120 protein-coding genes (1 of these 120 running past the window's edge) are annotated in these 108,483 nt (G+C 52.0%); 86 read left to right on the forward strand and 34 right to left on the reverse strand.

Annotated features, from left to right (window positions below; translation table 11 throughout):
• The 8 genes from R9X49_RS19125 to envZ form a co-directional block, all read left to right on the forward strand.
• Window positions 1-764: the 3' portion of a Y4yA family PLP-dependent enzyme gene (locus R9X49_RS19125; protein WP_319849931.1), read on the forward strand. Its footprint begins 640 nt before the window's first position; 764 of the gene's 1,404 nt are visible here — the last part of the coding sequence; its start codon lies off the left edge, out of view; it ends in the stop codon at window positions 762-764.
• A gap of 13 nt (window positions 765-777) precedes the next feature.
• Window positions 778-1,794, forward strand: a complete 1,017-nt coding sequence (locus tag R9X49_RS19130) for a cysteine synthase family protein (protein WP_319849933.1) — start codon at window positions 778-780, stop codon at window positions 1,792-1,794.
• A 10-nt stretch (window positions 1,795-1,804) separates the two neighbouring features.
• Window positions 1,805-2,962 (forward strand): NAD/NADP-dependent octopine/nopaline dehydrogenase family protein, encoded by a 1,158-nt coding sequence (locus tag R9X49_RS19135; RefSeq protein WP_319849934.1) that lies wholly within the window; start codon window positions 1,805-1,807, stop codon window positions 2,960-2,962.
• A 69-nt stretch (window positions 2,963-3,031) separates the two neighbouring features.
• Complete coding sequence (locus R9X49_RS19140; RefSeq protein ID WP_319849935.1) at window positions 3,032-4,282, forward strand: MFS transporter; 1,251 nt, start codon at window positions 3,032-3,034, stop codon at window positions 4,280-4,282.
• The gene (locus R9X49_RS19145; protein ID WP_319849936.1) at window positions 4,275-5,435 is read left to right on the forward strand and encodes an ABC transporter substrate-binding protein; all 1,161 of its coding nucleotides are present in this window, start codon (window positions 4,275-4,277) and stop codon (window positions 5,433-5,435) included. Before R9X49_RS19140 ends, R9X49_RS19145 begins: the two co-directional genes overlap by 8 nt.
• A 68-nt stretch (window positions 5,436-5,503) precedes the next feature.
• Window positions 5,504-5,914, forward strand: a complete 411-nt coding sequence (locus tag R9X49_RS19150) for a ParB N-terminal domain-containing protein (protein ID WP_319849938.1) — start codon at window positions 5,504-5,506, stop codon at window positions 5,912-5,914.
• Window positions 5,915-6,246: 332 nt separating this feature from the next.
• Window positions 6,247-6,966: a two-component system response regulator OmpR gene (ompR, locus tag R9X49_RS19155; protein WP_005969424.1), complete on the forward strand. Its 720-nt coding sequence runs from the start codon at window positions 6,247-6,249 to the stop codon at window positions 6,964-6,966.
• Window positions 6,963-8,321: a two-component system sensor histidine kinase EnvZ gene (envZ, locus tag R9X49_RS19160; RefSeq protein WP_225086034.1), complete on the forward strand. Its 1,359-nt coding sequence runs from the start codon at window positions 6,963-6,965 to the stop codon at window positions 8,319-8,321. Before ompR ends, envZ begins: the two co-directional genes overlap by 4 nt.
• Window positions 8,322-8,741: 420 nt before the next feature.
• On the opposite strand, the gene pckA is transcribed toward envZ, so the two are convergent.
• From pckA to R9X49_RS19185, 5 genes are all read right to left on the reverse strand, one after another.
• Entirely contained in the window at window positions 8,742-10,361 is a 1,620-nt protein-coding gene (gene pckA / locus R9X49_RS19165) for a phosphoenolpyruvate carboxykinase (ATP) (RefSeq protein WP_319849939.1), read from the reverse strand.
• Window positions 10,362-10,558: 197 nt separating this feature from the next.
• Window positions 10,559-11,428 (reverse strand): Hsp33 family molecular chaperone HslO, encoded by an 870-nt coding sequence (gene hslO, locus R9X49_RS19170; protein ID WP_319849940.1) that lies wholly within the window; start codon window positions 11,426-11,428, stop codon window positions 10,559-10,561.
• 88 nt (window positions 11,429-11,516) lie between these two features.
• Window positions 11,517-11,927 carry a ribosome-associated heat shock protein Hsp15 gene (gene hslR / locus R9X49_RS19175; protein ID WP_319849941.1) on the reverse strand — a complete coding sequence of 137 codons (411 nt, stop codon included), beginning with the start codon at window positions 11,925-11,927 and terminating at the stop codon, window positions 11,517-11,519.
• A 116-nt stretch (window positions 11,928-12,043) separates the two neighbouring features.
• Window positions 12,044-12,730, reverse strand: a complete 687-nt coding sequence (gene yrfG, locus R9X49_RS19180; RefSeq protein WP_319849942.1) for a GMP/IMP nucleotidase — start codon at window positions 12,728-12,730, stop codon at window positions 12,044-12,046.
• Window positions 12,731-12,848: 118 nt separating this feature from the next.
• On the reverse strand, window positions 12,849-14,996 hold the full coding sequence (locus R9X49_RS19185) for an intracellular growth attenuator family protein (protein WP_319849943.1): 2,148 nt from the start codon (window positions 14,994-14,996) through the stop codon (window positions 12,849-12,851).
• A gap of 436 nt (window positions 14,997-15,432) precedes the next feature.
• Between R9X49_RS19185 and nudE the strand changes: the two genes are divergently transcribed.
• Together nudE and R9X49_RS19195 are read left to right on the forward strand one after the other, a co-directional pair.
• Window positions 15,433-15,990 (forward strand): ADP compounds hydrolase NudE, encoded by a 558-nt coding sequence (gene nudE, locus R9X49_RS19190; RefSeq protein WP_319849944.1) that lies wholly within the window; start codon window positions 15,433-15,435, stop codon window positions 15,988-15,990.
• Window positions 15,991-16,221: 231 nt separating this feature from the next.
• Window positions 16,222-17,646 (forward strand): DUF1593 domain-containing protein, encoded by a 1,425-nt coding sequence (locus R9X49_RS19195; RefSeq protein ID WP_319849945.1) that lies wholly within the window; start codon window positions 16,222-16,224, stop codon window positions 17,644-17,646.
• Window positions 17,647-17,764: 118 nt separating this feature from the next.
• Here R9X49_RS19195 and mrcA read toward each other — a convergent pair whose 3' ends face one another.
• The gene (gene mrcA, locus R9X49_RS19200) at window positions 17,765-20,320 is read right to left on the reverse strand and encodes a peptidoglycan glycosyltransferase/peptidoglycan DD-transpeptidase MrcA (RefSeq protein WP_319849946.1); all 2,556 of its coding nucleotides are present in this window, start codon (window positions 20,318-20,320) and stop codon (window positions 17,765-17,767) included.
• A gap of 111 nt (window positions 20,321-20,431) precedes the next feature.
• Here mrcA and pilM point away from each other — a divergent pair, with 111 nt between their 5' ends.
• The 12 genes from pilM (at window position 20,432) to trpS (ending at window position 30,775) form a co-directional block, all read left to right on the forward strand.
• A complete protein-coding gene (gene pilM, locus R9X49_RS19205; protein ID WP_319849947.1) occupies window positions 20,432-21,283 on the forward strand; it encodes a type IV pilus biogenesis protein PilM in 852 nt (283 codons plus the stop codon).
• A gap of 2 nt (window positions 21,284-21,285) precedes the next feature.
• Window positions 21,286-21,855, forward strand: a complete 570-nt coding sequence (locus R9X49_RS19210) for a PilN domain-containing protein (RefSeq protein WP_319849948.1) — start codon at window positions 21,286-21,288, stop codon at window positions 21,853-21,855.
• Entirely contained in the window at window positions 21,848-22,435 is a 588-nt protein-coding gene (locus R9X49_RS19215; RefSeq protein WP_319849949.1) for a hypothetical protein, read from the forward strand. Before R9X49_RS19210 ends, R9X49_RS19215 begins: the two co-directional genes overlap by 8 nt.
• Window positions 22,432-22,809 carry a HofP DNA utilization family protein gene (locus R9X49_RS19220; RefSeq protein ID WP_319849950.1) on the forward strand — a complete coding sequence of 126 codons (378 nt, stop codon included), beginning with the start codon at window positions 22,432-22,434 and terminating at the stop codon, window positions 22,807-22,809. The genes R9X49_RS19215 and R9X49_RS19220 overlap by 4 nt, the downstream gene beginning before the upstream one ends.
• Before the next feature lie 92 nt (window positions 22,810-22,901).
• Window positions 22,902-24,176 (forward strand): DNA uptake porin HofQ, encoded by a 1,275-nt coding sequence (gene hofQ, locus R9X49_RS19225; protein ID WP_319849951.1) that lies wholly within the window; start codon window positions 22,902-22,904, stop codon window positions 24,174-24,176.
• Between the two features lie 349 nt (window positions 24,177-24,525).
• Window positions 24,526-25,047, forward strand: a complete 522-nt coding sequence (gene aroK / locus R9X49_RS19230) for a shikimate kinase AroK (RefSeq protein ID WP_005969451.1) — start codon at window positions 24,526-24,528, stop codon at window positions 25,045-25,047.
• Between the two features lie 52 nt (window positions 25,048-25,099).
• Entirely contained in the window at window positions 25,100-26,185 is a 1,086-nt protein-coding gene (aroB, locus tag R9X49_RS19235) for a 3-dehydroquinate synthase (RefSeq protein ID WP_225086021.1), read from the forward strand.
• Between the two features lie 183 nt (window positions 26,186-26,368).
• Window positions 26,369-27,385 (forward strand): SPOR domain-containing protein, encoded by a 1,017-nt coding sequence (locus R9X49_RS19240; RefSeq protein ID WP_319849952.1) that lies wholly within the window; start codon window positions 26,369-26,371, stop codon window positions 27,383-27,385.
• A 79-nt stretch (window positions 27,386-27,464) separates the two neighbouring features.
• The gene (dam, locus tag R9X49_RS19245) at window positions 27,465-28,277 is read left to right on the forward strand and encodes an adenine-specific DNA-methyltransferase (protein WP_319849953.1); all 813 of its coding nucleotides are present in this window, start codon (window positions 27,465-27,467) and stop codon (window positions 28,275-28,277) included.
• Between the two features lie 122 nt (window positions 28,278-28,399).
• Entirely contained in the window at window positions 28,400-29,077 is a 678-nt protein-coding gene (rpe, locus tag R9X49_RS19250; RefSeq protein ID WP_039492116.1) for a ribulose-phosphate 3-epimerase, read from the forward strand.
• The gene (locus tag R9X49_RS19255) at window positions 29,070-29,774 is read left to right on the forward strand and encodes a phosphoglycolate phosphatase (RefSeq protein WP_319849955.1); all 705 of its coding nucleotides are present in this window, start codon (window positions 29,070-29,072) and stop codon (window positions 29,772-29,774) included. Before rpe ends, R9X49_RS19255 begins: the two co-directional genes overlap by 8 nt.
• Entirely contained in the window at window positions 29,771-30,775 is a 1,005-nt protein-coding gene (trpS, locus tag R9X49_RS19260) for a tryptophan--tRNA ligase (RefSeq protein WP_319849956.1), read from the forward strand. Before R9X49_RS19255 ends, trpS begins: the two co-directional genes overlap by 4 nt.
• A gap of 77 nt (window positions 30,776-30,852) precedes the next feature.
• Here trpS and R9X49_RS19265 read toward each other — a convergent pair whose 3' ends face one another.
• From R9X49_RS19265 to nirB, 8 genes are all read right to left on the reverse strand, one after another.
• Window positions 30,853-32,307, reverse strand: a complete 1,455-nt coding sequence (locus R9X49_RS19265) for a M20 family metallopeptidase (RefSeq protein WP_319849957.1) — start codon at window positions 32,305-32,307, stop codon at window positions 30,853-30,855.
• A gap of 94 nt (window positions 32,308-32,401) precedes the next feature.
• Window positions 32,402-33,271: a transporter substrate-binding domain-containing protein gene (locus R9X49_RS19270; RefSeq protein ID WP_319849958.1), complete on the reverse strand. Its 870-nt coding sequence runs from the start codon at window positions 33,269-33,271 to the stop codon at window positions 32,402-32,404.
• Between the two features lie 96 nt (window positions 33,272-33,367).
• A complete protein-coding gene (locus R9X49_RS19275; protein ID WP_015841973.1) occupies window positions 33,368-34,132 on the reverse strand; it encodes an ABC transporter ATP-binding protein in 765 nt (254 codons plus the stop codon).
• Complete coding sequence (locus R9X49_RS19280; RefSeq protein WP_180779239.1) at window positions 34,129-34,863, reverse strand: ABC transporter permease; 735 nt, start codon at window positions 34,861-34,863, stop codon at window positions 34,129-34,131. Before R9X49_RS19280 ends, R9X49_RS19275 begins: the two co-directional genes overlap by 4 nt.
• A complete protein-coding gene (locus tag R9X49_RS19285; protein ID WP_319849959.1) occupies window positions 34,863-35,579 on the reverse strand; it encodes an ABC transporter permease subunit in 717 nt (238 codons plus the stop codon). The genes R9X49_RS19280 and R9X49_RS19285 overlap by 1 nt, the downstream gene beginning before the upstream one ends.
• Before the next feature lie 487 nt (window positions 35,580-36,066).
• Complete coding sequence (gene cysG, locus R9X49_RS19290; protein ID WP_319849960.1) at window positions 36,067-37,446, reverse strand: siroheme synthase CysG; 1,380 nt, start codon at window positions 37,444-37,446, stop codon at window positions 36,067-36,069.
• Between the two features lie 82 nt (window positions 37,447-37,528).
• A complete protein-coding gene (nirD, locus tag R9X49_RS19295) occupies window positions 37,529-37,897 on the reverse strand; it encodes a nitrite reductase small subunit NirD (protein WP_319849961.1) in 369 nt (122 codons plus the stop codon).
• A complete protein-coding gene (gene nirB, locus R9X49_RS19300) occupies window positions 37,894-40,446 on the reverse strand; it encodes a nitrite reductase large subunit NirB (protein WP_319849962.1) in 2,553 nt (850 codons plus the stop codon). Before nirB ends, nirD begins: the two co-directional genes overlap by 4 nt.
• Before the next feature lie 637 nt (window positions 40,447-41,083).
• Here nirB and R9X49_RS19305 point away from each other — a divergent pair.
• From R9X49_RS19305 to ppiA, 7 genes are all read left to right on the forward strand, one after another.
• Window positions 41,084-42,238 carry a mandelate racemase family protein gene (locus R9X49_RS19305; RefSeq protein ID WP_319849963.1) on the forward strand — a complete coding sequence of 385 codons (1,155 nt, stop codon included), beginning with the start codon at window positions 41,084-41,086 and terminating at the stop codon, window positions 42,236-42,238.
• Window positions 42,239-42,335: 97 nt separating this feature from the next.
• A complete protein-coding gene (locus tag R9X49_RS19310; RefSeq protein ID WP_263058179.1) occupies window positions 42,336-43,946 on the forward strand; it encodes an ABC transporter substrate-binding protein in 1,611 nt (536 codons plus the stop codon).
• A gap of 132 nt (window positions 43,947-44,078) precedes the next feature.
• Complete coding sequence (locus R9X49_RS19315) at window positions 44,079-45,119, forward strand: ABC transporter permease (protein ID WP_015841965.1); 1,041 nt, start codon at window positions 44,079-44,081, stop codon at window positions 45,117-45,119.
• A 38-nt stretch (window positions 45,120-45,157) separates the two neighbouring features.
• Entirely contained in the window at window positions 45,158-46,039 is an 882-nt protein-coding gene (locus R9X49_RS19320) for an ABC transporter permease (protein ID WP_319849998.1), read from the forward strand.
• Window positions 46,011-46,898 carry an ABC transporter ATP-binding protein gene (locus R9X49_RS19325; protein WP_413775899.1) on the forward strand — a complete coding sequence of 296 codons (888 nt, stop codon included), beginning with the start codon at window positions 46,011-46,013 and terminating at the stop codon, window positions 46,896-46,898. Before R9X49_RS19320 ends, R9X49_RS19325 begins: the two co-directional genes overlap by 29 nt.
• Before the next feature lie 44 nt (window positions 46,899-46,942).
• Window positions 46,943-47,719 carry an ABC transporter ATP-binding protein gene (locus tag R9X49_RS19330; RefSeq protein WP_319850000.1) on the forward strand — a complete coding sequence of 259 codons (777 nt, stop codon included), beginning with the start codon at window positions 46,943-46,945 and terminating at the stop codon, window positions 47,717-47,719.
• A 206-nt stretch (window positions 47,720-47,925) separates the two neighbouring features.
• Window positions 47,926-48,498, forward strand: a complete 573-nt coding sequence (gene ppiA, locus R9X49_RS19335) for a peptidylprolyl isomerase A (protein WP_319849964.1) — start codon at window positions 47,926-47,928, stop codon at window positions 48,496-48,498.
• Window positions 48,499-48,586: 88 nt separating this feature from the next.
• On the opposite strand, the gene pelZ is transcribed toward ppiA, so the two are convergent.
• From pelZ to pelA, 4 genes are all read right to left on the reverse strand, one after another.
• On the reverse strand, window positions 48,587-49,864 hold the full coding sequence (gene pelZ / locus R9X49_RS19340; RefSeq protein ID WP_319849965.1) for a pectate lyase PelZ: 1,278 nt from the start codon (window positions 49,862-49,864) through the stop codon (window positions 48,587-48,589).
• A 166-nt stretch (window positions 49,865-50,030) separates the two neighbouring features.
• Window positions 50,031-51,155 (reverse strand): pectate lyase PelC, encoded by a 1,125-nt coding sequence (gene pelC, locus R9X49_RS19345; RefSeq protein ID WP_319849966.1) that lies wholly within the window; start codon window positions 51,153-51,155, stop codon window positions 50,031-50,033.
• 832 nt (window positions 51,156-51,987) lie between these two features.
• Window positions 51,988-53,112, reverse strand: coding sequence for a pectate lyase PelB (gene pelB, locus R9X49_RS19350; RefSeq protein WP_319849967.1), 1,125 nt, complete (start codon window positions 53,110-53,112; stop codon window positions 51,988-51,990).
• Between the two features lie 805 nt (window positions 53,113-53,917).
• Window positions 53,918-55,042, reverse strand: coding sequence for a pectate lyase PelA (gene pelA / locus R9X49_RS19355; protein ID WP_319849968.1), 1,125 nt, complete (start codon window positions 55,040-55,042; stop codon window positions 53,918-53,920).
• A gap of 691 nt (window positions 55,043-55,733) precedes the next feature.
• On the opposite strand from pelA, the gene R9X49_RS19360 reads away from it, so the two are divergent.
• Both R9X49_RS19360 and argD read left to right on the forward strand, forming a co-directional pair.
• Window positions 55,734-56,309, forward strand: a complete 576-nt coding sequence (locus R9X49_RS19360) for an aminodeoxychorismate synthase component II (RefSeq protein ID WP_319849969.1) — start codon at window positions 55,734-55,736, stop codon at window positions 56,307-56,309.
• Window positions 56,310-56,428: 119 nt separating this feature from the next.
• Window positions 56,429-57,655, forward strand: coding sequence for a bifunctional acetylornithine/succinyldiaminopimelate transaminase (gene argD, locus R9X49_RS19365; RefSeq protein ID WP_319849970.1), 1,227 nt, complete (start codon window positions 56,429-56,431; stop codon window positions 57,653-57,655).
• 158 nt (window positions 57,656-57,813) lie between these two features.
• Here the strand turns inward: argD and crp are convergent, their stop codons facing one another.
• Complete coding sequence (gene crp / locus R9X49_RS19370) at window positions 57,814-58,446, reverse strand: cAMP-activated global transcriptional regulator CRP (RefSeq protein WP_004090925.1); 633 nt, start codon at window positions 58,444-58,446, stop codon at window positions 57,814-57,816.
• Window positions 58,447-58,820: 374 nt separating this feature from the next.
• On the opposite strand from crp, the gene R9X49_RS19375 reads away from it, so the two are divergent.
• Complete coding sequence (locus R9X49_RS19375; RefSeq protein ID WP_015841952.1) at window positions 58,821-59,228, forward strand: OsmC family protein; 408 nt, start codon at window positions 58,821-58,823, stop codon at window positions 59,226-59,228.
• Between the two features lie 113 nt (window positions 59,229-59,341).
• Here the strand turns inward: R9X49_RS19375 and R9X49_RS19380 are convergent, their stop codons facing one another.
• From R9X49_RS19380 to R9X49_RS19390, 3 genes are all read right to left on the reverse strand, one after another.
• Entirely contained in the window at window positions 59,342-60,211 is an 870-nt protein-coding gene (locus R9X49_RS19380) for a phosphoribulokinase (RefSeq protein ID WP_319849971.1), read from the reverse strand.
• Window positions 60,212-60,335: 124 nt separating this feature from the next.
• Complete coding sequence (locus tag R9X49_RS19385; protein ID WP_010277524.1) at window positions 60,336-60,572, reverse strand: YheU family protein; 237 nt, start codon at window positions 60,570-60,572, stop codon at window positions 60,336-60,338.
• Window positions 60,569-61,621 (reverse strand): hydrolase, encoded by a 1,053-nt coding sequence (locus R9X49_RS19390; protein ID WP_319849972.1) that lies wholly within the window; start codon window positions 61,619-61,621, stop codon window positions 60,569-60,571. The genes R9X49_RS19385 and R9X49_RS19390 overlap by 4 nt, the downstream gene beginning before the upstream one ends.
• A gap of 106 nt (window positions 61,622-61,727) precedes the next feature.
• On the opposite strand from R9X49_RS19390, the gene R9X49_RS19395 reads away from it, so the two are divergent.
• Complete coding sequence (locus tag R9X49_RS19395; protein ID WP_319849973.1) at window positions 61,728-62,330, forward strand: LysE family translocator; 603 nt, start codon at window positions 61,728-61,730, stop codon at window positions 62,328-62,330.
• A gap of 60 nt (window positions 62,331-62,390) precedes the next feature.
• Here the strand turns inward: R9X49_RS19395 and R9X49_RS19400 are convergent, their stop codons facing one another.
• Window positions 62,391-64,304, reverse strand: a complete 1,914-nt coding sequence (locus R9X49_RS19400; protein ID WP_319849974.1) for an ABC transporter ATP-binding protein — start codon at window positions 64,302-64,304, stop codon at window positions 62,391-62,393.
• Window positions 64,305-64,429: 125 nt separating this feature from the next.
• On the opposite strand from R9X49_RS19400, the gene kefG reads away from it, so the two are divergent.
• The 4 genes from kefG (at window position 64,430) to slyD (ending at window position 67,755) form a co-directional block, all read left to right on the forward strand.
• Window positions 64,430-64,981, forward strand: coding sequence for a glutathione-regulated potassium-efflux system ancillary protein KefG (gene kefG / locus R9X49_RS19405; RefSeq protein WP_319850001.1), 552 nt, complete (start codon window positions 64,430-64,432; stop codon window positions 64,979-64,981).
• A gap of 1 nt (window position 64,982) precedes the next feature.
• The gene (gene kefB, locus R9X49_RS19410; RefSeq protein ID WP_319849975.1) at window positions 64,983-66,794 is read left to right on the forward strand and encodes a glutathione-regulated potassium-efflux system protein KefB; all 1,812 of its coding nucleotides are present in this window, start codon (window positions 64,983-64,985) and stop codon (window positions 66,792-66,794) included.
• 61 nt (window positions 66,795-66,855) lie between these two features.
• Window positions 66,856-67,050 carry a YheV family putative zinc ribbon protein gene (locus R9X49_RS19415; RefSeq protein ID WP_319849976.1) on the forward strand — a complete coding sequence of 65 codons (195 nt, stop codon included), beginning with the start codon at window positions 66,856-66,858 and terminating at the stop codon, window positions 67,048-67,050.
• 120 nt (window positions 67,051-67,170) lie between these two features.
• Entirely contained in the window at window positions 67,171-67,755 is a 585-nt protein-coding gene (slyD, locus tag R9X49_RS19420; protein WP_015841943.1) for a peptidylprolyl isomerase, read from the forward strand.
• A gap of 98 nt (window positions 67,756-67,853) precedes the next feature.
• On the opposite strand, the gene R9X49_RS19425 is transcribed toward slyD, so the two are convergent.
• Window positions 67,854-68,072: a protein SlyX gene (locus tag R9X49_RS19425; RefSeq protein ID WP_180743225.1), complete on the reverse strand. Its 219-nt coding sequence runs from the start codon at window positions 68,070-68,072 to the stop codon at window positions 67,854-67,856.
• 282 nt (window positions 68,073-68,354) lie between these two features.
• Between R9X49_RS19425 and fkpA the strand changes: the two genes are divergently transcribed.
• On the forward strand, window positions 68,355-69,173 hold the full coding sequence (gene fkpA, locus R9X49_RS19430) for an FKBP-type peptidyl-prolyl cis-trans isomerase (RefSeq protein ID WP_319849977.1): 819 nt from the start codon (window positions 68,355-68,357) through the stop codon (window positions 69,171-69,173).
• 109 nt (window positions 69,174-69,282) lie between these two features.
• Here fkpA and R9X49_RS19435 read toward each other — a convergent pair whose 3' ends face one another.
• Complete coding sequence (locus tag R9X49_RS19435; RefSeq protein WP_319849978.1) at window positions 69,283-70,785, reverse strand: PLP-dependent aminotransferase family protein; 1,503 nt, start codon at window positions 70,783-70,785, stop codon at window positions 69,283-69,285.
• Between the two features lie 103 nt (window positions 70,786-70,888).
• On the opposite strand from R9X49_RS19435, the gene R9X49_RS19440 reads away from it, so the two are divergent.
• Together R9X49_RS19440 and glyA are read left to right on the forward strand one after the other, a co-directional pair.
• On the forward strand, window positions 70,889-71,701 hold the full coding sequence (locus R9X49_RS19440) for a YggS family pyridoxal phosphate-dependent enzyme (RefSeq protein ID WP_319849979.1): 813 nt from the start codon (window positions 70,889-70,891) through the stop codon (window positions 71,699-71,701).
• A gap of 32 nt (window positions 71,702-71,733) precedes the next feature.
• Window positions 71,734-73,005, forward strand: coding sequence for a serine hydroxymethyltransferase (gene glyA, locus R9X49_RS19445; protein ID WP_319849980.1), 1,272 nt, complete (start codon window positions 71,734-71,736; stop codon window positions 73,003-73,005).
• A 71-nt stretch (window positions 73,006-73,076) separates the two neighbouring features.
• On the opposite strand, the gene pmrB is transcribed toward glyA, so the two are convergent.
• From pmrB to eptA, 3 genes are read right to left on the reverse strand one after another with little or no spacing between them, the layout of a single operon-like run.
• Window positions 73,077-74,171: a two-component system sensor histidine kinase PmrB gene (gene pmrB / locus R9X49_RS19450; RefSeq protein WP_319849981.1), complete on the reverse strand. Its 1,095-nt coding sequence runs from the start codon at window positions 74,169-74,171 to the stop codon at window positions 73,077-73,079.
• On the reverse strand, window positions 74,168-74,836 hold the full coding sequence (gene pmrA, locus R9X49_RS19455; protein ID WP_319849982.1) for a two-component system response regulator PmrA: 669 nt from the start codon (window positions 74,834-74,836) through the stop codon (window positions 74,168-74,170). The genes pmrB and pmrA overlap by 4 nt, the downstream gene beginning before the upstream one ends.
• A complete protein-coding gene (gene eptA, locus R9X49_RS19460) occupies window positions 74,833-76,479 on the reverse strand; it encodes a phosphoethanolamine transferase EptA (protein WP_319849983.1) in 1,647 nt (548 codons plus the stop codon). The genes pmrA and eptA overlap by 4 nt, the downstream gene beginning before the upstream one ends.
• 336 nt (window positions 76,480-76,815) lie before the next feature.
• Here eptA and R9X49_RS19465 point away from each other — a divergent pair, with 336 nt between their 5' ends.
• From R9X49_RS19465 to R9X49_RS19660, 40 genes are all read left to right on the forward strand, one after another.
• Window positions 76,816-77,538: a transcriptional regulator gene (locus R9X49_RS19465; RefSeq protein WP_010296984.1), complete on the forward strand. Its 723-nt coding sequence runs from the start codon at window positions 76,816-76,818 to the stop codon at window positions 77,536-77,538.
• Window positions 77,538-77,927: a sulfurtransferase complex subunit TusD gene (gene tusD / locus R9X49_RS19470; RefSeq protein ID WP_319849984.1), complete on the forward strand. Its 390-nt coding sequence runs from the start codon at window positions 77,538-77,540 to the stop codon at window positions 77,925-77,927. Before R9X49_RS19465 ends, tusD begins: the two co-directional genes overlap by 1 nt.
• A gap of 9 nt (window positions 77,928-77,936) precedes the next feature.
• Complete coding sequence (tusC, locus tag R9X49_RS19475; protein ID WP_319849985.1) at window positions 77,937-78,296, forward strand: sulfurtransferase complex subunit TusC; 360 nt, start codon at window positions 77,937-77,939, stop codon at window positions 78,294-78,296.
• 18 nt (window positions 78,297-78,314) lie between these two features.
• A complete protein-coding gene (gene tusB / locus R9X49_RS19480; RefSeq protein WP_319849986.1) occupies window positions 78,315-78,602 on the forward strand; it encodes a sulfurtransferase complex subunit TusB in 288 nt (95 codons plus the stop codon).
• Window positions 78,603-78,733: 131 nt separating this feature from the next.
• Entirely contained in the window at window positions 78,734-79,108 is a 375-nt protein-coding gene (rpsL, locus tag R9X49_RS19485) for a 30S ribosomal protein S12 (RefSeq protein ID WP_005969567.1), read from the forward strand.
• 96 nt (window positions 79,109-79,204) lie between these two features.
• Entirely contained in the window at window positions 79,205-79,675 is a 471-nt protein-coding gene (gene rpsG / locus R9X49_RS19490; RefSeq protein WP_009111198.1) for a 30S ribosomal protein S7, read from the forward strand.
• 96 nt (window positions 79,676-79,771) lie between these two features.
• Window positions 79,772-81,886, forward strand: a complete 2,115-nt coding sequence (fusA, locus tag R9X49_RS19495; protein ID WP_015841930.1) for an elongation factor G — start codon at window positions 79,772-79,774, stop codon at window positions 81,884-81,886.
• A 69-nt stretch (window positions 81,887-81,955) separates the two neighbouring features.
• Window positions 81,956-83,140 (forward strand): elongation factor Tu, encoded by a 1,185-nt coding sequence (gene tuf, locus R9X49_RS19500; protein WP_012772931.1) that lies wholly within the window; start codon window positions 81,956-81,958, stop codon window positions 83,138-83,140.
• A 275-nt stretch (window positions 83,141-83,415) separates the two neighbouring features.
• Window positions 83,416-83,610: a bacterioferritin-associated ferredoxin gene (gene bfd / locus R9X49_RS19505; protein ID WP_039349749.1), complete on the forward strand. Its 195-nt coding sequence runs from the start codon at window positions 83,416-83,418 to the stop codon at window positions 83,608-83,610.
• A gap of 72 nt (window positions 83,611-83,682) precedes the next feature.
• Window positions 83,683-84,156: a bacterioferritin gene (gene bfr / locus R9X49_RS19510; RefSeq protein ID WP_319849987.1), complete on the forward strand. Its 474-nt coding sequence runs from the start codon at window positions 83,683-83,685 to the stop codon at window positions 84,154-84,156.
• A gap of 307 nt (window positions 84,157-84,463) precedes the next feature.
• Entirely contained in the window at window positions 84,464-84,775 is a 312-nt protein-coding gene (gene rpsJ, locus R9X49_RS19515) for a 30S ribosomal protein S10 (protein WP_001181005.1), read from the forward strand.
• A 32-nt stretch (window positions 84,776-84,807) separates the two neighbouring features.
• The gene (gene rplC / locus R9X49_RS19520; protein ID WP_010304941.1) at window positions 84,808-85,437 is read left to right on the forward strand and encodes a 50S ribosomal protein L3; all 630 of its coding nucleotides are present in this window, start codon (window positions 84,808-84,810) and stop codon (window positions 85,435-85,437) included.
• Between the two features lie 10 nt (window positions 85,438-85,447).
• The gene (rplD, locus tag R9X49_RS19525) at window positions 85,448-86,053 is read left to right on the forward strand and encodes a 50S ribosomal protein L4 (RefSeq protein ID WP_015841926.1); all 606 of its coding nucleotides are present in this window, start codon (window positions 85,448-85,450) and stop codon (window positions 86,051-86,053) included.
• Entirely contained in the window at window positions 86,050-86,352 is a 303-nt protein-coding gene (gene rplW / locus R9X49_RS19530; protein WP_005970277.1) for a 50S ribosomal protein L23, read from the forward strand. The genes rplD and rplW overlap by 4 nt, the downstream gene beginning before the upstream one ends.
• A gap of 17 nt (window positions 86,353-86,369) precedes the next feature.
• Entirely contained in the window at window positions 86,370-87,191 is an 822-nt protein-coding gene (rplB, locus tag R9X49_RS19535; RefSeq protein WP_010286179.1) for a 50S ribosomal protein L2, read from the forward strand.
• Window positions 87,192-87,207: 16 nt separating this feature from the next.
• Window positions 87,208-87,486, forward strand: coding sequence for a 30S ribosomal protein S19 (gene rpsS, locus R9X49_RS19540; protein WP_004929772.1), 279 nt, complete (start codon window positions 87,208-87,210; stop codon window positions 87,484-87,486).
• Between the two features lie 14 nt (window positions 87,487-87,500).
• Complete coding sequence (gene rplV / locus R9X49_RS19545) at window positions 87,501-87,833, forward strand: 50S ribosomal protein L22 (RefSeq protein ID WP_180743836.1); 333 nt, start codon at window positions 87,501-87,503, stop codon at window positions 87,831-87,833.
• Window positions 87,834-87,850: 17 nt separating this feature from the next.
• The gene (rpsC, locus tag R9X49_RS19550; protein ID WP_005970274.1) at window positions 87,851-88,552 is read left to right on the forward strand and encodes a 30S ribosomal protein S3; all 702 of its coding nucleotides are present in this window, start codon (window positions 87,851-87,853) and stop codon (window positions 88,550-88,552) included.
• A gap of 12 nt (window positions 88,553-88,564) precedes the next feature.
• Window positions 88,565-88,975, forward strand: coding sequence for a 50S ribosomal protein L16 (rplP, locus tag R9X49_RS19555; protein WP_005970273.1), 411 nt, complete (start codon window positions 88,565-88,567; stop codon window positions 88,973-88,975).
• Window positions 88,975-89,166, forward strand: coding sequence for a 50S ribosomal protein L29 (gene rpmC / locus R9X49_RS19560; RefSeq protein ID WP_005970272.1), 192 nt, complete (start codon window positions 88,975-88,977; stop codon window positions 89,164-89,166). The genes rplP and rpmC overlap by 1 nt, the downstream gene beginning before the upstream one ends.
• Window positions 89,166-89,420 (forward strand): 30S ribosomal protein S17, encoded by a 255-nt coding sequence (gene rpsQ, locus R9X49_RS19565; RefSeq protein ID WP_011095505.1) that lies wholly within the window; start codon window positions 89,166-89,168, stop codon window positions 89,418-89,420. The genes rpmC and rpsQ overlap by 1 nt, the downstream gene beginning before the upstream one ends.
• Before the next feature lie 163 nt (window positions 89,421-89,583).
• Window positions 89,584-89,955 (forward strand): 50S ribosomal protein L14, encoded by a 372-nt coding sequence (gene rplN, locus R9X49_RS19570; RefSeq protein WP_000613954.1) that lies wholly within the window; start codon window positions 89,584-89,586, stop codon window positions 89,953-89,955.
• Between the two features lie 10 nt (window positions 89,956-89,965).
• Window positions 89,966-90,280 (forward strand): 50S ribosomal protein L24, encoded by a 315-nt coding sequence (gene rplX, locus R9X49_RS19575; RefSeq protein WP_015841924.1) that lies wholly within the window; start codon window positions 89,966-89,968, stop codon window positions 90,278-90,280.
• Between the two features lie 14 nt (window positions 90,281-90,294).
• Window positions 90,295-90,834, forward strand: a complete 540-nt coding sequence (gene rplE / locus R9X49_RS19580) for a 50S ribosomal protein L5 (RefSeq protein WP_005970265.1) — start codon at window positions 90,295-90,297, stop codon at window positions 90,832-90,834.
• Window positions 90,835-90,847: 13 nt separating this feature from the next.
• The gene (rpsN, locus tag R9X49_RS19585) at window positions 90,848-91,153 is read left to right on the forward strand and encodes a 30S ribosomal protein S14 (protein WP_010286114.1); all 306 of its coding nucleotides are present in this window, start codon (window positions 90,848-90,850) and stop codon (window positions 91,151-91,153) included.
• Window positions 91,154-91,186: 33 nt separating this feature from the next.
• Entirely contained in the window at window positions 91,187-91,579 is a 393-nt protein-coding gene (gene rpsH, locus R9X49_RS19590) for a 30S ribosomal protein S8 (RefSeq protein ID WP_005970261.1), read from the forward strand.
• A 12-nt stretch (window positions 91,580-91,591) separates the two neighbouring features.
• Complete coding sequence (rplF, locus tag R9X49_RS19595; protein ID WP_015841923.1) at window positions 91,592-92,125, forward strand: 50S ribosomal protein L6; 534 nt, start codon at window positions 91,592-91,594, stop codon at window positions 92,123-92,125.
• Window positions 92,126-92,134: 9 nt separating this feature from the next.
• Window positions 92,135-92,488 carry a 50S ribosomal protein L18 gene (gene rplR, locus R9X49_RS19600; protein ID WP_010286111.1) on the forward strand — a complete coding sequence of 118 codons (354 nt, stop codon included), beginning with the start codon at window positions 92,135-92,137 and terminating at the stop codon, window positions 92,486-92,488.
• Window positions 92,489-92,502: 14 nt separating this feature from the next.
• Complete coding sequence (rpsE, locus tag R9X49_RS19605; RefSeq protein WP_005970257.1) at window positions 92,503-93,003, forward strand: 30S ribosomal protein S5; 501 nt, start codon at window positions 92,503-92,505, stop codon at window positions 93,001-93,003.
• Between the two features lie 5 nt (window positions 93,004-93,008).
• Window positions 93,009-93,188 carry a 50S ribosomal protein L30 gene (gene rpmD / locus R9X49_RS19610; protein ID WP_004846568.1) on the forward strand — a complete coding sequence of 60 codons (180 nt, stop codon included), beginning with the start codon at window positions 93,009-93,011 and terminating at the stop codon, window positions 93,186-93,188.
• Window positions 93,189-93,191: 3 nt separating this feature from the next.
• The gene (gene rplO, locus R9X49_RS19615) at window positions 93,192-93,626 is read left to right on the forward strand and encodes a 50S ribosomal protein L15 (protein ID WP_015841922.1); all 435 of its coding nucleotides are present in this window, start codon (window positions 93,192-93,194) and stop codon (window positions 93,624-93,626) included.
• A 7-nt stretch (window positions 93,627-93,633) separates the two neighbouring features.
• A complete protein-coding gene (gene secY, locus R9X49_RS19620) occupies window positions 93,634-94,965 on the forward strand; it encodes a preprotein translocase subunit SecY (protein WP_005970255.1) in 1,332 nt (443 codons plus the stop codon).
• A 33-nt stretch (window positions 94,966-94,998) separates the two neighbouring features.
• Complete coding sequence (gene rpmJ / locus R9X49_RS19625) at window positions 94,999-95,115, forward strand: 50S ribosomal protein L36 (protein ID WP_002227352.1); 117 nt, start codon at window positions 94,999-95,001, stop codon at window positions 95,113-95,115.
• Between the two features lie 146 nt (window positions 95,116-95,261).
• Window positions 95,262-95,618, forward strand: a complete 357-nt coding sequence (gene rpsM, locus R9X49_RS19630) for a 30S ribosomal protein S13 (protein WP_010286058.1) — start codon at window positions 95,262-95,264, stop codon at window positions 95,616-95,618.
• Window positions 95,619-95,634: 16 nt separating this feature from the next.
• Entirely contained in the window at window positions 95,635-96,024 is a 390-nt protein-coding gene (rpsK, locus tag R9X49_RS19635) for a 30S ribosomal protein S11 (protein WP_002919257.1), read from the forward strand.
• A gap of 30 nt (window positions 96,025-96,054) precedes the next feature.
• Entirely contained in the window at window positions 96,055-96,675 is a 621-nt protein-coding gene (gene rpsD, locus R9X49_RS19640; protein ID WP_010286047.1) for a 30S ribosomal protein S4, read from the forward strand.
• Window positions 96,676-96,700: 25 nt separating this feature from the next.
• Window positions 96,701-97,690, forward strand: a complete 990-nt coding sequence (locus tag R9X49_RS19645) for a DNA-directed RNA polymerase subunit alpha (RefSeq protein WP_005970247.1) — start codon at window positions 96,701-96,703, stop codon at window positions 97,688-97,690.
• Window positions 97,691-97,730: 40 nt separating this feature from the next.
• Complete coding sequence (gene rplQ, locus R9X49_RS19650; protein ID WP_005970246.1) at window positions 97,731-98,123, forward strand: 50S ribosomal protein L17; 393 nt, start codon at window positions 97,731-97,733, stop codon at window positions 98,121-98,123.
• 91 nt (window positions 98,124-98,214) lie between these two features.
• Window positions 98,215-98,574 carry a DUF1992 domain-containing protein gene (locus tag R9X49_RS19655; RefSeq protein ID WP_319849988.1) on the forward strand — a complete coding sequence of 120 codons (360 nt, stop codon included), beginning with the start codon at window positions 98,215-98,217 and terminating at the stop codon, window positions 98,572-98,574.
• A gap of 113 nt (window positions 98,575-98,687) precedes the next feature.
• Window positions 98,688-98,900: an alternative ribosome-rescue factor A gene (locus tag R9X49_RS19660; RefSeq protein ID WP_271874879.1), complete on the forward strand. Its 213-nt coding sequence runs from the start codon at window positions 98,688-98,690 to the stop codon at window positions 98,898-98,900.
• A 30-nt stretch (window positions 98,901-98,930) separates the two neighbouring features.
• Here the strand turns inward: R9X49_RS19660 and mscL are convergent, their stop codons facing one another.
• From mscL to def, 5 genes are all read right to left on the reverse strand, one after another.
• Complete coding sequence (gene mscL, locus R9X49_RS19665) at window positions 98,931-99,344, reverse strand: large-conductance mechanosensitive channel protein MscL (protein WP_319849989.1); 414 nt, start codon at window positions 99,342-99,344, stop codon at window positions 98,931-98,933.
• Between the two features lie 90 nt (window positions 99,345-99,434).
• Window positions 99,435-100,811 (reverse strand): Trk system potassium transporter TrkA, encoded by a 1,377-nt coding sequence (trkA, locus tag R9X49_RS19670; RefSeq protein WP_039308887.1) that lies wholly within the window; start codon window positions 100,809-100,811, stop codon window positions 99,435-99,437.
• A gap of 56 nt (window positions 100,812-100,867) precedes the next feature.
• Window positions 100,868-102,157: a 16S rRNA (cytosine(967)-C(5))-methyltransferase RsmB gene (gene rsmB, locus R9X49_RS19675; RefSeq protein ID WP_319849990.1), complete on the reverse strand. Its 1,290-nt coding sequence runs from the start codon at window positions 102,155-102,157 to the stop codon at window positions 100,868-100,870.
• Between the two features lie 66 nt (window positions 102,158-102,223).
• Window positions 102,224-103,171: a methionyl-tRNA formyltransferase gene (gene fmt / locus R9X49_RS19680; RefSeq protein ID WP_319849991.1), complete on the reverse strand. Its 948-nt coding sequence runs from the start codon at window positions 103,169-103,171 to the stop codon at window positions 102,224-102,226.
• Window positions 103,172-103,194: 23 nt separating this feature from the next.
• Window positions 103,195-103,707, reverse strand: coding sequence for a peptide deformylase (gene def, locus R9X49_RS19685; RefSeq protein ID WP_225085981.1), 513 nt, complete (start codon window positions 103,705-103,707; stop codon window positions 103,195-103,197).
• Window positions 103,708-103,835: 128 nt separating this feature from the next.
• Between def and dprA the strand changes: the two genes are divergently transcribed.
• From dprA to R9X49_RS19715, 6 genes are read left to right on the forward strand one after another with little or no spacing between them, the layout of a single operon-like run.
• Entirely contained in the window at window positions 103,836-104,957 is a 1,122-nt protein-coding gene (gene dprA, locus R9X49_RS19690) for a DNA-protecting protein DprA (protein ID WP_319849992.1), read from the forward strand.
• Window positions 104,929-105,402, forward strand: coding sequence for a DUF494 family protein Smg (gene smg / locus R9X49_RS19695; RefSeq protein WP_271874873.1), 474 nt, complete (start codon window positions 104,929-104,931; stop codon window positions 105,400-105,402). The genes dprA and smg overlap by 29 nt, the downstream gene beginning before the upstream one ends.
• A 20-nt stretch (window positions 105,403-105,422) precedes the next feature.
• Entirely contained in the window at window positions 105,423-105,980 is a 558-nt protein-coding gene (locus R9X49_RS19700; RefSeq protein WP_319849993.1) for a topoisomerase DNA-binding C4 zinc finger domain-containing protein, read from the forward strand.
• Window positions 105,973-106,542 (forward strand): L-threonylcarbamoyladenylate synthase type 1 TsaC, encoded by a 570-nt coding sequence (gene tsaC, locus R9X49_RS19705; RefSeq protein ID WP_319849994.1) that lies wholly within the window; start codon window positions 105,973-105,975, stop codon window positions 106,540-106,542. The genes R9X49_RS19700 and tsaC overlap by 8 nt, the downstream gene beginning before the upstream one ends.
• 19 nt (window positions 106,543-106,561) lie before the next feature.
• Window positions 106,562-107,389: a shikimate dehydrogenase gene (gene aroE, locus R9X49_RS19710; protein WP_319849995.1), complete on the forward strand. Its 828-nt coding sequence runs from the start codon at window positions 106,562-106,564 to the stop codon at window positions 107,387-107,389.
• On the forward strand, window positions 107,386-107,643 hold the full coding sequence (locus R9X49_RS19715) for a DUF1488 domain-containing protein (RefSeq protein WP_319849996.1): 258 nt from the start codon (window positions 107,386-107,388) through the stop codon (window positions 107,641-107,643). Before aroE ends, R9X49_RS19715 begins: the two co-directional genes overlap by 4 nt.
• Here R9X49_RS19715 and R9X49_RS19720 read toward each other — a convergent pair.
• Window positions 107,628-108,176 carry a gamma carbonic anhydrase family protein gene (locus tag R9X49_RS19720; protein ID WP_319849997.1) on the reverse strand — a complete coding sequence of 183 codons (549 nt, stop codon included), beginning with the start codon at window positions 108,174-108,176 and terminating at the stop codon, window positions 107,628-107,630. The genes R9X49_RS19715 and R9X49_RS19720 overlap by 16 nt on opposite strands.
• Window positions 108,177-108,483: the final 307 nt, after the last annotated feature.

A 108,483-nucleotide genomic window follows, 5' to 3' on the forward strand; every position in this document is an offset into this window, starting at 1 on the left:
TCCATTTCCATCTGAGCGGCTATGAGCCCGACACCCGCGTGGCCGCATTGGCTGAGGTGCTGCCGTTGCTGGAGCGAGCGCGCTCAAAGGGATTACAGCCCGCCATTATTGATATCGGCGGGGGATTGCCGATTCAATATCTTCCGGCTTCGCGCTATCAGGATTATTTGGCAAAGCAGAATGGGGCAGACTACCGCCACGGTCAGGTGCCGACCTCGTTTTATCCGTATGGTGGCGAGCGTTCGGCAACTGACTATCTTGAGGCATTTCTGTCAGCCTCAATCGGGGAGAAACGCGTGGCAGACGTACTCAAGCAGCACGGCCTGATTCTGGCGATAGAGCCGGGACGTAGTCTGGCTGACCAAAGTGCGATTACGGTGTTTCGCGTCACGCGCACGCGCCGCCAGCCGGATGGCAACCACGTCGTGTTTGTGGAAGGGAGTAGTTTCAGCGCGTGTGAAACCTGGTTTAACTCTGAGTTTTTGATTGATCCTCTGCATGTTTTTTCCGTCAAAAAAGACACACGTCCGGTGCCGGGCAAGGCCTGGATCGCCGGACACAGCTGTCTGGACGACGATGTCATTACGAACCGATTGATTCATTTTCGAACCGTGCCGCAGCCAGGTGATTTACTGATTTACGCGAATACGGCGGGATACCAGATGGACCTGCTGGAGAACGCGTTTCATCGACATCCGCTGCCTGCGCGCTTGTGTGCGTTCAAAGGTAAGAAAGGTGAGCTGATTTTTTCCAGTGATAACTGAATGGAGCAGAACCATGATCCTGAATAAAGTAACTGATTTGATTGGTAATACCCCCGTTATACAAATTCCGGTTCCCTATGGGGATACGCGTTTGTTTTTAAAAGTGGAGAAGAACAATCCCGGCGGCAGCATGAAGGATCGCATGGCGCGCAACATGATTGTCGCCGGGCTGAAGTCAGGCAAAATCCGCCCCGGCGGCACCATCGTTGAGTCGTCATCGGGTAATACCGGTATCGGGCTGGCGCTGGCGTCGATCGAATACGGCCTGCGCTTTATCGCTGTGGTCGATCACCACGCTGCACAGGACAAAATTGCCATCATGCGCGCGCTCGGCGCGGAAATTCGCTACGTCTCCGGCGACTACGGTGAAGATGAGGTGGCGGTGGTGGAGCGTCAGCGCATGGCGGCACAGCTGGCGCAGGAAATACCCGGCGCGGTGTTTATGAACCAGTCGGATAACGCGGCGAATGCGGGCGGCTATGCCGATTTTGTCCGCGAGCTGTTCAGCCAGATTGGCAAGATCGACGCGTTTGTCGGCTGCGTGGGCACCGGCGGATCGATGACCGGCATTTCACACGGCCTGAAAGTCCATAACCCGGATATTACGACCATTGCCGTTGAACCGGTGGGCTCTATCGTCTTCGGCCACCCCGGCAAACCTTACTATCAGTCCGGCACTGGTACGCCCGCGGGAGATACCGTAGGGCTGGTACTGGATTACAGCTGCATCGACTGCGGCGAGCAGGTCTCGGATACACAGGCATTTGAAACGGCACGCTATGTCGCACGCCATTACGGCCTGCTGGTCGGCGGCTCAACGGGGGGGGTGATCTATAAGGCGCTGGAGCTGATCTATCAGGATCGCATCGGCGGCAACGTCGTGCTGGCGATCGCCGACGGCGGTGAAAAATACCTGCACACGGTGTTTAACGAAGAGTGGCTGGCGGCGCGTAATCTGACAGATAGCGGCGTGTGGCACGATCTGGATCGCTGGCTGGGCAACGCGATTTCTCTGGAGCAGGCAAGCTAAGGAGTCAAGGATGACCGAAGCGCTAAGCGGGCAGCCGCTTAACGTGGTGATTTGCGGGGCCGGTAAGACCGGCCATCTCACCACGGTACTGTTTAAGCAACTGCCGGACGTCAAGGTGACGCTGTTGGGCAGCCATCCCCGCCTGCCGGAAGCCTACCAGCAGCACGGTAAACGGCTACACGCATTGCTGCCGGATGGCAAGACGCTGACGGCCACGCCGGACTGCGTCACCTGCGATCCGGCGGAAGCCTGCCGCGATGCGGACGTCGTTATCATCACCGTTCCCGCCAACTTCCGCGCCGATCTTCTGGCGCGGATTGTTCCCCATCTGCCTGCCGACAAGCCGGTGTACGTTGGTGCCATTCCCGGTTTTTGCGGCTTTGACTGGCTGGCTGAACGTGAATTGGCCGCTCGGCCAAACGCGGTGATTTGGGGAATGAAGGACGTTGCGCATATTGCGTTTGATTTGCTGCCAGGTCAGTCGATCAAAATGGGCGGCGAAAAATCCACGCTGTATGTTGCCACGCATCGGCGTGAAACGGCTGCGAGCCAGCAGGTGCTGATGGCGCTGTTGCAGCGGCTTTATTCCGCGCCAGTGGTGCTATTGCCGGATTATCTGGAAATCACGCTGACGCCGGGTAACCCGATTATGCACAGTGCGGTGATTTATGGCCTGATCGGCCCCTACGGTCAGTGGCACGCCCGACCGCTCCCGCAGCCGCTATGCTGGTGGAATGATTGCCCGGAACTCGGTGCCTATTATCTGGAACGCATGGATGAAGAGAACCAGCAACTGTGCGCGGCGCTGGAGACGCGACTCGGCGTGCGGCTGGACTCGGTGCTGCCGCTTAAGCAGGAGATTATCGATGCCTATGGCGAGCAGATTGCCGATGCGCACACGATGCTCTCTGTGCTGCGCACCAATCAGGCTTACCACGGTATCGGCCTGCCGCTACGACAGCATGACGCTGGTGGGTACGTGTTTGATACGCTGCATCGGGTGTTTCAGGAGGATATCGCCTACGGCCTGAGCCTGCTGGTGACCATCGCAGAAAATCTGGCGGTCAGCGTGCCGTACATTGAGGAAGTCTACCGGTGGTGCAGCGATTACATGGGCACATCCACGCAGGATCGTCCCGACTATTTCCCGCCGCACTGGTTGGCATGAAGGGGGGGAAATGACGATCGTGGCTGAAATGAGGCAGGGTGACGCCGTGGAATCAGGAGGATCCGAACCATGCGCTTGAGCGGGCAGGTGGCGTTCATCATCCACTTCATGTTTGTCGTACAGCTGGTCGCGATGGGCGCGATGGAGATGAGCGGGCCGTTTTGGCCGCTGCATCTGGAAAGTATGTCGTCCGGCGCGGAACTGAGTATCGCGGGGATTGCCGTGTACGTCGGGCCGATGCTGGGCATCATGCTGACCAGCGCCTTCTGGGGACGGATGGGCGATCGGCTGGGCAACAAAGCCATGATGATCCGCGCGCTGTTTGGGCTGGCGTTGACCCAGCTCGGACTGGCGTGGGCCAATGATATCTGGACGATAGTCGCCCTGCGTTTTATTCAGGGTGCCTGTGCGGGCTATATCGCCCCCGCGCAGGCCTATGGCGTCGCGGTGGTCAGCCCGTTACAGCGTACGCGGCTGTTCGCCTGGCTTCAGGTGTCCACCAACGTGGGATCGCTGCTGGGAGCGATTGTCGGCGGGCTGATCCTCGATTACCTGAATTTCTTTTGGATCAACCTGAGCGCGGCGATCCTCTGCGCGCTGTGCGGCATTACCGTGGCGTTGTTCCTGCCGCATGTCTCCCCCGAGGTTCCCGTTGCTCCGCCAGCGGATGCACAGGCGAAAACAATTCCCCGCAGGCGGCTCTGGGCACTGTCGCCGATTTCCGGTCTGCTGCTGATTTCCGGCCTGCTGCTGACCAGCCGCATGATTCCACAAACGCCGTTTTCTCTCTATATGGACGGCGTCTTTCAGGTGGATAAGTGGGTTATCGGGCTGTGTTATGGCTTACAGGCGACCGGTGTGATTGTCTCTGCGTCGCTGTGGGCGCGCTATTTTGAAAACCTCTCGCTGTCGCAGACGCTGAGCCGCCTGTGTGTGGTCATGCTGGCCTGCGCCATTGTGACGTTGGCGGCCGCCACGATCCTGAATATTGCGATTTTCATTCCGCTTTATTTCCTGTGGGGCGTGCTGCTGGGGGCGACGACGCCGGTTCTGATGGCGCTGATTTCCCGTGCGGCTGGCGCCGGGCAGCAGGGTTACATACTCGGTGTGGCACAAAGCGTCAGCCAGTTTGCCTCGATTCTGGGCATTTCTTTGGGCGGATTGGTGCTCTATTCCCCCGGACTACGTTCGCTGTTCTTCTGCGTTGGGGCCGCGTATCTGGTGACCTTCCTGGTCTCGCTGATGCTGCTACGACGCCTGCGGATACAGGCGGAAAAACATGACTCTCTCTCGACGAAGGGAAATATCGAAAATGTGTAATCGTTGGACGCGGCAACATTGCCGTCGGTTATTGCTGGGTGTGCTGTTGATGGTCGGCCTGTCGCCGCTGGTGGGGCAGGCTGAGCAAACCGCACAAACCTCCACTGTCATCAAGGACGTGCTGGGGCGTGAGGTGAGAGTCAACACGCCAGTGCAGCGCGTTATGTTGGGCGAGGGGCGTCAGCTTTATCTGGTCGCGATGCTCGATCGGGAAGATCCGGCGAAAAGGATTGTCGCCTGGAAGCGCGATCTGATTCAGTCGGATCCGGCAACGTGGCACCAGTATCGCGATCGTTTTCCTCAACTGGCGAAAATCCCAACGTTTGACGGCACGGAAAAGGGCACGTTCGACGTGGAGCAGGCGGTGTCGCTGAAGCCGGACGTCATCATTATGAACATTGAGGCGCAGCGGTCGGTTGTCGATGCGGGCTATGACCGGATACTGGATAGCGTCGGTATTCCGATTGTGTATGTCGATTTTCGCTATCACCCGTTGGAAAACACCGCGCCGACCATGCGCCTGTTCGGCAAGCTGTTTAATCAGGAAGCGCGCGCCGAAGCCTTTCTCGCGTTTCGCGAGGCGCAGCTAAAACGCGTTTCTGACGTGCTGGCGGCCAAAAAACCGCGTTCACCACGCGTGTTCATTGAGCGGCTGGGGGGCTACACCGATGAATGCTGCCTGACGTTCGGCCCGGATAACTTTGGTAAGTTCGTGCAATTGGCCGGTGGCGAGAATGTTGCGGCAAAAAATGCGCCGAGCACGTTTATGCAGATGCACCCTGAACAGGTGATTGTGGAAAACCCGGAAGTGGTGGTGATTACCAGCGGCAACTTTGAAGCCTTCGTGCCGGGCGGACGCTGGATTGGGCTGGGGCCAGGGCAGGATATGACGGAAGGGCGCAAGCGGCTCGAATGGTTTCTGGGGCGGCCGGCGTATACCAACACCGTTGCGAAGCAGAAACGCGCGTTCCATGCCATCTGGCATCAGTTTTATAACGGCCCCTATGATTTCATTGCGATCCAGCAACTGGCTGAGTGGTTCCACCCTGACTTATTCCGCGATCTCAGCGCGGATGAGACCTTCCGCCAGCTTCATCAGCAGTTTTTACCAGTTGATTATCAGCCGGGCTATTTCGTCAGTCTTGCGCAGTAAGTCAATAAGAGGCCGGCTCCGGTACATAAACCGGAGCTACACGAGACCGTTACGTCAGGAGGTGGATAATGTTTGAAGGTATGAGCTACCACATTGCCCTTACGCCCGTGCAGTTCCTGCTTCCCTCTGAAAATGTTGATATGTCGAACGTGGAGTGTTTGATGGAGGATATTTGCCGCTGTGGCTGCTGGACGACACCGGTACCCATCGAGAAAGAGACCGGGATTATTATGGACGGTAACCACCGGCTACGTGCGGCCACCGAACTGGGGTTAAAGCACATTCCTTGCGCACTGCTCGATTACGAAGATCCCCGCGTGTCGGTTTACCATTGGAAGACCGGACAGCCTTTTTGCAAGAATCTGATTATGCAGACGATTGTGGCAGAGAAGAGCCTGTTTCCCTACAAGACCACGCGCCATCTTTTCCAGCCCGCGCTGCCGTCGGTGAGTGTTGTGCTGGATAAACTCATGCGTTAATCACTTTACGCTGTCGCTCTGTATCCGGGCGACGGCGTTCTCCCGCCTCTCTTTTCTCCTGCTTTTGCCACTCCCGCGCCTTTTTATTAGCGGCAGCATTACTATAATCATTTGTAAATGACAGCTTTCGTAAACGACAATCTTTGTGAACGACAACCACCGTAAATCGCCGATTATTTTATGACTGATGGCAAAGGAAATGATTGATTACACGAATTTTAATATGCTTTGTAACAATTTTGCCTAGAATGTATACCAGAAACGACTGTCAGTAATTCGTGTGTTTCTGAACAATAGCAGCGTCGGCGCTATTACGCCTTTGGAGAAAGAGAATGCAAGAAAACTATAAAATTCTGGTTGTAGATGACGACATGCGGTTGCGTGCGCTATTGGAGCGTTATCTGACTGAGCAGGGTTTTCAGGTACGTAGCGTAGCCAATGCTGAACAGATGGACCGTTTACTGACCCGTGAATCCTTTCACCTCATGGTGCTGGACCTGATGCTGCCGGGCGAAGATGGTCTGTCCATCTGCCGTCGCTTGCGTAGCCAAAGCAACCCGATGCCGATCATTATGGTGACGGCGAAAGGGGAAGAAGTGGATCGTATCGTCGGGCTGGAAATCGGCGCGGACGATTATATTCCTAAACCTTTCAACCCGCGTGAACTGCTGGCTCGCATCCGTGCGGTGCTGCGTCGCCAGGCGAATGAACTGCCGGGCGCGCCGTCGCAGGAAGAAGCCATTATCGCGTTTGGTAAATTTAAGCTGAATCTGGGCACGCGCGAAATGTTCCGTGATGATGAACCTATGCCGTTGACCAGCGGTGAGTTTGCCGTGCTGAAGGCGCTGGTGAGCCACCCGCGTGAACCGCTGTCCCGCGATAAGCTGATGAACCTGGCCCGTGGTCGTGAATACAGCGCGATGGAGCGTTCCATCGACGTACAAATTTCTCGTCTGCGCCGCATGGTGGAAGAGGATCCGGCGCACCCGCGCTATATCCAGACCGTGTGGGGTCTTGGCTACGTGTTTGTCCCGGACGGCAGTAAGGCATGATGCAATGGCGCTTTTCTCCGCGCAGCTCATTTGCACGGACGTTGCTACTGATTGTCACATTGTTGTTTGTCAGTTTGGTCACCACCTATCTGGTGGTGCTCAATTTCGCTATTCTGCCGAGTTTGCAGCAGTTCAATAAGGTGCTGGCATACGAAGTAAGAATGCTGATGACGGACAGTCTGCAACTGGAAGATGGCTCCACGCTTGAGGTGCCGCCTGCGTTCCGGCGTGAGATTTACCGCGAATTGGGTATATCGCTATACACCAATGCGGCGGCGGAGGAAAGCGGCCTGCGGTGGGCTCAGCACTACAAGTTTCTGAGTGACCAGATGGCGCAACAGCTGGGCGGCCCGACGGATGTGCGGGTTGAGGTCAGCAAGAACACGCCGGTGGTGTGGCTGAAAACCTGGCTGTCACCGGATATCTGGGTGCGCGTTCCCCTCACTGAAATCCATCAAGGCGATTTCTCGCCGCTCTTCCGCTATACGCTGGCGATCATGCTGCTGGTGATTGGCGGCGCCTGGCTCTTTATCCGGGTGCAGAACCGACCCTTGGTTGAGCTGGAGCATGCGGCGTTGCAGGTCGGTAAGGGCATTATTCCGCCGCCGCTGCGGGAGTATGGCGCTTCCGAGGTGCGTTCCGTGACTCGCGCCTTTAACCAGATGGCCTCCGGCGTGAAGCTGCTGGCCGATGACCGCACGCTGTTAATGGCAGGCGTGAGCCATGACCTGCGTACGCCGCTGACGCGAATTCGTCTGGCGACCGAAATGATGGGCAAGGAAGATGACTATCTGGCGGAGTCGATCAATAAGGACATTGAAGAGTGTAATGCGATTATTGAGCAGTTCCTTGACTATCTGCGTACCGGCCAGGAAATGCAGACGGAAGTGGCCGATCTGAACGCCATCATGGGTGAAGTGGTGGCATCGGAGAGCGGTTATGAACGCCAGATCGACAGCGAGTTTGCTACCGGTGAGCTGTTGGTGTGCATCAGTTCGCTGTCGATAAAACGTGCGGCGCTGAATCTGGTGGTGAATGCGGCGCGTTACGGTAACGGCTGGATAAAAGTCAGTACCGGACGTGAGCTACAGCGCGTCTGGTTTCAGGTCGAGGATGATGGAGAAGGCATTGCGCCCGATCAGTTGAAGCATCTGTTCCAGCCGTTTGTTCGCGGCGACAGCGCGCGAACCACCAGCGGTACTGGGCTGGGGCTGGCGATTGTGCAGCGTATTATTGATGCGCACAATGGCGTGCTGGATGTCGGCACCAGCGAACGCGGTGGGCTCTGTGTCCGCGCGTATTTGCCGCTGCTCGCAGAGGCATATGCGCCTGAAATCAGTACAGTGAAAGAATGACCCATCCGGTTTCCTCTGTCTCTTAGCCACAGTTTTTATGCTGACGAGAAGAGGGTTTCGTGCGCGATAATGCCGTTATTTTCATGCTACCCGTGTAGCACGCGCCCGACACGGGACGGCTCACACGCCGCTCGCCCCGTGACCCCAGGCTTTCGGCGGAAATTATGCCGCTGCCGCGGTGCCTTCGTCGTATCAGGCTCAACGGACCGCTTGCGACACGTTCCAGACGTGGCGCAAGCTTTCGCCGCGTCCTGCGGCTCATCCTAAGCCTGCTAGCTCCTCAGCATAATTTTTTACGCCGGAAAGGAAAAAACCGAGGTAAATTCCTGTATTTATGTATAAGAGATAGTTCGCTGGGTGAGTCGTTAACGTATAGATGGAATGAATGTCCCCTCCCCTGCTCAGAGGAGGGGAATGCGTTTACCGCTTCGGTCCTGCTTTCACCAGCGCTGCGCCTGCTGGTGCATCGGTGTATTTATCGAAGTTGGTGATAAAGCGCTGTGCCAGATCGTCCGCTTTTTCCTGCCACTGTTCGACGCTCGCGTAGGTATCACGCGGGTCGAGAATGTCAGGGTTGACGCCGGGCAGCGAGGTTGGGATCGCCAAATCGAAGACCGGTAATGTCTGCATTTCTGCATTATCAATGCTGCCGTTCAGAATGGCGTCAATAATCCCGCGCGTATCTTTAATGGAGATACGTTTACCGCTGCCGTTCCAGCCAGTGTTCACCAGATAAGCCTGTGCACCGGCCGCCTTCATGCGTTTTACCAGCACTTCAGCGTACTGCGTTGGGTGCAGCATCAGGAATGCTGCGCCGAAGCAGGCGGAGAAGGTCGGTGTCGGTTCCGTCACGCCGCGTTCGGTTCCCGCCAGTTTGGCGGTAAAGCCGGACAGGAAATGATACTGCGTTTGATCGGACGTCAGGCGAGAAACAGGAGGCAACACGCCGAATGCGTCAGCCGTCAGGAAGATCACTTTCGTTGCATGGCCCGCTTTGGAGACCGGTTTAACGATATTCTGAATATGGTAGATAGGATAAGAGACGCGGGTGTTCTCGGTTTTCGAACCGTCGTTGAAGTCTACGGTACCGTCTGCCAGCACGGTGACGTTCTCCAGCAGGGCGTCGCGTTTGATCGCGCCGTAGATATCCGGCTCGGCTTCTTTGGATAGCTTGATGGTTTTGGCATAGCAGCCGCCTTCAAAATTGAAGACGCCGTCGTCGTCCCAGCCGTGTTCGTCATCGCCAATCAACTGGCGTTTGGGGTCGGTGGACAGCGTGGTTTTGCCTGTACCGGAAAGACCAAAGAAGACTGCCACATCGCCTTTTTCGCCGACGTTTGCCGAACAGTGCATGGAGGCGATGCCTTTCAGCGGCAGCAGATAGTTCATGATGGAGAACATACCTTTCTTCATTTCGCCGCCGTACCAGGTGCCGCCGATCAGCTGGATGCGCTCTGTCAGGTTGAACGCGACAAAGTTCTCGGAGTTCAGCCCCTGTTCCTGCCAGTTCGGGTTGGTGCATTTTGCGCCGTTCATTACGATGAAGTCTGGCTCAAAGCCTTCCAGTTCTTCATCGCTCGGGCGGATAAACATGTTTTTGACGAAATGCGCCTGCCAGGCCACTTCCGTTACGAAACGTACGCTGAGGCGACTGTCTGGATTCGCGCCGCAGAAGGCATCGATGATGAACAGGCGCTTGCCGGAAAGCTGCGTAGTGACGAGCTGCTTCAGGTGCGTCCAGGTTTCCTGACTCAACGGATGGTTATCGTTCTTACCTTTACCCTGATCGGACCACCACACGGTGTCGCGTGTAACGTCATCGCGCACGATGTATTTGTCTTTCGGGGAACGGCCGGTAAAGATGCCGGTATCGACGGCGACTGCACCCAGTTGGGTTTCGATGCCGCGTTCATAGCCTTGTAGGGTAGGAGAGCGTTCTTCTTCAAAAAGCAGTTCATAGCTGGGATTGTAGACAATATCGCGGACATCGTGGATTCCATAAGCCGTCAGGGCTTGCGGGGTAATACCGTTGATCTGCATGTTGCTACTCCTCAAGTTATAGTCGTACTACTAAACATTGTAGGGAGTGAGCTTATTTTAACCGCGATAGCAATCATAAAATTAAATAAATTCATTAATAACTTTGCTTATTTAGGGTGTTTGAAAAATAATCACGGCGGTTTATAGATGGGAAAATAAGCAAAATAAAACGGGTACTTTCGTACCCGTTAAAACGATTAATGCAACAGATTTCCTGATGAATCGTGCCGTATGGCGCGGATGTCCAGCGAATTAAACAAGTAGTGCGTGCCACAATAGTCACAGTGCATATCGATTTCACCGTCCTGCTCGATCATTTCATTGATCTCCTGATCGGACAGCGTCATTAATGCATCTGCGCAACGATCGCGCGAACAGTGGCAGCGGAATTCGACATCCTGCGGTTCGTACACGGTTACTTCTTCCTGATGATAAAGGCGGTACAGCACCTCGGTGGCAGGCAGGGTAAACAGCTCTTCGGCTTTGACCGTGGTGGTGAGCTGCGTCAGGTGATCAAAATCATTACGATCGGCATCCTGCGCAGGCAGTACCTGAAGCAGCATACCCGCGGCCGCCTGATTGCCCTCGTGCTGTCCGGTACGGATAAACAGCCGTGTCGGCAACTGCTCGGACTGCTGGAAATAGCTCTCCAGACATTCTGCAACGGTTTCACCTTCTAAACCGACAACGCCCTGATAACGCTCACCTTCCGTTGGCGTAATGGTAATGACCAGATAGCCATTGCCGACCATCTCTTTCAGCGAACTCCCCGGCGCGATATCCCCTTGCAGACGGGCAACACCGCGCATTTGCTGCTGATGGTTGCCGTTAATCACCGCCAGTTTCAGTGGGCCATCGCCCTGAAGCTGAACGGTAATATCGCCGCTGAATTTTAGCGTAGCCGTCAACAGGCTGGTGGCAACCAGCATTTCACCCAGCAGCGTTTGCACCGCAGGCGGATAGTCGTGGTTGGTCAAAATACGTTGATACGTCTCGTTAACGGTTACCAGCTCGCCACGAACGGCATAATTTTCAAACAGGTAACGGTGTAATTGGTCGTGAGCCATAATGTTTTCTCGTCGTAATAGTGCGGCGATCGCTGAGTCTTCTCTCTATTGTCATCAGTTTGATGACCAACAAATGAAGGGCGGAGCGTTATTCCTGATCGCTGTATTTAAATTTAATCAGATCGCGTCGCTCTTTTTTATCAGGGCGGCGATCGGGATGTGGCATCGTTAGCGCATTCATTTTCCGCGCCTGCGCCAGCTTTTCTCGTTTCTCAATACTTTCGGTCGTTTCCTGATACAACGCCTGCGCCTCTGTCGCGCTTCTGCGCTGGCCGCTGACGGCCAAAATGACCACGGTGCGTTCGTCATTGCCCTGACGCAGTTTAACCTCGGCATTCAGTTCGACCTGTTTGCTCGGCTTACCGCGTTGCCCGTTATAGTGCACTTTGCCGCCGTCGATCATTTCGCGGGCAATGGCCCGGGTTTTATAGAAACGGGCGGCCCAGAGCCATTTATCCAGACGAACGGCGTCGTCGGCCTGCTCGGTAGCTTTCACCATAAATCCCCTTGATTACCCTAATGCCGATCGTTTAAGGATCGAGATACTGGGGCGACCGCAGCGCGAGGCATCCCTACGGGAACCTCATCACCGTATTTCCCCCTCAGGCCACTGAATTACCCGGCGTTAACGGAGTGACGCAGAGCGGGTAGCAGCGCAAGATAGTCGTTCATTGACGGATGTTGCAGGAATGCCTTTTCCTGCTGGCCGGAATCTGGATTACGCACGCCCAGACAGTAATGGATACCGAACGTTTTCGCGGCATCCAGAATCGGTTCGCTGTCATCCACGAATAATGTTCTGGCAGGGTCGAAACCGGTTTGCTGCTGTACGGCCTGCCACAAGCGCTGATTCTCTTTCGGATATCCATAAGTATGGGTGGAAAGCAATAAATCAAGGTGCTGATCCAGCCCGGTGTGTTCGATTTTTACCGCCAGACTGTGTGGATGGGCGTTGGTCAGCAGAATGGTCTCTTTACCGCATTCGCGCAGCGCTGCTAAAAACGGCGTCGTGTCATCGCGCAGCCGGGCACGAGTGCCGATATCCGTCGTCATTTGATAGATATCCAGATCCAGACGTTCTGACCAGTAATCGAAACAGTACCAGTTTAGCGTGTGCTGAACGGCCTGATACTCTTGTTCGATCAGCTGGTGTGCCTTCTCAAGGCTGATATGGCGTTTTTCACTGAGCGACTGCGGCACCAGTTGAAGCCAGAAATAGCTGTCAAACGCCAGATCGAGCAGCGTGCCATCCATATCCAGTATCACGGTGTCGATGTCATGCCAGTTAACGTGGGGATTCATAACGACTCCAGATGTCGCGCCGTGCCATAGGGATGATGAAGCAGGAGACGCGCAGTGCAATAGTGACGGGAAACCGATTCCGCTAGGTTAGCATAACCGCAAAACGGGCACGATGCCGTTAGCGGGGGAGCAGGGGGCGATTGTCCGGGAACGCATTCGTCATCATGTTGAACCGAGAAGCGTAATAGCGCTGAATGTCGGCCACTCGTTTCTGGCTTTTACGCATTTTAATGCCGGTCAGAACCGCATTGACGATAAACGTTGCAGAAAACAGCAGTAGCAGCAGGCAACTGCCGAGGTAGCGCCAGACGGTAATGACGTCGGGTTCGCTGTGCAGGTTGATGTGCTGCGTCCCGTTGGCATCGGTGCTGAGCTGTGTGATCACGCCCGTGGCATTAAACGGCGTATGCAACAGCATTGCAGAAAGCCGCTGGAGTTCCTGCCACTGGTCCGACGGGCGGTACTCATTGAGCGGCATCGGAGGGAGCGGGTGGTTAACAAACTGTCGTCCTTCATCGCTGCGAATCAGAAATCCACCCGGCGGTGGGCTGTTCAGCGAGTCTGCTGCGTTATTGATTTCCTGATAGAAGAATTGATCGGTAGAACTGTTGACCAGGGATTCCAGCGTTTCTGCGCTGACGGCGGGCAGCACCACATTCATGCCTTTCAGCGTGCCGGAGTTGGCGTCTTTGACCAGCGTATTCCAGTTTTTGACGTCGCTCAGATTCACCAGCGCATTTTTCAGGCGGGAGCAATCGTTTTCCTGCCTACACAAATCTTGTGTTCTCAGAACCACATCAGCGAAGTTTTTCATCAAAATCAGCCCTGATTTCTGGATCGTGGACGCTAGCTGAGAATTAACCTGACCTTCTTTTTCCGCCTGCGGATGGAGTTGACTGTTGACGGATTTCAGCAAGGCAGAAGCTTTTTCAATCGTCTCGGATTCCGGTAAGGGCAACGGTGCGGCTTGATTCCAGTAAATGGCGGAGCAGTCGAACGGGCTGAACGCGTAGGACGACGGCGCGGAAACCGGATGAATGCCTGCGGGCACATAGCACATACCGCTGCCACGCACCGCCAGCGTGTCACCAATGCGGAGCTGGGCCTTTTCCAGATCGCTGACCTGCGTGACCTGAATGCGCTGCGCACCCTGAAGCCAGGCCAGGCTGAGCTTTAGCGGCAGTTCAAGCTGCACGTTAGTGACGAGTAAAATCAGGCTGAGCAGTGAACCAACGGCCAGCAGCAGATTTCGGCCCCAGCGCTGTAGCGGGAAATTTTTCACTTCATCGTGCAGTGAAAGGTGTTCCCCCTGACGGATTACCTGTCGGTTGAGATAGATATCGACATCCGTTTTTCTACCCAGATCCTGTGTGATGTAGGGTTGCCAGTGAGGCGGGTAAATCAGATCGATATTACCGAGCGAGATATTGCCGAGCGGCCCCTGATTGGATTCGCCAAACAGACCCAAGCCTTGCGGCGTGCCGTGAAGGCAGTGCACATCCTGCAGTTCCTGAGCGGACGGTGAGCGAAAGAGCTGCCACAGGCTCCAGCCTGCTAATAAGGATGCGGTGCCGATCAGCCAGGGGAGCAGGGCGATAGGGCTATTCAGGCTGATGAACAAGAGCAGAAAAGACAGGCAGAGCACCGCCGTTTCCTTCAAACCCCCTGAGTGATGCATGGCGTGTTCTTCACGTGTTTCCTTACGGATAGTGACTAACTCGGCATGCTCACTGCCTTCCTGACGGATGGAGGCATTCGGGACAGGTATTTCGCTCGGTAGCGGGGCCAGCGGCCGGTCGTCAAGGCACTCGGTCAGCGAGTGGCCGTTCAGGGAAATAACCAGCGGGATCGATCGTGTTTTTATCAGTTCGACGGTGTTGTTTTCAGTAATGAACTGTTCCCAACTGGGTGGAAGATGGATTTCTTGTGTATCAATGTAGTAGCGCCACTTATTCTGAGCATCGGTGCTCAGGCCATAGCGTGTAATCGTATGGGTGATGGGATAAACCCGATTACTTTGCAGGGAACGCGGCAGTTTTGGCTGCGCATTCGGGGTATCAAGCGGCGTAGTTTGCTGGCTGTTTTCCTGAGCCAGATAACGCTCCACGGCGATGCGTTCATCTTCAGTGAGCCGTCGGGGAAGCGATTGCGAAACGGGTAATGGCGGAGTGGATAAGAAACGACGGCGCAGTCGGTAGCCAATAACACCTCCGATCGCGATCAGACAGGCAAGCAATATCGCCAATAAGGTAAATATTGTGCTCATGTCATCTCCCTTCCAAAACGCGAGGCTCCTTGTTTTCGTCGGAGTTTAACAAAATTATACAATTGATGATAACCCGTATGGCATTGTTTTCTTAGATTAATAACGTAATTGTGAATGGAATTAATCGCATAAGGTGATGATAGTAACAAGCAAAAAATGCCACTTGAATGAGGATATTCCTATTTTTTTTAAGTTATTGACTTTTAGCGGCGGTTTCTCATACAGGATGTATCCTGCATGTTGCTCACACGTAAATTCATCGTCACGATAGTTGCAGCGAAGGCGACTGTTAACGCACAATGTGAGCAGAATCAAAAAAGAATATTTACGATCTTTTCTTATCCAACAGCATGCCATATGCGGATTGCATTAAGCGCAGTCTCTCATGCGTGTTGGGCTAAGATGCCGTTCTGGTCGTAACGCTCTGGGGGCATCAATGAGTCATAACCTGCAAAAACCTAAAATCCTCAAGGTAGAAACGGTAGCGCGTTCGCGCCTGTTTAATGTGGAATCCGTCGATCTTGAATTTAGCAACGGGGTACGCCGGGTTTATGAACGGATGCGTTCAAGCGGTCGACAGGCGGTGATGGTTGTCCCGGTCATTGATGATGAACTGGTGTTGATCCGTGAATACGCCGTTGGCATTGAGGAGTACGAATTAGGCTTCCCCAAAGGGCTTATCGATCCCGGTGAAACGGTCTTTGAAGCCGCTAATCGTGAGCTGATGGAAGAAATCGGCTTTGGGGCGGAACAGCTGGAGTTACTGGCGACATTAACCATGGCGCCTTCCTATTTTTCCAGCCAGATGAATATCGTGGTGGCGCGCGGGTTGTATCCACAAAGCCTGGAAGGGGACGAGCCGGAGCCCATGCCGCAAGTCCGTTGGCCAGTGGATAACATGATGTCGCTGCTGCAAGAGCCTGATTTCCGTGAAGCGCGTAATGTCAGTGCGCTGTTTTTGGCTCACGATTGGCTGCGTCGTACACCCCGCTAATTTTCTGTGACATAACGGAAAGCGCACGTCTTTTCCGGTGATATCGGTCACACATCCCTTTTTAGCTCGTTGTCGTGACAGGGGCGGACGTCTATAACGTCTGCACAGGGCGTGACTGATGAATGAAGGCGAACCTGCCGTGGATAGCAAAACCCGCTATTCACGGCGGGTTTTTTTGTTTTTCAGCCCTGATAAATGTGTAAAACAACACCGATGAAAGAGGGACAAAAGATGAACATACCGAAGGGGAGCATACGTGCGCCGTTGATGTTACTGGCGTTGGTGAGCACGCTGCTATGTCCTGTGCTGGGTCAGGCGGCAGAAACCGCGCCGGAGAAAACCCGAATACTTATTCTGACGGACATTGGTAATGAACCTGATGACTCGCAGTCTTTGGTTCGCTTCCTGCTCTACAGTAACGAATTCGATGTCGAAGGGATTGTGGCGACCACTTCAACCTGGCTGAGAGATAAGGTCAATCCAGAGATGATTATGCAGCGTCTTGATGCTTACGAGCAGGTGTTGCCTAACCTGCGTCAGCATGCGTCCGGCTATCCGTCTGCGGAGGCATTGCGTCAGGTCGTCAGGTCTGGCCGTGCCGGATTTGGCATGGACGTCGTGGGTGATAATAAAGCGACAGAAGCCTCCAGATTGATTGTTCAGGCGGTGGACAAACAGGACGCCCGCCCGCTGTGGATTACAGTATGGGGCGGAGCGGTAGATTTAGCGCAGGCTCTCCATGACGTACGCGCTACTCGCACGCCAGAGCAGGTGGCGACGTTTGTCAGTAAGATTCGCGTGTACGCGATCTCCGATCAAGATAATACCGGTGCCTGGATTCGCGCTAACTTCCCGACGTTGCGCTACATCACCAGTATCCATGCCTGGAATGATTATTTCCTTTCTACCTGGATTGGCATGTCCTCATCGTTTGCCGAGGGTAGCGACATGAGCCAGGTGAATAACGAATGGCTGAGCAAACACATCCGTAACAAAGGCCCGCTCGGTGCGGTCTATCCTGCGATTGAATATACGATGGAAGGGGACACACCCTCATTCCTCTATCTGATTCAAAACGGGCTTGGCGATCCAGAACATACGGAATACGGCAGTTGGGGAGGACGCTACGCGGCCATCGTACCGGGCGACACCAGCGGGCTACGCGTCAGCACCTCCGATCAGGTCATGAGTCATAACGGCAAAATGTATCGTACCGCATCGGCCACGATCTGGCGCTGGCGTGACGCATTCCAGAATGATTTTGCTGCCCGCATGGACTGGACGCTGACGAAGGAAAGTAAAAAGGCTAACCATAACCCTGACCTTGTGCTGAATGGTCAGTCCGGGCGTTCTATTGTGACTGTGAGTGTTAAGGCGGGAGAAACCGTGACGCTGTCCGCCGACGGTTCTCACGATCGCGATGGCGACAAAGTGAATTATACCTGGTGGCAATATAAGGAGCCCACGGCTACCGCGATAGGCGTACATTTTGCGCCAGAGGTGAAGCTGGCCAACGCATCAGGGATGCAAACGCAGTTTGTTGCACCGGACGTTAAAACGCCGACGCCTTTCCATATCATTTTGCAGGCGAAAGATGAGGGAACACCGAATCTGTTCTCCTATCGTCGGGCGATTGTCACCGTGATGCCGAAGTGATGTGGTTTGGAAGGTGAGGAATTGAACGCCGATAGCCCGGCCTACAAGGTATTGTGCTGAGTGTGCAATAAAAATGGCCTTCCGTCAGGAAGGCCATCAATGAACATGATGCCGGATATCAGAACAGCTCTTCGCTTTGTCCGTTATCCATCAGCGTGGTGCCGACTTCGTGTACTTCATATTCTTTCGGCTGCGTTCCATCAATAAAGTATTCGGAACGGCTGTTCCCGCCACCGTTAGACAGTTTGCCGCTGCTGCGGTCAATGACCACGCTGACGACGCCGGGTGGTGGTGTCAGCGGCTGTTCCGGTACGCCATCCAGCGCGGATTTCATAAAGTCATCCCACGCGGGCTGTGCTGATTTCGCCCCGCCTTCATAGCCGGAGATCTGATCTTTGATGACGCCAGATGCGCTGCTGGCACCCAGATCGCGGCGGTGATCGTCGAAGCCGATCCAGACCGAGGTAACCAGATTCGGACCATAGCCGGAGAACCAGGCGTCTTTGGAACTGTTCGTTGTACCGGTTTTACCGCCGATATCACGACGCTTCAAATCACGACCTGCACGCCAGCCCGTCCCCATCCAGCCTGGTTCGCCAAAGACGTTACTGTTCAGCGCATCTTTAATCAGGAACGCCAGCGGCGTGTTGATCACGTGCGGGGCGTAAGGCTGCGCGGCGCTTTGCTGTGCGGCTTCTGGTGTGACAGGCTCCAGTTCCGGCTGCGGCAGACCTTGCGGCGGTGCTTCGTTTGATGTGGCGACGTCTTCAACGTTAGTGGTCGCTAACACTGGAGAACGTGGTGTTTCACCGTAGACCAGCGGTAAGTTGCAGGTATCGCAGACCACTTTCGGCGTCGCCGTAAAGACTGTACCGCCCGCTTCGCTCTCTATTCTGGAAATCAGATAGGGATCGACCAGATAGCCGCCGTTTGCCATTACGGCATAACCTCGCACGACCTGGAGCGGAGTAAAGGAGGCGGCACCCAGCGCCAGCGATTCGGTATGGACGATATTCTGCGCCGGGAAACCGAAGCGTTGCAGGTAATCCGCCGCATAGTCCACGCCCATCGCGCGCATGGCACGTACCATCACTACGTTTTTGGACTGACCCAGCCCCTGACGCAGACGGATCGGGCCATCATAGGTTGCCGGTGAGTTTTTCGGCCGCCAGTCAGATCCGGCGCCAGCATCCCAGCGGGTGATTGGCACGTCGTTCAGAATCGTTGCCAGCGTTAAACCCTTGTCCATCGCTGCGGTGTACAGGAACGGTTTGATGTTGGAACCAATCTGACGCAGCGCCTGTGTCGCACGGTTGAATTTACTTTGGTTAAAGTCAAAACCGCCGACCAGCGCTTCTATCGCACCATTTTTCGGGTTGAGTGAGACGATGGCGGAGTTGACGTCCGGCACCTGTGCCAGCCACCAGTCATCATTCACTTTGCGTACCCAGATCTGTTGGCCCGCCTGCACCACGTCCGTTACGCGTTTTGGTGTTGGCCCTTGTTGCGTATCGGAACGGTATGGGCGCGCCCAGCGCATGCCTGCCATTGGCAGGGCAATATTGCTGCCGTCAGACAGGATCGCAATGGCGTTGTCTGCTGTCGTACTGGTGACGATAGCTGGAGAGAGCGGACCGTAGACCGGCAACGCTTTCAGCGCGGCAATCATTTTCGCCTGATCCCAAACGCCTTCGCCCACTTTCCACAGCACTTTGCTCGGGCCGCGATAACCGTGGCGCATGTCATAGGCCATCACGTTATTACGCAGGGCATCCTGCGCGGCAGTTTGCAATTTTTTGGTGACCGTCGTGTAGACCTTATAACCGTCGTTATACGCATCTTCACCGTAGCGTTTCACCATTTCCTGCCGCGCCATTTCCGCGACATACGGTGCGGAGAACGAAATCTCTGGGGCGTGATAATTCGCCACCAGCGTTTCGCTACGCGCCGCATTGTATTGCGCCTGCGTGATGTAGTTTTCATCCTTCATGCGCGCAAGCACCACGTTGCGGCGGGCAACGGCACGGTCATAGGAATAGAGCGGGTTGAACGTTGACGGTGCTTTCGGCAAGCCGGCGATCATCGCCATTTCGCTCAGCGTCAACTGGTCAACAGGGCGGCCAAAGTACACCTGTGCCGCCGCGCCAACGCCATACGCGCGATAGCCGAGGTAAATCTTGTTCAGATAGAGCTCAAGGATTTCATCCTTGGTCAGCAACTGCTCAATGCGGATAGCCAGAAACACTTCCTTGATCTTACGAATCAGGGTGCGTTCTGGGCTCAGGAAGAAGTTCCTGGCGAGCTGCTGCGTAATGGTACTCGCCCCTTGAGAGGCGTGACCCGACGTCAACGCGATAGACGCGGCACGGATAATCCCAACGGGATCGACACCATGGTGATCGTAGAAGCGGCTGTCTTCGGTCGCGATAAAGGCGTGTACCAACTCAGGGGGAATCTGGTCCAGCTTGAGCGGGATACGGCGTTTTTCACCAAACTGGGCGATCAGTTCGCCATCGGCGCTGTAGACCTGCATCGGCGTTTGCAACCGAACGTCTTTCAGCGTGGCGACATCGGGCAGTTGGGGTTCGATATAGCGGTACAAACCGTATATCGAGGCAGCTCCCAGCAGAATGCAAGAGACTGCAAGGATGAATAGATACTTTACGAACTTCACCTGGGATTTTCCATTCAGTAGCGTTTGGACAGTTTATAAACAACCGGGCGCTAGTATAAAGGTAAGCCAGCACTGTGGATATGTTTATTGGATAAGGAAATCGGGTTGAACATGGCTTATCACATCTGGCGGGTTGGATTAGATATACAGAACGGCTTCATGCGCGCTCTGGCGGTTCAGCGCCGCCGCTATGGCTGGCAGCTTCGTCACTGGTGGCAATGTCCGTTACCAGACGATACGTTGCGCACGGGTAGTCTACACCATACTGAGGCGCTTTGTGAGGCCTTGCGCACATGGCGTCGTTTGCTGCCTGGACACATTTCGCTACGGGTCGGGTTTCCTGCCCAGCTGATCTTGCAGCAGCATCTACCGATGCCCGACCAGCGCTTACAGGAGCCAGGGCGCAGTCTCTATATTGAAACCATGGCGGCGCGTAAGCTGCCAGTTAGCAGCGAATCGCTGGCGATAGACTATCGGGAAGACCCGCAGGAACAGGGGGCGCTGCTGGTGACGGCAGCACGCCGGCAGGAAATTGATAAATGGCTGGCATGCCTGAATAGCGCGGGGTTGCGTCCTGATGTCCTTGACGTCTCAACGTGTGCGCTTCGAACGATGGCGCAACTGGCAGGGCTTGAATCTCATCGTCTGTTGCTGCATCGCCTGTTGGATGGTTGGCTGTGGGTATCCCCGTTGAACCACGCTTTTCACTCGGGGGTCATACATCTTGATGAACTGAACGATGAATCCGATATCTTATCGATTGTGAGCACTCGCTATCAGCATGATGTCGATAATATCGCCTATTACTCTGGCGTTTCGCCCGATTTACCCAACCAGAAAGCCGACGAGTTACAGCCGTGGTCGCCGTTAACGGTGTTTAGCCACCTGCAGCCGCCGTTGCCGAGTTTTCCCTCGGCTTTTGCGATTGCGGGTGGGCTGGCATTGCGCCCTGAGGATGTCTGACTATGTTGCTGATTAATCTTTTACCCTGGCGCAAAGACCGGATGCACCGGCAGGTACGTCGTTGGTTGGGGCTGCTGTGGCTACAGATAGGGATAGCGCTATGCCTTATCGCCGCGAGTTATCTGCTTTGGCAGCACAGGCAGCAACATGCGCAGGATACACTCAATACGGTGCTGGCCCAGCAACAGCAACTGACGGCGTTATATCAACAAACGCATCTGGCGCGGGAAACGCTGCGCCGCTATCTGGAACAAGAACGGATTCAGGCGGTCATCCTGAATGACAATCGTCGCAACCTCCATTTGCTAGAGCAGATTGCTGGCATGATGCCCGCGCGTTTGTGGCTGACGGAAATCGCCGACCGCGGATCGCATCTGTTGCTTTCAGGCGTGAGTGAAAGCTATCGCGATATCGTTACGCTACAGCATGCATTATTGCGCCATGCTTCCGTCGAACGTGTACAACTGCTGCATACCTCCCAAGAGCGTGGCGTGAACACCGGGCTGCGCTTTTCCTTTCAGGCTAACTGGCGTGATGTGGGTACTTCCTCACCGGGGGAAGGCCATGATTAATCAAACACTCCTGATTGACGTCGTACTGCGCCGGCCAGAGCTGGTTAATAAACCGCTCTGGCAGCAGATAGCCTTTCAATTGGCATTTGTCGCTGCTGTCGGACTGCTCGCAGGTTGGCTATTCATCGGCGAAGTCCGTCAGGCAGTGCTTGGCCTGGAAGAGCAAACCGCTCAGGCACGCTTCGCGTTACGGGAACTCCAGCAAAAGCTAGACGTGATGCCGCAATTGTCAGAGCTACGCGAGCAATTAGCGGAGAAAACCGCGCAAGACGAACCTTTCCAGCCGGACAGATTGTCGCAGCTTATCGTCGAGCCTCTGTCACTGGCTGGTGCATCGCTACTGTCCTGGCAGCCGGCCCCGCGTCACGCAGGGGAACCTCATCAGGAACGTTGGCAATTGGCGTTTAGCACAGATTATATGGGCGCGTTGCAGGTGCTGCGTGAACTGGCTGCGCTGCCTTATGTGCTGCGTATTGCACAGTTGAGTATCAAGCCTGATGCGGTTCTAACCGCATCGCCGCCGGAAACTCCGCAGCTTCAGGTGGCATTAGCGTTGATCGGGCCGGAGGTAGTGCCATGAGCCTCACCTTGTTCCGCATCACATTGGTGCTGCTACTCGTGTCGCATAGCGTACGGGCAGAAAAACCCGCAGTGCGTAGCGATCCTTTTCAGCCGTTGGTCACCACACGTTGCTTGCCCTCAGCGGCGCTACCACCGTGGCAGCTAAAAGGTGTGATTGGCTATGGAGAACGCTGGATTGGCTGGCTAGCGCAACCAGAGGCTGGCTGGATCAGGCTGGCGATCGGCGAGACGATCCCTCCGGGGAATTGGGTTGTCAGCCAACTGGATAAATCCGGTGCCAAACTTGTCCCGACGTTGCGTGACGCGGGCTGTGATGGCCTGCCGGGTAGCCTGCTGCTGGCTTCTCCGTTTATCAATAAGCCAGAGGAATAGGCGGAGACTGCCTGGCCGCGCGTATTCGTTTTTGGGCAGCAGTTCTTTGAAAACAACGCTGACAACAGCGTATCTCGATAACAAGGAAAGTGATGAACATGAGGATGTTATGTCAGGTGATGGCGTGGAGCGGGCTACTTTTTCTTGCCGCGTCGTTTCAGGCTCGTGCGGAAAATGCGGTATCGATGGCGTTTGAGGATTCGCCGATACCTCGGGTACTACAGGCATTAGCCGATCACCAGCAGCTTAATGTCGTGATTGCGCCGGGCGTAGTGGGCAACCTGAGTTTAAGGCTGGCTGAAGTTCCGTGGCAGCAGGCGCTGGATATTGTTCTGCGCATGGGCAAGCTCAGTGCAGAACGCAACGGTAACGTGCTGATGGTTTTCCCTGCCGGGCACCTTGAGTCTTTAGAGAAGGAGCGGGACGAACGTATGGCTGATCAGGCGCAGAAATTGCCGCTGCACAATATCTCTGTCGCGTTGCAGTATGCCGATGCGACGGAGGTGGCGGCCAGCGTTCAGGCTCAGCGTGGAACACTGCTCTCTGCGCGCGGCAGCGTAACCGTAGATAAGCGAACGAATACCTTATTGATTCGCGATACGGAAGACGCTCTTGAACAGCTCGAACCGTGGGTGAAGGAGCTCGATCTTCCCTTAGCACAGGTGCAGCTGGCAGCGCACATTGTCACCATCAGCAGTGAGCACCTTCAGGAACTGGGCGTGAATTGGGGACTGGGGGAAGGGAATGCGGCGAATAAAGCACTCAGGCTGAATAATTTTAATGTTGGCCTGCCGGTAGATACGCCGGCAATAAATGCGGGGTTTCATTTAGCACGATTGAATGGTCGCCTGCTGGATCTGGAACTCATGGCGCTGGAACAGGAAAGTCAGGTCGAAATTATTGCCAGTCCTCGGCTGTTTACCGCACACCAGCAGACCGCCAGTATTAAACAAGGTACGGAAATCCCTTATCAGGTCTCCAGCGGCGCCAGCGGATCGACATCCATCGAGTTTAAAGAAGCGGTACTCGGAATGGAGGTCACGCCGGCTATTTTGCGTGCCGGGCGGATTACGCTGAACCTGAAAATTAGTCAAAACATGCCGGGACAGACGATTAAGCAGGGCGACAATGGCGAAGCGTTAGCGATCGATAAACAGGAGATCCAAACTCAGGTGACGGTTGCCGATGGCGAAACTATCGTATTGGGCGGCATTTTCCAGCAGCAAAAAAAGAACAGCGACAGACAGGTGCCAATATTAGGTGAGGTTCCCGTATTTGGTCACCTGTTCAGAAACCATACTCAACAGCACACGCGGCGAGAATTGGTGATTTTCATTACACCGACGCTGATACCCGCCTCATCATGAGTAAACCCAGTCGTGCACGGCTGTCATGCGGTTATTTTTTTCTGACAGGGCGCAATATTTTGTCGCGTTCGCGCTTATGCGTTTGACGCTGCGGCGGATTTAGCTTACAAGGGTTAGCGAATTGAGCACTGAAGTGTTGTTCCACCGAAAATGTCGATAAAACATACTACATTGACCACCTGTGGTCGGTGTGACATTTTATTCGGTTGCCAAACTACCCTGAGTCTTGAGATAATTTTTTGTCTGATTCTCGCACTATCGCTCATGAGGTTTCAGTTTAGGTCCCGCCGCTGGGTTGATTGGCGGGGCGGGTTATCATTAACGAATTGTCTTAGTAATACCAAAAAACATGGCAGAGAAACGCAATATCTTTCTGGTTGGGCCTATGGGTGCCGGCAAAAGCACTATTGGCCGTCAGTTAGCTCAGCAACTCAATATGGAGTTTTTCGACTCCGATCAAGAAATTGAGCGACGCACTGGGGCTGATGTGGGCTGGGTATTCGATGTGGAAGGCGAAGAAGGCTTCCGCGATCGTGAAGAGAAAGTCATTAATGAATTGACGGAAAAGCAAGGCATCGTACTGGCGACAGGCGGTGGCTCAGTCAAATCACGTGAGACGCGTAACCGTCTTTCCGCGCGCGGCGTTGTCGTTTATTTGGAAACGACGATCGAGAAACAACTGGCCCGCACGCAGCGTGATAAGAAGCGTCCGTTACTTCAGGTTGAAACCCCTCCACGTGAAGTATTGGAAGCGCTGGCGAAAGAGCGGAACCCGCTTTATGAAGAAATCGCTGACGTTACCATTCGGACTGACGAGCAAAGTGCCAAGGTCGTTGCTAACCAGATTATCAATATGCTGGAAAGTAACTAAGAGCATACCTTTATCCGCATTGAGCGGATCCTGAACGGGTTGTTTAACGCGCATGGAAAGAATTACCGTAACACTTGGGGAACGCAGTTATCCCATTACGATAGCCGCCGGATTATTTGATGATTCGGCTTCTTTTATGCCGTTGAAAGCGGGGGAGCAGGCCATGCTGGTGACGAACCAGACGTTGGCTCCTCTGTATCTTGACCGCGTTCGTGGTGTGCTGGAAAACAACGGCGTACATGTCGATCAGGTTATCTTGCCTGATGGCGAGCAGTACAAATCGCTGGCCGTATTGGATCAGGTCTTTAGCGCTTTGTTGGCGAAGCCGCATGGTCGTGATACGACTATTGTTGCCTTGGGTGGCGGTGTTATCGGCGATTTAGCCGGTTTTGCCGCGGCCAGCTATCAGCGTGGTGTCCGGTTTATTCAGGTGCCGACAACGCTGTTATCGCAGGTAGATTCCTCCGTCGGTGGTAAAACCGCCGTCAATCACCCGTTGGGTAAAAACATGATCGGGGCGTTCTACCAGCCCGTATCGGTTGTGATCGATCTGGATTGCCTGAAGTCTTTACCGGCACGGGAATTGTCATCCGGGCTGGCGGAAGTCATCAAGTACGGCATCATTCTGGATCGCGATTTCTTTCTTTGGCTTGAAGAAAACATTGAAGCAGTGCGTGGGTTACAGCATGACGCGCTGGCTTACTGTATTCGACGCTGCTGTGAAATCAAAGCGGCAGTGGTCGCGGCAGATGAACGTGAAAGTGGTATGCGTGCGCTGCTCAATTTGGGCCATACTTACGGGCATGCCATCGAAGCGGAAATGGGCTACGGTAACTGGCTTCATGGCGAAGCGGTTGCGGCAGGCATGGTGATGGCTGCACATACGGCACGTCGCCTTGGGCAGTTCTCCGTTGAGGATGTCGAGCGAGTCAAATCTCTGCTGATTCGCGCTGGCCTGCCGGTGAACGGCCCGGCGCAAATGGCGCCTGAAGCCTATCTTCCTCATATGATGCGCGACAAGAAAGTGCTGGCGGGTGAGCTACGTCTGGTACTGCCAACGGCAATTGGCCAATCGGAAGTCCGTGGCGGCGTAGCGCATGACATGGTGCTGGCCTCAATAGCTGATTGCCTTGCCTGATGCGTAATGCTATCGGGTTATGAAAGGCTATCAGTTATGAAAGACTATCAGTTATGAAAGATAAGTATTAACGACAGACACGCCCTGATGGGTTATGGTTAATAAAATACAATGCGTTACGATTCAATGATTCGCCCTGGCGACTGCGCGGCGGATTCGAGCTTTTTAGTGGGGAGATGTTAAATGGATGAGTTCAAGCCGGAAGATGAGCTGAAGCCTGATACCAGTGACCGTCGACCTACTCGTCAGCAAAAAAGCAGCAACTTCGCGGTACCTAAAATCGCGCTTTCCAGACAGCACCTGATGATCGGCATCGGGATTGTGGTGCTGGTGCTGCTGATCGTTGGTATCGGTTCTGCTTTGCAGGCACCTTCTCAGCCACAAACGTCACAGACGCAGAATCAAGCGAGCGGTGAGAGAAATATCGATCTCTCTTCCTCGTCCTCCATGACGCAGAGCGCACAGCCTTCCTCACAGGGTGAAAGCCCTGCCGCAGTGTCCGGCGATACCAATCATGGTCAACTGTCAGGGCAGGCGTCTTCTCAGATGCCGACATCGCCTCAGACATTAAGTGCTCCGCCAATTTCCGGTACGCCGACGGATGCGCAGGTTCAGCAGCCGGTGGCAGGCCAGCAGCGTATTGAACTGCCGGGCAATATCACCGATGCGCTGTCGCAACAGCAAGGGCGCGTGAGCGAATTCTCTCAGGGTGCGACAGGAAACTCGACGCTGCCGACGGCGCCTGCGACAGTCGCGCCGACCGGGAAAACGCCAGCAGCCTCATCCGCTAAAAATACGCACAATACGACGCCTGCACATGCAAATGGCGCCAAGCCTGCTGCGAACAACGCACCAAAAGCGCCAGTCGCAAGCAAGCCTGCGGCTAATGCCAAAGCGGCGCCGGCGGCAGCCGGCCAGAACGTCTCCGTACAGAATGCGCCTGCCAGCCACTTTACTTTGCAACTGAGCAGCGCTTCACGTGCGGACACGTTGAAAGCCTACGCGAAGCAGAACAACCTCACCCATTCGTGGGTGTACGAAACGAAACGAGACGGAAAATCCTGGTATGTGCTAGTGACCGGAGTCTATGCGTCTTCTGCGGAAGCGAAACAGGCAATTGCTACCTTGCCCGCAGAAGTTCAAGCGAAAAAACCATGGGTTAAGCCGATCCGCCAGGTGAAGCAGGACTTGAATAAGTAACACCAATTTTAGCCCTGATGTGCTGTCTGACACAGAGTACAATCCGCGGCTCTGAAACGTATGAGTAACTAACGACGGCATGAAGAAGAACCGCGCTTTTTTAAAATGGGCTGGTGGTAAATATCCGCTGGTAGAAGAGATTCGTCGCTATTTACCCGCAGGAGACTGTCTTATTGAGCCCTTTGTCGGCGCGGGTTCCGTATTTCTGAATACGGAATACGACCGCTACATACTGGCCGATATCAATAGCGACCTGATTAACCTGTACAATATCGTCAAATCGAATGCCGATGAGTTTGTTCTCGACGCCCGTAAACTGTTTACGGAAGAGATGAACACGTCTGAGGCGTTTTATCTGCTGCGTGATGAATTTAACCTTTGCAGCGACGCCTATCGGCGCGCGCTGCTGTTTCTCTATTTGAATCGCCACTGCTATAACGGCCTGTGCCGCTACAACATGCGTGGGGAATTCAATGTTCCTTTCGGGCGCTATAAGAAGCCCTATTTTCCTGAAGAAGAGATTCGCTGGTTCGCCTTTAAGGCGCAAAATGCCATCTTTGTCTGTGAGCACTATCAGGACACGCTGGAAAAAGCAGAGAAGGGATCGGTTATTTATTGCGATCCGCCTTATGCGCCGCTGTCTGCGACCGCAAATTTTACGGCCTATCACACCAATAATTTCAGCCGTGCCGATCAGCAGAGTTTGGCGCAATTGGCGCGCCGTTTGTCGGTAGAAAGCCAGATTCCGGTACTGATTTCCAATCATGACACGTTGCTGACCCGTGAGTGGTATCAGGAAGCCGTGCTGTATGTTGTTAAAGCGCGTCGAACAATTAGCCGTAATATTTTAGGGCGTAGTAAAGTAAACGAGTTATTAGCCCTCTATCGGTGATACCGTTTTGTATACAGGGTAGGGTAAACAGAGCGCAGTGAAGCGGTTAATGGCGTGAAATACGTCATTAGCCGGGAACAGGTTACCCGCAGGCATTCAGACTTTACCGTTTGGAGAAATGAATGAAACCGTTTTTAATCGCGCCGTCCATTTTGTCGGCTGATTTTGCCCGTCTTGGTGAAGATACCGCTAATGTATTGGCTGCCGGGGCTGATGTGGTCCATTTTGATGTCATGGATAACCACTATGTGCCAAATTTGACGATTGGCCCGCTGGTACTGAAATCCCTGCGCGATTACGGCATTACCGCGCCGATTGACGTTCACCTGATGGTGAAACCCGTTGATCGTATCATCCCCGACTTTGCCAACGCGGGAGCCAGTTTCATTACCTTTCATCCCGAAGCCACCGATCATCTCGATCGTTCACTACAGCTGATTAAAGATCACGGCTGCAAAGCCGGGCTGGTGTTTAACCCTGCGACGCCGCTAAGTTATCTCGATTACGTCATGGATAAGCTGGATATCATTCTGCTGATGTCGGTTAACCCCGGATTTGGCGGCCAGTCCTTTATTCCCAGCACGTTGGATAAGCTGCGTCAGGTTCGTCGCTTGATCGACGACAGCGGTTACGACATTCGTCTGGAAGTCGATGGTGGCGTAAAAGTGGAGAATATCGGCGCGATTGCTGAAGCAGGCGCGGATATGTTTGTGGCGGGATCGGCTATTTTTGGTCATCCAGATTACCGTGCCGTCATTGATCAAATGCGTAATGAAATTTCAAGGACGAAACATGACTGAATTAACCGCGATTCGCGGCTTGGCTTTTGATTTGGATGGAACGCTGATTCACAGCGCACCGGGTCTGGCGGCGGCGATCGATCAAGCGTTAGTGGCACAGTCGTTGCCTGCGGCGGGCGAAGCCCGTGTTGCCACCTGGATTGGTAACGGTGCGGATGTGATGGTGGAACGTGCGCTGCGCTGGGCTGGCGTCGAACCAACGCCCGAACGCTTGCAGGAAACCCGTGAGCGGTTCGATGTCTATTATGCACAGACGGTGGATAGCGGTAGCACGCTGTTTCCGCAGGTAAAAGAGACGCTGGCGCAGTTGGCGCAGCAGGGCGTTCCGATGGCGGTGGTGACCAATAAACCCACGCCGTTCGTTGCGCCGTTGCTGGCAGGCCTGGGGATTGGCGACTATTTTTCGCTGATCATCGGTGGCGATGACGTCATTGTGAAAAAGCCTCACCCCGCGCCGCTTTATCTGGTGCTCGGTAAGCTGGGGCTGCGTGCCAGCGAGCTGCTGTTCGTCGGCGATTCCCGCAACGATATTCAGGCGGCACAGGCGGCGGGCTGCCGTAGCGTCGGTATGACGTATGGTTATAACTATGGTGAAGCGATCGAACTGAGCCAGCCGGATATCGTTCTGGATCGTTTTGCCGATATTTTGCCCCTGATCGGGCATTCTTCTTCACACAATCAGGAACCCTTAGTATGAGCAAGCCCATTGTATTTAGCGGTGCGCAGCCGTCTGGTGAATTGACCATTGGTAACTACATGGGGGCGTTACGTCAGTGGGTCAACATGCAGGACGATTACGACTGCATCTATTGCATCGTGGATTTACACGCCATCACGGTACGTCAGGATCCGCAGGCGCTGAGAAAAGCGACGCTGGATACGCTGGCGCTGTATCTGGCCTGTGGCATCGATCCGAAAAAGAGCACCATTTTTGTTCAGTCCCATGTGCCTGAGCACAGTCAACTGAGCTGGATACTGAACTGCTACGCGTATTTCGGCGAACTGAGCCGCATGACGCAGTTCAAGGATAAATCCGCGCGTTATGAAGAGAACATCAACGCGGGTCTGTTTGATTATCCGGTGCTGATGGCGGCGGATATCCTGCTGTATCAAACGAATCAGGTACCAGTGGGTGAAGATCAGAAGCAGCATCTGGAACTGAGCCGTGACGTTGGCCAACGCTTCAACAGCCTGTATGGCGATATTTTCAAAGTGCCAGAGCCGTTCATTCCGAAATCGGGCGCGCGCGTGATGTCGCTGCTGGAACCGACCAAGAAAATGTCCAAGTCTGACGATAACCGCAATAACGTTATCGGGCTGCTGGAAGATCCGAAGTCGGTGGTGAAGAAGATCAAACGCGCGATGACGGATTCCGACGAGCCGCCAGTCGTTCGCTATGACGTGGCGAATAAAGCCGGGGTATCGAACCTGTTGGATATTCTGTCTGGCGTGACGGGAAAACCCATCCCTGAGCTGGAGCAGGAATTCAACGGTCAGATGTATGGTCACCTGAAAGGTGCGGTGGCGGATGCGGTATCCGGCATGCTGTCTGAACTGCAAGAGCGTTATCACCGCTTCCGTAACGATGAGGCGTTCCTGCAACAGGTTATGCGTGAAGGCGCTGAAAAAGCGAGTGCTCGCGCACAGGAAACGCTGAAGAAAGTCTACGACGCCGTTGGTTTTGTTTCCCGCCCGTAAATCTTAATGGCCGTCAGGAGGTGAACTCCTGACGGTGTCCTGCTCTTTCCTACTTATCCTTTCGAATCAGCGTGCTGTCACTGTGGGATAGGTGGGAACACGTCGTCTGGAATCGGGTTCTCAAACGGTGTCTGCTGCAATCTTTCCTGATGGTCGGCTTTTGCCTGTGCAATTAGCTCAGGCGTCACCAGCAGATCGATAGCTAGTGATGCCATCGCTTTCGCTGCATACTCCATGCCTTTGTGTGCGGCACCGGTTTTCCCCTGTGCGACTAACTGCCATGAATGCGCCGGTGTACCGATGGCGTAAGTGGCGCTGCGGATCTGCACCGTCGGCACAACCCAACTCACCGTACCCACATCGGTAGAACCGATGAAGGCTTCATTCGGGCTATACAGCGGATAAATTCCGTCATGCAGCGTTAAACCCGGCTGAGGTTTGACGCCGAAACGCGCGTAGGATTCGGCAATGTCTTCGGCGCTCAGCGCCGTCTGGAACATCGCCGCCATCTTACGATCTTCGTCATCAAACGGTATCGGGCCGAGCGCCAGCAGATGTTCGTGCATACGCGCTTCCAACGGCGGGTTTGCCAGCAGATTGGCATCACCGCTAATCACCTCACTGCTGACCTCGGTTTCCGTCATCAGTGCAGCGCCTTCGGCAATTTTCTTCACGCGTTTGACCAACTGGTGCAGTTCCGGTAACTGGCGTGCCCGTACGAGGTAACGCACGGTGGCGTTGGCCTGAACGACGTTAGGTGCCTGACCGCCGCTGTCGGTAATGGCGTAGTGAACGCGAGCGGAGGAAGGCATATGTTCGCGCATATAGTTCACGCCGACGTTCATCAGCTCCACGGCATCCAGCGCGCTGCGTCCCAGATGCGGGCTGGCGGCGGCGTGAGCGGCGCGGCCTTTGAAGTAGAAATTCAGTTCATTACAGGCCAGCGACACCGGGCTGTTGACGCCGGTGAAGGTCGCTGGATGCCAGCAGAGGGCGATATCGACATCGTCAAAGACGCCTTCCTTGACCATAAAACCTTTGGACGATCCGCCTTCTTCCGCAGGGCAACCGTAAAAACGCACGGTCCCGGCCAGCGCGTGCTTTTGCAGATAGTCTTTCACTGCCGTCGCCGCCTGTAGCGCCGCGGTGCCGAGCAGGTTGTGTCCACAGCCGTGGCCGTTGCCACCGTTTTCCAGCGGTTTCGGTTCTGCGACGTTCGCCTGCTGGCTCAGGCCCGGCAGCGCATCGTATTCACCCAGAATGGCGATAATCGGCAGACCTGCGCCGAATTCTCCCAGTAGCGCGGTGGGCATACCGGCGATGCCTGTCGTCAGGCGAAAACCTTCTGCCTTCAGGATGGCTTCGTGCTGTGCTGCCGAACGATGTTCTTCGTAGTTCAGTTCTGGCGTATCCCAGATGCCGTCGCTCAGCGTACAGAACTGCTGCCGCTTGGCCGCGATCAGGCCGCAGATTTCTTCCACGGATTGCTGATTGACGGCAGGCAGCGTTCCTTCATTGTGTGTTGCATTCATGCGTGGTGTGCTCTTTGATTTTTCTGATGGCATTAAGCGAGGGGCGCGTCACGGCCGACAGGCCATGACGCGCGATTCAGCGGGTGGGTCACACTCAGAGCGGTGTGGTGTCCATACCGAACCATTTTTCGCTCAGTTTTCTGATTGTGCCGTCTTGTTTGGCTTGCTCAATCGCCTTGTCGAACATGGCTTTCAGCTCAGGATCGCTTTTACGCAGGCCAACGGAAGAGCCGCTGCCCAAAATGCCGCCGATGAACTGTGGTCCCGGCGTGACGATGTCGGCGTTGCCCGGTTTTTCCGAAATGCTTTTCAGATAAGGCGCAGAAGCGATAACCAGATCGACACGACCCGCTTTCAGATCCAGATCGTGTTCTTGCGTGGTTTTATATTCGCGTACTTTCATCACGCCTTTCATATATTTATCCAAAAAGGCGCTGGCGATAGAGGCGGACTGCACGCCAATGGTTTTGCCTTCCAGCAGCGGCTTCAGCTTCTCGACTTCTGCCAGCGCAGTGGCTTCGTCGGCTGGGTTAATAGAGAAGCGCTGACCCGCGTCTGGGAAATCTTTAGCGAGTTTGCTGGATTTCAGCACGGCGAAAGTCTGTCCTGCCTGCGTGTACGGCTGGCTGAAATCGATCACCTCACGGCGTTTTTCCGTGGCGGACATACCAGAAATGATGGCGTCGAACTTACCAGCATTCAGAGCAGGAATGGTACTGGTGAACGGCTGAACCATGATCTCGCATTTCACCTGCATGTTGTTGCACAGCACTTTGTACAGTTCGATCTCCATCCCATCCAGCGTGCCGTCTGGCTTGGTGAAGTTATACGGGTGGTAAGCGCCTTCGGTCGCGATGCGGACAGTCGTCCATTTTTTCTCTTCCGCTGAAGCGGTGAAGGAGGCGGCCAGCGTTCCTGCCATGCACAGCGAGCAGGCGAGCAGAGTGAGTTTTGATTTGATCATGATAATTTTCTCCTGGTATTTCATATAATTATGTTTTTCCCACTTTCATCACGCGGCAGAGAGATAAATCTGCGCATGAGGTTAGCGGGGCTGTGTTTACCAACTGGCAATAAATTGCCGGAAGCGAGCCGACTGGCTGGCGGTGAAAACCTGCTCCGGCGTTCCCTGTTCTTCAATTTCCCCCTGATGGAGGAAGACGATGCGGTTTGAGACTTCGCGGGCAAAATCCATTTCATGGGTCACGACCAGCATGGTCATCCCTTCGTCCGCCAGCGTGCGCATGACGCGCAACACTTCGCCCACCAGCTCTGGGTCAAGCGCGGAAGTCGGTTCATCAAACAGCATCACTTTCGGTTCCATCGCGAGCGCGCGGGCAATCGCGGCGCGTTGCTGCTGGCCACCGGACAAATGTGCGGGATAGTAGTGGCGCTTGTCCGCCAGACCGACTTTCTCTAGCAGCTGTTCAGCGTGTTCCACGCACTCCGCCTGTGGGCGCTTTAAGACGTGTACGGGTGCTTCGATGATGTTTTCCAGCACGGTTTTGTGCGACCAAAGGTTAAAATTCTGGAAGACCATACCCAGCTGAGTACGAATTCTGTCGATCTGTTTGGGGTTCGACGGGCGGTTCTGCCCTTTACGGTTCGGCTTCATTTCAATCGCTTCCCCGCCGACGAGAATCTCGCCCTGATCGGGAAGCTCCAACAGATTGCTACAGCGCAGCAGCGTCGATTTGCCTGAACCGGACGATCCCAGAATTGAGATGACTTCCCCCTGATTGGCCTCAATGGAAATCCCTTTCAGGACGTCCAGAGAACCGAAGCTTTTGTGAATGTTGCGCAGGCTAATGGCGGGTGTCGTCATTGCAGGTCTCCCAATTTCTTAATTTTTTTCGCTGCCGGCTGCGCACCCGGCGCACGGAGATGAGGTGTAAGCGTAAATTCTGTCCACATCAGCAAACGTGTCAGAATAAGGTTAATAAACAGATAAATGGCACCGGCAACCAGGAATACTTCGAGCGCCCGGTAGGTTTCCGCGATGAGGCGTGCGGCGATGCCGGTGATTTCCATCAGCGTGATGATGGAAGCCAGCGAGGTCGATTTCACCATCGAGATCAGCTCGTTGCCGTAAGCGGGGAGCGCCTGACGGATCGCCAACGGGAAAACGATCCGCTTGAAGATCATGAAAGAGGGCATGCCGCAGGCGCGTGCTGATTCGATCTGGCCGACGGGAACGGACTGCAATCCACCACGGATAATCTCGCAGGCATAGGCGCCGGTACACAAGCTGAGCGACAGCAGGGCGCACCAGTGGGGTTCCCGCAGGAACGGCCACAGCATGCTCTCGCGAATCCATTGAAATTGCCCCAGCCCGTAGTAAATCAGGAACAGCTGCACCAGCAGCGGCGTGCCGCGGAAAAACAGCACGTAGGTTCGTGAAATCGAGCGCAGCACGGCAAAGGATGATAGCTGCATCAATGCCAGCCCTAACGCCAGAAAGAAGCCCAGAAAAACGGAGCTGACCGCCAGTTGCAGGGTCAGCGGAATACCGGGAATAATCTCCAGAAACGTGTCGTACAGAAAAGGAAAATCCATCAGCGTTTCACACCCCGGGAATAATGAGACTCGGCGCGGCGCATAATCCAGCCGGAACCGATCGAAATAAGCAGATACAGCAGGGCGGCAGCCATGAAGAAATCAAACGGTTTGCCAGTAGAGCCAGCCCCGGTTTGTGACTGTGTCATCAGCTCCGCGACACCGGTAACGGAAACCAGCGCAGAGGTTTTCAGCACCAGTTGCCATACGTTGCCGAGTGCGGGGATGGCGTGGCGCAGCAGAAGCGGCACAATGATGCGGCGCAGGCGTAGCATCGTGGGCATGCCGCAGGCTTTGGCGGCTTCAATTTCCCCTTTGGAAACGGCGTAGAACGCGCCGCGATAAACTTCCGTCTGCTGTGCGCCGGAGGAAATACCGACGGCGAAGACACCCGCGAGGAAGCCTGGGAAGCCCAGAAATTCGTTGCTGCCAAACAGTTTCGCCAGCAACGTTAACGCGGAGCTGCCGCCGAAATAAAGCAGGTAGATGATGAGCAGGTCCGGTATACCGCGGGTGATGGTGGTGTACCCATCGGCCAGATAGCGCACGGGGCGATTGCCGCAAATTTTGGACCAGGCGCCAATCGTGCCGATCGCTGCTCCCAGCAGGAAACCGCAGATCGCCAGTGCGAGCGTCATTCCTGCCCCAATCAGTAATAATTTTCCCCAGCCCTGTTCACCAAAACTGATGAGTTGCCAGAAGGTAACGTCTTCCACAAGTGACTCCAAACTGCTTGCTTATTGTTCTGCTAAACAGAACTGTTTTTGTGATGAGAGGACTACATACTCCGTTCAGGAACGAGAGCAGAAATACGTCATGACGCGATGTATCACCCTTCGATATGTACTCATGCGATGAGGCACTAATTTCGATAAACCACGATGGCTTGACGATGAAATCGGTTCGATATGAACGACTCAGAGGTCGTGCCGCGAATCTATTAGAAAACTAAGCAATAGTCGGGCCACGTTTTACGTAAACTATTATTGATTATTTATTCATATAGTCTGCTTATTAATGAGTTTTGTTTTAGTCAAAATAAGGCAGATATGGCCTGCGGTAAAGCATTAAAGTGACATTTTGTAAGGGAGTATGTTCAAAATAGTGCATTGTTATGCTATTTGATGGGGCGTTGCATTATGATGGTGCATAACCGCTATCCGGTAGAACGGATAGCGGGTAAGCAGAGAGGTAGGGAGAGGATTATGCTGTCTGGTCAGAGAACCAGCTCAATTTTTCCCGTAGTCCGACGACGTTGCCGATGATGATCAAACTTGGGCTGCTGGCCTGTTGTGCTAATTCGCTCAGTTGGGAGAGTTGTCCAGTCAGAACGCGCTGTTTGGTTGAGGTGCCGTTTTCGATAATCGCGACGGGCACGGTTTCCGGTAGCTGCTGTTCGATCAGCTTGCTTTGAATGTACTCGGCCTGCTGAAGTCCCATATAAAACACCAGCGTCTGTTTCTCCGCTGCGAGACTGGACCAGTCGAGATCGGTGTCGTGCTTAACATGTCCGGTAATCAGTCTGACGCCCTGCGAGCGATCGCGATGAGTGAGCGGGATACCGCTGTAGGCTGAACAGCCCGACGCGGCGGTAATACCGGGCACGACAGAGAACGGCACGCCCGCCTGTTGCAGATGCTCCAGTTCTTCGGCTCCGCGACCGAAGATAAAGGGGTCACCGCCTTTCAGCCGGACGACGCGATGGCCAGCCCGCGCCTTTTCTTCCAACAGCTGATTGATTTGTTCCTGAGGAACGCTGTGATAGCCAGATGATTTACCGACGAAGATGCGCTCGGCGTCGCGGCGTGACAGGTTGAGAATCTCTTTCGAGACCAGCCGATCGTAAACGACGATGTCGGCCTGTTGTAAATGCTGTAGGCCTTTCAACGTCAGTAATCCCGCGTCGCCCGGCCCTGCGCCGACCAGTGTTACTTCACCTCGATCGTCCAGCGGGGCGGAGAAGAGCAGTTCCGTCAGCTGTTGAACGCTTTGGCTATTTTCATTGGCCAGCGCCTGCGCCAGCCGATCGTGGACGAAGAGTTTTTCCCAGAAGCGACGACGTGCGCTCATATTGCGAAATCGGCTTTTCACCCGGCTGCGCAGTTCGCCTGCGAATGTTGCCAGTTTACCGAGATTTTGCGGCAGAATACTTTCCAGCTTTTCCCGCAGTAGTCGTGCCAATACCGGTGCGGCACCGCCAGAAGATACGGCGACCATGAGCGGTGAACGGTCAATAATCGACGGCATAATGAAGCTGGCGCGCTCTGGCGAATCGACGACATTGCAGAAAATCCGGCGCTCGCTGGCGCTGGCATAGACGTGGTTGTTGACGTCCTGATCGTCAGTGGCGGCAATCACCAGCCACACGTCGTCCAGTAACGTCGGATCGAAAGTGCCGTGTACCAGCGTTAATTGCGCGTCCTGCTCCCAGGCCCGAAATTGATCGTTAAAATCGAGCGCGTTGACGGTAATGATTGCTCCAGCGTCCAACAATAGCCGGGCTTTGCGCTCGGCGATTTCACCCCCTCCCACCAATAGACAAGGTTTATCGTGTAGCTGACAGAATATTGGCAGGTAATCCATGTAACGCCTCTTAAAGCACTCAGATTTTCTTGAAAAATCAAATGGGGTTGTGCCCTGCGGCCACAGGGCATCGACCATTTCATTAAGGTAATGGTTGGCTATTATCAACCGCTATGCCATGGTCTGCGATGGATATTTGCACATTACCGTTGATTACCTGAGCATCGTACGCTGCAACAGAATAGGCTCCATCCTCCAGACAGAAGCCATCATAAAGGCGAAAATGTTGTTTTTTCAATGGGCTTGCCACCCAAAGCTCCTCATGATGTTCGGCCAGTATGCCACGGCTTAATACGCTAGCCTGCGCGAACGGATCGATATTGCTGATGGCGTAAACCTGCTCGTCGTTACGAGGCCGGAACACGGCGACCTGTTGCTGTTCGACGAGTGCACAAACGCCGGTGCCGGGCAGAATGTCGTCTAACTTACATACCGTAGTCCACTGGCTCATGCGCTTTCCTCCTCTAATTCAATCTGTTTCACCGGAATACGCTCGGCAGGGCGCGCCGGACGGTGTTGTTGACGTTCACCCACCATTTGCACATTCGGGTCACGTTCCGGGCTGTTAATGAAGTGGGAAAAGCGTTTCTGTGCTTCCGGATCTTCCAGTGTCGCCTGCCATTCGCAGAGGTAACCTTTGCGCAGCCGTGCGATATCGGCTTCAAGCTGATCGTTAATGCCCAGTTTGTCTTTCACAATCACGTTACGCAGATAGTCGATGCCGCCTTCAAGGTTATCCAGCCAGACGGACGTACGCTGGAGCTTATCGGCCGTGCGGATATAGAACATCATGAAGCGGTCCAGATAGCAGATGACCGTTTCGCGGTCTAAGTCGGCTGCCAGCAGGTCGGCGTGGCGCGGCTTCATCCCGCCGTTGCCGCATACATAGAGATTCCAGCCTTTTTCGGTGGCGATAATCCCCACGTCTTTACCCTGTGCTTCTGCACATTCCCGCGTACAGCCGGAGACGCCAAATTTCATTTTGTGCGGCGTGCGGATGCCTTTGTAGCGGTTTTCCAGCTCGACGCCAAAGCCCACGCTGTCGCCGACGCCAAAGCGGCACCAGGTGCTGCCGACGCAGGTTTTTGCCATACGCAGCGCCTTGGCGTAAGCGTGGCCGGTTTCAAATCCGGCTTCGATGAGTTGAGCCCATACGTCCGGCAGATCGTCTTTCTGCACGCCAAATAGCGCCATGCGCTGGGAACCGGTCATTTTGGTGTACAGGTTATATTGCTTCGCGATGCGACCGATGGCGATCAGACCATCCGGCGTGATTTCCCCACCTGCGGAGCGTGGGATCACGGAGTACGTGCCGTCTTTCTGGATGTTGCCGAGGAAGTTATCGTTGGAATCCTGCAACGGCGTGTGCTGTGGTTTGAGCACGTACTCGTTCCAGCAGGAAGCCAGCAGCGAGGCCACGGTCGGTTTACAGACCTCGCAGCCGTAGCCTGAACCGTGTTTCTCCAGCAGTTGATCGAACGTTTTGATTTTCTCGATTTGGATCAGGTGGTACAGCTCCTGGCGTGAATAGGCGAAGTGTTCGCACAGGTGATTATTGACTTCAATCCCCTGTTTGCTGAGTTCAGCGTTCAACACCTGTGTGAGCAGCGGGATACAGCCGCCGCAGCCGGTGCCGGCTTTGGTGGTTTCCTTAAGCGCCGCGACAGTATGACAGCCGCCGTTAATCGCTTTGATGATATCGCCTTTGGAGACGTCGAAGCAGGAGCAGATTTGGGCGCTTTCCGGCAGAGCATCGACACCCAGCGTCGGTTTTGCACTGCCAGCGGATGCAGGAAGAATCAGCGCTTCGGGGGAGTCCGGCAGCGGGATTTTGTTCAGCATGAATTGCAGCAGGTTGCCATAATCCCGCGTGTCGCCGACCAGTACGGCACCGAGCAGCGTTTTATTGTCGGCGCTGACGATCAAACGTTTATAGGTTTCTTTGTTTTCATCCAGCCACATGTAGCTGCGGGAGCCCGGCGTATGGCCGTGTGCATCGCCAATCCCGCCGACATCGACGCCCATCAGCTTCAGCTTGGCGCTCATATCGGCACCCTGGAATCGGTTTTCATGCCCTAACAGGTGGTCGACGGCAACCTGCGCCATCTTGTAGCCGGGCGCGACCAGACCGAATGGTCTACCCTGCCAGGCGGCACATTCGCCAATGGCGTAGACATCTGGATCGGAAGTCTGGCACCAGTCGTTAATCGCGATACCGCCGCGTGGGCCAATTTCCAGCGCACACTGGCGCGCCAGTTTGTCCTGCGCGCGGATGCCGGTAGAGAACACGATAAAGTCGACTTCCAGCGTACTGCCATCGGCAAACACCATTGTCTTGCGGCTTTCCAGACCAGAATGCTGGATGGCCTGCGTATTCTTGCTGGTATGCACGCGCACACCCATGTTTTCAATCTTGCGCTGCAGCAGGGTGCCACCCTGCGCATCCAGCTGTTCGGCCATGAGCACGGGCGCGAACTCAATGACGTGCGTTTCCACGCCGAGGTGTTTCAGTGCGCCTGCCGCTTCCAGACCCAACAGACCCCCGCCGATCACCGCGCCGCGTTTGCTACGGCGAGCGCAGTTTTCGATGGCGTTCAGATCTTCAATGGTGCGGTAGACGAAACAGTCTTGCCCGTTTGAGCCTTTAATGGCAGGAATCCAGGGGTAGGAGCCGGTTGCCATGATGAGCTTGTCGTAATACACGGTACGACCGGAATTGGAGTGAATAGCTTTTTCACTGCGGTTGATGGTGATAGCGCGTTCACCGAGCAGGACTTTAACGCCATTTTTTTCGTAATAGCCTTCGCGTACTAAGGAAAGCTCTTCTACCGTGTGGTGCGCGAAGTAAGAAGAGAGGTGGACACGATCGTAGGCGACGCGGGGTTCTTCACAAAAAACGGTAATTTCGTAGGTGGACGTCGGGGCCTTATCCAGCAACTCTTCGATAAAACGGTGGCCGACCATCCCGTTACCGATAACAGCGAGTCTGACTTTGTTCATTTTTGCCTCAAAATTGCTTCTTCTGAGGTTACCTTATCGCTCCACAGAGGACGCTTATTGATGTACATCAAATAGTCTTTTATATACTACTTTATGAGTATCCTTATGATTTTACTTATTTTTTATTAAGCCTTGGTTTTTGTTGGGGTTTTAGTGACTGGCAAAAATGAGACCTATAGCACGCTTTTGGTCAGAAGCCGACTGATTAGCGGCCAATCCGGTATCAGAGTAATCGTCCCCCTCGTCAATCATTCGCGTGTCTGAGCGCTTAAAAATAAAACTAAGGGATTATCCATTTGTTTAATAAGGATATGAAATTTTCTGGTGATAATGCTCACAGCTTTATGTGCGATTGCACAATTATCGGCGACATAATTTCGTCATATGGAAGAAATTGCCTAATGACTAACGGCGTAACAACCTTAATAATTGAAAATAAAACACCATTTTTTTTTAATTAGCACGCTATTTCTATTCTGTGACGTTGATCGACTTATAAGGTCGTACCAGAGAGAGATAGGCGCTTTTTATCTACCCGTCCCGACACAGTTAGTAGAGTTATTCTTTAATTATTTATATGGCTTACATTCGCAAATCTTGTACATGAGTTGTGTTAAACATCAAGGCAGGTAACAACGTGAAAATAGAATCAATTGATGTCACCGTCTTCACTTATCCCACACGCCGGGTTTCCGACAGTGCGGGTCATTCACACCCGGGACCTGAAAATCAGGCCAAGATGGCGCTGTTAACCATCACGGCAGATGATGGCCAAAAAGGTTACGCTTTCGCTCCGCCGGAAGTGATTCGTCCTCATATTGTTAATGCTTTCTTCCGCAAAGTGCTGATTGGGCAGAACCCGTTCGACCGTGAACGCCTCTGGCAGGATTTGGTGCATTGGCAACGCGGTAGCGCCAACCAGCTGACCGATCGCGCGCTGTCGATTGTGGAATCCGCACTGTGGGATCTGCAAGGCCGCGTACTGAACATGCCGGTGCACAAACTGCTCGGCGGCTATCGTGAAAAAGTCCCGGCCTACGGCAGCACCATGTGTGGCGATGAGCTGGAAGGTGGTCTCTCTACCCCAGAGGAATACGGCCAGTTCGCCGAAAAGCTGGTGCAGCGCGGCTATAAAGCCATCAAGTTGCACACCTGGATGCCACCGGTGTCATTCGCGCCCAGCCCGAAGATCGACGTGAAAGCCTGTGCCGCAGTACGTGAAGCCGTTGGCCCGGACATCTGCCTGATGCTGGATGGCTACCACTGGTACAGCCGCAGCGATGCGCTGTATATCGGTCGTGAACTGCAAAAGCTCGATTTCACCTGGTTTGAAGAACCGATGGAAGAACAGAGCATGGCGTCCTACAGCTGGCTGACCAAGAGCCTGGATATTGATGTCATCGGGCCGGAAAGTCTGTCAGGCAAATACTTCAGCCGTGCTGACTGGGTTAAAGAAGGCGCATGCGACATTTTACGCGCGGGCGTACAAGGCGTGGGCGGTCTCTGGCCGTGTATGAAGGTCGCGAGCCTGGCGGAATCCTTCGGTATGGACTGCGAAGTTCACGGTAACGGCGCGCCAAACCTCAACGTCGTTGGGGCGATCAAAAACTGCCGCTGGTATGAGCGCGGGCTGCTGCATCCTTTCCTCGATTATGACGAACCTGCTGCGTATCTGAATTCGATTGTCGATCCAATGGACAACGAGGGCTTTGTGCATCTGCCGCAACGTCCGGGGCTGGGAGAAGATATCAATTTTGACTGGATTGAGGAGCATACCCTGAGTAAAGAATAACTTTTGTATGAATGGTTTTTTGTTCGATCTGAAAGATAGCCTTACCTAAAAAATAAAAAGTTGTCGTCTTCCATGCTCCCACACCTGGAGAATAATGATGAAAGCACGAGCAATACTCCGTACCCTGCTGTTAGGTTCACTCTGCATGGCCGCTACGCCGGCCATTCTATCGGCAAAAACCCCTGACGATCAGCTGATCGTGGGGATGAACATGAACAACATGCTCTCACTCGATCCGGCCGCCATGACCGGTAACGAGGTGGTGGGCATTATCGTCAACCTCTATGACTCGCTGGTGGTGCTGGATCCCGCCAACCTGAGTAACATCCAGCCTTCTCTGGCGAAAAGCTGGAGCGTCAGTGATGACGGTAAGGTCATTACCTTCAATCTGGTGGATAACGCCAAATTCCATTCCGGTAACCCCGTAACGGCGCAAGACTTCGCCTGGTCGATGAAGCGTCTGCTGAATCTCAACATGGCGCAGGCTACGACGTGGAAATCTTACGGTTTCACCGCGGAAAACGTGGAGAAAATGATCCGTGCCAAAGACGCCCACACCGTTGAAATTGAACTGCCAAAACCGAACGACCCCAAACTGGTGCTCTACTCGCTGGCGACGCTGGGTAGCGGATCGGTGCTGGATAGCAAAACGGTGATGCAGCATGAGAAAAACGGTGACTGGGGCAACGGCTGGCTGACCACGAATGAAGCCGGTTCTGGCCCGTTCAAGCTGGACGTGTGGCAGGCGAAAGACGTGCTGCGCATCAGCAAGGTTGAGAACAACTGGCAGGGCGACGCAAAAATGCGGCGCGTGATTTTCCGCCACATGACCGAGTCACAGGCGCTGCGCCTGATGATTGAAAAAGGCGATATTGACGTGGCCTCTGGGATGTCGGTGCCGGATATCAATGCGCTGAAACAAGATAAAGACGTTGTGGTTGATGAGGTGAAAAAAGGCACGCTGTACTACGTTGCAATGAGCCTGAAAAATGAATACTTCGCAAAACCAAAAGTGCGCGAAGCGGTTCGTTACCTGATTGATTACGATGGTATCAATAATACGGTCATGCCCGGCTATGGTTTCTATCATCAGCGCCCCATCCAGAAAGGGATGGATGCGACGTTGCCAGATCCTGGCTACAAGCTGGACGTGCCGCGTGCTAAAGCGCTGCTGGCCGAAGCGGGCTACCCAAATGGATTTGAAACCACGCTGCGTGTTCTGTCCGACCAGCCGTTCCTGAATCTGGCGACATCGGTACAGTCCACGCTGGCACAGGCGGGCATCAAAGCCAAAATCATCTCCGGCACCGGTAATCAGGTTTACGGCGCGATGCGCGATCGTAAATTCGACATGCTGGTCGGCCGTGGCGGTGGCGGCGTCGATCCGCATCCTCACTCCAGCCTGCGTTCTGTTGTCTATAACCCGGATAACAGCGACGAAGCCAAACTGACCAACTTCCAGGGCTGGCGCACGTCTTTCTACGACAAGCCTCTGAACGACATGATCGATCAGGCGCTGTTGGAGAAAGATCCTCAGAAACAAAAGCAGATGTATATCAACGTGCAGAATCGTTATGAAGAACTGTTCCCGGCCATTATTCCGGTGTCGCAGATGATCGATTCTGTGGTGTTACGTAAGGACGTGAAAGGCTATGTGCCGCATCCGTCTTCTACGACGCATTTGCGCGAGGTGTATAAGCAGCGCTAGTGTCCACACGTTAAACCGGATGATTAGCCGACACGTTCCCGGCTAACCATCCCGATCAGATACGCTAAAAAGAGATGACCGCGTGAGTGGTGATTTGCTGTCGCCGCTAGCCGGGATATCAGGAGAAAGAACATGGTTTTCTCTGATTGGATCAAGCCGGGTGGAGTACTGCGTCGTTTGGCAAAGCGTCTGTTTCAGGTGATCGTCACGCTGTTCGGGTTATTAATCCTGACCTTCGTGATCGGCCGCGTGATGCCAATCGATCCAGTCCTGGCTATTGTCGGACAGGATGCCGACCAAAGTACCTATCAACAGGTTTACCAACAGCTGGGGTTGGATAAGCCGCTGTATGTGCAGTTCTTTATTTACTTTAATTCGCTGATGCATGGGGATCTGGGCAATGCGCTCCTGACCGGACGACCGGTGATGGATGACATTATCCGCGTCTTCCCGGCAACTGTTGAGTTGGCGACGATGGCGATTATCGTCGGTGCTGGTCTGGGTGTACCGCTAGGCGTGCTGGCTGCGGCGCGACGTGGCAAGTGGGCGGATTATGTGGTGCGTTTTATCAGCCTGGCCGGTTATTCCACGCCGATATTCTGGGTCGGTATGATGGGGCTACTGGTGTTCTATGCCTGGCTGAACTGGGTTGGTGGAGCAGGGCGGGTTGATATGGCCTATGACGGCCTGGTGGAAAACCGTACCGGTCTGCTGCTGGTGGATTCGTTACTGGCGGGTGAGTGGGATGTGTTCCGCAGCGCGCTGAATCACCTGGTGTTGCCGGCCACTATTCTTGGTTTCCACTCGCTGGCCTATATCAGCCGTATGACGCGTAGCTTCATGCTGGCGCAGCTTTCGCAGGAATACATCATTACTGCGCGAGTGAAAGGGCTGTCTGAGTTCCGTGTCGTCTGGGCACACGCGTTTCGCAATATTCTGGTTCAGCTTCTGACGGTGGTGGCGCTGGCGTATGGCTCGCTGCTGGAAGGGGCGGTACTGATCGAAACGGTCTTCTCATGGCCGGGCTTTGGTTCCTATCTGACTGGCAGCCTGCTGCTGGGGGATATGAACGCGGTGATGGGCTGTGTGCTGCTGGTCGGGTTGATCTTCGTGACGCTTAACCTGCTGTCGGACATGTTGTATCAAATCTTTGATCCGAGGACGAACGCATGAATATTTCCTCTGAGCCGCCGGTCACTCGCGAATCGGTAATGCGGACACCGCCGGAAAAACGCGTGAGCCGCCTGCGGCTACGCGGTGCGCGAATCGGCGGGTTTCTCTTGACGATGCTGCGCAATCCGCTGACCGCGATTGGTTCTGCGATTGTGCTGATGTTGATGCTGGTCGCCATTTTCGCCCCGTGGATCGCCACGCACGATCCGCTGGTACAGGACTTGGCTAACGCGTTACAAGCCCCGAGTGCGGCGCACTACTTTGGCACCGACGAGTTTGGTCGCGATGTGTTTAGCCGTCTGGTCTATGGTTCACGCATCACGCTGTATATCGTTGCGCTGGTGTCCGTCACCGTTGGGCCTATCGGGCTGGCGCTGGGCGTGGTGGCTGGGTATTACGGCGGGATTGTCGATACCATCCTGATGCGTATCACCGATATCTTCATTTCGTTCCCTAGCCTGGTGTTGGCGCTGGCGTTCGTTGCGGCACTTGGCCCAGGTCTGGAGCATGTGGTGATCGCGATTACGCTGACGGCCTGGCCGCCGATTGCCCGTCTGGCAAGGGCGGAGACGCTGTCGCTGCGTCACGCGGACTTTGTTTCTGCCGTGAAGCTGCAAGGGGCATCCTCTATTCGCATCCTGCTGCACCACATTGTGCCGCTGTGTCTGCCGTCGGTGATTATCCGTATCACCATGAATATGGCTGGTATCATTCTGACCGCGGCGGGTCTGGGCTTTCTGGGATTGGGGGCGCAGCCGCCCGATCCTGAATGGGGCGCGATGATCTCTGCGGGTCGTCGTTACATGATGGAGTGCTGGTGGTTAGTAACTATTCCGGGGCTGGCGATTTTGATTAACAGCCTGGCGTTCAACTTCCTTGGAGACGGCCTACGTGACATCCTCGATCCCAGAACTGAATAAGTTTTCTCAACGTGCGCCGGGAAGCTCGCCCCTGATGGAAGTGGAAAATCTGCGGGTGAGTTTCGTGAATCGCGGGACGGTGACTGATGCCGTGCGCGGCGTATCCTTCACGTTGGGCTGTGAAAAGCTGGCGATTGTCGGCGAATCCGGCTCCGGTAAATCGACGGTCGGCCGTGCGCTGTTGCAGTTGCATCCGCACAGCGCGCGGATTACGGCGGACAAACTGCGTTTCGGCGATACCGATCTGCTGAAAGCGGATGAGGCGCGGATGCGTCAGATTCGCGGCAAGCGTATCTCCATGATTATGCAGGACCCAAAATACTCGCTGAACCCAGTGGTGTGCGTCGGCGATCAGATTGCCGAAGCCTATCTGGCGCACCATAAGGTGTCGCACCGTGAGGCGAAGGAAAAGGTCATGGCGATGCTGGACGTCGTACGTATTCGTCAGCCAGAGCGCGTATATAATTTGTATCCTCATGAAATCTCAGGCGGTCAGGGGCAGCGCATCATGATTGCGATGATGCTGATTACGGAACCCGAAATCGTGATTGCCGATGAACCGACCTCCGCGCTGGACGTGTCTGTGCGCTTGCAGGTGCTGGCGATGTTGGACGATTTGGTGAGCGAGCGTGGCCTGGGGCTGATTTTCATTAGTCACGACATCAATCTGGTACGCAGCTTCTGCGATCGTGTGCTGGTGATGTATGCCGGGCGCGTCGTGGAGTCCATTGCTGCCGCCGATCTCGACAACGCGCAGCATCCGTACACGCGTGGGTTGCTGAATTCGCTGCCGGATATCGATCATCGCCGTCCACGTTTGCCGGTAATGAATCGCGATCCTGCCTGGATCAACGGATAAAGGGGATAATCATGGCAACTGAAGCAATGAGTCAGCGTAAGCCGATGATCGAAGTGAATAACCTGAATCTCTCTTTTGGTCATGGCAGCGCGAAGAATCAGGTGTTGTACGATGTGAACCTCACCGTCAACGATGGCGATATCTTCGGTCTGGTGGGGGAATCGGGCTCCGGCAAAACTACGGTGCTGAAGTGTCTGGCCGGGCTGTTTAACCATTGGGAAGGCACGCTGCTGATTGGCGGTAAGAAACTGGCGCACCGGATCGATCAAGCGCGCTGTCGCCAGGTGCAGATGGTGTTCCAAGATCCGTACGGATCGCTGCATCCTCGTCATACCGTGGAATCCATTCTGGAAGAACCGTTGTCGATCCACCGTTTTGACGATCGTGACGATCGTATCGACAGCTTGCTGGAGAAGGTTGGGCTGGGAACGAACTTCCGTCGCCGCTACCCGCACCAGCTTTCGGGCGGGCAGCGCCAGCGTGTGGCGATTGCCCGTGCGCTGATTCTGGAGCCAAGGGTTCTGCTGCTGGATGAGCCGACGTCGGCGCTGGATGTGTCGGTACAGGCGGAAATTCTCAACCTGCTTATGGAGTTGCAGCAGCAGGAAAAGCTGACCTACCTGATGGTGACGCACGATTTGGGCGTAATTTCCCATTTGTGTCATAAAGTGGCGGTGATGCAGTACGGCAAGATACTGGAGACGCTGGAAACCGACGATCTGACCAGTGATGTGCCGAAGGATGCGTATACCTCGATGCTGGTGGATGCCAGCCGTCAGTACAGTCGTGATCTGGCGATACGCTCGGAGCGCATGGGCTAGATGCGTACGGACTAGATACGCTGCGCGATAATCATCATAGGGGCCGAGCAATCGGCCCTTTTTTTATCCTTTGCACAGGTTTTCGCTCACAGTTGGTTACGAACAGACTTTTATACGTAAAAAAAGGTAAATGGGTAGCGTTGAAGAGTGTGGATACTTACAATCACTACGCTTTCTGTAGTCGGCCTCTTCAAAAAGGAATTCTCATGTTCAAACGTACTCTGGTTGCCGCGGCAGCCCTTATTTCACTGACGGCATTTTCTCCCGCCTTTGCGGCTTCTGACACCACTACGCGTGTACTGTTGACGACGTCTGCGGGCAATATCGAACTGTCTTTAGATAACCAAAAAGCACCAGTTTCGGTAAAAAATTTCGTCGAGTACGTTAACAATGGTTTTTATAACGGGACGACATTTCACCGTGTGATCCCTGGTTTTATGGTGCAAGGCGGCGGCTTTTCTGGCGAAATGAACCAAAAAGCGACGAATGCACCGATCAAGAATGAAGCCGACAACGGCCTGCGTAACCAACGCGGCACGATCGCGATGGCGCGTACCGCAGAAAAGGATAGTGCGACCAGCCAGTTCTTTATCAACGTTGCAGACAATGCGTTCCTCGATCACGGCCAGCGTGATTTTGGCTACGCCGTGTTCGGTAAAGTCGTGAAGGGCATGGAAGTGGTAGATAAGATCTCTCAGGTACAAACGAAGAATGTCGGGCCTTACCAGAATGTGCCGACCACGCCTATCGTGATTCAGTCCGCGAAAGTGCTGCCCTGAGTGGTGAGATAGATAAGAGCTGAGAATACGAAAAAGGCCACTGATGTGGCCTTTTGGCATTTTACTCTGCTATTCCATTACCGCCGTTTTATTCCAGTGCTTTTGCCATCTGCTGTAGCCAGGTATCCACACCCGTGCTCGGCACGTTCAACTGACGGTAGGTGGCTGTTGCAACGGGATAGCCGCCAACCTCTTCCTGGCTGTTCACGAAGCCACCTGTCCGCTGTTTGACATTCTCTACGATACGTTTATCGACGGCATCACGATCTTTCGGTCGTGCGCCTGCGCTTTGCAGTACCTGATTGGTAACGGCGCTGGCGGGTGATGCCGTTAAACCAGAAGGCCAGATAGGGGACACTTTGAGTAAATTAATCCCGCTGCCTGAGGTTTGCGGTGCGGTTTTTCCTTTAGCATCGTAAGCGAGGTTATCTGACATCCAGACATCGCCGGAGCTGTTGCTTCCTACCAATCCTAAACCTGCTTTGGTATTGGCACCGTAGTGCATCACGTTACCCGCAACGGAAACGCGTGGGCTGGCGGGCATGGTTTTCCCTTCCCACTCACCCTTAACTCCACCAACGCGAACGCCCCAAATGCCGGGGTTGTAGATCAGATTATTGACCATGACACCCGTTGAGCCAGCCTTGAACCAGGCGTTGCGCTCGTTGTTGTGCGCATACAGGCTGCCAATGATTGACACATCAGTCACGTTATCGTGAACCAGCGTGCCCATCGAGTGGATGCCTTTGGTGTGAGCCGAGTCGTATAAGCCTTCAGCAACAATATTATTTGAAAGTGTGATGCGGTGTGCGGTTCCCTGTGGGCCGTCATAGCGTGGGCCAGAGATAGACAGGTTTTCGTCTGTCCCCCAGGCGAAACTCGAGTGGTCGATTACGACGTTGTAGGCATCTTTACCGTTGATTGAAACATCGCGTTCAAAGCCGCTTTTTTTACCCGTACCGGCATCGCCGATGCGAAAACGGATATGCTGCATAAGCACATCATGCGTGCTAATTCCCATTCCGCCGCGAATGATTGTAATGCCGGGAGAGGGGGCAGTCTGGCCGGCGATGGTGACAAACGGCTCCGTTAACCGAAGGTCGCTTTTATTCAGGTCGATAATCCCGCCAACCTCAAAAACAATAATGCGCGGCCCTTTGGCGGCCAGGGCTTCCCGAAGTGAACCGGCTCCGGAAGAAGCCAGCGTTGTGACGCGAATAATACGCCCACCGCTGCCTGCGACGGTATCGGTTCCGAATCCTTTCAGCTCTGGTGCTGCCGGTGTGGCGGCGCTAGCCATCGGTATGCCGACACTGAATACTAATCCAGTGCTGAACAGTGCGGCGAACAGAAGAGAACGTTTCATTTCATTTCCTTGAATATTAACGATAAAAATGAGCGAGCCCTTAGGGCTCGCTCAAGTGCGGCCCGAACGATAAACCGACGGGCGTTAAACTCGCTTGCAGGCTCCTGCTAGCACAGGACAATGAGGGGCGGAGCCTGAAGTTCGCTTATTTACGCTTTACACTTAATTAGTTACAGCTTGCTGCCGTCAGGACGGCAAGGTTTTTGCCTACGCCAGCATAGTTCGCCAGTTTATCCTTCACGCACTGTGGTGAAACGGTAGAGTAGCTGTAAGGAAGAGAAGGGAATGTGCCTGTGCTCTTCCAGTCTTCAGCATTCACGTAGGGCTTGGAATCTTTATCCCAGGTGATGTTGTATTTAGCGAAGTCAGCCGGGCTCATAACGTTGTTATTACGCAGATCCCAGGTACCGAAGTTGGAACCGTCGTAACGTGAGGTCACTGGGTTTTTCGCATTTTCGAACCAGTTACGTTCGATCAGCGCAATACCATTCTGGCGCACGTTCAGACCAGAACTGGTGATACCAGTATACAGGTTGTTGTAGGCGTGAACTTTACCGCCACGTTGCAGTGGGAGGCGAGCGTTAACGTCATCGTAAATATTGTGATGGTAAGTCAGGTCACGGCCAGTATCGCTGCTGCTGAAGCCGCTCAGCCCCACTTTTTTGATGCCGTGAATGTAGTTGTACGACACCGTTACGTTGGTTGAGGCTTTCTTGATATCAATCGCGGATTCGAATGTGGTGTCACCGTCTTTTGTGCCTGCGCATTCAAAGTTTTTCGCGAAGATCTCGTTGTGGTCAATCCAGACGTTTGGTGTGTTATCGATACGAATCGCATCGCCGTCCTGCGCGCCGCCAGGCATGTAGCCGAAACGCATATTGCGGATAACGATATCGGATGATTTAACCAGCCAGATCCCAAAGTTAGCGGAAGAACCGTTGGTTCCGATAATGGTAATCCCTTTGGTGAACTCTTTGATTTCCACACCACGTGCGTCTTTCTTCCACTGACCGCAGATATCGTTCTCTGCGGCTTTAATCAGCGCGTCTTCATTACCGTTATAGGTGATGACGAGCGGGTAAGCGCCCCCTTTGACTTTCTTACCTTTGGAATCCAGCTTCGCTTCTTCGATGATATCAATAATATCTTGCATGGAACGTGCGGTTTTTTTCACGGCACCGGCAACGTCGCCGCCGTCAGTGGTGGCATAACCCCCCGTATTTGCCGCCATTGTCGGTTGAGCCGCAAGTAATAACAGCCCAGCGGCTGCAGAAGGCAGTAGGTATTTCATTCAGGTACTCTCCTTGGAATTGAATTTTTTGGGTATAAATGATCCACATAACCCAGATTATATTATTGGGTTGTTTCAATAAAAATGAAATCAAGGTTTATTGAAATCCCGATTAAGTGTTATCATAAAAATAAAATAATTCAATATTTAGGTATTAAATCTATCGGATGAATAACGCACAAAATATTGATGACTAATAAGTATCTATTTTAAATGGTAATATTTTTTTTCATTTTTTCTAAAAAATGACGTTGAGAGTTTTTATGAAAAATAAAATTATATTTCGTTTTATTATTCTGCGGTGAGGTAGCTTTGATAGCGGTGATAACTGTGAGGGACATCAACAAATAAGTAAAATTTCCTCATTGAGATGGTCATGCCAAAAAATAGTTGATGCCGATCAAATTATTAATTAATCCCGTGTTGATGAGTCACGATTCTTTTTATTATTTAATCCTTAATTAATGAATGGTTTTTTCATTAATCAATCAAGCTATTAATTAATTACTAAATAATTAGTCTGATCTTTAATTATCCTCTCTTTAAGAAATCGGTATCCATGTTCATGTGTAGGTTTCCATAAAAAATGAGCGAGCTCTTAGAGCTCGCTCGGGTAGAACCGTGCATACTCGTAATACTTCAAGTTGCATGTGCGTTGGCTACGTTCAGTCACCCGAATCACTTACTTGAGTAAGCTCATCGGGATTCCCTCTCTTGCCGCCTTCCTGAAACTCGAATTATTTGGAGTATATCAGCGTGAAGAGACACGGCTGCGGGACATTCAGGCTGATGATTTCCTGTCACTTATGTGACGGAGAAAGCCTGACCGCCTTTATTTGCAGTTAGCTGCTGTCAGTACCGCCAGGTTTTTACCTACGCCAGCATAGTTTGCCAGTTTATCCTTCACGCACTGTGCAGAAACCGGGGTGTATTTATAAGAGATGGAAGGGAATTTTCCGGTGCTTTTCCAATCATCCGCATTGATATGAGCAGAGGAAGGTCTGCCCCAGGTGATGTTGTATTTGGAGAAGTCTGCCGGTTTGGTGATGTTGTTGTTGCGCAACTCCCAGGTACCGAAGTTGGAGCTGTCGTTACGTGCTGTCACCGGGTTCAGTGCATTTTCAAACCAGTTGCTTTCGATCAGCGCGATCCCTTTCTGGCGGACGTTAAAGCCTGAACCGGTGATGCCGTCATACAGGTTGTTGTACGCATGAACCAGACCACCACGCTGCAGCGGCAGACGTGAGTTAACATCACGGTAGATATTGTGATGATAAGTCAGGTTACGACCCGTATCCGAATTGCTTGCACCGCTCAGACCCACTTTTTTAATGCCGTGGATGTAGTTGTAGGACACCGTGACGTTAGTTGACCCTTTCTTGATATCGACGGCCGATTCAAAAGTAGTGTCATTGTCTGGCGTGCCTTTACACTCAAAGTTTTTGGCAAAGATTTCATTGTGGTCAATCCAGACGTTCGGCGAGTTATCGATACGAATAGCATCGCCGTCTTGTGCACCGCCCGGCATATAGCCAAAGCGCATATTACGTACGACAACGTTGGATGAATTGATAATCCAGATACCGAAGTTGGCGGATGAGCCATTGGTGCCCTGAATGGTGATCCCTTTGGTAAACTCTTTGACTTCTACGCCGCGCGCGTCCTTACTCCACTGACCGCAGATATTTTTTTCGGCCGCTTTGATTAGCGAGTCTTCATTACCGTTATAGGTGATGATAAGCGGATACGCACCGCCTTTAACTTTCTTGCCTTTTGAATCCACTTTTGCGGCTTCAATGATATCCACAATTTCTTTCAGAGAACGTGCGGTCTTTTTTACGGCACCGGAAACTTCTCCACCATCCGTGGTGGCATAACCGCCCGTATTTGCGGCCATGGCTGGCTGAGCAGCGAACAGTAACAATCCGGCAGCTGCCGTAGGCAATAGGTATTTCATTATAACTGTCTCCTTGGAATATAATTTCATGGGCATTTATTGCTCCGTATGCCCGATGTAACAGGTATACCCGTTATTCTTCAAATTGCATGTACGTTGGCTACGTTCAGTCACCCGAATCACTTACTTGAGTAAGCTCATCGGGACTCCTTCTCTTGCCGCCTTCCTGAAATTCGAATTATTTAGGGTATACACATTTTTCAACAAAAATGAATCTCAATTTTGATGAAAAACCAAGGGGAGTGTGGTCAAAAAATAAGATCAGTTCAAGGGTGAAATGTTAAATGTATCATGGATGAAACATTTTGTAATACTGATGATTGAATAATTCGGGTTTTATAGGAAACACCATTCTTTTAAAAGAATAGAAAATCAGTAAGTTATTTTATTAACGGGCGAGAGTTTCATTCTGGTTTCTTGATTTATTGGTTTTTAGTTCGCGATTTTTCTGGCGATAATTGTTACAACTAACGTAAAGATTCATCCTAAGTCAAAATATACTATCACAGGTGTATTCAATATTTTTGCGTTATGAGTTAATTCTATATTGAATTTTAGTTTGTTAAAAAATAATTATTATTAATCGCTATATTATTAATTTTTATATAGTGTGCCTGTACACGATAGGAAAGAAAATAGACTTCACTGACCACACCTTATAGTGGAGGAATGATTATCAGCACGGAGCCTGTTGCTGTGAAGGTCGCACTGGCAATCTTGCCCAGGTTCCTTAAAAAATGAGCGAGCCCAAATCACTCGCTCACAGAGAACCCGGCGCAGAGTGAATGCGCCGGGTTTAATGCACTTATTTACAGTTAGCGGCTGTCAGTACTGCCAGGTTTTTACCTACGCCAGCGTAGCTTGCCAGTTTATCCTTCACGCACTGTGCGGATACTGGTGAGTAGCTATACGGGAGGGCAGGGAATTTGCCGGTGCTCTTCCAGTCATCCGCATTGATGTGTGGTGTGGATGGCTTACCCCAGGTGATGTTGTATTTAGAAAAATCAGATGGACTGGTAATGTTGTTGTTACGCAGTTCCCAGGTACCGAAGTTAGAGTCATCGTTACGTGCGGTCACTGGGTTGAGCGCATTTTCGAACCAGTTGCTTTCGATCAGTGCAATCCCTTTCTGACGAACGTTAAAGCCTGAACTTTTGATGCCATCATACAGGTTGTTGTACGCGTGAACCTGACCACCACGTTGCAGCGGCAGACGTGAGTTAACATCGCTGTAAATGTTGTGATGGTAAGTCAGGTTACGGCCCGTATCTGTGTTGCTTGAACCGCTCAGGCCCACTTTTTTCACGCCATGGATGTAGTTATATGACACCGTGACATTGGTTGAGGCTTTCTTGATATCGACAGCCGATTCAAAAGTGGTGTCGTTGTCTGGCGTACCGGCGCATTCGAAGTTCTTGGCGAAGATCTCGTTGTGATCGATCCAGACGTTCGGTGAGTTATCAATACGGATAGCATCGCCATCTTTTGCGCCACCCGGCATATAGCCGAAGCGCATGTTACGCACGACAACGTTGGAAGAGTTTACAATCCAGATACCGAAGTTAGCGGAAGAACCGTTGGTCCCGAGGATGGTGATGCCCTTGGTGAACTCTTTGATTTCCACACCGCGTGGATCTTTGCTCCACTGGCCGCAGATGTTAGCTTCGGCGGCTTTGATTAGCGCATCTTCATTACCGTTGTAGGTAATAACAAGCGGGTAGGCTCCACCTTTGACCGCTTTACCACTTGAGTCTTTTTTCGCAGCCTCAATGATATCGACGATCTCTTGCAGAGAACGCGCTGTCTTTTTCACTGCACCGGAAATGTCGCCGCCGTCCGTGGTGGCATAACCCCCCGTATTTGCCGCCATTGTAGGTTGGGCAGCAAGCAGCAACAGCCCAGCGGCTGCAGAAGGCAGTAGGTATTTCATTGTGTACTCTCCTTGACATAGATTTTTTTGGGTATTTATCACTACACACCCTGTGTAATAAAAAAGGCTGTTTCAACAAAAATGAAATTAAGGTTTGTCTATAAAGCCGAGATAAGTGTTAACAGAAAAAATAAACAATGCAAGATGGGGCGTTAAATATATTAGTTAAATAAAATGGGACAGCTTGGCGGATTTGTGTTTATTACTTTTAAATAGAAACTGATTTCTATTTAAATTATTTTAATTCAATTAGTTATATCTTTTAACTCGCGTTGTTTCAATATGGATTCTTTATTTTTTACCCATTTTTTATGTGGGATTTATTCACCTGACAGACAACTGTGATCGCCGTCAAAAGTTAAAAATAAACATCGATTATAAAAACAACCCATGGTCTTTTATGCCCGATGAAAAAAACGTAATTAATTCATAAGGAATTTTTGTTTATTATTTTTTTTGTTAAAAATGATTTCAAAGAAATCGTTTTCTATAGGAATGAATAATAAATATTACCTATTAATAAAGATGTTTATTACAGAAATAAATCATTTATGATCGATATAATTATTATCATGCTAATTTATTGCGTAGGGATGGCGAACCTTTTGTCTTTACTGATGACAAGGGCTGGGTGCCTGACACGAATTTCATGTATGTTAGTACGGCTTTCCTGACTAACTGTGCAATAACTATGCTGCTAATTATCGATAACTACGACTCCTTTACCTACAACCTTTACCAATACTTTTGTGAGCTTGGCGCGCAGGTTGTGGTGAAGCGTAATGATGAACTGACGCTGCGTGAGATTGAACAGCTTGCGCCTGAGCGATTGGTCATTTCACCGGGCCCTTGTACGCCGGATGAGGCGGGCATTTCACTGGCTGCAATCCGCCACTTCGCCGATAAATTGCCTATTCTGGGCGTGTGCCTTGGTCATCAGGCGATGGGGCAAGCGTTCGGCGCACGCGTGGTGCGGGCACGACAGGTCATGCATGGGAAAACGTCTGCGATTGCGCATAGCGACACGGGGGTTTTCACGGGGTTGGCTCAGCCGTTGACGGTTACCCGCTACCATTCACTCATTATTGATTCCGCCTCGTTACCTGATTGCTTTGAGATCACGGCCTGGAGCGAATCGGAAGGAAAACGTGACGAGATTATGGGAATCCGCCATCGCGTATTGCCGCTGGAGGGGGTGCAGTTTCACCCAGAGAGCATTCTCAGCCAGCAAGGTCATCAACTTTTGGATAATTTCCTTAAAATTTAGCCATATAGAGAGTTATTCTCTCCAATAACCGATTTAATATTGCCTGTGATTGATTTTTTATGCATATTTATTGACTATATTTTCATTCCGACATGATGGACAGCAGAGTGAGGCAGCAAATGGCAGCAGAGCAGAAAGCAGTGACACGGGATACTCACGATAAAGTGATTTTGCCAGTTTATGCACCCGCGAAGTTTGTACCCGTTAAAGGTAAAGGGAGCCGCGTCTGGGATCAGGACGGCCGCGAGTATATTGATTTCTCCGGTGGCATTGCGGTTACGGCACTGGGTCACTGCCATCCTGCGCTGGTGAACGCATTGCAGCAACAGGGTGAAAAGCTGTGGCACACCAGCAATATTTTCACCAACGAACCTGCGCTACGCCTCGCCAGTAAACTGATTGATGCCACTTTTGCCGATCGCGTGTTCTTTGTTAACTCCGGCGCTGAAGCTAACGAAGCGGCATTTAAGCTGGCACGTCACTATGCGGTTAAACGTCATAGCCCGTATAAAACCAAGATCATCGCCTTCTACAATGCATTCCATGGTCGGACGCTGTTCACCGTCTCGGTTGGCGGACAGCCTAAATATGCCGATGGCTTCGGGCCTAAGCCTGCGGATATTGTCCATGTTCCTTTCAACGATCTGGCTGCGGTCAAAGCAGTGATGGACGATCACACCTGCGCAGTCGTGCTGGAGCCGATTCAGGGCGAGGGCGGTATTACGCCTGCTACGCCTGAGTTTTTGCAAGGCGTTCGCGATCTGTGCGATCAGCATAAGGCGCTGCTGGTGTTTGATGAAGTGCAGAGCGGGATGGGGCGTACTGGCAAACTATTCAGCTACATGCACTACGGTATTACGCCGGATATCCTCACCACCGCTAAAGCGCTGGGTGGCGGCTTCCCGATTAGCGCGATGCTGACGACGGAAGAGATCGCTTCTGTGATGACGGTTGGGGTACACGGCACCACCTATGGCGGTAACCCGCTTGCCTGTGCGGTGGCGGAAGCCGCGCTGGATATCATTAACACACCGGAAGTGCTGTCAGGCGTGGCGAATCGGCACGATCGCTTTGTTAGTGAACTGGAGAAAATCAACCAGCAGTACGGCGTATTCGAGCAGGTTCGCGGTATGGGGCTCCTGCTGGGGGCAGAACTGAAACCGCAGTGGCATGGCCGCGCAGGCGAGTTTCTGGCTGCTGCAACGGCTCAGGGTCTGATGGTGCTGATGGCTGGGCCGAACGTAATTCGCTTTGTGCCGTCTTTGATCATTGATGAAGACGATATTGTGCAGGGGATGGATAAGTTCGCCAAAGCCGTCGCGCAGGTCGTTAACGCAGCAAACTGAGTGGCGTTCTTAAAAGCGCAGCGATAAAAAAACGTAGGGAACGTTTTTCAACGTCGCTTGCGACGGCCCGAAGGGTGGCGAGCAGGAAGCTCGCCATAAAAAAAAGCGTGAGGCCGAGGCTTCACGCTTTTTTATTGGTAGGGTACAGCGACAGGGATTTAGCGAGTGCCGTAAACGACAATCGTTTTACCGTGCGCAGAGATCAGGTTCTGGTCTTCTAACATTTTCAGAATGCGACCCACGGTTTCACGCGAGCAGCCAACGATTTGCCCAATTTCCTGACGGGTAATTTTTATTTGCATGCCATCTGGATGCGTCATGGCATCAGGTTGTTTGGCCAGGTTGAGTAGAGTTTGAGCAATACGGCCGGTCACATCAAGGAAGGCGAGGTTGCCGACTTTCTCTGAGGTAACCTGGAGTCTGCTTGCCATTTGCGCAGACAGACGCATGAGGATATCTGGGTTAACCTGGATGAGCTGGCGGAATTTTTTATAGGAAATTTCAGCCACTTCACAGGCGGTTTTTGCCCGAACCCAGGCGCTGCGTTCCTGACCTTCTTCAAACAGGCCGAGCTCGCCGATAAAATCGCCCTGATTGAGGTAGGAAAGAATCATTTCCTTGCCTTCTTCATCTTTGATTAGCACTGCGACAGAGCCTTTCACGATGTAGTAAAGCGTTTCTGCTTTTTCACCTTGGTGAATCAGCGTGCTCTTCGATGGATACTTATGGATATGACAATGGGAAAGGAACCATTCGAGAGTTGGGTCTGTTTGCGGTTTGCCGAGAACCATTCGCTATCATCCTCTGTTGTAATTCACTGCGCAAATTACAGGGGTCAGAGTTCCCTGTACGGCGTGTTTAACTGCTAAAAAAATAAAATTCAGTCTAGGCAGAATGACGTCAGGGAATATACTGGAACCACTGTACCCTTGATTTTCCGGTTGCTGCCTTGCCGCATCGTAAACGTGGCTGGGTATATCTGGCCACGCAATCATCTTCTTCGTTTCTGGGTTTGTCCAGAAAAGGTCTATTCTATTTTCGTTTTAACACAGCTTTAAGGACGTGTCTTGTGTTGTCTCGCTTCAGCATGACAAAGCTCTGATTAACGCTGGTTTTTGTACAGTAACGGTATAAATTTTCAAAAAATTTTTAGTGGAGAGGCACCATGCAGGCACGGGTAAAATGGGTTGAAGGCTTAACGTTTTTGGGCGAATCCGCGTCAGGGCACCAGATCTTGATGGACGGTAATTCCGGTGATAAAGCGCCCAGTCCGATGGAGATGGTGTTGATGTCTGTGGGGGGATGCAGCGCGATTGATGTCGTGTCGATTCTGCAAAAAGGCCGCAACGATGTGGCGGACTGTGAAGTGAAGTTGACGTCAGAGCGCCGGTCTGAAGCGCCGCGTTTATTTACCCATATCAATCTGCATTTTATCGTGACGGGAAAAGGGCTGACCGACAAAGCCGTTGAGCGAGCTGTCGCACTATCAGCGGAAAAATACTGCTCTGTGGCACTGATGCTAGGCAAAGCCGTTGAGGTAACGCACAGCCACGAAATTAGAGTGCTGGAATAATCCCTTTCTCTGAGCACTCATTCTGGTCACTTAAGCCTGTTATTAGGGGAAACACAGGGGGAGATTCCCGTCGGGAGGCCTCACCCCTGTGGTCGCCCCGTATATCTTGATGCTTATTCGATGGTTTTCCCTTCAATTAACCGCTGCACCAGCGGTGCCATGATGAGCTCCATCGCCAGCCCCATTTTCCCGCCGGGAACGACCAGCGTGTTGATGTGGGAGATAAACGATCCCTGCAACATGGCGAGCAGATAGGGATAATCAATATTATCCAACCCCTGAAAGTGAATGACGACGAAGCTTTCATCCAGCGAGGGAATCGACTTGGCAGCAAACGGGTTGGAGGTGTCCACGGTGGGCACGCGCTGGAAGTTGATGTGCGTACGAGAGAACTGCGGAGTGATGTAGGTGATGTAGTCTTCCATTGAGCGGACGACGGAATCCATGACCGCTTCACGCGAGTGACCGCGTTCATTGACGTCACGAATCAGCTTTTGGATCCATTCCAGGTTGACGATCGGCACCACGCCGACGAGCAAATCTACATGCTGTGCCACGTCGTTTTGGTCGGTGACCACGCCACCGTGCAGCCCTTCATAAAACAGGATGTCGGTGGGTTCCGGCATCGGCTCCCACGGCGTGAATGTCCCGGGAACCTGATTATAGGGAATCGCTTCATCGTAAGTATGAAGGTATTTACGCGTCTGACCGCGGCCGTGCAGGCCATATTCGATAAACGACTGCTCCAGCAGACTGAAATCATTCGCTTCTGGGCCGAAGTAGCTGATGTGGCGCCCTAAATCACGCGCTTTGCGAATGGCCATATCCATTTCCGGGCGGGTATAGCGGTGAAAGCTGTCTCCTTCCAACTGGGCGGCGCGCAGGTCAAGCTGTTGAAAAATCTTACGGAAGGCCAGGCTGGTTGTCGTTGTTCCCGCCCCACTGGAGCCGGTAACCGCAATAATCGGATGCTGATGTGACATAAGGCGCGTAACTCCGTGATCGCGATGCCCGCGTAGACCGAAGGCCTGCGCACATCCTAAAAAAAGACGTAATTGTCATCATTGTTAGCATGTTTGGCGCGTTCTTTCACGCCTTTCGGCGTGTTCAATAAGGGGCATGTCCTCCGGAATTGAGCTGGTTACGCGGCATGATATTGAGGGTTTCATGTAACTCAGACCACACCAACACCACCTCACCAGATTGGAGTTGGCCGCGAATATCTTCCACTTTCTGCGCCAGCGACCGCTCCTGTTCGCCGTAATCGGTGCCTTCCCGCAGGACGAAAGATTCGATGATGTTATCCAGCGTTTCTGGATCGAGCTGTTGCCAGGGAATAATCACGCTATGTTTCCTGAATAAAAAGTTCCTGAATAAAAGGATTCCTGAGTAAGAAGGGCTCCTGAAGAAGAATCGGTGGCGTGGTCCAAAAATGGGCTAAGCCAGTTGGGAATGCGCTGTTCCAGCCACATTTCCGGTTTCAGCAACGTTCCGCCGACGAAGCCAACATGCCCGCCATGTTCCGTTAGCTGATACTCAATATTAGACGGTAACTGCGACAGATCGGGAATCACCTCTGACGTCATGAAAGGATCGTCCTTCGCATGGATGATGAGCAGCGGTGTGCGAATCTGAGGCAACAGCGGCAGAGCGCTACAGCGTTGATAGTAGTCGGCGGCATCGCGGAAGCCGTGGATACGTGAAGTTATGACGTCATCAAACTCTCGCAGCTGGCGAATTCGCTTCAGCTGCGGCAGTTGAATCGGCAGCGTGTCCGGGTAGGCTGCCAGCTTGCGGCCGGCGTTTTGCTTCAGCAGGCGCAGCAGGTAATGCTGATAGACACGGGAGAAACCTTGTTCCATCCGACGGCTACAGGGTTCGAGCATCAATGGCGCAGACACAATGACGGCAGCGGACAGGGAGCAGGCTTCGCCCTGCTGGGCGAGCAGGTAGGCCAGCATGTTGCCGCCGAGAGACACGCCGATGGCGGCGGTAGGGGCCCCGCCCAACGTCTCCCGCATCCAGTGCAGAAAATAGCTGGCATCGCTGGTTTCGCCGGAATGATAAATGCGCTTCATCCGGTTGGGCTTACCGCTGCATCCGCGAAAATGCATGATGACGGCCAGCCAGCCGCGCTGTTTACAGGCATGCAGCAGGCCGTGGGCATAGGGGCTATGAAAGCTGCCTTCCAGCCCGTGAAACAGCACCACGCGCGGTTTGTGTCGCGCCTGCTCGGGCGCTTCGCTCCACGCCAGATCGACGAAATCACCGTCCGGTAACTCAAGCGGCTGCCAGACTGGCGAAAACTGCGCGTGACGGCGAATCAGACGCGGCAATAGCGTTTGCAGATGCGGGTTATGGGCGCCGCTCAGCGGACGAAACTGGTCATACATAAAGGATATAGAAATCTTGTTGTCGGCTCTTGTACGATCAATATCACACTGTTAGCTTCAATGCTGCCAGTTGGTACGATATTTGGGTCAGGAGCGCCCACAAATAATGGAACTGAGTTTATTTCTGTCGATGTTAGGCTTTTTGTGGGTGGCGGCCATCACGCCGGGGCCGAATAATATGCTGTTGACCACCTCGGGCGCGAATTTTGGCTTTATGCGTTCACTGTGGCTGATGGTTGGCATCATGCTGGGGATGCAGAGCATTTTGCTGCTGGTGGCATTCGGTGTCGGTGGTTTGATTCTGATTTACCCTTCGCTGCACTTTATCCTGAAAGTTCTCGGTAGCGCCTATCTGCTCTGGCTGGCGTGGAAAATCGCCACGGCGGCTTACGAACGGCTGGAAACGTCCGTTGCGCCGCCCCAGCCGATCCGGCTTTATCAAGGGTGGTTGCTGCAATTTCTGAACCCGAAAGCGTGGCTCATGGCGCTGGGGGCAGTTGCCAGCTTTAGCCTGGCGGGGGAAGGCTATAACCAGTCTGTGATCGCGATAAGCATCGGGATTGTGCTCGTCAATGTGGTGTCTGGCGTCATCTGGCTCGGATTCGGCACGATGATTGGGCGGCTGCTGCGCAGTAAAAAAGCGTGGATTATCTTTAATGTGTCAATGGGCCTGCTGACCGCCGCCTGCGTGCTGCTGATTTGGCATTAAGGCTTCGTTGATAACGTCGCGAGCGGTTTTCCGCTCGCGACTCTTTTCAGGCAACCAATATTAAAGCGAATCGCTCTGCATCATCTGCTCTAGCTGTTCCTGCGCATCTAGCCAGGACAGCTCCGTTTCTTCCAGCTCGATTTTGACTTTGGTTTGCTGTTGCAGGCAGTCGGTGAGTTCGGCCTTGCGGCTGATGTCATAGATTGCGCTGTCCGCCAGTCGGGCTTCAAGCGCTGCCAGCGTTTCTCCCAGCTTTTCCATCTGCTGTTCAAGCTTGGTGATTTGTTTACGCAGCGGCTGGGTTTGCGTTCTCAACTCAGCTTCACGACGTTTCTGATCTTTTCTGCCCTGTGCGCTGTTGGCTGCATTCTCTTTTGGCGCTTCAGTCGCCGCATTTTCCTGACGTTGCAGGCCGACCAGCCACTGTTGGTAGTCTTCCAAATCGCCATCGAACGGTTCTACTTTCTGGTCGTGTACCAGATAAAGATCGTCGGTGGTCGAACGGATCAGATGTCGATCGTGCGAAACGACAACCAGCGCGCCTTCAAAATCGATTAACGCTTCGGTCAATGCCTGACGCATATCCAGATCGAGGTGGTTGGTCGGTTCGTCGAGCAGCAGGAGATTCGGACGCTGCCAGACGATCAGCGCCAGCACCAGACGGGCTTTTTCGCCGCCGGAGAAGCGTTCGGTAATCTCCGTGACCTTATCGCCCTGAAAACCAAAGCCGCCGAGGTAGTCGCGCAGCTGCTGTTCCGTTTCCCGCTCTGCCAGACGCACCAGATGTTGCAAGGGAGACTCGTCCGCACGCAGAAACTCTAACTGGTGCTGGGCGAAGTAACCGAGCTTCACGCCTTTCGCCAGCCCGATTTCCCCTTGCCGCGGGGCAAGCGTGCCGGCAAGCAGTTTGATCAGCGTGGATTTACCCGCGCCGTTATGGCCGAGCAGCCCGATGCGGGAACCCGGTACTAAATTGAGTTTAATCGATTCCAGAATCAGCTTGTCGCCATAGCCTGCGCTGACCTTTTCCATCTTCATTAATGGATTGGGCAGCGATTCCGGGGCGCGAAAGCTGAAGCGGAAAGGGTTATCGACATGCGCTGGCGCAATCAGCTCCATGCGTTCCAGCATTTTTATCCGGCTTTGCGCCTGCTTGGCTTTGGTCGCTTTCGCGCGGAAGCGGTCAATATAGTGTTGCAGATGCGCGACGCGCTCCTGCTGATGTTCATAGAGCGACTGCTGCTGTGCAAGACGGGTGGCGCGCTGACGTTCAAACGAGGAGTAGTTACCCGTGTACTCATAGAGCGACTGCTGCTCGATGTGCAGAATTTTGGTCACGACCGGATCGAGGAAATCGCGGTCGTGCGAGATGAGTACCAGTGTGCCCGTGTAGTTTTTCAGCCATTTTTCCAGCCAGATGACCGCATCCAGATCGAGGTGGTTGGTTGGTTCATCCAGCAGCAGCAGGTCTGAACGACAGATCAGCGCCTGTGCCAGATTCAGACGCATCCGCCAGCCGCCGGAAAAGGCGCTGACAGGCTGCTGTAACTGTGACTGAGAAAACCCTAGCCCATTGAGCAGGCTTGATGCTCTGGCCTGAATCGTCCAGGCCTGAATCGCATCCAGCTTGCCGTGTAGCGTGGCAATGGCGTTGCCGTCGTTCTCTTCGTTGGCGGTCTGCAACGCGGCTTCCAGTTGGCGGAATTCGCGATCGCCGTCAATCACGTAGTCCAGCGCGGGCTTGTCCAGCGCAGGCGTTTCCTGATTAACCCAGGCCAGTGACCAGTTTTGCGGGAATGTCGCGCTGCCGCCATCGGCGCTGATTTCACCTTTCAGTAAGGACAGCAGGGTAGATTTACCACAGCCGTTCTTGCCAACCAGACCGACTTTCTGGCCGGGATTAACCGTTGCTGTCGCGTTGTCGATCAGAACGCGCACACCACGTCGAATTTGCAGCGAAGAGAAAACAATCATAAAGCGCCGTATGTTCAGAGTATGTTAAATTATGGACATATCAGGACACGCGGTGTCCTGTTTTTAGTCGTTGCGCAGCATGGTAACGGAAAACAATTATCATGACGACGCTTTGGAGGGGAATGATGTCGCAGCCACCGAAGATTTTGCTGCTGTATGCCCATCCGGAACCACAGGATTCGGTGGCAAACCGGGTCTTATTGCAACCGGCGCAGCAGTTGGCGAATGTAACCGTGCACGATCTTTACGCGCACTATCCTGATTTTTTTATCGATATCCATCATGAACAACAGCTGCTGCGTGAGCATCAGGTCATTGTTTTCCAACATCCATTTTATACTTACAGCTGCCCGGCTTTGCTAAAAGAGTGGCTCGATAGGGTGCTATCCCGCGGCTTTGCCAACGGGATTGGTGGTAATGCGCTGGCGGGAAAATACTGGCGCTCGGTGATTACGACCGGTGAACCGGAAGATGCCTATCATCCTGACGGGAGTAATCGTTACCCGATGGAAGATTTGCTCCGTCCGTTTGAGCTGACGGCGTCAATGTGCCGTATGCATTGGATGCACCCCATGATTATCTACTGGGCGCGCCGTTTACAGCCCGATGTGTTATCGAGCCAAGCCAGAGCTTACGGTGAATGGCTATCCTCCCCTTTACCTGAAGAGGAACGCTAATATGGAGAGTTCCGCGCTACTGACCGCCGGAGTCTTGTTTTTGTTTGTGGCGGTCGTAGCCGTACCGATTGCTGCCCGATTAGGAATTGGTGCCGTACTGGGCTATTTGATCGCCGGAATCGCCATTGGACCCTGGGGGCTCGGCTTCATCCGTGATGTGGAAGCGATTCTGCATTTCTCGGAGCTGGGCGTCGTTTTCCTGATGTTCATCATCGGCCTGGAATTGAATCCCTCCAAGCTCTGGACGCTGCGCCGCTCGATCTTTGGCGTTGGCGCGGCTCAGGTTGGCCTGAGTACGCTGCTTTTAGGCGGCGCCTTGTATCTGACTGACTTTTCGTGGCAGTCCGCGCTGATTGGCGGCGTCGGGCTGGCGATGTCATCGACGGCCATGGCGCTACAGCTGATGCGTGAAAAGGGCATGAACCGTAGCGAGTCCGGGCAGCTTGGCTTCTCTGTCCTGCTGTTTCAGGATTTGGCTGTGATTCCCGCGCTGGCGCTGATTCCGATTCTGGCGGGTGTGCAGGGTGATTTCGGCGATTGGGAACGAATTGGTCTGAAAGTCGCTGCGTTTCTTGGCATGTTAATCGGTGGCCGCTATCTGGTGCGTCCGCTGTTCCGCTTTATTGCGGCATCCGGCGTGCGTGAAGTGTTTACTGCCGCCGCACTGTTGCTGGTGCTCGGTTCGGCGCTGTTTATGGAAACGCTGGGGCTTTCCATGGCGCTAGGTACCTTTATTGCCGGCATTCTGCTGGCGGAAAGCGAGTATCGGCATGAACTGGAAATCGCCATCGAACCGTTCAAAGGTTTGCTGCTTGGCCTGTTCTTTATCTCAGTAGGGATGGCGCTAAATCTCGGCATCCTCTACACCCACATCGTGAAGATTATGATTGCGGTGCTGGTGCTGGTGGCAGTGAAAGCGGCTGTACTGTATTTCCTTGCGCGGGTTAACCGGATGCGCCGCTCCGAGCGCTTGCAGTTTGCCGGGGTGCTGAGCCAGGGCGGTGAGTTCGCTTTCGTCCTGTTTTCCGCTGCGGCCTCATTCAATGTCTTGAAAGGCGAACAGTTGCCGCTATTGCTGGTGACGGTGACGCTATCGATGATGACAACACCGCTGCTGATGCAGGTGATCGACCGCATTCTGGTTCGTCGTTACAACGTGCAGGATGTGCCGGATGAGAAACCGTATGTCGAGGATGACGAGCCGCAGGTGATTGTGGTGGGGTTCGGACGTTTTGGGCAGGTGATTGGTCGCTTATTAATGGCGAACAAAATGCGGATTACCGTTCTGGAGCGTGACATCAGCGCCGTGAGCCTGATGCGCAGCTATGGCTATAAAGTTTACTATGGCGATGCCACAGAGCTGGAACTGCTGCGTTCGGCGGGCGCGGATAAAGCGCGCTCAATCGTGATCACCTGTAATGCGCCGGAAGACACGATGGAAATTGTGCATCTCTGTCAGCAACATTTTCCAAATCTGGAGATTCTGGCGCGGGCACGTGGGCGTGTTGAAGCCCACGAGTTATTGCAGACGGGCGTACGATACTTCTCGCGTGAAACCTTTTCCAGCGCGCTGGAACTGGGGCGGAAAACGCTGGTGACGCTGGGCATGCACCCCCATCAGGCGATGCGCGCGCAACAGCATTTCCGCCGTCTGGATATGCGCATGCTGCGTGAGCTGGTGCCACAGCTGACGGGAGATGTGGCACAAATCTCCCGTGTGAAAGAGGCGCGCCGCGAACTGGAGGATATTTTCCAACGGGAAATGCAGCGTGAGCGCCGCCGGCCTAGTGTATGGGATGAGGACGACGAGTAAGCGCCAATAACGCCTATCGGAATAGGTTCTGGGTTTAGAACGGAGATGAATGGGAGTTATCATGCGTAAACGCTTTATTGCAGGGGCTGTGTGTCCGACGTGTCAGGCGCAGGACACGCTGGCCGTTGGACGCGAGGATGGAGTCGAGGTGGTGGTATGCGTGAAGTGCGGATATCGCCAGAGCCAGGCAGATGAACCTGCGGCGGCATCCGCCCCGCAGGCTAACGAGATCATCGGGATCTTCCGGCCTGAATGAGGGATGAGTGTCGTGATGGCATTGTCATCAACCGTCGACGTTTTTTGATTCCGGACGGTACATAGGGACATTTTTCAGCTACAATTTGCGCCAGTTTGATTTCCAACGGTAGGAGATATCATGAAAGTAGCAAAAGATCTGGTGGTCAGCCTGGCCTATCAGGTACGTACAGAAGACGGTGTGTTGGTTGATGAGTCTCCGGTGAGTGCGCCGTTGGACTATCTGCATGGTCACGGTTCCCTGATTTCTGGTCTGGAAAAAGCGTTGGAAGGCCGTGAAGCAGGCGAGAAATTCGATGTGAACATCGGTTCCAACGATGCTTACGGCAACTATGATGAGAATCTGGTTCAGCGCGTACCGAAAGATGTCTTTATGGGCGTTGACGAGTTGCAGGTTGGCATGCGTTTCCTGGCTGAGACCGATCAGGGTCCAGTGCCAGTTGAAATCACCGAAGTTGAAGACGACCACGTTGTTGTCGACGGCAACCACATGCTGGCAGGCCAAAACCTGAGCTTCAACGTTGAAGTTGTTGCTATCCGCGAAGCAACGGAAGAAGAGCTGGCGCACGGTCACGTTCACGGTGAGCACGATCATGAACACGGCGACGGCTGCTGTGGCGGTCACGGCCATGATCATGACCACGATCACGGTCACCAGCACGGTAAAGGCGGCTGCGGCGGCCACGGTGGATGCGGCTGCCACTAATTAGTCGTAGCGCATAAAAAAAACCTCAGGTTGATGACTATCACCTGAGGTTTTTTATATCTGACCTGTCTTGAGCGCCGATATCACAGGCGCAGCTTTCAATAATGCGGTGGCGGCGTTTCTTCCGACTGGGGAGCAACGAGCGACGTTTGCTGGTTGCGCAGTCTGTCTGTGAGTAGACGTACATGCTCACGCAGGCGGCTAATTTCCCGCTCGTGTTGAATAACCGTTTGGTTAAGCTCTTCTATGGTGACTTCCTGAAAAGCCTGTCGGCTTTCCAACTGTTCGAGCCGTTCTTCAAGTGCTGATGGTGACATCGGTATTCCCCTTACTTCTTGTTACCCGCGAGTTTGTCAGAAAGCGGAAACTTCTGGTAGTAAAAATGGTCGCAGTAGGGCGCAATGAACCCTCCAAAGTGGGGCATATTGTTGCCAGATGGCCTTAGGACGACACAAATGATGCCGGAAAAGCTTCCTGACGTTTTTTATCAAAGGATTGTCGAGTGCGTCGTTGTGTTGTCTTCGTCCGCACAGTTATAGTAGGCGCGAATGTATTTTAATGATGGCTGGGGCGCGTAGCTCCAGATGCTGGAGAAATGGATGAAATCACTGTTTAAAGTAACGCTGTTAGCAACAACGATGGCTCTGGCTCTGAACGCAGGCCAGGTTCTGGCGGCAGACAAGGCGCAGGCGTCTGACAATACTGCGGCAGCCAAATTCAAGAACGACGAGCAGGCAGCGGCTTATGCGTTAGGTGCATCTTTAGGGCGTTACATGGATAACTCTCTGAAAGAGCAAGAAAAATTAGGTATTAAGCTGGATAAAGATCAGCTGATTGCTGGCGTGCAGGATGCTTTTGCTGACAAGAGCAAGCTGACTGACGAAGAAATCGAGAAAACGCTGCAAGGTTTTGAAGGCAAAGTAAAAGCCGCCGCTGAAGCCAAGATGAAGCAAGATGCGAAAGATAACGCGGATAAAGGCACCAAGTATCTTGAGTCCTTCGCTAAAGAAAAAGGCGTGAAGAAAACTGAATCTGGTCTTCTGTATCAGGTTGAGAAAGAAGGTAGCGGCAACGCGCCGAAAGACAGCGATACCGTTGTGGTTAACTACAAAGGTACGCTGGTTGACGGTAGCGAGTTCGACAACTCCTACAAACGCGGTGAGCCACTTTCTTTCCGTCTGGACGGCGTGATCCCAGGCTGGACTGAAGGTCTGAAGCACGTTAAGAAAGGCGGTAAAATCAAGCTGGCTATCCCGCCTGCACTGGCCTATGGTGAAAACGGCGTGCCTGGCATTCCGGCTAACTCCACGCTGGTGTTCGACGTTGAACTGCTGGACATTAAATCCGAAGCTGATCTGAAAGCAGCGGATGATGCGAAAGCTGAAAAACCAGCAGCCGAAGAGAAAGCGGCTAAATAAGCATCGCGATAATGATGATATGACCGCAGGTTTCGGCCTGCGGTTTTTTTGCTTTAAAACGATTGTCTGCAATCTTATTCCTCTCCCCACAAACGCCTTTTAATGACGCTCATCCTCGGCAGAGTGCACGTAGTACCTTTGCTAATGTTTTGACGGCAATGTCCAGTTCATGCGGAGCGTGGGCGGCAAACCCCATGAGGAAACCGGCTTGATGCTGACCCGATGATGCATACAGTGCTGTCAGCCCGAGCAGGTCGATACCGGCCCGACGTGCGGATTCCACTGCATCGTTTTCAGGGATGTCTCGGATAAAGAGACAGGGCATCTGCATGCCTCCGGCCGGCACCCGTGGTTCCACGAAGTCAGCCAGATGCTGACGCACCAGCCGTGCCAGCACATCGCGGCGTTCCGCATAAATGGTGCGCATCGTGCGTACATAGGCGCCGAAGTGTCCTCCTTCGATAAAACGTGCCAGCGTGAGCTGCGGAATGGGGGCACTGTGCCCATCCATCAACGTGCGGGCCACGGTCATCGGGGCAACCAATTGTGGCGGCAGAACCATATAGCCGATGCGCAGGCCGGGAAAGAGCGATTTAGTGAAAGTGCCGATATAGAGGGTTCGATCGTGCGGGTCGAGCCCCTGAACGCAGGCGGTAGGTTTGCCCGCATAGTGGAACTCGCTGTCATAGTCATCTTCAATAATCCAGCTCTGGTGCTGCCAGGCCCATTCGATCACGGCCAGACGCCGATCCAGCGCCAGCGTTGCACCCGTTGGAAACTGGTGTGAGGGCGTCAGGAACACGGCTTTTGCGGGCGTATGGTGCGCATGACTTGCCTCAAGCAGGTGCTCGACCTGCAAACCATCGGCATCTAATGGGATCGGCACACACGTGAGTCCGGCCGCCTCGAATGCCTTGCGTGCGCCGTGGTACACAGGATCTTCAAGGAAGAGCCGATCGCCCGCATCCAGCAGGACATTCGCACATAGGGTTAGCGCTTGCTGGGAACTGGTTAGCACCAACACGCGATCGGGCGTGGCGCGAGCGCCCCGTTCGAGATTGACATAATCTGCGATGGCGCGCCTCAGCGCTTCCATGCCCTGCGGCGGGCTGTGCAGCAGCGCCCGTGTGCCATATTCTTTTAGTACCTGCCGTTCCAGTCGTTCCCACGTCTGGAGGGGAAAACTGCGTGTTTCCGGCACGCCGGGCGCGAACGCGCGCGGGATGATGAAATCGCGTACCCCACCATTCTGGAACATGGCGCTACCGCGTTGACTGAGTCGCAGTTCTGCTTTGCTATCTCCCGTTTTCCGGGCTTTGCCACGCCCTGGCAGACGCTTTGCCCGTTCTGATACAAAACTGCCGCTGCCGACGCGACGTTCGATAAATCCTTCCGCATGCAGCTGGCTGTAAGCTGATTCGACCGTATCGCGCGACACCCCCAGTGATGTAGCCAGCGCGCGTGAGGCGGGTAAGGATTTGCCCACATCAAGAATGCCATCAAGGATTAACTGGCGAATCGCCCGCTGGATGCGGGCGTGCAGGGGAAGGGCACCTTGCGCGGGATCGCCAATCCAGGCTTTGACCGATTCAAGCTGAGCGTGTTTGAACAATTGGTCTGCCTCTTGTCATGAAAATGGTGGGGAACATCCGGCTATTTTAAATCTATAAATACGTTTCACAATCCATTCATTCTCTTCGTCAGGAGTTAAGCTGATGTCGCTCTCTTCCGATACACCCACTCGCCACGACAGGCACGGTCGCTATCCCGAAGCTGCTACGGTTGAAGATTTCCAGTTCAATCTGGCAACGGTTCAAGCTCGTATCGAAGCGGCCTGCCACCGCGTCGGTCGCGATCCAGCCACGGTGCGATTGTTGCCAGTCAGCAAGACCAAACCCGAAAGCCGCCTGCGTATGGCCCATATGGCGGGTTGTCGGGTATTGGGCGAGAACAAAGTGCAAGAGGCGTACCGTAAATGGGAATCGATGCAGGATTTAGCCGATTTACAGTGGTCGGTCATTGGGCATCTGCAAACCAACAAGGCCAAGCTGGTGGCACGCTTCGCTACCGAATTTCAGGCGCTGGACAGCCTGCGGTTGGCTGAAGCGTTGGATCGTCGTTTGCAGGTTGAAGGACGTTCTCTGGATGTATTCGTTCAGGTGAATACCTCCGGTGAAGCCAGCAAATACGGCCTGTCTCCTGAGGATGTTCCGACTTTTATTCAGGCGCTTCCTGCATTCTCTGCGCTACGCGTGCGTGGATTTATGACGCTGGCGCTGTTCTCCAGCGAGGCCGAACGCGTGCGCCAGTGTTTTATACGGCTGCGTCAGTTGCGCGATCGGTTGCAGCAAAACCTCCCGGTCTGCATTGAGCTGGATGAATTGTCCATGGGCATGTCCGGCGATTTTGAAATAGCCATTGAGGAGGGCGCCACCGTGGTACGCGTCGGTCAGGCAATCTTTGGCGCCCGCCCGCTACCGGATAGCTACTACTGGCCTGATGACCCCCTCCCAGAATCACACGATTAAAAAAACCATGACTAACGTATAGGACGATGCCCATGTATGACGCTTCTCTTACCCTCACCGACGTCGACCCGGAACTGGCCGACGCTATCCGGCATGAAGAACGCCGGCAGGAAACTCACATTGAACTCATCGCCTCAGAGAACTATGCCAGTCCACTGGTGATGGCGATCCAGAACTCCGTGTTCACCAACAAATATGCGGAAGGCTACCCAAGCAAGCGCTACTACAGCGGCTGTGAATATGTCGACGTGGCTGAACGTCTGGCTATCGAGCGGGCCAAAGCGCTGTTTGACTGCGATTATGCTAACGTCCAGCCTCACGCTGGCGCTCAGGCTAATGCGGCCGTGTTTCTGGCATTGACTAACCCGGGTGATACCGTGATGGGCATGAATCTCGCTCAGGGCGGACATCTGACCCACGGTAACCCCTCCAACTTTTCTGGCCGTCACTACAAGATCGTCCCTTATGGGTTAGACCCTGACACAGGGCTGATCGACTACGATGAAATGGAGCATATTGCGTTGGAAACCCGGCCAAAGATGCTAATCGGAGGGTTCTCCGCCTATTCTCGCCACAAGGATTGGGCACGTATGCGCGCTATTGCTGACAAGGTGGGGGCTATCTTCTGGGTGGATATGGCTCACGTCGCCGGTTTGGTGGCTGCCGGAGAGTATCCGAATCCGCTTCCTCACGCGCATGTCGTAACCAGTACAACCCATAAGACTCTGCGCGGCCCGCGCGGCGGAATTATTTTAGCCAAAGGGCAGAGTGAGGAATTCTACAAAAAGCTTAACTCCGCTGTGTTCCCCGGTATTCAGGGCGGCCCGTTGATGCACGTTATCGCAGCCAAAGCGGTGGCATTTAAGGAAGCGCTGCGCCCTGAATTCACGGTTTATCAGCGTCAGGTCGTGGCCAACGCCCGTGCCATGGCGCGCGTCCTCCAACTTCGTGGCTACAAGATTGTCTCTGATGGTACCGACAACCATTTGATACTGATCGACCTGTCTGCCAGACCGTATACCGGTAAGGATGCCGATGCTGCACTGAGCGAGGCTTACATCACGACGAACAAGAATTCGGTGCCTAACGATCCGCGTTCCCCCTTTGTGACCTCAGGCCTGCGTATTGGAACGCCAGCCGTGACGACGCGCGGTTTTGGTGTGGCGGAATGCGAGCAACTGGCGGGATGGCTATGTGACGTACTGGATGGGCTTGGCGAAGGGAATGACGCATTAATAGCGGTACGCGATCGTGTGCGCCAGCAGGTAGTGGCGCTGTGCCGACGCTATCCGGTGTACCAATAAGACAGGTGAAGTTTGTGCACAGGGATGTGTCGTCTCTCTATTGATGAGATGTGGAGCCGCTGCTTTATTCTTCAGGCCGAATCGGGGTCTTCATCAGGTGCGGTCAGCACCACGCGGGCGAGGGCGCCGGAACCTTGCGGTCGATTACTAAGGAAAAACTGCCCATCGTGCAACTGGGCAATGCGCGTCACGATACTCAGCCCGAGGCCGATACCGCCATAGCGGCTGTCCATGCGTACAAACGCCTTACTTAATTCACCGACCTTACTTTCATCGATACCCGGCCCTTCATCTTCGACCTGCAGTTCAATATGTTGCGATGTCCCCAGACTCACGGTGATCTGGCTTGCTTCCGGGCTATAGCGGTAGGCGTTTTCTACCAGATTGCGTAGCAACAGCTGGAGCAGCGTGGCATCGCCGTGCAGCGTGATATCTTCTGGTGGTAATACCCATTTCAGCATCTGCTGACGCTTTTGCAGCATCTCGGTCAGCTCATCCTGCATGGGAAAAATGACATCTTTCAGGAACGCAACGTTTGGATGATGGCCTGCCGAAAAATCCTGTCCGACACGAGCAAGTAGCAAAAGCTGCTCCACCGTTTTCACCATTTTATCAATGCGTATGATGAGCGAGCTACAGTCAATCTGATGTTGCTGCTGGTGCAGTTCGAGGTGTAGCCGAATACCGGATAGCGGCGTGCGTAGTTCATGAGCGACATCCGCAGTAAATTGCCTGTCGCGTTTTAACGTTTCGTCCAGACGCTGGAAAAGCTGGTTGATGGTGTGGGTGACAGCGGCGACTTCTTTAATGTTGCTCTGCTGCGGCAGCGGCTCCAGGTTTTCAGCCGTGCGATCCTGTAATTCTTCCTGTAGGCGAGACAGCGGACGAGTGATCCAACTGACCGCCTGAAAGCACATGAGCAGCGTCAGGATGACCATCACCAGACTGGGGATACTGAGCGAGGCTATCGCTTCATTAATCTCTTGATCGATCTGCATGTTCTGGGCGCTGGCGCTCAGGGATTTATCAACCAACAGGCCGATCTGTTCTTCGCTTTCGTGCCAAAGCCAGAATACGCTGATCATCTGGCAGACGAGCAGGATGCCGCCCAGTGCCAGCACTAAACGGCGGCGCATACTGGTCACCGTGTCGGCATCGTCCTTCATGGTTGTTCACCTTTAGTCAGCAGATAGCCAAAGCCTCGCAGGGTTCGGATACGGTCTTTCCCTATTTTTTGACGCAGATTATGGATATGCACTTCCAGCGAATTGGAGGACGGGTCGTCGTTCCAGGCATAAATATCCTGATGCAGAACTTCTCGGTGTACTTGAGAACCGGCTTTCAACATCAGGCGGGACAGTATGGCAAATTCTTTCGGCGTCAGCACCACCGGTTTTTCGTCCAGCAACACCTGCTGGTTGTTTAAATCCAACGTAATGTTGTCGACCTGTATCCGGCTGTTGCTTGAGCCCTGATTGCGGCGAATCAGCGCGCGCACGCGCGCCTGTAATTCCGTCAGTGCGAAAGGCTTGGCGAGATAATCGTCTGCTCCGACATCCAGCCCGTTGACGCGATCGTTGACTTTATCCCGTGCCGTTAAGATGAGTACGGGATGTTGGTAGTTATTCTTACGCCAGCGTGATAACAGGGCAAGCCCGTCGTCGTCCGGTAAACCCAGATCGAGAATGACCAGGCTGTAGTGCGCGCTGCTGATGAGCGCGTCTGCTTCTTTAGCTGTGCCTGCGCAATCGCAGGCATAACCTTCATGACTCAACGCCAATAATAATCCTTCCTGCAACAACTTATCGTCTTCAACAATCAATAATTTCATGTTGCCTTGTCCCTGCACGGCTGAAGGATATCGAGCTGAGGCTGATATTCTTTCGTGGCGATAGTAAACATCCCCAGTATGGTATGGAAAAGATTATCTTGCGAATACTCCTGCTGTTTCGCGTTCTGGCGCAGGCAGGTGTCCTGAATGGCCTGCTGCTGCTGGTAACCCGGCGATAACCACATCAGCATCGGTACGTGCGTTTGCTGCTTGGGCGCAATAGAGTAGGGCATGCTGTGCAGATAGATACCGTTCTCTCCTAACGATTCGCCGTGGTCGGACAGGTAAACCAGTGAGGTATTAAATTTATCCTCATGCTGTTTCAGTAAATTGATCGCTTTATCCAGAACAAAATCGACATACAGGATCGTATTGTCATACGTGTTGGTCAGCGCTTCCTGCGTACAGGTTTGAATCTGGTTGGTATCACAGGTTGGGGTAAATTTCTTAAAGGCGTCAGGGTAGCGCTGGTAATAGCTCGGGCCGTGGCTGCCTATGGTGTGTAATACGATAATCCCGTCGTTATCGAGCTTATTGATATAGTCTTCGACGCCGTGGAATAACGCTTCATCGTGGCATTCGCCGCTGGTGCATAATCCCGGCAGTTTTAGCGATGTCACATCAACCATTGGCACACGCGTACAGACATCTTTGCAGCCGCCGTCATTTTCCTGCCAGAGCACGTTAACTTTTGCCCGTTGTAAGATATCGAGCAACCCTTCCTGATGGCTGGCTAAGCCACCATCAAAGCCCTGGCGCGGCATGTTGGAAAACATGCACGGAACGGAAACACCTGTTGATGTGCCGCACGATGAGGTGTTGTCAAAATAAACCACGTTGTCTTTCGCCAGCAGCGGGTTGGTTTCCTTCTCATAGCCACCCAGCGAAAAGTTTTGTGCCCGCGATGTCTCGCCGACGACCAGAATAACCAGATTCTTTTTTGCAGTAGGGGACGATGATGGCACTTTGTGGGCATCCAGACCAATCTGTACCAAAGGTAGATTAGCCAGCGCGGTGTGCTTATGGTAGGACAAGCTGGCCGCCACAATATTGCTGGGGGTGATCGCTTTTACCAGCTCTTTGTTATTACGCATGAACGAGGCGTAATCTTTATAAAAGAACGCTGCGACAGATAAAATGGCGAATAACGAAATAATGACGCTAAGAAAGCGCATACCAATGTAGAGCGTCGTCGGTTTGGCTGGCTTTATTTTTATCCAGACGGCGAGCGCGGCGGGAATGACACCAATAAAGAATACCCAGGCGACAAGCTGTGGCGTAAGCAGTGAAAAAGATTCGCTGGCCGTTGTCTCCACAATATTCTGAACCATGGTGCGGTCAATGATAATGCCGTAGTTCAGCATGAAGTACTGCGCGGCGGCACCGGTCAGCAGGAAGAAAACAATGACGGCCTTACGCAGGTAAGGGGCCGCCAGAAGGGTAAAAATAATATTCAGCACCGCGAAAATTACAACGGGCATGCTGAGAAAGAAAGGGATATTGATCCAGTCTGTCATGTCCAGCAGTTGCAGCGTCTGACGGTAGTAGGCGATGTTCTGGACCAGAGTAATAAAGGCAGAAAAGATCAGCACGAACGTGATGCTGCTTAGGTGTGGTCTGCCCATCGGTATTAGTTTTTTCATACACGTCTCTCGTGATTTCCATGATGGAGAGGAAAGAAGACGCTGACTCTAGCGGGATTAAATTAATACAACCTTAAGAGGTAGCCCGTTAAATTCAGGGACGCGAGAGTGGACATTTGCTAGACTATGTCCCTTGTCAATACAAAATAAAGATACCCGTCATACTTCAAGCTGCTTGTGCGTTGGCCGCCCTTACTCGCCCCAGTCACTTACCTGAGTAAGCCCCTGGGGATTTGCGTGGTTGCCGCGTTACAAGGCCATAAATGGGCCTTGCCTTAAAGGAGCAACGCAGCTCGAATTATTTAGGGGATAATGATGCTGAGGGTGGTGTCTGCCATGTCTAATTCGCTTGTATCTGGCGAATCTTATGAGCTTGATTTGCTGGATGAACGTCCTTTCAGCCAGACGGACTATGAGATCCTGAAATCGTATGAAGCGGTGGTTGATGGCTTGGCCATGTTGATTGGCGAGCACTGTGAGATTGTGTTGCACTCGCTTGAGGATCTTAAATGTTCCGCCGTGCGTATTGCGAATGGAGAACATACCGGCAGGAAGATTGGCTCGCCGATTACGGATCTTGCATTGCGTATGCTGCATGACATGGCAGGTGAAGATAGCAGCGTATCGAAGGCCTATTTTACCCGTGCCAAAAGCGGTGTGTTGATGAAGTCAGTCACGATTGCAATCCGTAATCGCGATCAGCGCGTGATTGGGCTGCTGTGCATCAACATGAATCTGGACGTCCCTTTCTCCCAGATAGTGCAGACCTTTATCCCCCCTGAAACGCATGATGCGGCATCTTCTGTTAACTTTGCATCATCGGTTGACGACCTCGTGGCACAAACGCTGGAATTTTCGATCGAAGAAGTTAATGCGGATCGCAACGTCTCTAATAATGCGAAGAATCGCCAGATCGTACTGAGCCTGTATGAGAAAGGCATCTTTGATATTAAAGATGCCATCAACCAGGTTGCAGAACGTCTCAATATCTCCAAACACACGGTCTACCTTTATATCCGTCAATTCAAAAGCGGCGACTTCAGCGGGCACGAACGTTAATGCTGAATTACTGTTTGCTGGTGACCGGCCCTGCCTATGGCACACAGCAGGCGAGCAGCGCGTTGCAGTTTGCGCAGGCGCTGTTGGCGGAGGGGCACAGCTTGAAAAGTGTGTTCTTCTATCGGGAAGGCGTGTTGAATGCCAACCAGCTGACGTCGCCCGCTAACGATGAATTTGATCTTGTACGCGCCTGGCAGCAGTTGGGCGAAACGCATCAGGTGGCGCTGAATGTCTGCGTTGCTGCGGCGCTGCGCCGAGGTGTGACCGATGCTCAGCAAGCTGCTCAGCTCAACCTTGCAGGCGCAAATCTGCAACCCGGCTTTGTGCTTAGCGGGCTGGGGGAGCTGGCGCAATCGGTGCTGACCTGCGATCGGGTTATTCAGTTTTAAGGTAGCGTTATGAAGCGAGTCGCATTTGTTTTTACGCATTCTCCACATGGGAGCGCTTCCGGGCGAGAGGGTCTGGATGCGCTATTGGCGATGTCTGCCCTGACGGAAGAAATTGGCGTATTTTTTGTCGGCGATGGTGTACTTCAACTGCTGCCACAGCAACAGCCGGACCAGATTTTGATGCGTAATTACATCGCAACGTTTGGCGTGCTGCCGCTGTACGATATCGACCGTTGCTATCTGTGCGAAGCGTCCGTGCGCCAGCGTGGGTTGAATATCGATACGGACTGGGTTTTGGATGTGGAGCTGTTAGCGCCGGAAGCCTGGCGCAGCAAACTGGCCAGCTATCATTCCATCCTTTCATTCTAGCGACGGACCTCTCCCTTTATGCTGCATACGCTCTCATGTTCCCCTTATCACGCTGATCTGGATACCCTGTTACAGGGTCTGGATGAAGGTGATGTTTTAGTCTTATTGCAGGATGGTGTTATCGCGGCTCTGGCTGGTGGAAACATTCTCCATCGTCTTCTGGATTCAGCGGTTCCTCTCTATGCGCTCCGGCCTGATGTTGTTGCGAGAGGCATGACTGAACAAATTTCAAACAGTGTAGTGCTCATTGACTATAATGAATTTGTTCAACTGACAGTGGAGCACCCGCAGCAACTCGCGTGGTAACGCCGAATTTTTGTATATTTCTTGACTCCTTCCACTGCCAGCCCTAAAATTCCGCGTCCTCATACTTTGCCTTGCGCAAACATGAGACGATTTATTACGTGTTTACGAAGCAAAACCCAGGAGCTTTTTTAATGGCAACAATTAACCAGCTGGTACGCAAACCACGCTCCCTGAAGGCTGCTAAAAGCAACGTTCCGGCGCTGGAAGCATGCCCGCAGAAACGTGGCGTATGTACTCGTGTATATACTACCACCCCTAAAAAACCGAACTCCGCACTGCGTAAAGTATGCCGTGTTCGTTTAACTAACGGTTTTGAAGTTACCTCCTATATCGGTGGTGAAGGTCATAACCTGCAGGAGCACTCCGTGATCCTGATCCGTGGCGGTCGTGTTAAAGACCTGCCAGGTGTGCGTTACCACACCGTTCGTGGCGCGCTGGACTGCTCAGGTGTTAAAGACCGTAAGCAATCCCGTTCCAAATACGGCGTGAAGAAGCCAAAGGCTTAATGGTTCTCCGTTAAGTAAGGCCAAACGTTTTAACTTAAATGTCAAACTAAACTCGTAGAGTTTTGGACAATCCTGAATTAACAACGGAGTATTTCCATGCCACGTCGTCGCGTCATTGGTCAACGTAAAATTCTGCCGGATCCTAAGTTCGGATCAGAACTGCTGGCCAAATTTGTAAACATCCTGATGGTAGATGGTAAAAAATCTACTGCTGAAGCAATCGTCTATACCGCGCTGGAGACCCTGGCTCAGCGTTCTGGTAAAGATCATCTGGAAGCTTTTGAAGTAGCTCTGGACAACGTTCGCCCGACTGTCGAAGTTAAGTCGCGCCGCGTTGGTGGTTCTACTTATCAGGTACCAGTAGAAGTCCGTCCGGTTCGTCGTAATGCTCTGGCAATGCGTTGGATCGTAGAAGCTGCTCGTAAACGCGGTGATAAATCTATGGCTCTGCGCCTGGCGAACGAACTTTCTGATGCAGCAGAAAACAAAGGTACTGCTGTTAAGAAACGTGAAGACGTTCACCGTATGGCTGAAGCCAACAAGGCGTTCGCTCACTACCGTTGGTAATCCCTTCGTTGTAGTAATGCTAACCAAGCGGGCGCTAAAAATAGCCAACCCGCTTGGGTTAACTAAATTGAACGCCCTAGTATATAGAGGATACAAATGGCTCGTACAACACCCATCGCACGCTACCGTAACATCGGTATCAGTGCGCACATCGACGCCGGTAAAACCACTACTACCGAACGTATTCTGTTCTACACTGGTGTAAACCATAAAATCGGTGAAGTTCATGACGGCGCGGCTACCATGGACTGGATGGAGCAGGAGCAGGAGCGTGGTATTACTATCACTTCCGCAGCGACTACTGCATTCTGGTCTGGTATGGCTAAGCAGTATGAACCGCATCGCGTAAACATCATCGACACCCCGGGACACGTTGACTTCACTATCGAAGTAGAACGTTCCATGCGTGTACTTGATGGTGCGGTAATGGTTTACTGCGCAGTTGGTGGTGTTCAGCCACAGTCTGAAACTGTATGGCGTCAGGCAAACAAATATAAAGTTCCACGCATTGCGTTCGTTAACAAAATGGACCGCATGGGTGCTAACTTCCTGAAAGTTGTTGGTCAGATCAAATCCCGTCTGGGCGCGAACCCTGTTCCGTTGCAGTTGGCGATTGGTGCTGAAGAAGGTTTCACCGGTGTTGTTGACCTGGTGAAAATGAAAGCCATCAACTGGAACGATGCCGATCAGGGCGTGACCTTCGAATACGAAGATATCCCGGCTGATATGCAGGACCTGGCTGACGAATGGCACCAGAACCTGATCGAGTCCGCAGCTGAAGCTTCTGAAGAGCTGATGGAAAAATACCTGGGTGGCGAAGAACTGACTGAAGAAGAGATCAAAAAAGCTCTGCGTCAGCGTGTTCTGAACAACGAAATCATCCTGGTAACCTGTGGTTCTGCATTTAAGAACAAAGGTGTTCAGGCGATGCTGGATGCGGTAGTTGATTACCTGCCATCCCCAGTTGACGTACCTGCGATCAACGGTATTTTGGATGACGGTAAAGACACGCCGGCTGAGCGTCACGCAAGTGATGACGAGCCGTTTGCTGCGCTGGCGTTCAAAATCGCTACCGACCCGTTTGTGGGTAACCTGACGTTCTTCCGCGTGTACTCTGGTGTTGTTAACTCCGGTGATACCGTACTGAACCCAGTTAAATCAGCACGTGAACGTTTTGGTCGTATCGTTCAGATGCACGCTAACAAGCGTGAAGAGATCAAAGAAGTTCGTGCAGGCGATATCGCTGCTGCTATCGGTCTGAAAGATGTAACGACGGGTGACACACTGTGTGATCCAGATAACGTCATCATTCTGGAGCGTATGGAATTCCCTGAGCCGGTAATTTCCATCGCGGTAGAACCAAAAACCAAAGCTGACCAAGAAAAAATGGGTCTGGCATTGGGCCGTCTGGCTAAAGAAGACCCGTCTTTCCGTGTATGGACTGACGAAGAATCTAACCAGACTATCATCGCTGGTATGGGTGAATTGCACCTCGATATCATCGTTGACCGTATGAAGCGTGAATTCAACGTTGAAGCGAACGTGGGTAAACCACAGGTTGCTTATCGTGAAGCGATTCGTGCGAAAGTTACCGATATCGAAGGTAAACACGCCAAACAGTCTGGTGGTCGTGGTCAGTATGGTCATGTTGTTATCGACATGTACCCACTGGAGCCGGGCTCAAACCCGAAAGGTTACGAGTTCATCAACGACATCAAAGGTGGTGTAATTCCTGGCGAATACATCCCTGCCGTTGATAAAGGCATTCAGGAACAGCTGAAAGCGGGTCCTCTGGCTGGTTACCCAGTGGTTGATCTCGGTGTGCGTCTGCACTTCGGTTCTTTCCATGACGTTGACTCCTCTGAACTGGCGTTTAAACTGGCTGCTTCTATCGCCTTTAAAGATGGCTTTAAGAAAGCAAAACCTGTTCTGCTTGAGCCGATCATGAAGGTTGAAGTTGAAACGCCGGAAGAGAACACTGGTGACGTTATCGGTGACCTTAGCCGTCGTCGTGGTATGCTGCGCGGTCAGGAATCCAACGTTACTGGCGTTGTGATTCACGCTGAAGTTCCGTTGTCTGAAATGTTCGGATACGCAACTCAACTGCGTTCTCTGACCAAAGGCCGTGCTTCTTACTCCATGGAGTTCCTGAAGTACGATGATGCGCCTAACAACGTTGCTCAGGCCGTAATTGAAGCCCGTGGTAAATAAGCCTCAGGGTTAAAACAAAATCCCGTGCTCTCTCCATAGGGGGAGAGCATTTGAGTAAGGAATATCGCCGTGTCTAAAGAAAAATTTGAACGTACAAAACCCCACGTTAACGTCGGTACTATCGGCCACGTTGACCATGGTAAAACTACTCTGACTGCTGCAATCACTACCGTTCTGGCTAAAACCTACGGTGGTAACGCGCGTGCATTCGACCAGATCGATAACGCGCCAGAAGAAAAAGCACGTGGTATCACCATCAACACGTCTCACGTTGAATACGATACCCCGTCTCGCCACTACGCGCACGTTGACTGCCCAGGACACGCCGACTATGTGAAAAACATGATCACCGGTGCTGCCCAGATGGACGGCGCGATCCTGGTTGTTGCTGCGACTGACGGCCCAATGCCTCAGACTCGTGAGCACATCCTGCTGGGTCGTCAGGTTGGCGTTCCTTTCATCATCGTGTTCCTGAACAAATGTGACATGGTTGATGACGAAGAGCTGCTGGAACTGGTTGAGATGGAAGTGCGTGAGCTGCTGTCTCAGTACGACTTCCCAGGCGACGACACGCCAGTCGTTCGTGGTTCTGCGCTGAAAGCGCTGGAAGGCGAAGCTGAGTGGGAAGCAAAAATCATCGAACTGGCAGAGCACCTGGATTCTTATATCCCAGAACCAGAGCGTGCCATTGACAAGCCGTTCCTGCTGCCAATCGAAGACGTATTCTCTATCTCTGGCCGTGGTACCGTTGTTACCGGTCGTGTAGAGCGCGGTATCGTTAAAGTCGGTGAAGAAGTTGAAATCGTGGGTATCAAAGACACCGCGAAATCTACCTGTACTGGCGTAGAAATGTTCCGCAAACTGCTGGACGAAGGTCGTGCAGGTGAGAACGTTGGTGTTCTGCTGCGTGGTATCAAGCGTGAAGAAATCGAGCGTGGTCAGGTACTGGCTAAGCCGGGTTCAATCAAGCCACACACCAAGTTCGAATCAGAAGTGTATATCCTGAGCAAGGATGAAGGCGGCCGTCATACCCCGTTCTTCAAAGGCTACCGTCCTCAGTTCTACTTCCGTACAACTGACGTAACGGGCACCATCGAACTGCCAGAAGGCGTAGAGATGGTAATGCCGGGCGACAACATCAAAATGGTTGTTACCCTGATCCACCCAATCGCGATGGATGACGGTTTGCGTTTCGCAATCCGTGAAGGCGGCCGTACAGTAGGCGCGGGCGTTGTTGCTAAAGTTATCGCTTAATCGCTGATAAGCTTAATGCATGAAAAAGGCACTTCGGTGCCTTTTTTTATGGCGGAGATTCAGAGCTACACCCGTCGTATCGTCGTAAGCAACATTGAAAATTGCTTCCGGCTATTTTTTACATCTGAACGATCAGATGTAAATTGAAATAAAAACAATTCTTATTTACAATGACTCGATTGGTTAAAAAATCGCTAGGAGCGGTTTCAAATACCGTTGCAGTGTTCCGAAAGGTAGCGTGAAAGACACTCGCGATAACAATGAGTCATTCTGGTATGTATGTTTGTTTGTGCAACGCAATTTCTGACAAAACTATTCGTAATGCTGTTCGTCAGCACCAGCCTCAATCTATGCAGCAACTACGCAAACTCGTTCCTATTGGGACAGACTGTGGTAAATGCATTCGTCAGGCGCGTGTCATTTTCGAGGAAGAGCAAGCTAAAATTCCTGACATGTATGAAGTAGCATAAAATGTAGGGTCGTTTTTTTGACTCTCTGCTTACCGGTTCTACACTTTAAGAACTGGAGCGGAGGAGCATGTCATGAAAGGCGATAAAAAAGTCATTACATACCTGAATAAGTTATTGGGCAACGAGCTGGTAGCCATTAACCAATATTTTCTTCATGCCCGCATGTTTAAAAACTGGGGCTTAACCCGTCTTAACGATCACGAATATCATGAGTCTATTGACGAAATGAAGCACGCAGATCGCTACATTGAACGTATCCTGTTTCTTGAAGGCATTCCGAATTTACAGGATTTGGGTAAGTTAAATATTGGTGAAGATGTCGAAGAGATTTTACGTTCTGATCTTCAACTTGAGTTGGATGGCGCAAAGAATCTGCGCGAGGCGATTGCCTATGCCGATTCGGTGCATGACTACGTCAGCAGGGATTTAATGATAGAAATTCTTGCTGATGAAGAAGGGCACATCGACTGGTTAGAAACTGAGTTGGATTTGATTTCACGCCTTGGTATACAAAACTATCTTCAAGCTCAGTTGAAAGCTGAGTAACATGGCATCATAAATCTCTTATGTGCCCTATAGCCTAACTCCGGCCGGACTCAGACACATCGCTCCGGCCGCGTTTAAAATCATTTTATCCTGCTTATTGCTTCCTCAGCCAATTTGCGTATAATGCGCGAGCTTACCAAAACAAGGTAAGCCTGATTCAATCAGAATCAGGGGTTAATATTCATTTATTGACCAAAACAATACTCCCGATATGGGGGTTATGTGCTAACGATTACACTCCCCCATCAATCGAAATGGGTGTGAGGAGTAATTATTTACGTTTATAAATAATTGGAGCTCTGGTCTCATGCAGAACCAAAGAATCCGTATCCGCCTGAAAGCGTTTGATCATCGTTTGATTGATCAATCAACTGCGGAAATCGTCGAGACTGCTAAGCGCACTGGTGCGCAAGTACGTGGTCCGATCCCGCTGCCGACCCGCAAAGAGCGCTTTACCGTTCTGATTTCTCCGCACGTCAATAAAGATGCGCGCGATCAGTACGAGATTCGCACTCACAAGCGTCTGGTTGACATCGTTGAGCCAACCGAGAAAACCGTTGATGCTCTGATGCGTCTGGATCTGGCTGCTGGTGTAGACGTGCAGATCAGCCTGGGTTAATCAGGTCATTGAGCGATTGAGAGGTTGAAACAATGATTGGTTTAGTCGGTAAAAAAGTGGGTATGACCCGTATCTTCACTGAAGATGGCGTATCTATCCCTGTAACCGTTATCGAAATTGAAGCAAACCGCGTCACTCAGGTTAAAGACCTGGCTAACGACGGTTACCGCGCTGTGCAAGTAACTACTGGTGCTAAAAAAGCAAACCGTGTTACCAAGCCAGAAGCAGGTCACTTTGCTAAAGCTGGCGTAGAAGCTGGCCGTACTCTGCGTGAATTCCGTCTGTCTGAAGGCGAAGAGTTCACTGTAGGTCAGAGCATCAGTGTTGAAATTTTCGCGGACGTTAAAAAAGTAGACGTTACTGGTACATCTAAAGGTAAAGGTTTTGCCGGCACAGTTAAGCGCTGGAACTTCCGTACTCAGGATGCTACTCACGGTAACTCCTTGTCCCACCGCGTTCCGGGTTCTATCGGTCAGAACCAGACTCCGGGCAAAGTGTTCAAAGGCAAGAAAATGGCAGGCCAGCTGGGTAACGAACGTGTAACTGTTCAGAGCCTGGACGTAGTGCGTGTTGACGCTGAGCGCAACCTGCTGCTGGTTAAAGGTGCTGTACCGGGAGCTACCGGTAGCGACCTGATCGTTAAACCAGCTGTGAAGGCGTGAGGAGATAGCAATGGAATTAGTATTGAAAGACGCGCAAAGCGCGCTGACTGTTTCCGAAACTACCTTCGGTCGTGATTTCAACGAAGCGCTGGTACACCAGGTTGTTGTTGCTTATGCAGCAGGTGCCCGTCAAGGTACTCGCGCCCAGAAGACCCGTGCTGAAGTAACTGGTTCCGGTAAAAAACCTTGGCGTCAGAAAGGTACTGGCCGTGCGCGTTCTGGTTCTATTAAGAGCCCGATCTGGCGTTCCGGTGGTGTGACCTTCGCTGCTAAGCCTCAGGACCACAGTCAGAAAGTTAACAAAAAGATGTACCGCGGCGCGCTGAAAAGCATCCTGTCCGAACTGGTACGTCAAGATCGTCTGATCGTTGTCGAGAAGTTCTCTGTAGAAGCACCGAAAACTAAGTTGCTGGCTCAGAAACTGAAAGAAATGGCACTGGAAGACGTGCTGATCATTACCGGTGAACTGGATGAGAATCTGTTCCTGGCTGCGCGTAACCTGTACAAGGTTGACGTGCGTGATGCAGCTGCAATCGATCCAGTTAGCCTGATCGCCTTCGACAAAGTCGTTATGACTGCTGACGCAGTCAAGCAAGTTGAGGAGATGCTGGCATGATCCGTGAAGAACGTCTGCTGAAAGTACTGCGCGCGCCGCACGTATCTGAAAAAGCATCTACCGCGATGGAAAAAACTAACACCATCGTTCTCAAAGTTGCTAAAGACGCGACTAAAGCAGAGATCGTTGCTGCTGTCGAGAAACTGTTCGAAGTAGAAGTTAAAGACGTAAACACCCTGGTAGTTAAGGGTAAAGTTAAGCGTCACGGACAGCGTATTGGTCGTCGTAGCGACTGGAAAAAAGCTTACGTCACCCTGAAAGAAGGCCAGAATCTGGACTTCATCGGCGGCGCTGAGTAAGTCGGAGGAGAAAGACAATGGCAGTTGTTAAATGTAAACCGACATCTCCGGGTCGTCGCCACGTTGTTAAAGTGGTTAACCCTGAGCTGCACAAGGGCAAACCTTATGCCCCGTTGCTGGAAAAGAACAGCAAATCCGGTGGCCGTAACAACAATGGCCGCATCACTACCCGTCACATTGGTGGTGGTCATAAACAGCAATATCGTCTGATTGACTTTAAACGCAATAAAGATGGTATTCCTGCGGTTGTTGAGCGTCTGGAGTATGATCCGAACCGTTCCGCGAATATCGCGCTGGTTCTGTACAAAGACGGCGAACGCCGTTACATCCTGGCGCCGAAAGGCCTGAAAGCCGGCGACCAGATCCAATCTGGCGTTGATGCTGCGATTAAAGCGGGTAACACCCTGCCAATGCGTAACATTCCTGTCGGTTCAACGGTTCACAACGTAGAAATGAAACCAGGTAAAGGCGGCCAGTTGGCTCGTTCTGCTGGTGCTTACGTTCAGATCGTTGCTCGTGACGGTTCTTACGTTACCCTGCGTCTGCGTTCTGGCGAAATGCGTAAAGTCGAATCCGACTGCCGCGCTACGCTGGGCGAAGTTGGCAACGCTGAGCATATGCTGCGCGTTCTGGGTAAAGCAGGTGCTGCACGCTGGCGTGGTGTTCGTCCTACCGTTCGCGGTACGGCAATGAACCCAGTCGACCACCCACACGGTGGTGGTGAAGGTCGTAACTTTGGTAAGCACCCGGTTAGTCCGTGGGGCGTTCAGACCAAAGGTAAGAAGACCCGCAGCAACAAGCGTACTGATAAATTTATCGTACGTCGCCGTACTAAATAATCTTAGAGGATAAACCATGCCACGTTCTCTCAAGAAAGGTCCATTTATTGACCTGCACTTGCTGAAGAAGGTAGAGAAAGCGGTGGAAAGCGGTGACAAGAAGCCTTTGCGCACTTGGTCCCGTCGTTCAACGATCTTTCCAAACATGATCGGTTTGACCATCGCTGTCCATAATGGTCGTCAGCACGTACCGGTGTTTGTTTCCGATGAAATGGTCGGTCACAAACTGGGTGAATTCGCGCCGACTCGTACTTATCGCGGCCATGCGGCCGACAAAAAGGCCAAGAAGCGCTAAGGTAGGAGGAAGAGATGGAAACTATCGCTAAACATCGCCACGCTCGTTCTTCTGCTCAAAAGGTTCGCCTGGTGGCAGACCTGATTCGCGGTAAGAAAGTGTCGCAAGCTCTGGAAGTTCTGACCTATACCAACAAGAAAGCTGCTGGTCTGGTTAAAAAAGTGCTGGAGTCTGCTATTGCTAACGCAGAACACAACGATGGCGCTGACATTGATGATCTGAAAGTCGCGAAAATCTTCGTTGACGAAGGCCCAAGCATGAAGCGCATTATGCCGCGTGCTAAAGGTCGTGCGGATCGCATCCTGAAGCGTACCAGCCACATTACTGTGGTTGTGTCCGATCGCTGAGACTCTGGAGACTAGCAATGGGTCAGAAAGTACATCCTAATGGTATTCGCCTGGGTATTGTCAAACCTTGGAACTCTACCTGGTATGCGAATACCAAAGAATTCGCTGACAACCTGGACAGCGACTTTAAAGTTCGTAAATACCTGACGAAGGAACTGGAGAAGGCTTCCGTTTCCCGTATCGTTATCGAACGTCCGGCAAAAAGCATCCGTGTGACTATTCACACTGCTCGCCCGGGTATCGTGATCGGTAAGAAAGGTGAAGATGTTGAAAAACTGCGCAAAGTCGTAGCGGATATCGCTGGCGTACCTGCACAGATCAACATCGCAGAAGTTCGTAAACCTGAACTGGACGCAAAACTGGTTGCTGACAGCATCACTTCTCAGCTGGAGCGTCGTGTGATGTTCCGTCGTGCTATGAAGCGTGCGGTACAGAATGCCATGCGTCTGGGCGCTAAAGGTATTAAAGTTGAAGTAAGTGGCCGTCTTGGCGGCGCTGAAATCGCGCGTACCGAATGGTACCGTGAGGGTCGTGTTCCGTTGCATACACTGCGTGCGGATATCGACTACAACACCTCCGAAGCGCACACCACTTATGGTGTTATCGGTGTGAAAGTGTGGATCTTCAAAGGTGAGATCCTGGGTGGTATGGCTGCCGTTGAACAACCGGAAAAACCGGCTGCTCAACCTAAAAAGCAGCAGCGTAAAGGCCGCAAGTAAGGAGAGTCGCTGATGTTACAACCAAAGCGTACAAAATTCCGTAAGGTGCACAAGGGCCGCAACCGTGGTCTGGCGCAGGGTACGGATGTTAGCTTCGGCACTTTCGGTCTGAAAGCTGTTGGCCGCGGTCGCCTGACTGCTCGTCAAATCGAAGCTGCACGTCGTGCCATGACCCGTGCTGTTAAGCGTCAAGGTAAGATCTGGATCCGTGTATTCCCGGACAAACCGATCACCGAGAAACCGCTTGAAGTTCGTATGGGTAAAGGTAAAGGTAACGTGGAATATTGGGTTGCCTTGATTCAGCCAGGTAAAGTCCTGTACGAAATGGACGGTGTGCCGGAAGAGTTAGCCCGTGAGGCATTCCAACTGGCAGCAGCGAAACTGCCTATCAAAACCACCTTTGTAACTAAGACGGTGATGTAATGAAAGCAAATGAGCTGCGTGAAAAAAGCGTCGAAGAGCTGAACACTGAACTGCTCGGCCTGCTGCGCGAGCAATTTAACCTGCGTATGCAGGCTGCCAGTGGTCAGTTGCAACAGACTCACCTGGTAAAACAAGTGCGTCACAATATTGCACGTGTTAAGACTTTACTGACTGAGAAGGCGGGTGCGTAATGACCGATAAAATCCGTACTCTGCAAGGTCGTGTTGTAAGCGACAAAATGGAGAAATCCATGGTTGTTGCTATCGAACGTTTTGTGAAACACCCGCTTTACGGTAAATTCATCAAGCGTACGACTAAGCTGCACGTACATGACGAGAACAATGAATGCGGTATCGGTGACGTGGTTGAAATCCGCGAATGCCGTCCGCTGTCCAAAACTAAGTCTTGGACACTTGTTCGCGTTGTAGAGAAAGCGATTCTGTAATAAAGTAGCGCTCTTCTCTTATGATAAACGGCTCTGCAAAGGGCCGTTTATTTTTTCTACCCATACCAAGGAAGCGGTGTTATAATGCTGCGCCCTCAATTATGGGGTATTTAATGGCCCGAAAGGGTCCTAAAGTAGTAGTTGACATTAGCGGAGCACTAAAATGATCCAAGAACAGACTATGCTGAATGTGGCCGATAATTCCGGTGCACGTCGCGTAATGTGTATCAAGGTTCTAGGTGGCTCGCACCGTCGCTACGCAGGCGTCGGCGATATCATCAAAATTACCATCAAGGAAGCAATTCCTCGCGGTAAGGTGAAAAAAGGCGATGTTCTGAAGGCGGTAGTGGTGCGCACCAAGAAGGGTGTTCGTCGCCCGGACGGTTCTGTCATTCGCTTCGATGGCAATGCTTGCGTTATTTTAAACAATAACAGCGAACAGCCTATCGGTACGCGTATTTTTGGGCCGGTAACTCGTGAACTGCGTAATGAGAAGTTCATGAAAATTATCTCTCTGGCACCAGAAGTACTTTAAGGAGCGAATCATGGCAGCGAAAATCCGTCGTGATGACGAAGTTATCGTGCTAACCGGCAAAGATAAAGGTAAGCGCGGTAAAGTAAAAAATGTCCTGTCTGCTAGTAAGGTCATTGTTGAAGGTATTAACCTGGTTAAAAAACATCAGAAGCCGGTTCCGGCCCTGAACCAACCAGGCGGCATCGTTGAAAAAGAAGCTGCAATTCAAGTTTCTAACGTTGCAATCTTCAATGCGGCAACTGGTAAGGCTGACCGTGTAGGCTTTAGATTCGAAGACGGCAAAAAAGTCCGTTTCTTTAAATCTAACAGCGAAACTATCAAGTAATTTGGAGTAGTACGATGGCGAAACTGCATGATTACTACAAAGACGAAGTAGTTAAAAAACTCATGACTGAGTTTAACTACAATTCTGTCATGCAAGTCCCTCGGGTCGAGAAGATCACCCTGAATATGGGTGTTGGTGAAGCGATCGCTGACAAGAAACTGCTGGATAACGCAGCAGCTGATCTGGCAGCAATCTCCGGTCAAAAACCGTTGATCACCAAAGCACGCAAATCTGTTGCAGGCTTCAAAATCCGTCAGGGCTATCCGATCGGCTGTAAAGTAACTCTGCGTGGCGAACGCATGTGGGAGTTCCTTGAGCGTCTGATTTCCATTGCTGTACCGCGTATTCGTGACTTCCGTGGCTTGTCTGCCAAGTCATTCGATGGTCGTGGTAACTACAGCATGGGTGTGCGTGAGCAGATCATCTTCCCGGAAATCGACTACGATAAAGTCGATCGCGTTCGTGGTTTGGACATTACCATTACCACTACTGCGAAATCCGATGATGAAGGCCGTGCGCTGTTGGCCGCCTTTAACTTCCCATTCCGCAAGTAAGGTAGGGTTACTAATGGCTAAGCAATCCATGAAAGCACGCGAAGTTGTTCGTGTGAAACTGGCTGAAAAATACCGCGCTAAACGCGAGGAATTGAAAGCTATCATCTCTGGTGTGAACTCATCCGACGAAGATCGTTGGGATGCGGTTCTTAAGCTGCAGACTCTGCCGCGTGATTCCAGCCCGTCTCGTCAGCGTAATCGCTGCCGCCAAACTGGTCGTCCGCACGCTTTCCTGCGGAAGTTCGGGTTGAGCCGTATCAAGGTCCGTGAAGCCGCTATGCGCGGTGAAATTCCGGGTCTGAAAAAGGCTAGCTGGTAATTGTCACCAATTGAATCACGGGAGTAAAGACAGATGAGCATGCAAGATCCGATCGCGGATATGCTGACCCGTATCCGTAACGGTCAAGCCGCGAACAAAGTTGCGGTCACCATGCCTTCCTCCAAGCTGAAAGTGGCAATTGCCAACGTGCTGAAGGAAGAAGGTTATATTGAAGATTTCAAAATCGAAGGCGACACCAAGCCAGTTCTGGAATTAGAACTTAAATATTTCCAGGGCAAGGCTGTGGTAGAAAGCATTCAGCGAGTAAGCCGTCCAGGTCTGCGCATCTATAAAAGAAAAGATGAGCTGCCAAAAGTTATGGCCGGTTTGGGTATCGCAGTTGTTTCTACCTCTAAAGGTGTTATGACTGATCGTGCAGCTCGCCAGGCTGGTCTTGGTGGCGAGATTATCTGCTACGTAGCTTAATCGGGAGGAAAAATGTCTCGTGTTGCAAAAGCACCCGTCGTCATTCCTGCCGGCGTAGAGGTAAAACTCAACGGTCAGGATATTTCGATTAAGGGTAAAAACGGCGAGCTGAGTCGTAAGATCCACGATGCTGTTGAAGTGAAACAAGCTGACAACGCTCTGACTTTCGCCCCGCGCGAAGGTTTCGTTGACGGATGGGCCCAAGCGGGCACCACTCGCGCTCTGTTGAACGCAATGGTTATCGGTGTTACCGAAGGCTTCACTAAGAAGCTGCAACTGGTTGGTGTTGGTTACCGTGCTGCTGTTAAAGGCAATGTGGTTAACCTGTCTCTTGGGTTCTCGCACCCAGTAGATCACGCACTGCCGGCAGGTATTACTGCAGAATGCCCAAGCCAAACTGAAATCGTACTGAAAGGTGCTGATAAGCAGGTTATTGGTCAGGTTGCTGCGGAATTACGCGCCTACCGTCGTCCTGAGCCTTACAAAGGCAAGGGTGTCCGTTACGCCGACGAAGTCGTGCGTACCAAAGAGGCTAAGAAGAAGTAAGGTAACACTATGGATAAGAAAGCAGCTCGTATCCGTCGTGCGACCCGCGCACGCCGCAAGCTCCAGGAACTGGGTGCGACGCGTCTGGTGGTACATCGTACTCCACGCCATATTTATGCGCAGGTCATTGCACCGAACGGTTCTGAAGTCCTGGTAGCCGCTTCTACTGTAGAAAAAGCTATCGCTGAACAACTGAAGTCTACCGGTAATAAAGACGCAGCAAGTGCAATAGGTAAAGCTATTGCAGAACGCGCGTTAGAAAAAGGCATCAAAGATGTCTCTTTCGACCGTTCCGGTTTCCAATATCATGGTCGAGTCCAAGCACTGGCAGATGCTGCCCGTGAAGCTGGCCTTCAGTTCTAAGGTAGAGGTGTAAGATGGCTCACATCGAGAAACAAGCTGGCGAACTGCAGGAAAAGCTGATCGCGGTAAATCGCGTATCTAAAACCGTTAAAGGTGGTCGTATTTTCAGCTTCACCGCACTGACTGTAGTGGGTGATGGCAACGGCCGCGTTGGTTTTGGTTACGGTAAAGCTCGCGAAGTTCCAGCAGCGATCCAGAAAGCGATGGAAAAAGCCCGTCGCAATATGATGAATGTCGCGCTGAACAACGGCACCCTGCAGCACCCAGTTAAAGGTGCTCACACGGGTTCTCGTGTGTTCATGCAGCCAGCTTCCGAAGGTACCGGTATTATCGCCGGTGGTGCAATGCGCGCCGTTTTGGAAGTTGCAGGGGTTCACAACGTATTGGCTAAAGCCTATGGTTCCACTAACCCAATTAACGTGGTTCGTGCAACGATTGATGGTTTGGCCAACATGAAGTCCCCGGAAATGGTCGCTGCCAAGCGTGGTAAATCCGTTGAAGAAATTCTGGGGTAATGACCGTGGCAAAGACTATTAAAATCACTCAAACCCGTAGTGCAATCGGTCGTCTGCCGAAACATAAGGCGACACTGCTTGGCCTGGGTCTGCGTCGTATTGGTCATACTGTTGAACGTGAGGATACTCCTGCGGTTCGTGGTATGGTCAACGCGGTTTCCTACATGGTTAAAGTGGAGGAGTAACAGATGCGTTTAAATACTCTGTCTCCGGCCGAAGGTGCTAAACACGCACCGAAGCGTTTAGGTCGTGGTATCGGTTCTGGCCTGGGCAAAACTGGCGGTCGTGGTCACAAAGGTCAGAAATCTCGTTCTGGCGGTGGCGTACGTCGTGGTTTTGAAGGTGGTCAGATGCCTTTATACCGTCGTCTGCCGAAATTCGGTTTTACTTCTCGTAAAGCGATGATCACATCAGAAGTTCGTCTGTCTGATCTTGCTAAAGTAGAAGGCGACGTAGTTGACCTGAATACGCTGAAAGCCGCTAATGTTATTGGCATTCAGATTGAATTCGCGAAAGTGATTCTGTCTGGTGAAGTTGCTCGTCCGGTAACGATTCGTGGTCTGCGTGTCACTAAAGGTGCTCGTGCTGCTATCGAAGCTGCTGGCGGTAAAATTGAGGAATAAGTAGCAGATGGCCAAACAACCAGGATTAGATTTTCAGAGTGCTAAAGGCGGAGTTGGTGAACTGAAGCGCAGACTTTTGTTTGTTATCGGTGCGCTAATTGTTTTCCGTATTGGCTCTTTTATTCCGATTCCTGGTATTGATGCCACTGTGCTTGCCAAATTGCTTGAACAGCAGCGAGGCACCATCATTGAAATGTTTAACATGTTCTCTGGTGGTGCTCTCAGCCGTGCTTCTATCTTTGCTCTGGGTATTATGCCGTATATTTCGGCGTCGATTATTATCCAATTGCTGACGGTGGTTCATCCTGCGTTGGCTGAAATAAAGAAAGAAGGGGAAGCTGGCCGTCGTAAGATAAGCCAGTATACCCGCTACGGTACCTTGGTATTGGCTATATTCCAGTCGATCGGTATTGCTACTGGTCTGCCGAATATGCCTGGAATGCAAGACTTGGTGATAAATCCGGGTTTTGCTTTCTACTTTACCGCTGTTGTGAGCCTGGTTACTGGGACAATGTTCCTGATGTGGCTGGGAGAACAGATTACTGAGCGTGGTATCGGTAACGGTATCTCGATCATAATCTTCGCTGGTATTGTTGCGGGTCTACCGCCGGCCATTGGCCATACCATCGAGCAAGCTCGGCAAGGCGACCTGCACTTCCTCCTGTTGCTGTTGGTTGCAGTTTTAGTGTTTGCAGTAACCTTCTTCGTTGTTTTCATTGAGCGTGGTCAACGTCGTATCGTCGTTAATTATGCAAAACGTCAACAAGGTCGTCGTGTTTATGCAGCACAGAGTACGCATTTACCGCTGAAGGTGAATATGGCTGGGGTTATTCCCGCAATCTTCGCTTCCAGTATTATTCTGTTCCCTGCCACGATTGCATCCTGGTTTGGGGGCGGTACCGGTTGGAACTGGCTGACAACTATTTCGCTGTATTTGCAGCCCGGACAACCGCTTTATGTGTTACTCTATGCGTCTGCAATCATCTTCTTCTGTTTCTTCTACACTGCGTTGGTTTTCAACCCGCGTGAAACAGCAGATAACCTGAAGAAGTCCGGTGCATTCGTGCCAGGAATTCGTCCGGGAGAGCAAACGGCGAAATATATCGATAAAGTGATGACTCGCCTGACTCTGATTGGTGCGATGTATATTACTTTTATCTGCCTGATCCCGGAGTTTATGCGTGACGCAATGAAAGTACCTTTCTATTTCGGGGGTACATCTTTATTGATCGTTGTTGTCGTCATCATGGACTTTATGGCTCAAGTGCAAACTCTGATGATGTCGAGTCAATATGAGTCTGCATTGAAGAAAGCAAACCTGAAAGGCTATAACCGTTAATTAGGTGAGCTTGAGAAGTTACGGAGAGTAAAAATGAAAGTTCGTGCTTCCGTCAAGAAATTATGTCGTAACTGTAAGATTGTTAAGCGTAACGGTGTCGTTCGTGTGATCTGCAGTGCCGAACCGAAGCATAAACAGCGTCAAGGCTGATTATCTCGCATATTTTTCTTGCAAAGTTGGATTGAGCTGGCTAGATTAGCCAGCCAATCTTTTGTATGTAACTGCAACATTATTTGAGTATCCTGAAAACGGGCTTTTCAGAATGGTGTTGCTGTATAAAATTGTAGGAGTGCATAGTGGCCCGTATAGCAGGCATTAACATTCCTGATCATAAACATACCGTTATTGCGTTAACGTCGATTTTCGGTATCGGTAAAACCCGTTCGCAGGCTATTTGTGCTGCAACAGGTATTGCCGAAGATGTTAAGATCAGTGAGCTGTCTGAAGAGCAAATCGATAAGCTGCGTGACGAAGTTGCCAAGTTTGTTGTAGAAGGTGATCTGCGTCGTGAAGTTACCCTGAGCATCAAGCGTCTTATGGACCTTGGTACTTATCGTGGTTTGCGTCATCGTCGTGGTCTGCCGGTTCGCGGTCAGCGTACCAAGACTAACGCCCGTACCCGTAAGGGTCCGCGCAAACCGATCAAGAAATAATCGGGGTGATTGAATAATGGCAAAGGCACCTATTCGTGCACGTAAGCGTGTAAGAAAGCAAGTCTCTGACGGTGTGGCTCATATCCATGCTTCTTTCAACAACACCATCGTAACCATTACTGATCGTCAGGGTAATGCGCTGGGTTGGGCAACTGCCGGTGGTTCCGGCTTCCGTGGTTCTCGTAAATCTACGCCGTTCGCTGCTCAGGTAGCCGCAGAACGTTGCGCAGAGGCCGTGAAAGAGTACGGTATTAAGAACCTGGAAGTTATGGTTAAAGGACCTGGTCCGGGCCGTGAGTCTACTATCCGCGCATTGAACGCGGCTGGTTTCCGCATCACTAATATTACTGATGTGACTCCGATCCCTCATAACGGTTGTCGTCCGCCGAAAAAGCGCCGCGTATAACGCCGCTTTTAGGATTGTTGGAGAAAGAAAATGGCAAGATATTTGGGTCCTAAGCTCAAGCTGAGCCGTCGTGAAGGCACCGACCTGTTCCTGAAGTCTGGTGTTCGTGCGATCGATTCCAAGTGTAAAATTGAACAAGCTCCTGGCCAGCACGGTGCGCGTAAACCGCGTCTGTCTGACTATGGTGTACAGTTGCGTGAAAAGCAAAAAGTTCGCCGTATCTACGGTGTTCTGGAGCGTCAGTTCCGTAACTATTATAAAGAAGCTGCACGTCTGAAAGGCAACACAGGTGCAAACCTGCTGCAACTGCTGGAAGGTCGTCTGGATAACGTTGTTTATCGTATGGGTTTTGGTGCCACTCGTGCTGAAGCACGTCAGATGGTAAGCCACAAAGCTATCATGGTAAACGGTCGCGTTGTTAGCATCGCTTCTTATCAGGTATCCCCGAATGACGTAGTCAGCATCCGTGAGAAAGCGAAAAAGCAATCTCGCGTGAAAGCCGCTCTGGAGCTGGCTGAACAGCGTGAAAAGCCAACTTGGCTGGAAGTTGATGCTGCCAAGATGGAAGGTGTGTTCAAACGTATTCCTGAACGTACCGATCTGTCTGCGGACATTAATGAACACCTGATCGTCGAGCTTTACTCCAAGTAAAGCTTAGTACCAAAGAGAGGACACAATGCAGGGTTCTGTGACAGAGTTTCTAAAACCGCGCCTGGTTGATATCGAGCAAGTGAGTTCGACGCACGCCAAGGTGACCCTTGAGCCATTAGAGCGGGGCTTCGGCCATACTCTTGGCAACGCACTGCGCCGTATTCTGCTTTCATCCATGCCAGGTTGCGCGGTGACCGAGGTTGAGATTGATGGTGTACTGCATGAGTACAGCACCAAAGAAGGCGTACAGGAAGATATCCTGGAAATCCTGCTCAACCTGAAAGGGCTGGCGGTGAGAGTTCAAGGCAAAGATGAAGTTATTCTTACCCTGAATAAATCTGGCATTGGCCCTGTGACTGCAGCCGACATCATCCATGATGGTGATGTCGAAATCGTCAAGCCGCAGCACTTAATTTGCCATCTGACCGATGAGAACGCATCTATTAGCATGCGTATCAAAGTTCAACGTGGTCGTGGTTATGTGCCGGCATCTGCCCGTATTCATACGGAAGAAGATGAGCGCCCGATTGGTCGTCTGTTAGTTGATGCTTGCTACAGCCCTGTAGAGCGTATTGCCTACAATGTTGAAGCGGCTCGTGTAGAACAGCGTACTGACTTGGACAAGCTAGTCATCGAAATGGAAACCAATGGCACGATCGATCCTGAAGAGGCGATCCGCCGTGCGGCTACCATTCTGGCTGAACAACTTGAAGCTTTTGTTGACTTACGTGATGTTCGTCAGCCAGAAGTTAAAGAAGAGAAACCAGAATTCGATCCGATCCTGCTGCGCCCTGTTGACGATCTGGAATTGACTGTCCGCTCTGCTAACTGCCTTAAGGCAGAAGCTATCCACTACATCGGTGATCTGGTACAGCGTACCGAGGTTGAGCTGCTCAAAACGCCTAACCTGGGTAAAAAATCTCTTACTGAGATTAAAGACGTACTGGCTTCTCGTGGTCTGTCTCTGGGCATGCGCCTGGAAAACTGGCCACCGGCAAGCATTGCTGATGAGTAACCAGATCACAGGTTAAGGTTTTACTGAGAAGGATAAGGTCATGCGCCATCGTAAGAGTGGTCGTCAACTGAACCGTAACAGCAGCCATCGTCAGGCTATGTTCCGTAACATGGCTAGTTCTTTGGTTCGTCATGAAATCATCAAGACGACCCTGCCGAAAGCGAAAGAGCTGCGTCGCGTTGTTGAACCGCTGATTACTCTTGCCAAGACCGACAGCGTTGCTAATCGTCGTCTGGCATTCGCCCGTACTCGTGATAACGAGATCGTGGCAAAACTGTTTAATGAACTGGGCCCGCGTTTCGCGAGCCGTGCCGGTGGTTACACTCGTATTCTGAAGTGTGGCTTCCGTGCTGGTGACAATGCGCCGATGGCATACATCGAGCTCGTTGATCGCTCAGTCTCTCAGACAGAAGAAGTTGCTACTGCAGAGTAATCTGTAAGAGCATAAAAAAACCGGGGAAACCCGGTTTTTTTACATCTGAAATAAACTAAGCTCCATTAATGAAAACAGGTGAGAGATTGCCATGTGGTTGATTGATGAGTTAGTTGAAAAACATATCCGCAAGGCTCAGGAAGACGGTGTTTTTGACAATCTTTCAGGTTCCGGCAGCCCTTTGATTCTTGATGATGATAGTGGCATACCACAGGAACTAAGAACCGCCTATCGGCTACTCAAGAATGCTGGCTATTTACCTGTAGAACTTCAAGAAAGGAAAGACGCTTTACAACTAACCGACTTTCTTGAAACGATATCCCGTGATTCGCCTGAATACGAAAAAGCTTCTCGACGCTTGCGTATGTTGGAAATGAGCTTGCAGCAGAAAGGGATCAATACTGATTTTCTACATCAGGAATACAAAACACAGCTCAATGAAAAGTTCTAGCTGCCAGAAGAATTCTCCAGATTGCTATTCTCATCTTTCCATTTCGGCTATATACTCCGCCTGATTTATTGATACATATACAGCTTATTAACCCAACTTTCTTAGGAGTGATGATGACCACATATCGTCATAAGCGTGGGAAAATTCAGGACAACGCCATTGAGGCACTGTTACATGACCCACTGTTTCGCCAACGTATTGAAGTGAATGAAAAAGGTAAAGGAAGTTATCGTAGAAAAGAAAAACATGTGAAGAAAGGTAGTTGGGAGGCCAGTGGTAAGCAATCAAGCGATTATTTACCTCTGGCCTTTCTGCTTTTTGTGTAGCGAAAGTAAGAATTAATAAAAACTCAGTTCTTATTGTTTAGGCTGTTGTTCTTTCAATAAGTCGCGAATTTCAGCTAACAGCTTCTCTTCAGCACTAGGCTTCGGCGGTGCGGCAGGTGCATCTTCCTGCTTGCGGCGTAGCTTGTTCATGAGTTTGATTGCCATAAAGATCGCGAAAGCGACGATGACAAAGTCGAAAATATTTTGAATGAAAGCGCCATAGTTCATGACAACGGCGGGAATTTCGCCTTGGGCATCACGAAGAATTAGGCTGAATTGTTTAAAATCGACCCCGCCAATCAAAAGCCCAAGTGGCGGCATAATAATATCTGATACCAGCGAAGAGACAATTTTGCCGAAAGCAGCACCAATAATGACACCCACCGCCAAATCGACAACGTTGCCACGCATGGCAAACTCTCTGAATTCTTTGATGATGCTCATATCCATTCTCCTTGCCAAAAATATAAAGTAATTCTAACCAATAGCAGCATCTTTGCCAGATTATTCATTCGCGATGAATCTGTTCCTACATTACAAAAAGAAGGGGCTTGGTTGAAATAGTCGTTCAACATCAGGTACAAATTTTTTGTCAGCTAGGAACATGATGACATGATCGCCTTGCTCGATTTTGCTATTTGCATTGGCAATGATGACGTCATCACCGCGAACAATTGCGCCGATAGTGGTACCAGGTGGAAGCTTAATATCTTCGATCATTCTTCCGACAACTTTCGATGTGCCTTCATCACCGTGGGCGATGGCCTCGATTGCTTCGGCCACACCACGGCGCAAGGAGGATACGCTAACGATATCTGCCTTACGGACATGGCTGAGTAGCGCAGAAATTGTTGCCTGCTGTGGGGAGATAGCGACATCAATGACGCTACCCTGGACCAAATCGACATAAGCTCGACGTTGGATGAGCACCATTACTTTTTTCGCACCCATACGTTTGGCCAGCATCGCTGACATAATATTCGCTTCGTCATCATTGGTAATGGCGATGAATACATCAATCTGCTCAATATGTTCTTCGGCAAGGAGTTCCTGGTCTGAAGCATCGCCATGGAATACCACCGTATTTTGCAGAAGCTCAGCCAGCTCTGCTGCACGATCTGCATTTCGTTCTATCAACTTGATGCTGTAGTCTTTTTCTAACCGCTGGGCTAATCCTGCACCGACGTTACCTCCGCCAACGATCATGATCCTTTTATACGGTTTCTCAAGGCGCTGCAATTCGCTCATCACGGCGCGAATATGTTGGGAGGCAGCAACAAAAAACACTTCGTCGCCGGCTTCGATGATAGTGGAACCCTGTGGGCGAATTGGACGATCGTGACGGAAAATAGCCGCAACACGGGTATCTACATGGGGAATGTGTTCACGGAGAGAGGTGAGGGCATTACCAACCAATGGGCCACCATAATAGGCATTAACCGCAGCAAGACTCACTTTGCCTTCAGCAAAGTTGACGACCTGAAGCGCTCCAGGATATTCGATCAGTTTGTAGATGTTATCGATCACCAACTGTTCTGGGGAGATCAGATGATCGATGGGAACCGCTTCGGGTAAAAACAGCTGTTCTGATTCACGGATATATTCGGCAGCACGAATGCGCGCGATCCGGTTTGGTGTTTTGAAAAGAGAATAAGCGATCTGGCAGGCTACCATATTCGTTTCATCTGAATTGGTAACGGCGACCAGCATATCCGCATCTTCCGCTCCTGCTTCACGTAGCACTCGCGGATGAGAGGCATAGCCAGTAACGACACGCAGATCAAACTTATCCTGAAGCTGGCGTAACCGGTTTGCATCAGTATCAACGACAGTGATGTCATTGTTTTCACCTGCTAGATTTTCTGCCAGTGTTCCACCGACCTGACCCGCGCCAAGGATGATAATTTTCATAATAAGCCATGCCGTTTATTGATTGCTGCCTGTTGCAGACAATACTGGGTTCAATATCAGTTTTTTACCAGCTTCGCATAAAAGAAACCATCGCCACCATCAGCATGAGGGAACATCTGTATGCCTGGCATTTCGCTTGTTCCTGTATCAACCAGTTTTGCATCGGCATGACGAGTCAGGAAATCCGTAACTTGTTGGGCATTTTCTTGCGGCAGAATGGAGCAAGTGGCGTAGACCATTGTGCCGCCTGCTTTGAGATGTGGCCAAATGGCGTCAAGAATTTCTTTTTGCAGTGCAACCAACTCCTCGATATCTCTGTCCCGGCGTAGCCATTTGATATCAGGATGACGACGAATCACGCCTGTGGCGGAACAAGGAGCATCCAACAGAATACGGTCAAACATGCGCCCTTCACACCACGAATCAGGGTAACGCCCATCACCTTGTTTCACTTCTGCATGTGTTTGTAATCGCAGTAAATTTTCTTTTACCCGACTTAAACGCGTCTCGTCAATATCGACAGCGAGCACGTGAGATTTGGGTGCAGCTTCTAAAATGTGCGTTGTTTTTCCACCGGGTGCAGCGCAGAGGTCGAGGATCTGCTCGCCATTTTGTGGAGCGAGCCAATAGACGCAGCCTTGAGCAGAAGCATCCTGCACCGTTGCCCATCCTTGTGAAAATCCCGGTAATTGATCGACGGCGCAGGGAGAAGCTAGCCGTATCGCATCGGAGTATTCAGTATGAGGAAATGCTTCGATTCCCTCTTGCGCCAGTAAATTTAAGTACGCTTCCCGCGTATGGTGTAACCGATTCACGCGTAGCCACATCGGAGGACGTTGATTATTTGCCTCAACGATGCTTTGCCAGTGATTTGGATAGGCATGCTCAATACGTGCCAGCAGCCAGCTTGGATGCAGGTAGTGAGATGAGTGAGTTGCCTCACGCTGAATGAGTTCTTCTTGTTGGCGCTGGAATTGGCGCAATACGCCATTAATCAGCCCCTTGAGCTGTGGTCGTTTTAGTGCCACAGCACCTTCTACCGTTTCTGCCAGAGCCGCATGTGGCGGGATTCGAGTGTAGTGCAGTTGGTAGATGCCAACCATGATGAGGTAATGCAGCGTGCGTTGTTTGCCCGTCAGGGGCTTTGACATCAGTTGTTGAATACACCATTCCAACTGCGGTAAAACGCGTAATACGCCAAAGCAAAGCTCTTGCAAAAGTGCGCGATCTTTATCGGAGACTTCACGCTGGTGAATGGGTAATAAGGCACTGAGCGACTGTCCCTGATCCAGAACCTGCCCCACCACTTTTGCGGCAATACTGCGTAGATTGTATGAGCTTTTCATGTGTTAGCGATGACGTATACGTAAAAAGAGAGGATATACCGGCATGACGCCGGTATGAAAAATAGATTAGTCCAGTGTATTACCGGGAACGAACCACTCACGACGTGAGTTAAGCAGATCCTGTGCACTCATTACTTTTTTGCCTGCAGGCTGCAATTCCTGAATATTCAAGATACCCGCAGCTGTTGCCACCTGAATACCCTGTTTATCTGCCTGAAGGATGGTTCCGGGCAATGAGCCATGTGCTGTGGTCATGACTCCCGCTTTCCAGACCTTCACCGGTTGTTCATCTACCATGAAATAACTGACTGGCCAGGGATTGAAAGCACGAATACAACGCTCAAGCTGCTCAGCAGATAACTGCCAGTTTAGGCGAGCTTCTTCTTTGCTGAGCTTTTCTGCATAGGTGGCAAGGGCGTCATTTTGTGCTTCAGCGACAGCGCTGCCATCAGCAAGTTGTTCCAGCGTTTCCAATAAGCCACGCGGTCCCAGCTCAGCAAGTTTATCGTACAACGTTGCGCTGGTATCTTGAGGCAGGATGGGGCACGAAATTTTGTGCAGCATTGCGCCCGTATCGAGTCCGACATCCATTTGCATGATCGTCACACCGGTTTCGCTATCCCCAGCCCATAGTGCACGCTGAATGGGCGCCGCACCACGCCAGAGAGGCAACAGGGAGCCGTGGACATTAATGCAGCCAAGGCGCGGCATGGATAATACGGGCTGCGGCAGAATTAAGCCGTAGGCGACAACGACCATAACATCGGCATTTAGCGCCTGAACCATCGCCTGATTCTCTGCCGGTCGCAGAGATTTAGGCTGAAAAACGGGGATGCTATGTTGCTCTGCCAGTACTTTTACCGGACTGGAGGTGAGCTTGTTGCCCCTGCCTGCTGGGCGATCGGGCTGGGTGAAAACGCCAACGACCTCATGCCCTGATGATAAAAGCGCGTCAAGGTGACGCGCTGCAAAGTCAGGGGTGCCGGCAAAGATTATGCGTAAAGAATCAGACACGGTGCTTCCTGTCAGGATGAAAATTAGCGGGCTCGGCTATTCTGCTTAGCCAGTTTTTCCAGTTTTTGACGAATGCGCTGGCGTTTAAGCGGGGAAAGGTAATCGATAAACAGTTTCCCAACCAGATGATCCATTTCATGCTGAATACAAATGGCAAGTAGTTCGCTTGCTTCAAGTTCGAACGTCTTACCTTCGCGATCCAATGCACGCACTTTTACATGCTCTGCACGAGGAACCAGCGCACGCGTTTCAGGGATCGACAGGCAACCCTCTTCGATACCCGTATCGCCGCTCTTCTCAATCAGCTCGGGATTGATCAGCACCAGCCGTTGGTTTCGTTCTTCAGAGACGTCAATGACAATGATACGCTGATGAATATCCACCTGTGTTGCGGCCAGCCCAATACCTTCTTCTTCGTACATGGTATCGAACATATCATCCACGATACGTTGAATATCTGCATTGACTTCTTTTACGGGTTGCGCAGTGATGCGGAGCCGCTCATCTGGAAAATGTAATACCTGCAAAACTGACATATATGTTTAGATCTGTATCTGAATAGTGAGAGAGTCTTAGCGCTCATTCTAGACATTTCCTGCCCCGATTGACAGCATCAGCACCGAATTGCACCACTTATCTGAACATAGCGGAATAAGGGACGCTGATGCTATCAACGGAAATTTGGCTACGTATGACGGGCGTAAGGCACCTGGGCACCTTACGCGCTCGGGCTATTGTCAGAAAACTTATTGATTTAAATGTGTTCGATCACGAGAGCCTGCGCACGTTAGGCCTGTCTGATGATCAAATCACACAATTCTATTCCTACGATCGTAAGATCCTGGAAGAAACACTCAATTGGTCGTCTTATCCCAATCATCATATCGTGACGTGCGAAGATGCCCTGTATCCTTTTCTGCTGAACAACATTCGTGATTTTCCACTGTTGCTTTTTGTGTCTGGCTCTCCTGAGTTATTGGTATCGCCACAAATATCGATTATTGGTAGCCGAGGCAGCAGTGCTTACGGCGAGCGCTGGGGAGGCTTTTTTGCTCAAGAACTTGCCGCAAATGACCTCACAGTGACAAGTGGGTTAGCAATTGGCATTGATGGTATTGCTCATCGTGCTGCTTTGGATGCAGGAGGGAGAACCATTGCCGTGTTGGGAAGCGGACTGGAGAATATTTATCCCAAGCGGCACGCTAAGCTTGCCGAACGTATTTGTAGCGCTGGTGGTGCATTGGTCTCCGAATTTCCCCTCGCGATGCCGCCTTTCCCAACCAACTTTCCCAGAAGAAATCGCATCATTAGCGGATTAGGGTTGGGTGTTCTGGTCATTGAAGCGTCTATCCGTAGCGGGTCGCTAGTCACGGCGCGTTATGCTTTAGAACAAGGGCGGGAGGTTTTCGCTCTGCCAGGGCCTATCGGTAACCCTATGACTGAAGGAACGCACTGGTTAATCCAGCAAGGAGCCAGCCTGGTTACACATCCGAAGGATATTCTTGAGCAGTTGGTGAGTGAACTACAGTGGCTGCCAATGGAAAGCGGGCAAACTATTTCTAACGAAGAAGAGGATGGCGAATTGCCATTTGCCGACGTGTTGGCTAACGTAGGAGATGAGGTTACACCTGTTGACGTTGTCGCTGAACGTGCCGGCCAACCTGTGCCAGAGATAGTCACCAAGCTATTAGAGCTGGAGTTAGCAGGATGGATCGCAGCAGTACCCGGCGGCTATGTCCGATTAAGGAGGGCAGGCCATGTTCGACGTACTCATGTACTTGTTTGAGAGCTACATCCACAATGAAACTGAAATGCGTGTCGATCAGGATACGTTAACTGATGACCTCACCCGCGCTGGATTCGATCGTAACGATATCTATAGCGCGTTGAGTTGGCTGGAAAAATTGGCCGATATTCAGGAAGGGCAGACAGCACCGCTTTATTTGGCGAACGATCCGCTGGCTATGCGGATCTATACGCAGGATGAGGAGATGCGTCTTGATGCGGAATGTCGTGGCTTTTTATTGTTCCTTGAACAAATCCAGGTTCTGAATCTTGAAACGCGGGAGATGGTCATCGAACGCGTCATGGCGTTGGAAACGCAGGAGTTCGATCTGGAAGATCTGAAGTGGGTCATCCTCATGGTGCTTTTCAATGTGCCTGGCTGTGAGAATGCCTATCAGCAAATGGAAGAATTACTCTTTGAGGTCAATGACGGTTATGTGCAATAGCCAGAGGGATAACATTTCGAATGGCTAAGTCCGTACTGTTTGCTGAAAAAAAACAGGAAATATGTCCAGACTGTGGGTCAGTGCTGGTTATCCGTTCTGGTCGGCACGGCCCGTTTCTCGGTTGTTCTGCGTATCCAGAATGCGAATTCATTCGCCCGCTGAAAGCGCAGGCTGATGGACATATCGTCAAAGTGTTGGATGGGCAGCAATGCCCACTTTGTCAGTCGACATTGGTATTAAGGCAAGGCCGTTATGGGATGTTCATCGGCTGTGGCAATTATCCTGAATGCCATCATACCGAGACTATCGATCGCCCTGATGAAACGGCGATTCGATGTCCACAGTGTAATGAAGGCACGTTGTTACAGCGTAAGTCTCGCTACGGTAAAGTGTTTCATTCTTGCGATCGCTATCCCGATTGTCAGTTTACGTTAAACCATAAGCCGATCGCGGGTGAATGCCCTTCTTGCCATTACGCCTTATTGTTTGAGAAAAAAACGGCACAAGGTACCAAGCTATTTTGTGCCAGTAAATTATGTGGAAAGCCGGTAGCGGCAGAAGTTGATAAGAATGAGTGATGTCTCTGATGAACTAATGATTCCCGTTTTACGGGAATTACATAACGAACAGGTTATTGCGTACCCGACTGAAGCGGTGTTTGGGTTGGGCTGCGATCCTGATAGTGAAGTGGCGGTTAATCGCCTGCTAGCGTTAAAACAGCGCCCCTGGCAAAAAGGACTGATCCTGATTGCGGCTGATTTTAGCCAACTGGCTCCTTATATTGATGACAGCGCGTTATCCGATGAGCAGAAGGCTATGATGTTTTCCACATGGCCTGGTCCGGTTACTTGGGTATTGCCCGCAAAGTGCACGACTCCGCAATGGTTAACGGGGCAATTTTCTTCGCTTGCGGTACGCGTTAGCGACCACCCGTTAGTCAAAGAACTGTGTCAGCGTTACGGCAAACCGTTGGTGTCGACCAGCGCCAATTTAAGTGGTCAACCTCCTTGCCGCACGGCTCAGGACGTTTCTCAACAGTTTGGTGATGATTTTCCTGTGCTCGTTGGGGATGTCGGCGGAAGAATGAACCCATCGGAAATCAGGGATGTATTAACAGGCGAGCTTATTCGTCAAGGGTAACGGCAAGTTGGAGGGGAACGTGTCTGAAGTAACGTTTTTTGCAGTTTTTGGCAATCCGATTGCGCATAGTAAATCACCTCGCATACATGAGCTATTTGCTGCACAGACGGGGATAACGTTGACGTATGAGCGCATTTTAGCGCCTCTGGATGATTTTGAGCGGATGCTACGCCAGTATTTTCTCGATGGTGCTGGTGGTGCGAATGTGACTGCGCCCTTTAAAGAGCGTGCCTTTGCCGAAGCCGATGAGCGTAGCGAATGCGCGGCGCTTGCTGGGGCGGTCAATACATTGAAGAGGCTGAGTGACGGTCGCCTGTTTGGTGATAATACGGATGGCATTGGTTTACTCAGCGACCTGCAACGATTGGCGCTGGTGAAGCCGTCGGATCGTGTGTTGCTGGTTGGTGCTGGTGGTGCAGCACGAGGGGTTATCCAACCCTTACTGGCTTATGGCTGTACGGTTGTGCTGACGAATAGGACGTTTTCCAAGGCTGATGAATTAGTTAAGGTCTTCAGTGGTATTGGGGACATTAAAGCTGTTGCCTTAGACGATTTACATGGCCAGTCGTTCGATCTGATCATTAACGCGACATCTTCTGGGATGTACGACAGTATTCCTAACTTACCGCCAGAACTCATTTCGCCGGAAACAGGCTGTTATGACATGTTCTATCTGCCGCAACTGACACCTTTTTTGTCATGGTGCGTACAGCATGGTGCTATCCGTTATGCAGATGGCTTGGGAATGTTGGTGGGGCAAGCGGCACATGCGTTTAAGCTTTGGCATGGCGTTATGCCTGATGTGGAACCCGTGATCGGTTTACTAAAGCAGGATCTTGCAAAGTGAATCAGGCGATCCAGTTCCCAGATCGTGAAAGTTGGGATGATAAGGTAATGGCGATTCGTTTTCCCGTTTTAGTGAATGGCTTTCAACAGGAATGCTTAGTGAGCGCAACACAGCTCCAGCAACGCTATGGCGGCGATAGCCCTGAACAGTGGCTGGCGCTGTTCAGGGAATATCGATGGGATCTTGAAGATGAATTGGAAAAAATGATCGTTGCTGAAGAATGGGATGATGAAGATTGCTACTCGTTGTCCTGAGCAAGATATTCATCCTTCCAACGAACATAGTTGTTTGCCGAGTAAATCAACCCCTCTATTTCTTCTTGAGTCAGCGGTCGGATTTTTTTAACTGGGCTGCCGAGGTACAGATGTCCCTTCTCTAGCCGCTTTCCAGGAGGGACCAGGCTACCAGCACCGATCATGACATCATCCTCAATAACGGCGCCATCCAGGAGTATTGACCCCATTCCTACCAGAACCCGATTTCCTATTTGGCAACCATGCAACATCGCTTTATGGCCCACAGTGACATCTTCCCCAATAATAAGCGGGTTACCTTCTGGTTTTTTCTCTGAACAGTGGGTGATGTGGAGCACGGATCCATCCTGAATATTACTCCTGGCGCCGATAGCGATGTAGTTAACGTCACCGCGTATGGCGACAAGGGGCCAGATACCGACATCATCACCTAATGTTACTTTGCCAATCACCACGCTGGAATGATCGACCATGACTCTTTCCCCTAAAACGGGAGAGATACCATTATAACGACGGAATGTTTTTGCACTCATCGACAACCTCGTAGTTATTTTCCACATAATGATTATTCGTATTACAGACAAAATATCGACAGATATGAGACATCGGCAACTGAAAAGTGGTGTGGATCGAGTAAGATCTCATCGAAAGGGTCGAAAAACAGGCGAACAGAAAAAAAGATCAAGAAAGTTGTTGTGTAACGAAAACGGATCCCTATAATGCGCCTCCATCGACACGGCGCTGTGATTCACAACCGGGTCGGTAAAGAAAGAGAAAACGCTTTAAAATAAGCGTTGACTCTGAAGGTGAAAAGCGTAATATACGCCACCTCGCGAAGTG

The sequence above is a fragment of the Pectobacterium carotovorum genome, assembly GCF_033898505.1.
GTDB classification, from domain to species: Bacteria; Pseudomonadota; Gammaproteobacteria; order Enterobacterales; family Enterobacteriaceae; genus Pectobacterium; species Pectobacterium carotovorum_J.

What these genes read in the sequence shown, in the direction of transcription:
- rplV (WP_180743836.1), top strand. Translation starts at nt 87,501, where the DNA reads ATGGAAACTATCGCTAAACATCGCCACGCTCGTTCTTCTGCTCAAAAG.
- R9X49_RS19185 (WP_319849943.1), bottom strand. Translation starts at nt 14,996, where the DNA reads ATGAGCACAATATTTACCTTATTGGCGATATTGCTTGCCTGTCTGATC.
- R9X49_RS19380 (WP_319849971.1), bottom strand. Translation starts at nt 60,211, where the DNA reads ATGTCACATCAGCATCCGATTATTGCGGTTACCGGCTCCAGTGGGGCG.
- R9X49_RS19140 (WP_319849935.1), top strand. Translation starts at nt 3,032, where the DNA reads ATGCGCTTGAGCGGGCAGGTGGCGTTCATCATCCACTTCATGTTTGTC.
- nudE (WP_319849944.1), top strand. Translation starts at nt 15,433, where the DNA reads ATGAGTCATAACCTGCAAAAACCTAAAATCCTCAAGGTAGAAACGGTA.
- rpsN (WP_010286114.1), top strand. Translation starts at nt 90,848, where the DNA reads ATGGCTAAGCAATCCATGAAAGCACGCGAAGTTGTTCGTGTGAAACTG.
- rplF (WP_015841923.1), top strand. Translation starts at nt 91,592, where the DNA reads ATGTCTCGTGTTGCAAAAGCACCCGTCGTCATTCCTGCCGGCGTAGAG.
- glyA (WP_319849980.1), top strand. Translation starts at nt 71,734, where the DNA reads ATGTATGACGCTTCTCTTACCCTCACCGACGTCGACCCGGAACTGGCC.
- ompR (WP_005969424.1), top strand. Translation starts at nt 6,247, where the DNA reads ATGCAAGAAAACTATAAAATTCTGGTTGTAGATGACGACATGCGGTTG.
- rplC (WP_010304941.1), top strand. Translation starts at nt 84,808, where the DNA reads ATGATTGGTTTAGTCGGTAAAAAAGTGGGTATGACCCGTATCTTCACT.
- R9X49_RS19425 (WP_180743225.1), bottom strand. Translation starts at nt 68,072, where the DNA reads ATGTCACCATCAGCACTTGAAGAACGGCTCGAACAGTTGGAAAGCCGA.
- pmrB (WP_319849981.1), bottom strand. Translation starts at nt 74,171, where the DNA reads ATGAAGGACGATGCCGACACGGTGACCAGTATGCGCCGCCGTTTAGTG.
- cysG (WP_319849960.1), bottom strand. Translation starts at nt 37,446, where the DNA reads ATGGATTACCTGCCAATATTCTGTCAGCTACACGATAAACCTTGTCTA.
- rplX (WP_015841924.1), top strand. Translation starts at nt 89,966, where the DNA reads ATGGCAGCGAAAATCCGTCGTGATGACGAAGTTATCGTGCTAACCGGC.
- R9X49_RS19415 (WP_319849976.1), top strand. Translation starts at nt 66,856, where the DNA reads ATGCGTAAACGCTTTATTGCAGGGGCTGTGTGTCCGACGTGTCAGGCG.
- pelC (WP_319849966.1), bottom strand. Translation starts at nt 51,155, where the DNA reads ATGAAATACCTACTGCCTTCTGCAGCCGCTGGGCTGTTATTACTTGCG.
- R9X49_RS19700 (WP_319849993.1), top strand. Translation starts at nt 105,423, where the DNA reads ATGGCTAAGTCCGTACTGTTTGCTGAAAAAAAACAGGAAATATGTCCA.
- R9X49_RS19215 (WP_319849949.1), top strand. Translation starts at nt 21,848, where the DNA reads ATGATTAATCAAACACTCCTGATTGACGTCGTACTGCGCCGGCCAGAG.
- rpsS (WP_004929772.1), top strand. Translation starts at nt 87,208, where the DNA reads ATGCCACGTTCTCTCAAGAAAGGTCCATTTATTGACCTGCACTTGCTG.
- kefB (WP_319849975.1), top strand. Translation starts at nt 64,983, where the DNA reads ATGGAGAGTTCCGCGCTACTGACCGCCGGAGTCTTGTTTTTGTTTGTG.
- R9X49_RS19280 (WP_180779239.1), bottom strand. Translation starts at nt 34,863, where the DNA reads ATGGATTTTCCTTTTCTGTACGACACGTTTCTGGAGATTATTCCCGGT.
- pelZ (WP_319849965.1), bottom strand. Translation starts at nt 49,864, where the DNA reads ATGAAACGTTCTCTTCTGTTCGCCGCACTGTTCAGCACTGGATTAGTA.
- nirD (WP_319849961.1), bottom strand. Translation starts at nt 37,897, where the DNA reads ATGAGCCAGTGGACTACGGTATGTAAGTTAGACGACATTCTGCCCGGC.
- R9X49_RS19395 (WP_319849973.1), top strand. Translation starts at nt 61,728, where the DNA reads ATGGAACTGAGTTTATTTCTGTCGATGTTAGGCTTTTTGTGGGTGGCG.
- crp (WP_004090925.1), bottom strand. Translation starts at nt 58,446, where the DNA reads ATGGTTCTCGGCAAACCGCAAACAGACCCAACTCTCGAATGGTTCCTT.
- hslR (WP_319849941.1), bottom strand. Translation starts at nt 11,927, where the DNA reads ATGGTGAAAGCTACCGAGCAGGCCGACGACGCCGTTCGTCTGGATAAA.
- hslO (WP_319849940.1), bottom strand. Translation starts at nt 11,428, where the DNA reads ATGGCTCACGACCAATTACACCGTTACCTGTTTGAAAATTATGCCGTT.
- rpe (WP_039492116.1), top strand. Translation starts at nt 28,400, where the DNA reads ATGAAACCGTTTTTAATCGCGCCGTCCATTTTGTCGGCTGATTTTGCC.
- R9X49_RS19400 (WP_319849974.1), bottom strand. Translation starts at nt 64,304, where the DNA reads ATGATTGTTTTCTCTTCGCTGCAAATTCGACGTGGTGTGCGCGTTCTG.
- tusC (WP_319849985.1), top strand. Translation starts at nt 77,937, where the DNA reads ATGAAGCGAGTCGCATTTGTTTTTACGCATTCTCCACATGGGAGCGCT.
- rplD (WP_015841926.1), top strand. Translation starts at nt 85,448, where the DNA reads ATGGAATTAGTATTGAAAGACGCGCAAAGCGCGCTGACTGTTTCCGAA.
- argD (WP_319849970.1), top strand. Translation starts at nt 56,429, where the DNA reads ATGGCAGCAGAGCAGAAAGCAGTGACACGGGATACTCACGATAAAGTG.
- rsmB (WP_319849990.1), bottom strand. Translation starts at nt 102,157, where the DNA reads ATGAAAAGCTCATACAATCTACGCAGTATTGCCGCAAAAGTGGTGGGG.
- pelB (WP_319849967.1), bottom strand. Translation starts at nt 53,112, where the DNA reads ATGAAATACCTATTGCCTACGGCAGCTGCCGGATTGTTACTGTTCGCT.
- trpS (WP_319849956.1), top strand. Translation starts at nt 29,771, where the DNA reads ATGAGCAAGCCCATTGTATTTAGCGGTGCGCAGCCGTCTGGTGAATTG.
- R9X49_RS19130 (WP_319849933.1), top strand. Translation starts at nt 778, where the DNA reads ATGATCCTGAATAAAGTAACTGATTTGATTGGTAATACCCCCGTTATA.
- rplO (WP_015841922.1), top strand. Translation starts at nt 93,192, where the DNA reads ATGCGTTTAAATACTCTGTCTCCGGCCGAAGGTGCTAAACACGCACCG.
- R9X49_RS19275 (WP_015841973.1), bottom strand. Translation starts at nt 34,132, where the DNA reads ATGACGACACCCGCCATTAGCCTGCGCAACATTCACAAAAGCTTCGGT.
- aroB (WP_225086021.1), top strand. Translation starts at nt 25,100, where the DNA reads ATGGAAAGAATTACCGTAACACTTGGGGAACGCAGTTATCCCATTACG.
- R9X49_RS19265 (WP_319849957.1), bottom strand. Translation starts at nt 32,307, where the DNA reads ATGAATGCAACACACAATGAAGGAACGCTGCCTGCCGTCAATCAGCAA.
- kefG (WP_319850001.1), top strand. Translation starts at nt 64,430, where the DNA reads ATGTCGCAGCCACCGAAGATTTTGCTGCTGTATGCCCATCCGGAACCA.
- R9X49_RS19360 (WP_319849969.1), top strand. Translation starts at nt 55,734, where the DNA reads ATGCTGCTAATTATCGATAACTACGACTCCTTTACCTACAACCTTTAC.
- trkA (WP_039308887.1), bottom strand. Translation starts at nt 100,811, where the DNA reads ATGAAAATTATCATCCTTGGCGCGGGTCAGGTCGGTGGAACACTGGCA.
- mscL (WP_319849989.1), bottom strand. Translation starts at nt 99,344, where the DNA reads ATGAGCATCATCAAAGAATTCAGAGAGTTTGCCATGCGTGGCAACGTT.
- R9X49_RS19220 (WP_319849950.1), top strand. Translation starts at nt 22,432, where the DNA reads ATGAGCCTCACCTTGTTCCGCATCACATTGGTGCTGCTACTCGTGTCG.
- fusA (WP_015841930.1), top strand. Translation starts at nt 79,772, where the DNA reads ATGGCTCGTACAACACCCATCGCACGCTACCGTAACATCGGTATCAGT.
- rplW (WP_005970277.1), top strand. Translation starts at nt 86,050, where the DNA reads ATGATCCGTGAAGAACGTCTGCTGAAAGTACTGCGCGCGCCGCACGTA.
- rplR (WP_010286111.1), top strand. Translation starts at nt 92,135, where the DNA reads ATGGATAAGAAAGCAGCTCGTATCCGTCGTGCGACCCGCGCACGCCGC.
- rplB (WP_010286179.1), top strand. Translation starts at nt 86,370, where the DNA reads ATGGCAGTTGTTAAATGTAAACCGACATCTCCGGGTCGTCGCCACGTT.
- nirB (WP_319849962.1), bottom strand. Translation starts at nt 40,446, where the DNA reads ATGAACAAAGTCAGACTCGCTGTTATCGGTAACGGGATGGTCGGCCAC.
- R9X49_RS19330 (WP_319850000.1), top strand. Translation starts at nt 46,943, where the DNA reads ATGATCGAAGTGAATAACCTGAATCTCTCTTTTGGTCATGGCAGCGCG.
- eptA (WP_319849983.1), bottom strand. Translation starts at nt 76,479, where the DNA reads ATGAAAAAACTAATACCGATGGGCAGACCACACCTAAGCAGCATCACG.
- rpsQ (WP_011095505.1), top strand. Translation starts at nt 89,166, where the DNA reads ATGACCGATAAAATCCGTACTCTGCAAGGTCGTGTTGTAAGCGACAAA.
- tusD (WP_319849984.1), top strand. Translation starts at nt 77,538, where the DNA reads ATGCTGAATTACTGTTTGCTGGTGACCGGCCCTGCCTATGGCACACAG.
- rplQ (WP_005970246.1), top strand. Translation starts at nt 97,731, where the DNA reads ATGCGCCATCGTAAGAGTGGTCGTCAACTGAACCGTAACAGCAGCCAT.
- pckA (WP_319849939.1), bottom strand. Translation starts at nt 10,361, where the DNA reads ATGCAGATCAACGGTATTACCCCGCAAGCCCTGACGGCTTATGGAATC.
- dprA (WP_319849992.1), top strand. Translation starts at nt 103,836, where the DNA reads ATGCTATCAACGGAAATTTGGCTACGTATGACGGGCGTAAGGCACCTG.
- R9X49_RS19320 (WP_319849998.1), top strand. Translation starts at nt 45,158, where the DNA reads ATGCGGACACCGCCGGAAAAACGCGTGAGCCGCCTGCGGCTACGCGGT.
- R9X49_RS19315 (WP_015841965.1), top strand. Translation starts at nt 44,079, where the DNA reads ATGGTTTTCTCTGATTGGATCAAGCCGGGTGGAGTACTGCGTCGTTTG.
- rplE (WP_005970265.1), top strand. Translation starts at nt 90,295, where the DNA reads ATGGCGAAACTGCATGATTACTACAAAGACGAAGTAGTTAAAAAACTC.
- rpsG (WP_009111198.1), top strand. Translation starts at nt 79,205, where the DNA reads ATGCCACGTCGTCGCGTCATTGGTCAACGTAAAATTCTGCCGGATCCT.
- tusB (WP_319849986.1), top strand. Translation starts at nt 78,315, where the DNA reads ATGCTGCATACGCTCTCATGTTCCCCTTATCACGCTGATCTGGATACC.
- pelA (WP_319849968.1), bottom strand. Translation starts at nt 55,042, where the DNA reads ATGAAATACCTACTGCCTTCTGCAGCCGCTGGGCTGTTGCTGCTTGCT.
- pmrA (WP_319849982.1), bottom strand. Translation starts at nt 74,836, where the DNA reads ATGAAATTATTGATTGTTGAAGACGATAAGTTGTTGCAGGAAGGATTA.
- secY (WP_005970255.1), top strand. Translation starts at nt 93,634, where the DNA reads ATGGCCAAACAACCAGGATTAGATTTTCAGAGTGCTAAAGGCGGAGTT.
- R9X49_RS19390 (WP_319849972.1), bottom strand. Translation starts at nt 61,621, where the DNA reads ATGTATGACCAGTTTCGTCCGCTGAGCGGCGCCCATAACCCGCATCTG.
- R9X49_RS19135 (WP_319849934.1), top strand. Translation starts at nt 1,805, where the DNA reads ATGACCGAAGCGCTAAGCGGGCAGCCGCTTAACGTGGTGATTTGCGGG.
- rpsE (WP_005970257.1), top strand. Translation starts at nt 92,503, where the DNA reads ATGGCTCACATCGAGAAACAAGCTGGCGAACTGCAGGAAAAGCTGATC.
- R9X49_RS19645 (WP_005970247.1), top strand. Translation starts at nt 96,701, where the DNA reads ATGCAGGGTTCTGTGACAGAGTTTCTAAAACCGCGCCTGGTTGATATC.
- hofQ (WP_319849951.1), top strand. Translation starts at nt 22,902, where the DNA reads ATGAACATGAGGATGTTATGTCAGGTGATGGCGTGGAGCGGGCTACTT.
- R9X49_RS19240 (WP_319849952.1), top strand. Translation starts at nt 26,369, where the DNA reads ATGGATGAGTTCAAGCCGGAAGATGAGCTGAAGCCTGATACCAGTGAC.
- rpsD (WP_010286047.1), top strand. Translation starts at nt 96,055, where the DNA reads ATGGCAAGATATTTGGGTCCTAAGCTCAAGCTGAGCCGTCGTGAAGGC.
- rpmJ (WP_002227352.1), top strand. Translation starts at nt 94,999, where the DNA reads ATGAAAGTTCGTGCTTCCGTCAAGAAATTATGTCGTAACTGTAAGATT.
- rpsC (WP_005970274.1), top strand. Translation starts at nt 87,851, where the DNA reads ATGGGTCAGAAAGTACATCCTAATGGTATTCGCCTGGGTATTGTCAAA.
- R9X49_RS19150 (WP_319849938.1), top strand. Translation starts at nt 5,504, where the DNA reads ATGTTTGAAGGTATGAGCTACCACATTGCCCTTACGCCCGTGCAGTTC.
- smg (WP_271874873.1), top strand. Translation starts at nt 104,929, where the DNA reads ATGTTCGACGTACTCATGTACTTGTTTGAGAGCTACATCCACAATGAA.
- fkpA (WP_319849977.1), top strand. Translation starts at nt 68,355, where the DNA reads ATGAAATCACTGTTTAAAGTAACGCTGTTAGCAACAACGATGGCTCTG.
- bfd (WP_039349749.1), top strand. Translation starts at nt 83,416, where the DNA reads ATGTATGTTTGTTTGTGCAACGCAATTTCTGACAAAACTATTCGTAAT.
- rplN (WP_000613954.1), top strand. Translation starts at nt 89,584, where the DNA reads ATGATCCAAGAACAGACTATGCTGAATGTGGCCGATAATTCCGGTGCA.
- envZ (WP_225086034.1), top strand. Translation starts at nt 6,963, where the DNA reads ATGATGCAATGGCGCTTTTCTCCGCGCAGCTCATTTGCACGGACGTTG.
- R9X49_RS19195 (WP_319849945.1), top strand. Translation starts at nt 16,222, where the DNA reads ATGAACATACCGAAGGGGAGCATACGTGCGCCGTTGATGTTACTGGCG.
- R9X49_RS19720 (WP_319849997.1), bottom strand. Translation starts at nt 108,176, where the DNA reads ATGAGTGCAAAAACATTCCGTCGTTATAATGGTATCTCTCCCGTTTTA.
- rpsK (WP_002919257.1), top strand. Translation starts at nt 95,635, where the DNA reads ATGGCAAAGGCACCTATTCGTGCACGTAAGCGTGTAAGAAAGCAAGTC.
- R9X49_RS19310 (WP_263058179.1), top strand. Translation starts at nt 42,336, where the DNA reads ATGAAAGCACGAGCAATACTCCGTACCCTGCTGTTAGGTTCACTCTGC.
- R9X49_RS19145 (WP_319849936.1), top strand. Translation starts at nt 4,275, where the DNA reads ATGTGTAATCGTTGGACGCGGCAACATTGCCGTCGGTTATTGCTGGGT.
- R9X49_RS19465 (WP_010296984.1), top strand. Translation starts at nt 76,816, where the DNA reads ATGTCTAATTCGCTTGTATCTGGCGAATCTTATGAGCTTGATTTGCTG.
- rplP (WP_005970273.1), top strand. Translation starts at nt 88,565, where the DNA reads ATGTTACAACCAAAGCGTACAAAATTCCGTAAGGTGCACAAGGGCCGC.
- R9X49_RS19660 (WP_271874879.1), top strand. Translation starts at nt 98,688, where the DNA reads ATGACCACATATCGTCATAAGCGTGGGAAAATTCAGGACAACGCCATT.
- R9X49_RS19210 (WP_319849948.1), top strand. Translation starts at nt 21,286, where the DNA reads ATGTTGCTGATTAATCTTTTACCCTGGCGCAAAGACCGGATGCACCGG.
- R9X49_RS19375 (WP_015841952.1), top strand. Translation starts at nt 58,821, where the DNA reads ATGCAGGCACGGGTAAAATGGGTTGAAGGCTTAACGTTTTTGGGCGAA.
- R9X49_RS19270 (WP_319849958.1), bottom strand. Translation starts at nt 33,271, where the DNA reads ATGATCAAATCAAAACTCACTCTGCTCGCCTGCTCGCTGTGCATGGCA.
- slyD (WP_015841943.1), top strand. Translation starts at nt 67,171, where the DNA reads ATGAAAGTAGCAAAAGATCTGGTGGTCAGCCTGGCCTATCAGGTACGT.
- def (WP_225085981.1), bottom strand. Translation starts at nt 103,707, where the DNA reads ATGTCAGTTTTGCAGGTATTACATTTTCCAGATGAGCGGCTCCGCATC.
- aroK (WP_005969451.1), top strand. Translation starts at nt 24,526, where the DNA reads ATGGCAGAGAAACGCAATATCTTTCTGGTTGGGCCTATGGGTGCCGGC.
- R9X49_RS19655 (WP_319849988.1), top strand. Translation starts at nt 98,215, where the DNA reads ATGTGGTTGATTGATGAGTTAGTTGAAAAACATATCCGCAAGGCTCAG.
- rpsJ (WP_001181005.1), top strand. Translation starts at nt 84,464, where the DNA reads ATGCAGAACCAAAGAATCCGTATCCGCCTGAAAGCGTTTGATCATCGT.
- rpsL (WP_005969567.1), top strand. Translation starts at nt 78,734, where the DNA reads ATGGCAACAATTAACCAGCTGGTACGCAAACCACGCTCCCTGAAGGCT.
- rpsH (WP_005970261.1), top strand. Translation starts at nt 91,187, where the DNA reads ATGAGCATGCAAGATCCGATCGCGGATATGCTGACCCGTATCCGTAAC.
- R9X49_RS19255 (WP_319849955.1), top strand. Translation starts at nt 29,070, where the DNA reads ATGACTGAATTAACCGCGATTCGCGGCTTGGCTTTTGATTTGGATGGA.
- tsaC (WP_319849994.1), top strand. Translation starts at nt 105,973, where the DNA reads ATGAGTGATGTCTCTGATGAACTAATGATTCCCGTTTTACGGGAATTA.
- pilM (WP_319849947.1), top strand. Translation starts at nt 20,432, where the DNA reads ATGGCTTATCACATCTGGCGGGTTGGATTAGATATACAGAACGGCTTC.
- R9X49_RS19440 (WP_319849979.1), top strand. Translation starts at nt 70,889, where the DNA reads ATGTCGCTCTCTTCCGATACACCCACTCGCCACGACAGGCACGGTCGC.
- ppiA (WP_319849964.1), top strand. Translation starts at nt 47,926, where the DNA reads ATGTTCAAACGTACTCTGGTTGCCGCGGCAGCCCTTATTTCACTGACG.
- yrfG (WP_319849942.1), bottom strand. Translation starts at nt 12,730, where the DNA reads ATGAATCCCCACGTTAACTGGCATGACATCGACACCGTGATACTGGAT.
- bfr (WP_319849987.1), top strand. Translation starts at nt 83,683, where the DNA reads ATGAAAGGCGATAAAAAAGTCATTACATACCTGAATAAGTTATTGGGC.
- rpmC (WP_005970272.1), top strand. Translation starts at nt 88,975, where the DNA reads ATGAAAGCAAATGAGCTGCGTGAAAAAAGCGTCGAAGAGCTGAACACT.
- dam (WP_319849953.1), top strand. Translation starts at nt 27,465, where the DNA reads ATGAAGAAGAACCGCGCTTTTTTAAAATGGGCTGGTGGTAAATATCCG.